This is a genomic window from Geodermatophilus chilensis (assembly GCF_002802985.1).
GTDB classification, from domain to species: Bacteria; Actinomycetota; Actinomycetes; order Mycobacteriales; family Geodermatophilaceae; genus Geodermatophilus; species Geodermatophilus chilensis.
Genome location: NZ_NVPT01000002.1, coordinates 1 through 82,572 on the forward strand (window position 1 = coordinate 1; position 82,572 = coordinate 82,572).

General features: G+C 72.5%; 77 protein-coding genes. 18 read left to right on the plus strand and 59 right to left on the minus strand.

Features of this window, described 5'->3' with window-relative positions; translation table 11 throughout:
* Positions 1-46 precede the first annotated feature (46 nt).
* The 8 genes from CNO22_RS00460 to CNO22_RS00495 form a co-directional block, all read right to left on the minus strand.
* Positions 47-688, minus strand: a complete 642-nt coding sequence (locus CNO22_RS00460; RefSeq protein WP_157936726.1) for an MFS transporter — start codon at positions 686-688, stop codon at positions 47-49.
* Between the two features lie 121 nt (positions 689-809).
* Positions 810-1,538, minus strand: coding sequence for a sulfite exporter TauE/SafE family protein (locus CNO22_RS00465; protein WP_157936727.1), 729 nt, complete (start codon positions 1,536-1,538; stop codon positions 810-812).
* The gene (locus CNO22_RS00470; protein WP_100497398.1) at positions 1,535-2,953 is read right to left on the minus strand and encodes an amidase; all 1,419 of its coding nucleotides are present in this window, start codon (positions 2,951-2,953) and stop codon (positions 1,535-1,537) included. The genes CNO22_RS00465 and CNO22_RS00470 overlap by 4 nt, the downstream gene beginning before the upstream one ends.
* 305 nt (positions 2,954-3,258) lie before the next feature.
* The gene (locus CNO22_RS00475) at positions 3,259-4,689 is read right to left on the minus strand and encodes an ABC transporter substrate-binding protein (RefSeq protein WP_157936728.1); all 1,431 of its coding nucleotides are present in this window, start codon (positions 4,687-4,689) and stop codon (positions 3,259-3,261) included.
* A gap of 449 nt (positions 4,690-5,138) precedes the next feature.
* Positions 5,139-6,116, minus strand: coding sequence for an ABC transporter ATP-binding protein (locus CNO22_RS00480; protein WP_232806692.1), 978 nt, complete (start codon positions 6,114-6,116; stop codon positions 5,139-5,141).
* Between the two features lie 29 nt (positions 6,117-6,145).
* Positions 6,146-7,138: an ABC transporter ATP-binding protein gene (locus CNO22_RS00485; protein ID WP_232806693.1), complete on the minus strand. Its 993-nt coding sequence runs from the start codon at positions 7,136-7,138 to the stop codon at positions 6,146-6,148.
* A gap of 65 nt (positions 7,139-7,203) precedes the next feature.
* A complete protein-coding gene (locus CNO22_RS00490; protein ID WP_198588012.1) occupies positions 7,204-8,172 on the minus strand; it encodes an ABC transporter permease in 969 nt (322 codons plus the stop codon).
* A 118-nt stretch (positions 8,173-8,290) separates the two neighbouring features.
* Positions 8,291-9,244 (minus strand): ABC transporter permease, encoded by a 954-nt coding sequence (locus tag CNO22_RS00495; RefSeq protein WP_100497401.1) that lies wholly within the window; start codon positions 9,242-9,244, stop codon positions 8,291-8,293.
* Between the two features lie 342 nt (positions 9,245-9,586).
* Here CNO22_RS00495 and CNO22_RS00500 point away from each other — a divergent pair, with 342 nt between their 5' ends.
* Positions 9,587-10,354, plus strand: a complete 768-nt coding sequence (locus CNO22_RS00500) for an SDR family oxidoreductase (RefSeq protein ID WP_100497402.1) — start codon at positions 9,587-9,589, stop codon at positions 10,352-10,354.
* A 54-nt stretch (positions 10,355-10,408) separates the two neighbouring features.
* Here the strand turns inward: CNO22_RS00500 and CNO22_RS00505 are convergent, their stop codons facing one another.
* The 5 genes from CNO22_RS00505 to CNO22_RS00525 all read right to left on the minus strand — a co-directional run bounded on the left by CNO22_RS00505 (position 10,409) and on the right by CNO22_RS00525 (position 16,586).
* Positions 10,409-11,221 carry a MaoC/PaaZ C-terminal domain-containing protein gene (locus tag CNO22_RS00505; RefSeq protein WP_100497403.1) on the minus strand — a complete coding sequence of 271 codons (813 nt, stop codon included), beginning with the start codon at positions 11,219-11,221 and terminating at the stop codon, positions 10,409-10,411.
* The gene (locus CNO22_RS00510; protein ID WP_100497404.1) at positions 11,218-12,324 is read right to left on the minus strand and encodes an acyl-CoA dehydrogenase family protein; all 1,107 of its coding nucleotides are present in this window, start codon (positions 12,322-12,324) and stop codon (positions 11,218-11,220) included. The genes CNO22_RS00505 and CNO22_RS00510 overlap by 4 nt, the downstream gene beginning before the upstream one ends.
* Before the next feature lie 103 nt (positions 12,325-12,427).
* Entirely contained in the window at positions 12,428-13,594 is a 1,167-nt protein-coding gene (locus tag CNO22_RS00515) for an acyl-CoA dehydrogenase family protein (RefSeq protein WP_100497405.1), read from the minus strand.
* 29 nt (positions 13,595-13,623) lie between these two features.
* Entirely contained in the window at positions 13,624-15,303 is a 1,680-nt protein-coding gene (locus tag CNO22_RS00520; protein WP_198588013.1) for an AMP-binding protein, read from the minus strand.
* A complete protein-coding gene (locus tag CNO22_RS00525) occupies positions 15,300-16,586 on the minus strand; it encodes an NADH:flavin oxidoreductase (protein WP_232806694.1) in 1,287 nt (428 codons plus the stop codon). The genes CNO22_RS00520 and CNO22_RS00525 overlap by 4 nt, the downstream gene beginning before the upstream one ends.
* Positions 16,587-16,856: 270 nt before the next feature.
* Between CNO22_RS00525 and CNO22_RS00530 the strand changes: the two genes are divergently transcribed.
* Together CNO22_RS00530 and CNO22_RS30015 are read left to right on the plus strand one after the other, a co-directional pair.
* Complete coding sequence (locus tag CNO22_RS00530) at positions 16,857-18,503, plus strand: class I adenylate-forming enzyme family protein (protein WP_100497463.1); 1,647 nt, start codon at positions 16,857-16,859, stop codon at positions 18,501-18,503.
* Between the two features lie 59 nt (positions 18,504-18,562).
* Positions 18,563-18,934 (plus strand): hypothetical protein, encoded by a 372-nt coding sequence (locus CNO22_RS30015; RefSeq protein ID WP_157936729.1) that lies wholly within the window; start codon positions 18,563-18,565, stop codon positions 18,932-18,934.
* A 197-nt stretch (positions 18,935-19,131) separates the two neighbouring features.
* On the opposite strand, the gene CNO22_RS00540 is transcribed toward CNO22_RS30015, so the two are convergent.
* From CNO22_RS00540 to CNO22_RS00585, 10 genes are read right to left on the minus strand one after another with little or no spacing between them, the layout of a single operon-like run.
* Complete coding sequence (locus tag CNO22_RS00540; RefSeq protein ID WP_100497407.1) at positions 19,132-20,262, minus strand: acyl-CoA dehydrogenase family protein; 1,131 nt, start codon at positions 20,260-20,262, stop codon at positions 19,132-19,134.
* Between the two features lie 2 nt (positions 20,263-20,264).
* Positions 20,265-21,482 (minus strand): acyl-CoA dehydrogenase family protein, encoded by a 1,218-nt coding sequence (locus tag CNO22_RS00545; RefSeq protein ID WP_100497408.1) that lies wholly within the window; start codon positions 21,480-21,482, stop codon positions 20,265-20,267.
* Between the two features lie 50 nt (positions 21,483-21,532).
* Positions 21,533-23,758, minus strand: a complete 2,226-nt coding sequence (locus tag CNO22_RS00550) for an acyl-CoA dehydrogenase (protein WP_100497409.1) — start codon at positions 23,756-23,758, stop codon at positions 21,533-21,535.
* Between the two features lie 34 nt (positions 23,759-23,792).
* Entirely contained in the window at positions 23,793-24,935 is a 1,143-nt protein-coding gene (locus CNO22_RS00555; RefSeq protein ID WP_100497410.1) for a steroid 3-ketoacyl-CoA thiolase, read from the minus strand.
* A complete protein-coding gene (locus tag CNO22_RS00560) occupies positions 24,932-25,771 on the minus strand; it encodes an SDR family NAD(P)-dependent oxidoreductase (RefSeq protein WP_100497411.1) in 840 nt (279 codons plus the stop codon). The genes CNO22_RS00555 and CNO22_RS00560 overlap by 4 nt, the downstream gene beginning before the upstream one ends.
* Positions 25,768-26,976: a DegT/DnrJ/EryC1/StrS family aminotransferase gene (locus CNO22_RS00565; protein ID WP_100497412.1), complete on the minus strand. Its 1,209-nt coding sequence runs from the start codon at positions 26,974-26,976 to the stop codon at positions 25,768-25,770. The genes CNO22_RS00560 and CNO22_RS00565 overlap by 4 nt, the downstream gene beginning before the upstream one ends.
* Before the next feature lie 28 nt (positions 26,977-27,004).
* Positions 27,005-28,189 (minus strand): lipid-transfer protein, encoded by a 1,185-nt coding sequence (locus tag CNO22_RS00570; protein ID WP_100497413.1) that lies wholly within the window; start codon positions 28,187-28,189, stop codon positions 27,005-27,007.
* Positions 28,186-28,596 (minus strand): hotdog family protein, encoded by a 411-nt coding sequence (locus CNO22_RS00575; protein ID WP_100497414.1) that lies wholly within the window; start codon positions 28,594-28,596, stop codon positions 28,186-28,188. The genes CNO22_RS00570 and CNO22_RS00575 overlap by 4 nt, the downstream gene beginning before the upstream one ends.
* Entirely contained in the window at positions 28,593-29,030 is a 438-nt protein-coding gene (locus tag CNO22_RS00580; RefSeq protein ID WP_100497415.1) for a Zn-ribbon domain-containing OB-fold protein, read from the minus strand. Before CNO22_RS00580 ends, CNO22_RS00575 begins: the two co-directional genes overlap by 4 nt.
* Positions 29,027-29,620, minus strand: coding sequence for an FAS1-like dehydratase domain-containing protein (locus CNO22_RS00585; RefSeq protein WP_198588014.1), 594 nt, complete (start codon positions 29,618-29,620; stop codon positions 29,027-29,029). The genes CNO22_RS00580 and CNO22_RS00585 overlap by 4 nt, the downstream gene beginning before the upstream one ends.
* Positions 29,621-29,750: 130 nt before the next feature.
* On the opposite strand from CNO22_RS00585, the gene CNO22_RS00590 reads away from it, so the two are divergent.
* Positions 29,751-30,326, plus strand: coding sequence for a TetR/AcrR family transcriptional regulator (locus CNO22_RS00590; protein ID WP_198588015.1), 576 nt, complete (start codon positions 29,751-29,753; stop codon positions 30,324-30,326).
* Positions 30,327-30,396: 70 nt separating this feature from the next.
* On the opposite strand, the gene CNO22_RS00595 is transcribed toward CNO22_RS00590, so the two are convergent.
* The 3 genes from CNO22_RS00595 to CNO22_RS00605 are packed head-to-tail and all read right to left on the minus strand — an operon-like array spanning position 30,397 to position 33,078.
* Positions 30,397-31,044 (minus strand): PaaI family thioesterase, encoded by a 648-nt coding sequence (locus CNO22_RS00595; RefSeq protein ID WP_100497416.1) that lies wholly within the window; start codon positions 31,042-31,044, stop codon positions 30,397-30,399.
* Positions 31,041-31,913 (minus strand): MaoC/PaaZ C-terminal domain-containing protein, encoded by an 873-nt coding sequence (locus CNO22_RS00600; protein ID WP_100497417.1) that lies wholly within the window; start codon positions 31,911-31,913, stop codon positions 31,041-31,043. The genes CNO22_RS00595 and CNO22_RS00600 overlap by 4 nt, the downstream gene beginning before the upstream one ends.
* 4 nt (positions 31,914-31,917) lie before the next feature.
* Positions 31,918-33,078 (minus strand): steroid 3-ketoacyl-CoA thiolase, encoded by a 1,161-nt coding sequence (locus CNO22_RS00605; protein ID WP_100497418.1) that lies wholly within the window; start codon positions 33,076-33,078, stop codon positions 31,918-31,920.
* Positions 33,079-33,356: 278 nt separating this feature from the next.
* On the opposite strand from CNO22_RS00605, the gene CNO22_RS00610 reads away from it, so the two are divergent.
* Entirely contained in the window at positions 33,357-34,289 is a 933-nt protein-coding gene (locus tag CNO22_RS00610) for a 3-oxoacyl-ACP reductase (RefSeq protein ID WP_100497419.1), read from the plus strand.
* Positions 34,290-34,369: 80 nt separating this feature from the next.
* Here the strand turns inward: CNO22_RS00610 and CNO22_RS00615 are convergent, their stop codons facing one another.
* From CNO22_RS00615 to CNO22_RS00625, 3 genes are read right to left on the minus strand one after another with little or no spacing between them, the layout of a single operon-like run.
* On the minus strand, positions 34,370-35,143 hold the full coding sequence (locus CNO22_RS00615; RefSeq protein WP_100497420.1) for an SDR family oxidoreductase: 774 nt from the start codon (positions 35,141-35,143) through the stop codon (positions 34,370-34,372).
* A gap of 27 nt (positions 35,144-35,170) precedes the next feature.
* On the minus strand, positions 35,171-35,920 hold the full coding sequence (locus CNO22_RS00620; RefSeq protein WP_100497421.1) for an SDR family NAD(P)-dependent oxidoreductase: 750 nt from the start codon (positions 35,918-35,920) through the stop codon (positions 35,171-35,173).
* A 36-nt stretch (positions 35,921-35,956) separates the two neighbouring features.
* Positions 35,957-36,625 carry a TetR/AcrR family transcriptional regulator gene (locus CNO22_RS00625; RefSeq protein ID WP_100497422.1) on the minus strand — a complete coding sequence of 223 codons (669 nt, stop codon included), beginning with the start codon at positions 36,623-36,625 and terminating at the stop codon, positions 35,957-35,959.
* Between the two features lie 156 nt (positions 36,626-36,781).
* On the opposite strand from CNO22_RS00625, the gene CNO22_RS00630 reads away from it, so the two are divergent.
* Positions 36,782-38,353, plus strand: coding sequence for an FAD-dependent oxidoreductase (locus CNO22_RS00630; protein WP_198588016.1), 1,572 nt, complete (start codon positions 36,782-36,784; stop codon positions 38,351-38,353).
* Positions 38,350-39,573: an alpha/beta hydrolase gene (locus tag CNO22_RS00635; protein WP_198588017.1), complete on the plus strand. Its 1,224-nt coding sequence runs from the start codon at positions 38,350-38,352 to the stop codon at positions 39,571-39,573. The genes CNO22_RS00630 and CNO22_RS00635 overlap by 4 nt, the downstream gene beginning before the upstream one ends.
* 66 nt (positions 39,574-39,639) lie before the next feature.
* Here the strand turns inward: CNO22_RS00635 and hsaA are convergent, their stop codons facing one another.
* Positions 39,640-40,818, minus strand: coding sequence for a 3-hydroxy-9,10-secoandrosta-1,3,5(10)-triene-9,17-dione monooxygenase oxygenase subunit (gene hsaA, locus CNO22_RS00640; RefSeq protein WP_100497423.1), 1,179 nt, complete (start codon positions 40,816-40,818; stop codon positions 39,640-39,642).
* A 163-nt stretch (positions 40,819-40,981) separates the two neighbouring features.
* Here hsaA and CNO22_RS00645 point away from each other — a divergent pair, with 163 nt between their 5' ends.
* The 3 genes from CNO22_RS00645 (at position 40,982) to CNO22_RS00655 (ending at position 43,303) form a co-directional block, all read left to right on the plus strand.
* On the plus strand, positions 40,982-42,145 hold the full coding sequence (locus CNO22_RS00645; RefSeq protein ID WP_100497424.1) for a Rieske 2Fe-2S domain-containing protein: 1,164 nt from the start codon (positions 40,982-40,984) through the stop codon (positions 42,143-42,145).
* Positions 42,145-42,420: a ferredoxin gene (locus CNO22_RS00650; RefSeq protein WP_100497425.1), complete on the plus strand. Its 276-nt coding sequence runs from the start codon at positions 42,145-42,147 to the stop codon at positions 42,418-42,420. Before CNO22_RS00645 ends, CNO22_RS00650 begins: the two co-directional genes overlap by 1 nt.
* Positions 42,421-42,514: 94 nt before the next feature.
* A complete protein-coding gene (locus CNO22_RS00655) occupies positions 42,515-43,303 on the plus strand; it encodes an SDR family NAD(P)-dependent oxidoreductase (protein ID WP_100497426.1) in 789 nt (262 codons plus the stop codon).
* 226 nt (positions 43,304-43,529) lie between these two features.
* On the opposite strand, the gene CNO22_RS00660 is transcribed toward CNO22_RS00655, so the two are convergent.
* The 9 genes from CNO22_RS00660 to CNO22_RS00700 all read right to left on the minus strand — a co-directional run bounded on the left by CNO22_RS00660 (position 43,530) and on the right by CNO22_RS00700 (position 53,669).
* Positions 43,530-44,993 carry an FAD-dependent oxidoreductase gene (locus CNO22_RS00660; RefSeq protein WP_100497427.1) on the minus strand — a complete coding sequence of 488 codons (1,464 nt, stop codon included), beginning with the start codon at positions 44,991-44,993 and terminating at the stop codon, positions 43,530-43,532.
* Complete coding sequence (locus CNO22_RS00665) at positions 44,990-45,901, minus strand: VOC family protein (protein ID WP_100497428.1); 912 nt, start codon at positions 45,899-45,901, stop codon at positions 44,990-44,992. Before CNO22_RS00665 ends, CNO22_RS00660 begins: the two co-directional genes overlap by 4 nt.
* A 28-nt stretch (positions 45,902-45,929) precedes the next feature.
* Complete coding sequence (locus CNO22_RS00670; protein ID WP_100497429.1) at positions 45,930-47,114, minus strand: acyl-CoA dehydrogenase family protein; 1,185 nt, start codon at positions 47,112-47,114, stop codon at positions 45,930-45,932.
* Between the two features lie 8 nt (positions 47,115-47,122).
* Positions 47,123-48,202, minus strand: coding sequence for a 4-hydroxy-2-oxovalerate aldolase (gene dmpG / locus CNO22_RS00675; RefSeq protein WP_100497430.1), 1,080 nt, complete (start codon positions 48,200-48,202; stop codon positions 47,123-47,125).
* A gap of 10 nt (positions 48,203-48,212) precedes the next feature.
* On the minus strand, positions 48,213-49,142 hold the full coding sequence (locus CNO22_RS00680) for an acetaldehyde dehydrogenase (acetylating) (RefSeq protein ID WP_100497431.1): 930 nt from the start codon (positions 49,140-49,142) through the stop codon (positions 48,213-48,215).
* Entirely contained in the window at positions 49,139-49,936 is a 798-nt protein-coding gene (locus CNO22_RS00685; RefSeq protein ID WP_100497467.1) for a 2-keto-4-pentenoate hydratase, read from the minus strand. Before CNO22_RS00685 ends, CNO22_RS00680 begins: the two co-directional genes overlap by 4 nt.
* A gap of 121 nt (positions 49,937-50,057) precedes the next feature.
* Positions 50,058-51,092, minus strand: coding sequence for a ferredoxin--NADP reductase (locus tag CNO22_RS00690; protein WP_100497432.1), 1,035 nt, complete (start codon positions 51,090-51,092; stop codon positions 50,058-50,060).
* Between the two features lie 16 nt (positions 51,093-51,108).
* Entirely contained in the window at positions 51,109-52,806 is a 1,698-nt protein-coding gene (locus CNO22_RS00695) for an FAD-binding protein (RefSeq protein ID WP_100497433.1), read from the minus strand.
* Positions 52,803-53,669: an alpha/beta fold hydrolase gene (locus tag CNO22_RS00700; RefSeq protein ID WP_100497434.1), complete on the minus strand. Its 867-nt coding sequence runs from the start codon at positions 53,667-53,669 to the stop codon at positions 52,803-52,805. The genes CNO22_RS00695 and CNO22_RS00700 overlap by 4 nt, the downstream gene beginning before the upstream one ends.
* A gap of 216 nt (positions 53,670-53,885) precedes the next feature.
* Between CNO22_RS00700 and CNO22_RS00705 the strand changes: the two genes are divergently transcribed.
* On the plus strand, positions 53,886-54,482 hold the full coding sequence (locus tag CNO22_RS00705) for a flavin reductase family protein (protein WP_232806696.1): 597 nt from the start codon (positions 53,886-53,888) through the stop codon (positions 54,480-54,482).
* Between the two features lie 47 nt (positions 54,483-54,529).
* On the opposite strand, the gene CNO22_RS00710 is transcribed toward CNO22_RS00705, so the two are convergent.
* On the minus strand, positions 54,530-55,423 hold the full coding sequence (locus CNO22_RS00710; protein ID WP_100497435.1) for an IclR family transcriptional regulator: 894 nt from the start codon (positions 55,421-55,423) through the stop codon (positions 54,530-54,532).
* Positions 55,424-55,639: 216 nt separating this feature from the next.
* On the opposite strand from CNO22_RS00710, the gene CNO22_RS00715 reads away from it, so the two are divergent.
* The 3 genes from CNO22_RS00715 to CNO22_RS00725 are packed head-to-tail and all read left to right on the plus strand — an operon-like array spanning position 55,640 to position 57,398.
* A complete protein-coding gene (locus CNO22_RS00715; protein WP_100497436.1) occupies positions 55,640-56,509 on the plus strand; it encodes an LLM class F420-dependent oxidoreductase in 870 nt (289 codons plus the stop codon).
* On the plus strand, positions 56,506-56,988 hold the full coding sequence (locus tag CNO22_RS00720) for a nuclear transport factor 2 family protein (protein WP_100497437.1): 483 nt from the start codon (positions 56,506-56,508) through the stop codon (positions 56,986-56,988). The genes CNO22_RS00715 and CNO22_RS00720 overlap by 4 nt, the downstream gene beginning before the upstream one ends.
* On the plus strand, positions 56,985-57,398 hold the full coding sequence (locus CNO22_RS00725) for a nuclear transport factor 2 family protein (RefSeq protein WP_100497438.1): 414 nt from the start codon (positions 56,985-56,987) through the stop codon (positions 57,396-57,398). The genes CNO22_RS00720 and CNO22_RS00725 overlap by 4 nt, the downstream gene beginning before the upstream one ends.
* On the opposite strand, the gene CNO22_RS00730 is transcribed toward CNO22_RS00725, so the two are convergent.
* On the minus strand, positions 57,395-58,153 hold the full coding sequence (locus CNO22_RS00730; RefSeq protein ID WP_100497439.1) for an SDR family NAD(P)-dependent oxidoreductase: 759 nt from the start codon (positions 58,151-58,153) through the stop codon (positions 57,395-57,397). The two genes, CNO22_RS00725 and CNO22_RS00730, sit on opposite strands and share 4 nt — an antisense overlap.
* A gap of 224 nt (positions 58,154-58,377) precedes the next feature.
* On the opposite strand from CNO22_RS00730, the gene CNO22_RS00735 reads away from it, so the two are divergent.
* On the plus strand, positions 58,378-58,842 hold the full coding sequence (locus tag CNO22_RS00735; RefSeq protein WP_100497440.1) for a hypothetical protein: 465 nt from the start codon (positions 58,378-58,380) through the stop codon (positions 58,840-58,842).
* Positions 58,843-58,952: 110 nt separating this feature from the next.
* Here CNO22_RS00735 and CNO22_RS00740 read toward each other — a convergent pair whose 3' ends face one another.
* A complete protein-coding gene (locus tag CNO22_RS00740) occupies positions 58,953-60,149 on the minus strand; it encodes an acetyl-CoA C-acetyltransferase (protein WP_100497441.1) in 1,197 nt (398 codons plus the stop codon).
* Positions 60,150-60,283: 134 nt separating this feature from the next.
* On the opposite strand from CNO22_RS00740, the gene CNO22_RS00745 reads away from it, so the two are divergent.
* Complete coding sequence (locus tag CNO22_RS00745) at positions 60,284-61,444, plus strand: acetyl-CoA C-acetyltransferase (protein ID WP_269799561.1); 1,161 nt, start codon at positions 60,284-60,286, stop codon at positions 61,442-61,444.
* Between the two features lie 44 nt (positions 61,445-61,488).
* Here the strand turns inward: CNO22_RS00745 and CNO22_RS00750 are convergent, their stop codons facing one another.
* The 11 genes from CNO22_RS00750 to CNO22_RS00800 are packed head-to-tail and all read right to left on the minus strand — an operon-like array spanning position 61,489 to position 71,990.
* Complete coding sequence (locus tag CNO22_RS00750) at positions 61,489-62,574, minus strand: acyl-CoA dehydrogenase family protein (RefSeq protein WP_100497442.1); 1,086 nt, start codon at positions 62,572-62,574, stop codon at positions 61,489-61,491.
* Between the two features lie 10 nt (positions 62,575-62,584).
* Positions 62,585-63,760 carry an acyl-CoA dehydrogenase family protein gene (locus tag CNO22_RS00755; RefSeq protein WP_100497443.1) on the minus strand — a complete coding sequence of 392 codons (1,176 nt, stop codon included), beginning with the start codon at positions 63,758-63,760 and terminating at the stop codon, positions 62,585-62,587.
* Between the two features lie 2 nt (positions 63,761-63,762).
* Complete coding sequence (locus CNO22_RS00760; RefSeq protein WP_100497444.1) at positions 63,763-64,626, minus strand: SDR family oxidoreductase; 864 nt, start codon at positions 64,624-64,626, stop codon at positions 63,763-63,765.
* Positions 64,623-65,498 (minus strand): enoyl-CoA hydratase, encoded by an 876-nt coding sequence (locus CNO22_RS00765; RefSeq protein ID WP_100497470.1) that lies wholly within the window; start codon positions 65,496-65,498, stop codon positions 64,623-64,625. The genes CNO22_RS00760 and CNO22_RS00765 overlap by 4 nt, the downstream gene beginning before the upstream one ends.
* Positions 65,495-66,526: an acyl-CoA dehydrogenase family protein gene (locus CNO22_RS00770; RefSeq protein WP_100497445.1), complete on the minus strand. Its 1,032-nt coding sequence runs from the start codon at positions 66,524-66,526 to the stop codon at positions 65,495-65,497. Before CNO22_RS00770 ends, CNO22_RS00765 begins: the two co-directional genes overlap by 4 nt.
* Positions 66,527-66,530: 4 nt before the next feature.
* A complete protein-coding gene (locus CNO22_RS00775; protein ID WP_100497446.1) occupies positions 66,531-67,661 on the minus strand; it encodes an acyl-CoA dehydrogenase family protein in 1,131 nt (376 codons plus the stop codon).
* Complete coding sequence (locus tag CNO22_RS00780) at positions 67,661-68,419, minus strand: enoyl-CoA hydratase family protein (protein WP_100497447.1); 759 nt, start codon at positions 68,417-68,419, stop codon at positions 67,661-67,663. The genes CNO22_RS00775 and CNO22_RS00780 overlap by 1 nt, the downstream gene beginning before the upstream one ends.
* A 44-nt stretch (positions 68,420-68,463) precedes the next feature.
* A complete protein-coding gene (locus CNO22_RS00785; RefSeq protein ID WP_100497448.1) occupies positions 68,464-69,249 on the minus strand; it encodes an SDR family oxidoreductase in 786 nt (261 codons plus the stop codon).
* Positions 69,242-70,324, minus strand: coding sequence for an NAD(P)H-dependent flavin oxidoreductase (locus CNO22_RS00790; protein ID WP_100497449.1), 1,083 nt, complete (start codon positions 70,322-70,324; stop codon positions 69,242-69,244). Before CNO22_RS00790 ends, CNO22_RS00785 begins: the two co-directional genes overlap by 8 nt.
* Positions 70,321-71,118, minus strand: a complete 798-nt coding sequence (locus CNO22_RS00795) for a CoA-transferase subunit beta (RefSeq protein WP_100497450.1) — start codon at positions 71,116-71,118, stop codon at positions 70,321-70,323. The genes CNO22_RS00790 and CNO22_RS00795 overlap by 4 nt, the downstream gene beginning before the upstream one ends.
* A complete protein-coding gene (locus CNO22_RS00800) occupies positions 71,115-71,990 on the minus strand; it encodes a CoA transferase subunit A (RefSeq protein WP_232806697.1) in 876 nt (291 codons plus the stop codon). The genes CNO22_RS00795 and CNO22_RS00800 overlap by 4 nt, the downstream gene beginning before the upstream one ends.
* A 211-nt stretch (positions 71,991-72,201) precedes the next feature.
* Here CNO22_RS00800 and CNO22_RS00805 point away from each other — a divergent pair, with 211 nt between their 5' ends.
* On the plus strand, positions 72,202-73,794 hold the full coding sequence (locus CNO22_RS00805; RefSeq protein WP_100497451.1) for an AMP-binding protein: 1,593 nt from the start codon (positions 72,202-72,204) through the stop codon (positions 73,792-73,794).
* Between the two features lie 27 nt (positions 73,795-73,821).
* On the opposite strand, the gene CNO22_RS00810 is transcribed toward CNO22_RS00805, so the two are convergent.
* The 6 genes from CNO22_RS00810 to CNO22_RS00835 form a co-directional block, all read right to left on the minus strand.
* The gene (locus CNO22_RS00810; protein WP_100497452.1) at positions 73,822-74,232 is read right to left on the minus strand and encodes a RidA family protein; all 411 of its coding nucleotides are present in this window, start codon (positions 74,230-74,232) and stop codon (positions 73,822-73,824) included.
* 45 nt (positions 74,233-74,277) lie between these two features.
* The gene (locus CNO22_RS00815; protein WP_157936730.1) at positions 74,278-74,955 is read right to left on the minus strand and encodes a hypothetical protein; all 678 of its coding nucleotides are present in this window, start codon (positions 74,953-74,955) and stop codon (positions 74,278-74,280) included.
* A gap of 5 nt (positions 74,956-74,960) precedes the next feature.
* Positions 74,961-75,923: a membrane dipeptidase gene (locus CNO22_RS00820; RefSeq protein WP_100497454.1), complete on the minus strand. Its 963-nt coding sequence runs from the start codon at positions 75,921-75,923 to the stop codon at positions 74,961-74,963.
* Positions 75,920-77,632 carry a hypothetical protein gene (locus CNO22_RS00825; RefSeq protein WP_100497455.1) on the minus strand — a complete coding sequence of 571 codons (1,713 nt, stop codon included), beginning with the start codon at positions 77,630-77,632 and terminating at the stop codon, positions 75,920-75,922. The genes CNO22_RS00820 and CNO22_RS00825 overlap by 4 nt, the downstream gene beginning before the upstream one ends.
* Positions 77,633-77,638: 6 nt before the next feature.
* Positions 77,639-79,252 (minus strand): BCCT family transporter, encoded by a 1,614-nt coding sequence (locus CNO22_RS00830; protein WP_198588018.1) that lies wholly within the window; start codon positions 79,250-79,252, stop codon positions 77,639-77,641.
* Between the two features lie 110 nt (positions 79,253-79,362).
* Complete coding sequence (locus CNO22_RS00835) at positions 79,363-80,820, minus strand: aldehyde dehydrogenase family protein (RefSeq protein WP_157936731.1); 1,458 nt, start codon at positions 80,818-80,820, stop codon at positions 79,363-79,365.
* A 124-nt stretch (positions 80,821-80,944) separates the two neighbouring features.
* Here CNO22_RS00835 and CNO22_RS00840 point away from each other — a divergent pair, with 124 nt between their 5' ends.
* Positions 80,945-81,853, plus strand: a complete 909-nt coding sequence (locus CNO22_RS00840) for a LysR family transcriptional regulator (RefSeq protein WP_100497458.1) — start codon at positions 80,945-80,947, stop codon at positions 81,851-81,853.
* Positions 81,854-82,572: the final 719 nt, after the last annotated feature.

An 82,572-nucleotide genomic window follows, 5' to 3' on the forward strand; every position in this document is an offset into this window, starting at 1 on the left:
GACAAGCGCGAGTTCGTCTTCCGGGGCACCATCGACGTCGCCTCGATCAAGATCTGGCTGCGGACCCCCGCCAACCAAGATCCGCCAGACACGCCCTAGCGCTGCGGCCCGGAGGCAGCGCGTGGTTGACGAAAATGCCCACGGAGAAGAGCACGGCCCCGGTGAAGAACACGGCCTCAGCACCGAAGGTGACGGTCGCCAGGGCCAGTCCCGCGAGCGCAGGACCGGCGATCCGCGTGATCTCCGAATTCACCAGTAGGAGGGACACCGCACCCGGCACCGCATCCCGCGGGACGATCTCGGCCAGCAATGCCATGCGGGCAGGGCTGAACAGCGCGAAGGCGACCGCCTGCACGATCCCGGCGGCCAGCAGCATCCAGTACCGCAGGGTCCCCGTGGCCTCGGCGACGCCGATCCAGGCGCTGGACAGCGCGAGGAGGAGGATGGCGACCTGCATCACCAGGCGCTTGGGAAGACGGTCGGCTGCCACCCCACCCCATGGTGTGGCCACCAGCATCGCGACCCCAAAGGCCAGCAGGACGCCGCCCAGCGCAGTGTTGGTGCCGGTGAGGTCGTAGGCGAGCCACGTGCGGGCGACGTTCTGCGCCATCACCCCGACGAGCACCACGGCAGCGTTGAGCCAGAGCAGCAGGAACGGACGGATCCGCAGGATGTCGAGGGCGCCCATCTCCGGGGAGCGCCTCCCCCGCGGAGTTCTCGAGGTCGTGATCACGTCTCCTTCTCGTTCGTCTTCGGTCACGGCCTGGCCCCCGGAGACGTGCAGCGGGACGGTTCGGCTCCTGACGCAGTCAGGCCACAGCCGTGGTCAGCGACACGAGTGCGGTCAGGACCAACGTCGACAGCACCACGGCTCGGAAGCGCTCCGGCGGCAACCAGCTGAACAGGCGATCACCGGACCACCACCCCAGTGGAACGCCCAGGGCGCCCGCGACGACCACCGCGGCGATCTCCCGGTCGACGTGCCCGAGCGCTAGGAACGCACCCACGGCCACCAGGTCCTGGACGCAGAACACCACCTGCAGCGTCCCCCGGAAGCGGCGGGGCGGCAGGCGCAGCGCCTGCAGGGCGAGGACGACCGGAGGGCCGTTCATCCCCGTCGAGGTCAGGAGCATCCCGCTGACCACACCCCCGCCGTACTCGGTGGCGATGCCGGCAGGCAGGTGCACTTCGACCAGGAGAAGCGCGACGAGCAGCAGCAGTCCGCCCGCGATCACCATCTCTAGGGACCGCTCGTCCAGCCGGGACAGCAGCAGCAGTCCAAGAGGCATGCCCACCAGTGCGGCGCCGGTGAGCCGGGCGGCGACCGGGCGCTCCACATGCTCGCGCTCCCGATAGGAGGCCGCAGCGGTCAGCACCAGGCCGACCATGGTGGTCGCCACCACAGCGGCGACGGGGTCGAGGAAGACCCCCATCAAGGGCACGGCGACCAGAGCGAGCCCGAAACCGGTCACCGCCTGTGCCGCCGCGGCCAGCGTGAAGATCAGCAACGCGACGGCAGCGACCGCGACGAGCGTCACGCCTGGGCGTAGTCGGGAGCGTGCCGAGGCCAGGGAGCGGCCTCCTCCAGCTGAGCGGCCAGTCGCAGGAGCGGACCCTCCGCCCCCAGGTCGGCGGCGAACTGGACGCCCACCGGGAGGCCGGCATGGTCGGTGCCGAAGGGCACTGACATCGCCGGCAGTCCGGTGACGTTGAAGACGCTGGTGCACAGGGAGTAGGTGGTGCCGTGCTCGTAGATCGACTCGGGGCGAGTCGTGTCGAGGGTCCCCAGCGGCGGCACCGGCTGGGCGACCGTCGGCAAGAGCAACAGGTCGTGGTCAGTGAAGTGCCGGCCCAGCCGCCAGCCGGCCTCCTGGGCAGCGCGGAGCGCCTCGACCATCTGCACCCCGGTGATCGTCCGGCCGTGGTCGAGCAGCATCCGGGTGAACGGTTCGAGGTCGTCGTCGCGCAGCTCCCGCCCCAACTCGCCCAACCGCCGGTCGACGGTGGCGACGAGGCTCGCCGCCATGATTGTGCCCGACGCGGCCATGACCTGGGACGGGTCGTAGTCCAGGGCCACCTCGGTGACCTCGTGCCCCAGGTCCCGGCAGACGTCGGCGGCACGTTCCACGGCAGCCGCGCAGTCCGGGTGGACCGGGATGTCACCCGGGACGGCGGTGGCCCAGCCGATCCGCAGCCGGCCGGGGGGCCGGCCCACGTGCTCGAGGAACGAGCGGTCGGGGGTCGGTGCCCCCAAGGCGTCTCCTGGAACGGGCCCGGCAGCGACATCGAGCAGCAGAGCGCTGTCCCGGACCGTCGTCGTCAACGCGTGGTGGGCCGTGACTGGCGAGGCCAGCGCGCCGGAGTACGGCCAGGTCGACACGCGGCCACGGCTCGGCTTGAGGCCGAACAGGCCACACATGGAGGCAGGGATCCGGATGGAGCCGCCGCCGTCACTGCCGTGCGCGACCGGCACCATGCCGGCGGCCACGGCGGCAGCCGCCCCTCCGCTCGACCCGCCGGTGGAGTGATCGGGGCTCCACGGGTTGCGGGTCGGGCCGTGGAGCACCGGCTCCGTGCTGGCGTTCTTGCCGAACTCCGGGCTGTTCGTCGTTCCGAGGACGACCATGCCTGCGCGCCGGTAGCGCGCTACCACCTCGCTGTCCCGGGCGGCACGGGCCTCGGCGAACAGCCGGCTCCCGCCCGTTCGTGGCAGCCCGGCGACATCGGCCTCAAGGTCCTTGATCAGCGTGGGCACGCCCTGCAGCGGTCCGTCGGGCAGGCCACGGTCCACCTCCTGCAGCGCCTCCTCGAACCGGGTAGCCACCACTGCGTTCAGCGCGGGGTTGCACTTCTCGATCCGGCCGATGGCCTCCTCCACGACCTCGCGTGGCGAGAGTTCACCATTCCGGATCAGCCCTGCCGTGGCGATCGCGTCCCTCGGGTCTTCAGCCACTCGGCTCACCTCTGCTGCACGTCGTGTCGGCCCGGTGCGGACCCTCGCCGCAGGCTAGGTCGCTGCGTCGGCTGCCCCTGCCGGTCTCCCGCTGGCCGGGACCGCCCGCACCGACACGCGGGCTCGGACCGGCGCCCCGGGTCTTCTGGGCTGCCCGCCGGGGATACACGGGTCCCTGACAACGACGGACTGGCCGGCCGCAGGCAGTTGCCAGCGACCGGCCCGTGACCGTTCTCGTCCACGCGCGGCGGGTGCGGCCCGGCCTCTACCGGCCGGCCCGCACGGGCCGCGCTACTCCCAGTACGTCAGGAGCACTCGCCGATCCAGGCGTCCCCGAACAGCAGCATCCCCTCGTTGATCGGCTGGACACCGTGCACGTCCTCCTGCCAGGGGACGAAGGGGGTGACCGGGGACAGCGGCAGCGTCGGAAAGTCCTCCTGGGAGAGCTCCTCGATGGCGGCGAGGATCTCCTGCCGGTCCTTGCCTTCGGTCCCCTGCAGCTCGGTGATCAGCGCGTCCAGCTCCGGGTTGGCGTACCCGCTGGCGTTGGACGCCGACTGGCTGTGGAAGCTGGTGAACAGCCGCTGGAAGGGATCTTCCTCGGAGACCGACAGGCCGGACTGGGACAGGTCGTAGTCCCGGGAGACGAAGACGCGCTGGATGATGTCCGCGGTGGACTGAAGCAGCTCGGTCTCCACGGTGAACCCCGCGTTCTCCAGCATCGCCTGCAGCGCCAGCGCCTGGTCACGGCCGCTGGCCGAGCTGTTGCCGATGTAGCCGATGGTCCCGTCGAATCCGTCGGCCTTGGCCTCCTCTACCAGGGCGCGTGCCCGCTCCACGTCGGTCGGCACCACCTCGACGTCCGGCGCGTGCCACTGGGAGAGCTCCGAGAACACCGCCTTGCTCCCCACGTCCACGCCCCCGTACACCCGCTGGTTGAGGACGGCGGGATCGACGGCGAGGGCGATCGCCTGCCGCACCCGGGGGTCGGCCGCCGGGCGTCCCTCGGCGCTGTTGAGCATGACGACGTTGCCGAGGTTCTGCACTGTCAGGTAGCCCCGGTACCCCGCGTCCCGTGCAGCCTGGACCCGCTCGGGGTCGCGCAGCACCGTGACGTCCGCGCCGTCGGACTCCAGCGTCTCGAACCGGGCGTCGTCGTTGTTGAGCCAGACGAACCGCAGCTGGTCGAGACTCGGGTCGCCACCCCAGTAGTCGTCCCGGGCGTTGAGCACGAGCTCTTCCTGCGGGGAGTAGTGGTCCAGCGTGAACGGGCCGGCACCGATCGGCTGAAACTCGGGGGCCTGGATGGCTGCCGGCGCGACGATCATGCCCATCGCCTGCCCCAGCATCGCGGGGAACGTCGCCCACGGTGTCTTGAGGTCGAAGACGACGGTCGTGTCGTCCTCCGCCCGGACGCCGGCCAGGTTGGGCGCGATGACCGCGGCATCGAAGCCGCGGCTGCTCAGGTACCAGTTCACGCTGTCGACGACAGCCTGGGCGTTCAGCGGCGTTCCGTCGCTGAAGGTGACCCCGTCGCGGAGCGTGACCGTCCACTGGGTCAAGTCCTCGTTGGACGTGACGTCCTCGGCCAGGTGGGGCTCGAACTCCTGGGTTTGCGGATCGTAGCGCACCAGAACGTCGTAGACGGCTGCCAGCGCCGTGCCCCCGGAGTACCCGGTGGCGATCGTCTGAGCCGGGTTGAGGCTGCGTGCCTCCGCGAAATCGGCCAGAGTCAACGTGCCTCCCTCGACCGGGTCGCCGCAGTCCTGCTGGTCACCGATGGTTCCGATGGTCCGCTCGGGCGCCTCCCGGCTCGCGGAGCCGGACGATGCGCTTCCGCTCCCACCGCAGGCGGACAGCATGAGCGCACCGGCGCCGAAGGTGGCGACCAGACGGGCGGTCAGCGTGGTTCTTTTCACGTTCGTCCTCCAAGAGCACGGTCACGCGCCACCGGTCGGATGCCCGTAGGTGGCTGGGTCGCGCCAGCGAAGCAAGGTGATGAGCCCCCCAAGACATCCATCTCGCTGAGTGGAATCACAGCAAGGCATCGGGAGCGATGCCAGGGAGCCGCGGCGATCGCCCTCACCGAGGGGTCACCCAGGCGGCTCCGGACACAGCGGTGCCCCGGTCTGGACGACCGGGGCACCGCTGTGCGTAGAGGCCGGAAAATCCGGCCGGTGGTGGCTCAGGCGACCCCGGAGGCGCCAGGCCCGGAGTTGTGGCAGGCCAGGAAGTGTCCCTGCTCGACCTCCCGCATCTGGGGTTCGACCGCCGCGCACTCCTCGGTAGCCAGCGGGCAGCGGGTGCGGAACCGACAGCCGCTGGGCGGGTTGAGCGGCGAGGGCAGCTCACCAGTGGCCCGCTGCGCGACAGTTCCAGCCTCGATCGGGGGCGGAGTCATGTCTGGCACCGACTCCAGGAGCAATTGCGTGTAGGGGTGTAGCGCGCGCTCGGCCAGGCTGCTGGCCGGCAGCACCTCGCAGACCTTGCCGAGATACATGATCATGATGCGGTCGCTGATGTTCTTGACGACCGCGAGGTCATGCGCAATGAACACCATGCTCAGGCCGTAGCGCTGCTTGGTCTCCTCGAGCAGGTTGAGGATCTGCGCCTGCACCGAGACGTCTAGACTCGACACCGGCTCGTCACAGATCAGCACCTCCGGGTCCAGCATCAGCGCCCGGGCGATGCAGACCCGCTGGCACTGCCCGCCGGAGAGTTCGTGCGGACGGCGCTCCCAGACCACCGCCGGGTCCAGGCCAACCGCGTGGAGCACGGACTCGATCTGCTCGCGGGTGACCTCCCTGCCCCAGATTTTCGGTCCCTCGGCCACGAGGTCCTTGACCTTGCGGCGGGGGTTCAGCGAGGACACCGGGTCCTGGAAGATCATCTGCATCCGAGCCCGGCGCTCCCGGACCGTCTGCGCGTTGAGCCCGGTCAACTCATCGTTCCCCAGCCGTACCGACCCGGCGGTCGGGGGCGGCAGCTGCATTACGGCGCGCCCGGCGCTGGACTTGCCGCAACCTGACTCGCCCAGGATTCCCAGGGTCTCCCCGTCCAGCAGGTCGAAGCTGATGCCGGAGACCGCGTGCACGGTCTGGCCACCCTTGGTGGGGAACTGCACCACGAGCTCCTCGACCGTGAGAATCTGCTCGGCTCCCAACCGAAGGTGCGCGACTCCACTCCCGGCCATCACTGTCCCCCTGCGTTGACTGGGTGGTAGCAGGCGAAGGAGTGCCCTGGGGTGGCAATACCGCGCGTCACGGCGCCGTCCAGCGACGGGGGGGCCAGCGTGCAGTCGGACTGCGCGTAGCGGCACCGCGGTGCGAACCGGCAGCCGATCGGCGGAGCGACCATGTTGGGCGGCGCACCGTCGATCGCCGCCAAACGGACGTGCGGTGGCTGGTCCAGCCGCGGGATGGCTTCGAGCAGCGCCTCGGTGTAGGGATGATGCGGCAGACCGAACAACGCGGCCGCGTCTGCAGTCTCCACCACTCGGCCCGCGTACATCACCGCTACCCGGTCGGCCCGGCCGGCGACGACGCCGAGGTTGTGGCTGATCAGCACGATCGCCATCCCCAGCTCGTCCTGCAGCCGGTCCAGCAGGTCGAGGATCTGCTTCTGGACGGTCACGTCGAGTGCCGTGGTCGGCTCGTCGGCGATCAGCAACGCCGGCTCGTTGGCCAGCGACATGGCGATCACCACCCGCTGTCGCATGCCGCCGGAGAGCTCGTGGGGGTACTGGTCCAGCCGGCGCCGCGGCTCCGGGATGCCGACGAGGTTCAGCAGTTCTGCGGCGTGCGCCTTGGCCTGTGCCCGGTTCATCGTGCGGTGCCTGCGGAGGCTCTCGGTGAGATGCACCCCGACCTTCTTGACGGGGTTGAGCGCGGTCATCGGGTCCTGGAACACCATGCCCACGTCACTGCCCCAGAGCTCCCGCAGCCCGGAGGCACCCAGCGTATGCACGTCCTTCCCCGCGATCAGCACCCGCCCCGAGACCGTCATGGTGGGGCCGGTGCTGTACAGGCCCATGATCGTGCGACCGAGCACGGACTTACCGGAGCCGGACTCGCCGACGATCCCAAGTGTCTTCCCCCGGCCGAGGGTGAAGGAGATGCCGTCGACGGCCTGCACGTCGCCGCGCGGAGTATGGATCTGCGTCCGGAGATCGTCGACGATGAGCACCGGGGACTCCTGCTCGGCGGCCGGCCGGTCCGGGAGCAGGGCGGAGGTGGAGTTCACGACTCTCCCTAGAGCTTCGCCTGGCGCGGATCGAAGCGCTTGCGCGCCTTCTCCCCCAGCAGGTTCAACGAGAACACGGTCAGGAAGAGCACGACGCCTGGTACCAGGACGATGTGCGGGTGCTGCTCGAAGGCGTTGCCCTCGCCCTCGGCGATCATGTTGCCCCAGGACGGCTCCGGAGGCTGGATGCCCAGTCCGAGGAAGCTCAGGGATGCTTCGGCGACGATCAGCACCGAGATCATCACCATGGCGTAGGAGAGCAACGGCAGCAGCACGTTGGGCAGCAGCTCGCGGGTCATGATGCGCAGCCGGCTGGCCCCCATCGCTCGAGCCGCCAGGACGAACTCCCGTTGGGCGAACGTCAGCGTGCTGGCCCGCGCCATGCGGATGATGCTGGGTAGTGCCAGCAGGGACAGCGCGAACGCCAGGTTGCGCAGGTTCGGTTCTAGGACCGTGGCCAGTGCGATCAGCAGGATGAGCGGAGGCACCGCGAGGAGCGAGTTGGTGAAGATGCCGATCACGGCGTCGGTGACCTTGCGGAAAAAGCCTGCGACGATACCCAGCCCCGCGCCGATCACCAGCCCGACCGCGACGGCGCCCAGCGCCACCACCAGTGAGGCGCGAGCCCCGTGGAGGACCCGGGACAGCAGATCGAGGCCGAAGTTGTTGGTGCCCAGCGGGTACTCCGAGAGCAGGTCCGGTCGGGCGAAGACCGGGGCATCCAGCGTGCTCGCGATGTCCTTGTGCTCACCGAGCGGGAGTACCGGTGCGAGCAGGGCGGCCAGGACCAGGAGCACCAGCCAGATGGTGCACAACCAGGAGGTGAGGTCGAACCCCGACCCGAAGCGGCGCCGGAGCAGGCGGCCTGCCCCGACATGGGCGAGGGCGAGGCCGGCCACGACGGCCGTCAGCTGCAACCAGCCGTTCGCGCCCCGCAGGGCCGCCATGCCCAGCCCTGCCAGGGTCAGGCCGAGCACCGTGACCGCCGCCGCACCCGGCGTGGACCAGGAACGGTGCCGCCGGGGCACGGAGGGCCAGGACGCTGCAGCATCCACTGCCTGACCGTAGGCAGGAGGCGTGGACACCTGGGTGATCTCAGACATGGGCCCGCCTGATCCGTGGGTCGAGGACGCCGTAGGAGAGGTCGATGAGTAGGTTGGTGAGCACGTAGATCACCGCGATCACCAGCACGGCTCCCTGCACCATGGTGAAGTCGCCGGTGTTGGCGGCGCCGATGACGAGCGACCCCATTCCAGGGAGCGCGAACAGGTACTCGACGATCACGGTGCTGCCGATCAGCCGCCCGAGGCTGATGCCCAGCAACGTGATCATGGAGAACGACGAGGGACGCAGTGCGTCGCTGAACAGGATGTGCCGCGCTGACATGCCCTTCGCCTTCGCGGCGAGGATGAAGTCCTCCTGCAAAGTGGTGATCAGGTCGTTGCGGAGGATGCGCGTGAACAGCGCCGTCTCGGCCAGCGCGATCACCAGGGCTGGGAGGAAGGCGTGGTACAGGTTGTCCCCGAGGCTCTCGCTGATGCGCACCCACTGACCTCGTGGGAACCAGCCGAGTTGGTTGGCGAACACCATGATGATCAGCAGGCCGGCCAGGAAGCTGGGCACCGAGAGCACACCGAAGGAACCAGCGCTGATCACCCGGTCGACCCGCCCCCCGGCGCGGTGCGCAGACCACATCGCCAGCGGGATGGAGAAGAGCAACGCCATCGCCATGCCCAGGACGGCGAGTTCCACGCTGACGGGCAGAGCGGCGGCGATCCGGTCCAGCACATCGGTGTACGGCGGCACGACGGTCCTCCCGAGGTCACCGGCGACCGCTGAGCCGAGCCAGTCGAGGTACCGCACCGGCAACGCATCGTTCAACCCGAGTTCTTCTCGGACCGCTGCGTACTCCGCCGGTTCGCGCCCCTGCCCGAGGATCGAGACAGCCGGATCGTTGGGAAGCAACGAGACGAGCATGAAGGTGCCGAAGCTGACGATCAGCAGCACCGCTGCGAGCTCGCCCACTTTCTTCAGCAGGATGGGGCCCATCGCGCCCTCCTTCCTTCACACGTCGGGGGTACGGACGACGACGGGGATCCGCGGAACTCCGGGCTCGGACGTCGTCCCCGCTGCCTCGACACGAGCCCTCACGAGCCCGCGGGCGAGCAGCAGGCTTTGCGTCCGGGGACAAGGAAACCAAGCTCCCCCGCCGGCGGCGTGACCCATCCCACTGATCGGTACAGGGGGTGCGGCCGGTACGGCGCCTGACCACCGAAGCCCTGGGTGGCGAGGCAAGTCCCACCGTGGTGGGTATCCCGCTGACCGAGAGCCGGCCCTGGGCCTCTGGAGAGCGTTCCTACCCTCAGCGAGCCATCGACGACGAGGACGGGTATGAGCACTGCGCTGGGCTTTTCGGAACGAACGGTGCTGGTCACCGGTGGCACCAAGGGGATCGGCTTCGAGATCGCCTCGACCTTCCTCGCCGCAGGGGCCGAGGTGGTCGTCTGCGGGCGCACCGAGCCGGCGAGCCTGGCGTCGGCCGGGGGCCGGACGGCGACGTTCGTGCCCGCAGACGTCCGGGACGCGGCACAGGCCCGCTCACTGGTCGGGGCCACGGTGGAGCGGTTCGGCCGCCTCGACGTGCTGGTCAACAACGCCGGCGGCTCACCCGACGCCGATGCGGCGACCGTCTCCCCGCGGTTCGTCGAGAAGATCGTGGCGCTCAACCTGCTCGCGCCCTTCTACGTCGCACAGGCCGCCAACGCGGTCATGCAGGAGCAGGAGTCCGGCGGCGCGATCGTCAACATCGGCAGCGTCTCCGCCCACGATCCGCAGCCGGGTACGGCGGCCTACACCGCGGCGAAGGCCGGACTGCTCGCACTGACCCGGGCGCTGGCCCTGGAGTGGGCACCGAAGGTCCGTGTCAACCACATCACCACCGGCCTGATCCGGACGGAGTCCGCGGCATCGGTCTACGGCGAGGACGGCGGCGCCACGGTGGCCGCGGTGATCCCGATGCAGCGCATGGCCGTGCCGGCGGACATCGCGCGAACCTGCTTGTACCTCGCGAGTGATCTGGCCGGCTACGTGACCGGATCGGATCTGGCCGTGCACGGTGGTGGGGAGTTCCCGGCCCGGTACCTCGTCACGCGCTCCTGACCGGTTCTCCGGATTCCGCCCCGGCCGCCGGACGGCCGGGGCGGAATCCGGAGATCAGTGGAAGCGGACCCGGCCGCCGGAGACCACCGGGCGCTCGCCGTCGCTGACCTCGAACGCTGCCGCCCGGCCGTCCGACCAGGCCACCACGTCCAGCCGGTCCCCGGGGAACACCGGCGCACTGAAACGACCGTCGAGTTCCACCAAGGCGGCCGGGTGCGCGCCCAGGGAACGGGCCAGTGCCAGCGTGCTCGCCGCCAGCGTGCACAACCCGTGCAGGAACGGCCGCGGCTGGCCCGCGGCGCGGGCCGCGTCCGGGTCAACGTGCATGTGGTGGCGATCGCCCAGCAGCCGATAGAGCGCGGCCTGGTTGGCCGCGGTGGCCATCTCGGTGACCATGTCCGGAGCGCCGTCGGGCCGCACCGTGCTCGCGGGACCGCGCTCGCCTCCGAAGCCTCCGCAGCCGGGGGCGAACAGCGCCCAGGTGGCGACGAACGCCTCGCTCTCGACGACGACGTCGAACACCGCCGCCGAGCCCTTGTCCCACACATCGCCGACCCGCGCCCGTAGCTCAAGTGTGCCAGCGCGCGGCAGCGGCGCCAGCACCTGCAGCCGCTGGGAGCCGTGCACCGCCGTACGGACGTCGAAGGCGCCTTGCGACCCGAGCGCATCCGGCGCCCACTGGGCGAGGGTGAGGGCGAAGGTGGGCAGCACCCGCAGCCGCTCCTCGAACACCAGGTCCAGCTCATCGGCGCCAGCACCGACGGCGAGGGCGTAGAGGATCGCGTCGCGCTCGTCCCACGAGACGGTGCGGACGCCGAGCTCCTGCCCGGCCCACTCCCCCGCAGTCCGAGCTCGCGCGGCGCTCACCCGGCGCTCCGGGCGAGGACGGCACCGAGGCGGGTAAGGACGGCGCTCGGACCGCCCAAGGTCCCGGCGAGCTGCTTGCCCCAGAGGAAGTGCCGGTGGACCGGGTAGTCGACGTCCACGCCGATGCCACCGTGCACGTGCTGCACCCGGTGGACCACGTCCAGCCCGCCCTCGCGCGCCCACCAGGCGGCGACCAGCGCCGCGGCCTCGGCGCCCGGGGTGGCGTCGTCGAGATCCGCGACCGCCTGCCAGAGCGTCACCCGCAGCGTGGCGATCCGGATGTAGCAGTCGGCGAGCTGGTGCTGCACCGCCTGGAAGGTCCCCAGTGGCCGGCCGAACTGCTCGCGCTCGCTCGTGTACCGCGCGGCGTACGTGAGGGCACCCTCGGTGACACCCAGCTGGAGCGCGGCCAGGGCGACGGCGGCCTGCCGCAGCACGGTGTCGAGCACACCGCTGCCCGGCGTGCCGAGGACGGAGGCGGGAACGCCGTCGAGCTCCAGGTGCCCGGACCGGTCGTGCGTGGTGGTCTCCGCGGCGGTCCAGGCGACGCCATCGGCGGCTGGGTCGACGACGAACAGCCCGGTGCCCTGCTCGGTGGCCGCGGCCACGAGTACGCCGGCTGCGCCGAACGGCGACGGGACGACGGCCTTGGTGCCGGTCAGCCGCCATGCGTCACCGTCGGGCTTGCCCGCGCACCCGGGCGCGGACGGCTCGACGGGTCCGAACTCCTCGAGCGCCACGGTGAGCCGGGCAGTTCCGTCGACCGCGCCGGGCAGCAGGGCGGCCCGCTGGTCCGGGCTGCCGGAGGCGGCGATGGCGAAGGCAGCAATCACATGCGGCCACACCGGAACCGGGGCGACGACGCGGCCCTGCTCTTCGAGCAGCACGCACAAGGCGCCGAGTCCCAGGCCCGCGCCACCGTCGTCCTCGGGGACGGCGATGCCGAGCAGCCCGGCGTCGCCGAGCGACCGCCACAAAGCTTCGTCGAACCGCAGCTCGCCGGTCTCCACGGCGCGGATCCGGCCGGGCGTGGCCCGGTCGGTGAAGATCTCGCGCGCCAGGTCGCGGACGGCCGCGAGTTCCTCGTCGAGGCTGAAGTCCATCAGGAACCCTTCCGCGGTTTCGGCCGGAGAACCGGCAGGGGGAGCTCGGGGCCGGCGTCGGGCGCGGAGGCGGTCGGGGCGTCGACCCGCCCCTGCACGGCGGTCACGCGGTCCGCCTCGGCCGCGGCAGGCCGAGCCCCTGGGTGGCGACCATGTCGCGGAGGATCTCGTTGACCCCGCCGCCGAAGGTGTTGACGATCCCCTGCCGGGACAGCTGCTCCACCTGGCCGGCGAGCGCCGCGCCGGGCGACTCGGGCCGGATCCGCCCAGCCGCGCCGAGGACGTCGGTCAGCGTGCGCTGGACGTCGATGTGGGTCTCCGTGCCGTACGCCTTGACCGCCCCGGCGTCAGCGCCGGTGAGCGTGCCGTTGGCGACCGCGCTGGTCATCTTCCAGTTCAGCAGCCGCATCGCCTCAAGCTTCGCGTGCGTGCGGGCAAGATCCCGCTGCACCCACGGCAGTTCGCTGGTGCCGTTTTCCCGGGCCCAGTCCCGCACCTGCTCCCAGAGCGCGATCATCCGGCCGCCGAGCGCGGCGAGGCCGATCCGTTCGTGGTTGAGCTGGGTGGTGAGCAGACTCCAGCCGCCGTTGACCTCGCCGATGACGTTCCCGGCCGGGACGCGGATGCCGCTGTAGTAGGTGGCCGTGACCTGCAGGCCGCCGACGGTCTGGATCGGGCTCCAGGAGAAGCCGGGGTCGCCGGTCGGGACGATGAGGATCGAGATGCCCTTGTGCTTGGGGGCGTCGGGGTCGGTGTGGGCCGCCAACCACACATAGTCGGCGGTGTTGGCGCCGCTGGTGAAGATCTTGCTGCCATCGATGACGAACTCGTCGCCGTCGCGCACGGCCCGCGTTGTCAGCGAGGCGAGATCGGTGCCCGCTCCCGGCTCGGTGTAGCCGATGGCGAACACGATGTCGCCGGCCAGGATGCCCGGCAGGTAGCGCTGCTTCTGCTCCTCGGTACCGTGCGCCATCAGGGTCGGACCGACGGTGTTGACCGTGACAAACGGGAACGGCAGCCCGGCGCGTTGCACCTCGTCGAAGAACACGTACTGCTCCTCGACCGAGCGACCCTGGCCGCCATACTCGACCGGCCAGCCGATGCCGAGCCAACCGTCCTCGCCCAGCCGCTTGACCACCTCGCGGAACCGCGGCCCGCCCACGCCGGCCTCGCCGACGCGGCGGCGCTCGTCCTCGGGCAGCAGCGTCGTGAAGTACCCCCGCAGCTCGGCGCGCAGCTCACGCTGGGCGGCGGTCTCCCGCAGGTCCATCGATGCCTCTTCTCTCAGAGTGGGCCCGCTCAGGGCAGGAAACGGAGCCGGCCGGCAGCGGCGAACTCCGCGCGCAGCGCCGTCTTGTCCGCGTCGGTCATGAGGGCGTAGACCGGCTCGCCACGGCCAGCCCAGCGGTACACCGGGTCGGCGGTGCGCCAGCCCTCGGCCTGCATCTCCTTCTTGCGCAACTTGCCCGAGCCGGTCGTGGGCAGCGCGGTCGAGACGCGCACGAAGCGGGGAACGCCCTTCGTGCCGAGGTCGGCCTGCTCGGCGAGGAACGCCGGCAGGTCCAGGTCGTCGAACGCGGTGTCCTCGGGCAGCTCGAGCGCAGCCATCACCTGGTCGCCCGAGCGCGGGTCGGGGACGGCGAAGACGCCGGCGGCCAGCACCTGCGGGTGCCGGCGCAGCACCCGCTCGGTGAGCAGCGCGGAGATGTTCTCGCCGTCGACCCTGATCCAGTCACCGGACCGGCCGGCGAAGTACAGGTAGCCCTGCTCATCGACGTAGCCGAGATCGCCGGTCCAGTACCAGCCGTGGCGGACCCGCTCGGCGTCGGCGGCCGGGTTCTTCCAGTAGCCCTCGAAGGTGGCTGCTCCGGCCTTGTTGACCAGCTCCCCGATCGCCTCCTCGGCGTTCAGCACCCGGCCGTACCGGTCCTGGCGGGCCGGCGGGCAGCCCTCCCCGGTCTCGGGGTCGACGATGCACACGCCGTCGTGCGCCGGGCGGCCGAGCGCGGCCACCGGCCCCTCGGGGTCGAGCCGGACGAGGCCGGCGCCCTCGCTGGAGCCGTACCCCTCGTAGAGCTTCGCGCCGAAGCGCCGCTTGAACTCCGCCTGGTCCTCGGGCGACGCCTCGGTGCCGAAGCCGTGGGTGAGCCGGTTGTCGGCGTCGTCGGGCTGTTCGGGCGTGGCAAGCACGTAGCTGATCGCCTTGCCGACGTAGGTGAAGTACGTGGCACCGTGGTCGCGGACGTCGGGCAGGAAGCGCGACGCGGAGAACTTGGGGGTGAGTGCGACGCACGCGCCGACGGCCAGCGACGGCGCCCACAGCGCCATGAGCGCGTTGCCGTGGAAGAGCGGCATACAGCAGTAGCTGACGTCGTCGCGGTCGATGTCGTACTTCGCCGCGTTGGTCCGGCCGAGCCACGCCAGCCGGCCCTGCGAGCAGCGTGCCGCCTTGGAGGCGCCGGTGGTTCCGGAGGTGAACAGCAGCAGCATCTGGGTCTGCGGGGTGATCCCGGGGTCGCGCACCGGCTGGGCGTCGAGGCCGGCCAGCCGCTCGGCATAGGCGGGGTCGTCGACCAGCAGGAACCGCTCGCGGGGAACCCCGACGTCCAGGCCGTCGAGCAGAGCCAGCCCGGCCCGGTCGGTGACGATCACCTTGCAGTCGGTGTGTCGCACCTCGGCCTCGAGGTACTCGCCGCGGCGGGTGGAGTTGATGCCGACGACCGATGCGCCGGCGAGCGCGGCGCCGCCCAGCCAGAAGATGAACTCGGGCACGTTCTCGAGCAGGATGCCGACGTGGAACGGGTCCTCGGTGCGCAGCTCACGGGCGAGCGCTGCGCGGACCGCGCTCTCGTGAACGACCTGGGCCCAGCTCCACACCTGCTCCCGCGTGCGCAGGCCCGGGCGTTCGTCATCGGTGTGAGCCAGGAGGAGGTCGGCGACGGTCTCCGTGTAGGGCGACGCGGACAGCGGCGTGGTCACGCGCTGGTCTCCACCGCCGATACCGCCTCGGCGGTCTCGGCCGGCGCCGTGGTGACCGCCGGTGCAGCATCGGCGAACGGGCTGGGCCGGCCGGCGTCGACCAGGACGCACCGGCTGCCCCGGTAGATCGTCGTCATGCACTTGTTGTTGTGGTCACACAGGGACCGGGTGCGGGGCTCGGCCTGGATGCGGTTGATCAGGTCCGGCTCGCGGAGCAGGGCGCGACCCATGGCGACGAACTCGAAGCCCTCCGCCATCGCGGTGTCCATGATCGCCCGATCAGTGATGCCGCCGAGCAGCACCATCGGCAGCGAGATCTGCGAGCGGATCTGCCGGGCGTCCTCGAGCAGGTAACCGTCGGTGTAGGGATAGGCGTGCAGGAACTTCTTGCCCACCAGCTTGATGCCGGTCTTCAGCGGCTCGGGCATGACACCGGCGAACTCGCGCAGCGGCGCGTCGCCCTTGAACAGGTACATGGGGTTGAGCAGCGAACTGCCGGCGGTGAGCTCCAGTGCGTCGAGCGAACCGGACTCCTCCAGCCAGCGCGAGACGGTGACGGCCTCGTCCAGCCAGAACCCACCGGGCACGCCGTCGTCCATGTTCAACTTGGCGAGGATGGCGATCCGGTCGCCGACCGCGGCGCGCACCGCCCGCATGATCTCCAGCGCGAACCGGGCCCGGTTGGCCAGCTTGCCGCCGTACTCGTCGTCCCGGTGGTTGATCCGGGGGCTGAGGAACGAGCTGGCCAGGTAGTTGTGGCCCAGGTGCACCTCGACGGCGTCGAACCCGGCCTCGACGGCCATCCGGGCGGCGTGCGCGTGCGCCTCGACGATGCGGGCGATGTCGGTCTGGCTCGCCGGCTTGGTGAAGCTCAGCGTCGTCTTGTGGAAGTGCCGGCTGGGCGCCAGCGCGGGCAGCCCGTTGGCCTTGGGCGAGGCGACCGGACCCGCGTGCCCGATCTGGGCGGAGACCGCCGCGCCCTCGGCGTGCACGGCTTCGGTCAGCTTGCGCAGCCCGGGCAGCGCCTCGGGCCGCCACAGGATCTGGTGCCGGTCGGTCCGGCCCTCGGGGGCGACCGCGCAGTAGGCGACCGTCGTCATACCGACGCCGCCGGCTGCGTACGCGACATGGAAGTCGATGAGCTTGTCCGTGACCAGGTTGTCGCGGCTGAGACCCTCGTAGGTGGCGGCCTTGATGGTGCGGTTCCGCAGCGTCACCGGGCCCAGCCGGGCGGGGGCGAAGACGTCGGGCGTCTCCGATCGCGGGAGGGGGGTGAGGGTCACGGGCGGTACCTCCACGAGATCTTCGGCAACCGGTTGGCGGCGGTGCCGGGACGGCAAACCGGCTCGGCACGGCGACGCTAACGAGGCCCGCGGCCATGGACCGGCGGCGATCCCGCTGATCGGGAGGCGGACGGACGACGTCGACCGCCCGCAGGGCACGGTGCCCTGCATCACAGTCCGTCCCGCTCATCGGGAACACTGATCCACGGGCTCGGCCGCTGGTGAGGATGGCGGCGCACCAGCCCTGTCCCCGAGGCCACCGGAGCGATGATGACGACCTCCACCGACCCCCAGGCCGCCGCGCTCGCGGTGATGACCGGGCTGACCGGCCCCGGTGGGCCCTTCGAGCTGGCGCGCGAGGAGGTCCTCGGCGCCCCGATGACGGTGTTCAAGAATCGGGCGAGGTCCCTCGGAGAGGTGCTCGCCGCCTCCGTCCAGCACGGCGAGCGCGATTACCTGGTCACCGCCGACCGGCGGATCACGTTCGCGCAGCACGCCGAGCAGGTCGCGTCGCTGGCCCGCGTCCTGCGCGAGGAGCACGGGGTGCGCCCCGGCGACCGGGTCGGCGTTCTCGCCGCCAACGGCCCCGAGTGGATCGTCAGTTTCTGGGCGACGGTGTCCCTGGGCGCCATCGCCGTCGGCTACAACTCCTGGTGGACCCCCGCCGAGATCGCCTACGGCCTGGAGGACACCAGCCCGAAGGTGCTCGTCGCCGACGCCAAGCGGCGCGCGTTGCTGCCGGAGGACCACGGCATCACGGTCCTCGGCGTCGAGGACGACCTCCCCCGGCTGGTCGCCCGGCACCCGGGCGAGCGGCTGTCCCCCGTGGAGGTCGCCGAGGACGCCCCCGCAGTCGTGCTCTACACCAGCGGCACGTCAGGCCGGCCCAAGGGCGCGGTGCACTCGCACCGCAACCTCACCTCGGTCATCGAGTTCCACCGGCTGAACGACGCGCTGGCCGTCGCCTTCGGCGACCCCACCGACCCGCGCGACCGGCGATACCTCCTGTGCCTCCCGTTGTTCCACATCGCATCCCTGCACAACTTGGCCGTCCCACGGCTGGCGACCGGCAGCACCGCAGTCATCCACCAGGGCGCTTTCGACGTGGACCGCGTGCTGCGGCTGATCGAGCACGAGCGGGTCACCCACTGGGGCGCCGTGCCGACGATGGCCTACCGGCTGCTGCAGCACGGCGACCTGTCCGGGTACGACCTCTCCTCGCTGACCGCCTTCTCGCTGTCGTCGGCGCCCTCGTCGCCCGAGTTTCAGGACCGCCTGCGCCGGGCGCTGCCGGTGGCCCAGCGTGCCCTGGTCGACAGCTACGGGCTCACGGAGTCCTGCACCGCCCTCGCGGTGGCCACGGCCGCGGACCTGGCCGAGGCACCCGGCACGCTCGGTCGGCCGATCGCCACGGTTGAGCTGGAGATCCGGGACGAGAGCAACCGGGCACTGCCGGAAGGCGCCGAGGGTGAGATCTGCGTGCGCAGCCCGTACAACATGCTCGGCTACTGGAACGCCCCCGAGGCGACGGCGCGTTCGATCGACCCCGACCGGTGGATGCACACGGGGGACATCGGCACGCTGGAGCAGGGCCGTGTGCGGCTGAGCGCCCGGCGTTCGGACCTGATCATCCGGGGCGGCGAGAACGTGTACCCGGCCGAGGTCGAGGGAGCGCTCGCCGAACACCCGGGTGTGCGCGAGTGCATCGTGGTGGGCCGACCGCACGACGAGCTCGGGCAGGAAGTGGCAGCCGTGGTGGTCACCGACCCCGCGCAAGCGGTGACGGAGACGGAGCTGGCCGCCTTCGTCGGCGCCCGACTGGCCTACTACAAGGTGCCCACCTCGTGGCGGATCGCCTCCGAACCGCTCCCCCGCAACGCGACCGGCAAGGTGATCCGGACCCGCGTCGAGATCTGAGCGGCCGGCGCCGGTAGTCCCGCCTACGACAGGATCGGCGCACCGGTGCGCCGATCACCGTGCACACCCGTCCCGGCAGCGGCCAGGGCTCGGCGGTCGCGGCCGTACTCGGCGACGAGGGTGTCAACCGGCGGCGGGTAGTGCCGGAACATAGCGGTGACACCACGGACGTCGAGCACCTGAGCGAGCTTGCCGACGGGGGGTCCTGTCGGGGATGGATCGGTTCGGCATCTACCTGGAGACTTTGTTCGGGGACCAGGCCGGCACCGTGGTCCAGATGTGCCGGCGCGGCTACGCCGGGAGCATGGTCCTCTCCACGACGCCGCCTGCTACTGCGACGCGGTCCCCCCGGAGCTCGCGCCGATGTTCCCTCGTGGCACTACACCCACATCCACGAGGAGGTGCTGCCGTATCTGCGGCAGCAGGAATAACCGACGAGCAGATCGAGACGATGCTCGTGGTCAACCCGCGCCGGTAGTTCGAGAACATCGGCGGCTACTGACGCCACCCTCCGGATCGCACCGCGGCCGCCGTGGTACCGGCCGAAACGACACGAGAGCCGCCGTGCAGCCACCGGAACCGGCCTGCACGGCGGCTCTCGCGGTTGCACGGCGGCTCTGGCCGTGTGTCAGGCGGGCGCCCCGATGTCACCGCCGTGCTCGAGCGCATCGCCGAGCTCCACGCTGGTGGCGTCCGCGCTGCCCAAGGTGAAGGCCACCTGACGGCCCCACAGGAAGTAGCGGTGGATCGGGTAGTCGATATCGGCCCCGATCCCGCCGTGCAGATGCTGGGTGGCGTGGACCGCGCGTAGCCCGCCGCGGGAGGCCCACCACTTGGCGACGAGGGCAGCCGCCTCGGCCTCCTCCTCCCGACCCTGGTCCATCAGCCAGGCCGCGCGCTGGGTGCTGAGCCGGATGCTCTCCGTGTCGAGGTAGGCGTCCGCAGCGCGGACGGCCACCGCCTGGTTGGTCGACAGCGGCCGCCCGAACTGCACCCGCTCCGAGGTGTACCGGGCGGTCATCTGCAGCGCCTCGGAGCACACACCGAGCTGCACGGCCGCCAACGCCACGCGGGCGCGGCGGCGGGTCCAGCGAGCTATCTCGGCACCATCCCCGGGCAGCACCCCGTCGTCGGACACGACGACGCCGTCGAGAGCCACGGCGGCGTAGTTTTCCCGGCTGGTGACCTCGAGGGGGCTGACCGTCACTCCCGGGAGATCCGTGGGGACCAGCACCACGGCGGTCTCCCCCGACGGCAGCCCGGCTGGGACGAGAACGGCCGCCGCCACCCCAGCCGCAGGGACGGCTGCCAGGTGACCACTCAGCCGCAGCGACCCTCCGTCCTCTTCGGCCGTGACGGTGACTGCACGGCCGGTGGGCGGATCGAAGGCACCGCTCAGGACTACCGAGCCGTCCAGGAGGCGGGGCAGCCACCGTTCGACCTGCTCGCGCGTACCGAAGTGCGCGATCGGCAGGGCTGCGGTGGCCAGGGCCGCCCACACCGGCACTGGGGCCACCCGGCGTCCCTGCTGCTCGAGCAGCGTGACCAGCCCAAGCATGCCCATCCCGGCACCGCCGGCCTCCTCGGGCAGTGGGATGCCCAGGACACCGGCGTCGGCGAGGACCCGCCACAGCTCGCGGTCGTAGCCGCCCTCGTCGGCCTCGACCGCCCGGACCCGCTCCACCTCCGCCCGGTCCCCGAAGATCTTCTCGGTCAGGTCGCGCACCGCGACCAGGTCGTCATCCAGCTCGAACTGCATCGTCAGTTGCTCCCACTCCTGGCCGGTGACTTCTGCTCCTCGCGGCGGCGGGCGGCCAGCGTCATACCAAGGTTCTTGGCCGCCACGATCTCCCGCATGACCTCGTTGGTGCCCCCACCGAAGGTGTTGTTCTGTGCTCTGCGGGCAAGGGTCTCCACCCGTCCCTGCAGCACGGCACCGGGGCTGCCGGGCCGCAGCAGGCCCTGGGCGCCGAGCACCTCCTGCATCTGCCCGTAGGCGGTGACCACCGCCTCGGTGCCGAAGATCTTGGCCGCGGCGGAGTCCCCGCCGCCGAGGGTGTTGGCGGCGACGTCGGCGACCAGCCGGAGGTTCATCAGGTCGGCCGCGGACAGCAGCGCGTACACCTCGGCGAGCGTGCTGCGCACCCACGGCACGTCGTAGAGGCGGCCGGTGTCGGTCCGCTCCGCCTTGGTCCAGGCCAGGACCCCGGAGAACAGCTCGTTCGCGATCCCGCCGCGGGCGGCCAGCGCGACTCGCTCGTGGTTCAGCTGGGAGGTGATCAGCGGCCAGCCGGCGTTGAGCTCGCCGACCACGTTGGAGATCGGCACCCGGACGTCCTCGTAGTACGTGGCCGACGTGCTGATGCCACCCACCGTGTGGATCTCCGTGACCGAGAAGCCGGGCGCGGAGGTGGGCACGAGCACGACCGAGATGCCCTTGTGCCGAGAGGCGTCAGGATCGGAGCGGACCGCCAGCCAGATCCAGTCGGCGTAGACGCCCGCGCTGGTGAAGATCTTGTTCCCGTTGATGACCAGCTCGTCGCCGTCGACGTCGGCCCGCGTCTGCAGGGAGGCGAGGTCGGTGCCGGCGCCCGGCTCGGTGTAGCCGATGGCGAAGATCAGCTTCCCGGACAGGATCTGCGGCAGGAAGAAGTCCTTCTGCTCCTGGGTGCCGTACTTCATCAGCGACGGGGCCACCGTGTTGAGCGTGACCAGCGACAAGGGGGCGTTAGCCCGGATGACCTCGTCGTAGAACACGTACAGGGCCTCCGGGTCCTCGCCCCGGCCGCCGAACTCCTCCGGCCAGCCGAGACCGAGCCAGCCGTCGGCCCCCATCTGCTGGTAGATCCGGTCGAAGGTCGGACCGCCCTCGGTCTGGTCGACCAGCTCACGGCGGTCCTGCTCGGTGATGACCTCGGCGAAATAGTCGCGCAGCTGTCGGCGCAGCGCCTTCGACTCCGGGGACAGGTCCAGCTGCATGGGGAGGTCGCTCCTCGCGAGGGGGTAGGAGTGCGGGTCGTGGGCGCGGGCTATCGGGGCAGCCCGAGAATCCGCTGGGCGATGACGTTCAGCTGGATCTCGATCGTGCCGCCGCCGAAGAGCACCGAGGGCAGCGCGATGTGGTCGCGCGCGTAGTCGGCCGCCGGGTCGACCGACGGGGCGGTGAGCGCGCCCACCGGACCGAGCAGCGTGAGCAGCGCCCGGGAGCCGTCCCGCTGCGCGATGGCGTTGTAGACCTTCTGCACGCTGATCTCCGCGCCCGGCTGCTGACCGGACAGGCGGGACAGGACGCTGCGGAGGTTGAGCGCCCCCAGCGACATCTCCCGGGCGGTGTTGCGGCCCAGCACCCGGACCGCCTCCTCCCGGCTGGTCGCGTGGGTGCCCTCGGCGATCAGCTGCCTGACCAGGCGCGCGCCCCCGTGGGCGAGCATGTTGCCCATGCTCAGCCGCTCGTTGGCCAGCGTGGTGGTGGCCAGCTTCCAGCCGTCGCCGGGCTCGGCGAGCAGGCAGGCGTCGGGCACGAAGACGTCGTCGAGGAAGACCTCGTTGAACTCCGAGAGCCCCGTGGCCTGGCGCAGCGGCCGGACGCCGACACCGGGCGAGCTCATGTCGACGAGGAAGTAGGACAGCCCCTTGTGCTTGGGCGCGTCGGGATCGGTCCGGGCCAGACACACGCCCCAGTCGGCCTCGTGGGCGCTGGAGGTCCAGACCTTCTGCCCGCTCAGCGACCAGCCGCCGGCCACGCGGGTGGCGCGGGTGGTCAGCCCGGCCAGGTCCGAGCCGGCACCCGGCTCGCTGAACAGTTGGCACCACACGATGTCACCGCGCAGGCTCGGCGCCAGGAAGCGCTCCTGCTGCTCCGCGGACCCGTGGGCGAGGATCGTGGGCAGCACCCACTCGCCGATGATCGTGGTCGCCGGCGTCAGGCCGCGGCGGGCGTACTCCTGCGCCACCACGGCCTGCTCCTCGGGCCCGGCGTGCAGTCCGTAGGGGGCCGGGTAGTGCGGTGCCACCAGCCCTGCCTCGGCCAGCCGCGCCTTGCGCGGGCCGCCGCGCGCGGAGGCCCAGCCGGTCTCGGACACCGGGTCGGGGGGCAGCGTCAGGACCTCGTCGAGCACCTGCCCCACCTGGGTCCGCAGCTCGGGTAGGTCGTCCTCGTCGATGAAGGAGAAATCACGGTCGGTGGCCAGGGCGGCCTCGCCCAGCTGCCTCGCCCACCGTTCCTCGGTGCCGCTCAGCGAGGCGATGCTGATTGCCCGCCGCCAGTACAGGTGGGCGTCGTGCTCCCAGGTGAAGCCGATGCCGCCGAGCAGGGTGACGCATTCCAGGGCCGCGTCGATGCCCAGTGGCAACGCCGTCAGCGCCGCCTGGGCGGCCGCCAGCCGCTGCTGCTCCGGCGGCTGGGACACCGCCCGGGCGGCGTCCCAGGCAGCGGCACCGGCGAGCTCGGCACGGACCAGCAGCATCGCCGCCTTGTGCTGCACCGCCTGGAAGCTGCCGATCGGCTTGCCGAACTGCACCCGGGTGCGCACGTGCTCGACCGCCGTCCCCAGGCACCAGCCGGCGAGGCCTGCCGCCTCGGCCGCCAACAGGGCGTTGGTCGTGACGTCCACGAGATCCGGGGCGGGAGCGGAGAGGACGTCGCCGGCGCCCACCCGGTGCTCGGAGAGCTCGAGCCGGCCGACCGACCGGGTCAGGTCCGTGCCTGCCTCGGTGCGGACCGTCGCCGTCGTGGCTTCGGCGAGGCGGAACCAGAGCGGCTCGCCGTCCGAGCCCTCGGCACGGACGACGACGACCTCCGCACCCGGCAGGCCGAGGACGGGGGCGGAGGTGCCGGTGACGGTCCAGCCGTCCGGGTCCTTCCCGGCGCGCAGGCCGGCACCGGTGACCAGCGACCCGGTGGCGCCGTCGCCGAACGCCTTGAGCAGCTCCGCCTGCGGGCCGTCGTCCCCCGCGCCGGTGACCACGGCGCTGGTGAGGACCGTGGGCAGGTACGGCCCCGGGACGAGCCCTCGGCCGAGCTGCTCGACCACCACGGCGAGTTCGGCCAGCCCGGCGTCGGCGCCGCCGTGCTCCTCCGGAAGGTGCAGGGCGTGCAGGCCCTGGCGCACCAGCGCGTCCCAGAAGGCGGGGCGGCCTCCGGCGGCCCAGCCGTCGAGCGTCGCGCGGGTCGTCTCCATCGGCGCGGCCCGCCGCGCGAACGCGGCGACGGACTCCGCGAGGGCGCGCTGGTCGTCGGTGATCGGGAGAGGCACGAAGACTTCCTTGGTGTCGAGGTGTCGAGGCGGGTCAGACGCGCTCGATGAGCAGACAGGTGGTCGCCGCCGACGCGCAGATGGCCACCATGGCGACCGAGCGGTCACGGCGTTCGAGCTCGTCGATCGCGGTGGCGATCAGCCGGATGCCGGTCGCGCCGGCGGGATGGCCGAGGGCGATCGCCCCGCCGTTGACGTTGAGCCGGTCCTCGTCCACGCCGTGGACGTGGGCGAAGGACATGGGGATCGAGGCGAACGCCTCGTTGACTTCGAACAGGTCGATGTCGCCGACCTTCATGCCGGTGCGGTCGAGCAGCCTACGACCGGCCTCCACCGGACCGTCGAGCATGAACTCCAGGTCGCCGCCGACGACGCACTGCGCCAGCAGCCGGGCCCGGGCGGGCACGCCGAGGGCACGGGCGCGGTCCTCCGACATGAGCACCGCCGCGCTGGCCCCGTCGGAGACCTGGGAGGAGGTGCCCGCCGTGTGCAGGCCGCCCTCGACCGTCGGCTTCAGCCGGGCCAGTGCCTCCGTGCTGGTCTCGCGCAGCCCCTGGTCCCGGCCGACCACCTGCGCGGCCCCGCCGTCGGCCCCGGGCACCTCGACCGGGATCACCTGACGGGCGAACCGGCCGTCGTCCCAAGCTGCGCGGGCCCGCTGCTGCGACCGCAACCCGAAGGCATCGAGGTCCTCGCGGGTGAACCCGCGTCTGCGCGCGATGCGGTCCGCGGCAGTGAACTGGTCGGGCAGGTCGATCCACCAGTCGGCCGGCCGGGGGGTGTCGAAGCCCAGCCCGACCTTGGCCATCAACGGCACGCGGGACATCAGCTCCACACCGCAGGCCATGCCGACCTCCAGCGCGCCGATGGCGATCTGGCCGGCCAGCAGCTGCACGGACTGCGCGGCGCTCCCGCACTGCGCGTCGATCGTGGTGCAGCCGGCCTCCGGCGACAGTCCCGCGTGGGTCCAGGCGGTCCGCGTGATGTTGCCGAACTGCTCGCCCACGGGGGACACGCAGCCGCCGATGACCTGCTCGACCAGCTGTGGGTCCAGCCCCAGCCGGTCGAGCACTCCGCGCTGCGCCCGGCCCAGCATCTGTGCGGCGTGCAGGCCGGACAGCCAGCCCTGCCGCCGCCCGAACGGCGTGCGGGCGGCGTCGACGATCACGGGCTTCATGCGGAGATCTCCTCGCGTTGCCATGCCTGCGCGTCCAGTCCGCGCACGGTCAGGTTCCACTCCCGGATCAGGTCCAGGCTGACGCCGGTGCGCCCGGTGACGTCCTCCGCGCAGTCGCACAGCGCGGTGACCGCCTCGACCATCTCCTCCAGCGACTCCACCTGGTCGGCGCCGAGCGTCTCCCCCACCAGTGCGGCGGCCCCCTCGCTGAGGACGGCGGACCGCGGCTCGACGGTGTTGACCCGGATCCCGCTGTCCGAGAGCTCGGCGGCCATCAGATTGCTGAGCCGGTTCAGGGCCGCCTTCGACGCCGCGTAGACCCCGATCGTGGAGCCCGGTGGACGGAGGTGGAACGGCGGATCGGCCGACAGTCGGGCGCTGGCGCTGGAGACGTTGACGATCCAGCCCCGGCCGGCTTCGCACATCGAGGGCAGCACCGCCTGCATCAGGTCGACCGGGGCCTGGACGTTCACCTCGAAGGTCAGCCGGCGGCGACGCAGCGGGAAGTCGGCCAGCGGCTGGTAGATCGCGGCCGCCGCGTTGTTCACCAGGACGTCGACGGGGCCGCCGAGCAGGTCGACCGCGCGGGGCACGATCGTGGCGCGCGAGTCGGCGTCGGCCAGGTCGGCGACGACCACCTCGATCCGCGTCCCGTAACGGGAGAGCCGCTCGGCGGTGCCCCGCAGGCTGCCGGCCAGGTGGTCGTGCCGCTCGAGCGTGCGCGCGGTGATGACCACGTCGGCCCCCTCGGCGGCCAGCCGCTCGGCGACGCCGGCGCCGATGCCGCGGCTGGCACCGGTCACCACCGCCCGGCGGCCGGTGAACCGCCGGCTCACCGGTACCGCGTGGTGAACCGGTGGATGCTGTGGGTGATCCGCTCGACCTCGGCGTCGCCCAGGCCATGGCTCATGCCAAGGGTCATGCCGCGGGCAAAGACGGCGTCGGCCTCGGGAAGGCCGGCCTCCGGCTGGCGGTACTCGACGCCGGCCATCATGGGGTGCCGGGTGACGTTGCCGCTCCAGACGGTGCGGGTGTCGATGCCCTCGCCCTCGATGAACTCCTGCAGCTCGCTGCGGGTGAAGGGGGCCTCTGCGTTGATCATTACCGGGTAGCAGAGCCAGGCGGTGTCCAGCTCCGGCGTCTCCACGGGGGTGGTGAAGAATTCCGGGTAGGTGCCGTAGGCCGCGGTGTAGGCAGCGAACAGCTCCTTGCGGCGCTTGTAGTTGGCCTCCAGCTTGTTCAGCTGCACGACCCCGTAGGCCGCGCCCAGCTCGGAGGGCTCGAAGTTCCACGGCAGGACGTCGAAGATGAAGTCGTTGTCGTAGTCGACGCCGTCGAGGTTCTCCCGGAAGACTCGCCCGGTGCCCGTCGTCCCGAACAGGTTCGGCTCCGACCGGCGGCCCCAGCGACGCAGCAGCAGCGCCCGGTCGCGGGACGTCTCGTCGTCGACCATGACCATCCCGCCGGTGCCGGCGCAGGTGATGATGTGCGCCATCGAGAAGCTCGTGACGCTGATGTCGGCGCGCGCACCGGTCGGCGTCCCCCGCAGCGTGGGCCCGAGTGCGTCGCAGGAGTCCTCGATGACCTTGAGCCCGTGCCGGTCGGCGACCCCGCGGATGATGTCCCAGTCCGGACAGTTCCCGGCCAGGTTCGGGACGAGGACCGCCCGCGTCCGCTCGGTGACCATCGCCTCGATGGCGGCCTCGTCGATGTTGAACGTGTTCGGGCGGACGTCGACGAAGACGGGGACCAGCCCGGCGCGCACGATCGGCGCCACGTCGGTGGAGAAGGTCAACGGCGAGGTGATGACCTCGCTGCCCTCGGGCAGGTCGAGCAGCTCGACGGCCAGGTAGAGGCCGGAGGACCCGGAGTTGCACATGACGCCGAGGGCCTTGCCGCTCAGAGCGGGCACCCGGGTCTCCATCTCGTGCACGTTCCTGCCGATGCGCAGGCCCTGGTGCCCGCTGCGCAGGACGTCGACCACGGCCTGGATCTCTTCCTCACCGTGGGTGGCGCGCGCGTAGGTGATGCGGTCGGTCATGAGAGCTCCTGGAGGGTGGGGAGGGGCGTCAGTGGTCGGCGCTGAGGACGAGGGCGCTGTGCGGCACCGGCGACCCTCCGGTCACCAACACGGTGTTGACGGACTTGGCCGGCTGGTTGACCGAGGTGCCGCGGACCAGCCGGACGCCCTCGGCGATGCCGTTGACGCCGTGGATGTAGCCCTCGCCGAGCTGGCCCCCGTGGGTGTTGACCGGCAGGCGGCCGTCGAGCTCGAGGTTGCCGTCGGCGATGAAATCCTTGGCCTCGCCGCGACCGCAGAAGCCGTACTCCTCAAGCTGCAGCAGGACCATGGGGGTGAAAGCGTCGTAGAGGATCGCCGCGTCGATCTGGTCGGGGCCGACGCCGGCCTGGTGCCACATCTGCCGGGCCACCAGCTCGACCTCGGGCATCCGGTCGATGTCCTCGCGGTAGTAGCTGCTCATCGAGATCTGCTGCGGGCCCACACCCTGGGCGGCGGCGGAGATGACCGCCGGCGGGTGCCGCAGGTCCCGGGCCCGCTCGGTGCTGACGATGACCAGCGCCTGGCCTCCGTCGCTCTCCTGGCAGCAGTCCAGCAACCGCAGCGGGTCGGCGATCATGCGCGAGTTCTGGTGGTTCTCGAGGGTGATCGGCCGCTCGTAGAACCAGGCCTTGGGGTTGTTGGCCGCGTGCTTGCGGGACAGCACCGAGATTCGGCCGAAGTCCGCACTGGTAGCGCCGTACTTCTGCATGTAGAGCCGCGCCAGGAACGCCTCCTGCTGGGCCGGGGTGAGCAGCCCGTAGGGGTTGATCCAGTTGCGGTACTCCTGGTCGGTGTTCGCGGTGTAGGCAAACGGCGGCGGCCCGGCCCCGAAGCGGTGCCCCGAGCGCTCGTTGAAGGCCCGATAGACGACGACCACGTCGGCGACGCCGCTGGCCACCGCGAGGGCGGCCTGCTGCACGGGGGCGCACGCGCCGCCGCCGCCGTGTGGGATCCGGCTGAAGAAGGTCAGCTCCGGGATGCCGAGCGCGCGGGCGACGGCGATCTCCGGGTTGGTCTCCATGGTGAACAGCGCGAACCCGTCCACCTCCTCGACGCCGATCTGGGCGTCGTCGAGGGCGGCGAGCACGCTCTCGCAGGCCAGCCGCCACTCGCTGCGCCCGGAGTTCTTGGAGAACTCCGTGGCACCGATGCCGGCAATCGCGGCCTTGCCGCTGAACCCGTCCTCCGTCATCGTGCCTTCCCTCCTGTCGGGACCAGCGTCACCTCGGCGGTCACGTGCACGCCGCGTTCGTTGGCACCGAGCACCTTCAGCGTCACCGCGTCGCCGTCGACGCCGGTGACCTCGCCCGTGAGGCGCATGGCGTCGCCGGGAAAGTTCGGGACACCCAGGCGCAGCGCGACACGGGTGATGCGGGCCGCCGGCCCGGACCAGTCGGTGACGTACCGGTCGACGAAGCCGTTGGTCGAGTTGATGCTCATGAAGATGTCGGGGGTGCCGCGTTCCTGGGCCTTGCCCGGGTCGTGGTGCACGTCCTCGAAGTCCTGCGAGGCGATCGCGGTCGCCACGATCGTCGACCGGTCCAGCGGCAGCTCCAGGACCGGCAGCGCGGTGCCCACCCGGACGTCGGGGAAGCTCATGCCGCACCCCCGGAGGGTCGGTGCAGCTGCGGGAGGATCTCGCCGTGCGCGTGCTCGGCGAAGCCGACCTCCAGCACCATGCCGATCTCCAGCTCCTCGTGCGGGATCCCGGCGACGTCGGCGACCAGCCGCGTGCCCTCCGCCAGGTCGACCAGCCCGACGGCCAGCGGGTACTCGAAGGCGGGGTCCGGGGGGTGGTGGATGACCGTGTAGCTGTGCAGGCTGGCCCGGCGGCTGGACTCGACGGTGTCCCACACGAAGGAGCGGCACCGCGGGCAGGACGGCGCGGGGGGGTGGCGCAGGGTCTGGCACTCCCCGCAACGCTGGATCTCCAGCCGCCCCTCGCGGGCGGCGGCGAACCAGAACTCGTTGTCCTGGGTGACGGTCAGCCGCGGCACGGCGGTGCTCGGGGCGTCCTGACTCCGGTCGCTCATGCGACGTCCTCCTCGGCTGCCGGCTGCGTGGGCCTGGGCTTGAAGCGGAGAAGCCGGAACCGCTCCTCCACGAGGAGGTCCCCGGCCTGGTCCACGTACTTCTTGTGCAGGGTGAGGAAGCAGCCCTCACCCAGTGCGGTGCGCTTGACCGGCGAGATGAATTCGATCGTGAAATGGGCGGTGACGTGGTCGCCCGGGCGCAGCTCGCGGTGGTAGTCCTGCTCCACGTTGGTGGCGACCACCGAGGTGTAGCCCGCTCGGTCGAGCAGGTTCATCAGCCGCGAGTACGCGAAGTCCTCGACGGCCCCCTCGGCCCGCAGCCGGTGGATCTCCCGCCACCGCCGGTAGCCGGCCATGACCCACGTCGAGATCATCGCCGGGGGGCAGACGATCCCCTCGCGGCCGGTGGCGCGCGCCGCGGCGTCGTCGACGTAGACGGCGTTGTGGTCGTCATGCGCCTCGACCCAGTTGCGGATCATTGCCTTGTTGACGGCGTACCGGGCCACCCGCGGCGGCTCGGCCTCCAGGCCGACGAAGCCGGCCAGCTGCGCGGCGAGGTCTGACTGCTCCTGCACGCTCCCTGCGGTCACGCCGTTTCCTTCCGCTGACTTGAGCAAGCGCTTGGTAAGCTAGCCTCGGCCCCGTCGGCGGAGCGCCGGTGTCCCACTCCGCGGGACCAGCTCGCCGGCCGCCGCTGGACCGCACCGAAAGGGGCCGCTCGTGGTCGACGACCCAGCGCCGAGCGCCGGCATCCCCGGGTCCGGGGACCGGCGCGCCGCCATCCTGGCGCGCTCCGCGGAGCTGTTCGCCACGCGTGGCGTGACCGCCACCACGGTGCGGGACATTGGCGAGGCCGCCGGCGTCCTGTCCGGCAGCCTGTACCACCACTTCCGGTCGAAGGACGCGATCGTGGGCGAGGTGCTGGCCGAGTTCATGGCCGACGTGCAGCACCGGTTCGCCGAGGTGGCGCGCCGGTCCCGGACACCGGAGGAGACCGTGCGCGGGCTGGTGCACGCGACGCTTACCGTGATCGAGGAGCACCCGCACCCGACGGCGATGTACCAGAACGACCGGCAGTACCTACGCGAGCGCGGCCTGCTCGAGCCGGTCCGCAGCGCGTCCCGCGCCGTGCGGGACCACTGGCTGAAGGCGCTAGAGGCGGGATCGCCGACGGCACCTTCCGCGGGGACGTACCATCCGAGGTCTCCTACCGCGCCCTGCGCGACACGCTCTGGGCGACGACGCACTGGCCGAATCGGGAGGAGTTCACCACCGCCGAGTTCGCCGACCTGCTGACCGGCCTTTTCTTCGACGGCCTGCGCCGGCCCGCCGGCTGACCGGCCCGGCGGGTACGCCGGGCCGCCGCTTACCGCGGCCGAGCCAGCTGCTTGGCGATGAAGAGCCCCTCCGCGCTGACGCGGACCTCGCCGTCGGCGGCGATGGTGCCTACGGCCCGGATCTTGCGTCCGTCGACCGCGACCTGGCGGCCGGTGACGGTAAGCGGCTGGAACAGCGGCGTGGTCCGGTGGTAGCGCAGCGTCAGCTGCGCCGTCATCCCCGACGGGCCGGCCCAGTGGTTGGCCACGCCGAGCGTGTGGTCGAGCAGCAGGGCAGAAATCCCGCCGTGCACGAAGCCGGGTGGGCCCTGGTAGGGCAGACCCAGCGTGGTGGTGCCCTCGATGGCGCCGTCGTCGCGGCCGGTCAACGTCAGCGGCGGGGCGATCGCGTTCTCCGGCCCGGTCACCGGGTCGTGCCGGGTGACACCTTCACCGGCCCACATGTCGACCATCCGGTCGGCAATGGGCGGCGCGTGCCCCTCGAGGTGGTCGGCGACGGCGTTCAGGCGGGCCGCCACGTCCTGCATCTCCGCGGCGCTGTTGCCGCCGGCGTGCAGCAGCGCGGCAACCACCCGGCGCGCGGCCGCGACGGCGGCGTCCACCCCGGCGTTGTCCGGGGTCGCGGTGAGCTGCGGTCCCTGCCGGACGCCCTCCGGTCGGGCCGTCTCCGGGGTCACGGCCGCACCGAGGCGGTGCCGTGCGTGAGCACCGGGGCGCCCTCGCGCTCAGGGCACATCGACGCCAGGAGGAGGATCTTCCCGTCCCGCCAGACGCTCGTCCGGATGGACTGCCTCGGGTACAGCGGGCCGGCGAACCGCACCGACAGCCCCGCCAGCCGGGACGCGTCCCCGTCTAGGACCCCGTCGACCAGCGCCTTCGCCAGCAGTCCGCAAGACGCCAGGCCGTGCAGGATCGGCTGATCGAAGCCGGCCTTGGCGGCGAACGCCGGATCGGCGTGCAGTGGGTTGAGGTCGCCGTTGAGCCGGTAGAGCAGCGCGGTCTGCGGCGTGGTCGCGGAGTGCAGGACCACGTCGGGTTCGCGGTCGGGCTGGGACCAGGCCACCTCCTGGCCCGGTTTCCCGCCGAAACCACCCTCGCCGCGAGCCCAGATCTGCATGGTCGTCGTCCACAGCGGGGCGCCCGCGGGATCGACGGCCGCCTGCTCCAGCTCGATGACGGCGGCCTTGCCCTTGTCCCACACGTTCGCCACGCGTGAGCTCACCGTGGCGGCGCCCGAGGAAGGGATCGGCCGGTGCACGGTCAACGACTGCCCGCCGTGCAGGATCCGGCGCAGGTCGATGTCGACACCGGGCATGGACATCGCCATCGGCGGCAACTCACCGGCCGAAATGCCCTGACCGGCGACCATGGCGAAGGTCGGGAGGACCTGCAGGTTCTTCTCGAACGTGTAGTGCAGCTCGGGGTCGACGTCCGCGTGCGACCCCGCGCCGAGGCTGAGGTGGTAGAGCAGCACGTCGCGTGTGGTCCAGCGGGCCTCGCGCACCGTGGGCTCGGCGGACAGCGCCTTCTCGAGGTTGATGGGCACGGCGTCAGATCCGCTCGAGGATGGTGGCCGTCGAGTGGGCGCCGCCCGCACACATCGTGATGAGGGCGGTTGATTTGTCGGTCCGCTCCATCTCGTGCACCGCCTGGCTGATCAGCCGGGCGCCGGTCGAGCCGACGGCGTGGCCGAGTGCGATGGCCCCGCCGTTGACGTTCACCTTCTCCATGTCGGCACCGTGCACCTGCGCCCAGGAGAGCACGACCGAGGCGAACGCCTCGTTGATCTCCACCAGGTCGATGTCGTCGAGCTTCATGCCGGCGCGCTCGAGGACGTGCGCGGTCGCCTCGACCGGTCCGTCCAGGTGGTAGTAGGGGTCGGAGCCGACCATGCCGGAGGCGAGGATGCGCGCCCGCGGTCGCAGGCCCAACGCCCGGGCCCGGTCCTCGCTCATCAGCAGGACCGCGGCGGCACCGTCACTGATTTGCGAGGAGTTCCCCGCGGTGTGAATGCCGTCGGGCAAGACCGACTTCAGCGTGGCCAGCTTCTCGGCGGTGGTCTCGCGCAGGCCCTGGTCGCGGCTGATGACGGCGGTCTCACCGGTCGGCCCCTCGTCGCCCACGACCGGCGCGGTCACCGACACGATCTGGCCGGCGAACCGGTCCTCGGCCCAGGCGCGGGCAGCCTTCTGCTGCGAAGCCAAGCCGAGCGCGTCGGCCTCCTCGCGGGTGATCCCACGCTTCTTCGCGATCCGCTCGGCGGCGGTGAACTGGTCGGGCATGTCCAGCGTCCAGCCCTCGGGGGCGGGGCTGCCGGTGCCCGGCGCCAGGGCGGCGCCCAGGAAGACCCGGCTCATGACCTCGACGCCGCAGCCGATGCCGACGTCGATGGTGCCCGCGGCGATGAGCCCGGCAACCAGGTGCACGGCCTGCTGCGAGGACCCGCACGCGCAGTCGATGCTGGTGCAGGCGGTGGCGTACGGCAGACCGGCGTACAGCCAAGCGTTGCGGGTGACGTTGTTGGACTGCTCTCCGGCCTGGGTGACGCAGCCGCCGACCACCTGTCCGACGGTCGCGGCGTCCAGGCCGGTGCGCTCGATCAACGCCTTCTGCGCGATGCCGAGCAGTTCGGCCGGGTGCACGCCCGTCAGGGCGCCGCGACGCCGGCCGACGGGTGTGCGGACGGCGTCGACGATGACGGCCTCGGCCATGACGTTCTCCTCGGAAGTTCGTGCGGGGACTGTCGACTCGGCTCCAAACTAGAATCGATTCTGTCTCGGCACGACAACCGTCCCGGCCACCGGTACACCACCGGCCCGTGCGGTCCGGCGCGGCGTCGGCATCCGTCCCGGCCACCGGTACACCACCGGGCGTCCGCCTCCGGCGGCGACCTACCCTCCGCCCGCAGCCCGCCCGGCGGGCGCGATCCGATCGTCCGTCACGCGCAGCGGCCGCTTCTCAGCGCGGCCGCTGGAGAAGGAGCAGCCCGGTGAGCGAAACGACCAGCCTGGAGGGCCGCACGGCCGTCGTCACGGGGGCCGGCGCCGGCCTCGGCCGTACCGAGGTGCTGGCCCTGGCCGCCGGCGGCGCGAACATCGTCGTCAACGACGTCGGCTCGGCGGCGCACGACGTCGTCGCCGAGGTCGAGAGTCTCGGCCGCAAGGCCGTCGCCGTGACCGGCGACGTTGGCGACTGGAGCCTGGGCGACCAGCTGGTGCAGGCCGCGGTCGACACCTTCGGCAGCCTGGACATCGTCGTGAACAACGCCGGCATCACCCGCGACACGATGCTGTTCAATCTCACCGAGCAGCAGTGGGACGACGTCATCCGCGTGCACCTCAAGGGCCACGCCTCGGTGTCGCGGGCCGCCGCGGCGCACTGGCGGCAGGCGTCCAAGGCCGCGGGCGGGCCGGTGTACGGCCGGGTGGTCAACACCGCCTCCGAGGCGTTCCTCTTCGGCGCCCCCGGCCAGCCGAACTACTCCGCCGCCAAGGCCGGCATCGTCGCCCTCACCCTGTCCACCGCCCAGGGCCTGTCCCGCTACGGCATCACCGCGAACGCGATCTGCCCGCGGGCGCGCACCGGCATGACCGAGGGCGTGTTCGGCGACGCCGCCGCCGCGGACGGCCTGGACCTGCTGGCCCCCGAGCGCGTGGCCACCCTGGTGAGCTACCTGGGGTCGCCGGCGTCGGCGGAGATCAACGGCCAGGTGTTCGTCGTCTACGGCGACTTCGTGGCGCTGCTGGCGCCGCCCACGGTGGAGAAGAAGTTCACCGCGGCCGACGGCACCTTCAGCGTCGAGGAGCTCGACGAGCAGCTGACCGGCTACTTCACCGGGCGCAGCCCGTACCAGACCTTCGCCGCCTACGACGTCGCCCGGCTGGACACCACCGGCGTGCCGAACCTGGCCGCCTCCCGCTGAGCCCGGGAACGACGAGGGCCCCTGCCGCACCGCGGGCGGGGGCCCTCGCGCGCTCACGGCCATGAGTGCGGGAACGCGGGTCAGAAGACCGAGGACCCGCGCAGGCTGACCTCGGCACCGCCGTCGACGTAGAGCACCTGGCCGGTCATGTGCGTGTTCGCCGGGCTGATCAGCCAGGCCAGCGACGCGGCGATCACCTCCGGGCCGGCGTAGCCGCCCAGCGGCATCGGGACCGCGCGGTCCATGACCGCCTTCATCCGCTCGTCGGCGAACAGCGCCGCGCTCATCGGCGTGCGTACTACCCCGGGCGCGACGGCGTTGAGCGGGATGCCGGCGTCGGCCCACCCGGGCGCGACGCAGGTGCGGCGCAGCCACTGGGCCAGCGCGGCCTTGGACGAGGGGTACAGCTTCTGCGGCCCCTCGCCCATCACCGCCTCGGCCCGGGCGAGGGCCGCCGCCTCGTCGCCGGCCAGGCACGCCGCGACGACCTCGTCGTCGACCGGCTGCGTGCCGGAGATCGAACCGACGACGGCGGCGCGCGGTGCGCGCGCCGCGGCCAGGGCGGGCCGCAGCCCCTCGGCGAGCGCGGTGACGCCGAAGTAGTTGACGCTGATGAGCGCCGGGGAGGGTGCGTTGATGCCGGCGCAGAGCACCAGCGCGTCGAGGACTCCCCCGCACTGCTCGAGCACCCCCTCGACCGCGGAGGCGCGGCCGGTCGCGGCGCCCAGGTCGGCGCAGATGTCGGCGTCCTTCAGATCGATGCCGATGACGGTGTCGCCCGCCTCGGTCAGCTGCCGGGCGAGGGCCTGCCCGATGCCGGAGGCGGCACCGGTGACGGCGATGCGGCGGGACATGAGGTCTCCTGGGTTCGACGGCGGGGATCAGATGTGCGAGCCGCCGTCGACCCGCAGGTCCACGCCGGTGAGGTAGGAGGCGTCGCGGGAGGCGGCGAAGGCGATGGTCGCGGCAATCTGCTCGGGCCGACCGGCTCCCATCGGGGAGGCGATCCGCGAGTAGTACCGCGCGTCCAGGCCCCCCAACCGCACGCCGGCGGTCAGGGGGGTGGTGGTCGAGCCGGGGGAGACCACCAGGACGCGGATGCCGCGGCCGATCACCTCCGAGGCCAGGCTCAACGAGAACGCCAGCACCGCGCCCTTGGTGGCCGAGTAGGCGGTCATGAACGGGTTGCCGTGGCTGGCCGACGACGACGCCGTGTTGACGATGACCCCGCCCTCGGGCAGGTGCTCGAGCGCCTCGCGGCAGAACAGCGCCGTGCCGACGACGTTGACGTCGAACAGCGCCCGCAGGTCCTCGACGGTGAGCCGCTCGATCGGCGTAGTGCGGTGGATGCCCGCTACGTTGACCAGCACGTCGAGCTTCCCCAGCTCGGTCACCGCGCCGTCGACCGCCGCGACGACGGCGGGCTCGTCGGAGACATCGACGACGTACGCGACGATCCGCCCCGGGCCGGACGCCCCGTCGACGGTGCCGGCCAGCCCCGCCTCGTTCGCGTCCACGGCGAAGACCGCCGCGCCCTCGGCGACCAGCCGCAGCGCCGTGGCGCGGCCGATGCCCGATCCGGCGCCGGTGAGCAGCACCGCGGTGTCGGCGAACCGGTCGCTGGTGACCACCGCATCCCTCTCCCGTCGTCCGGCGAGGGCGGAACGCTAACCGGCGAGATCGGCAGGTGCCGACGCCTTCCCGGTCACCGGGAGCTCGGCGTCCGCGCGCGCTGCGCCGCGGCCGGCGAGCAGCAGCCGGCAGGCCACGCGCAGGTCGGCCTCCGCGTCGGGCAGCGAGGTGCGGCCGTTGAGCGCGGAGGTCAGCAGGCCGTACCAGCAATGGATGAGCAGCCACACCGCGGTGACGTCCTGCGCGGTCGGGTGGGTCGCCCCGAGCGCCCGCAGCAGCAGCTCGCGGAAGGTCCGGTCGATGCGCCCGGCGTCGGGGACGTGCGCGGCGTGCGCCGAGTTCTGCGACTGCAGCAGCGCCTGGGCCAGTGTCGGGCGGTGCAGCAGCTGCCGGCTGGCGGTGACCAGCACGTCGTACACCGCGTCCTCGGGGGTCTGTCCGGGGCGAAGCGGCGGCGTCGAGGCGTCCAGGTTGTCGACCTGCTCGGCCATGACGGCGGTGAACAGGTAGGTCTTGGACGGGAAGTAGCGGTAGAGGGTGCCGATGGCGACCCCGGCGTCCTTGGCCACCTCGTGCATCTGCACGTGGTCCAGCCCCTTCTCGGCCGCGAGCTTGGCCGCGGCGCGCAGGATGCGCCGGTGCCGCGCCTTCTGGCTCGGCGAGCTGGGCGCGGCCGCTTCGCGAGCCTCGGCGATCCTGGGCACTGGTCCCTCACGGTCGGTGGACGTCGATGGACGAGGATACTGACCCGTTCCGCTCACCGCGGCCGACCGCCATACCGCTGAGCGGGACCGGACTCCCCGAAGCGGGAACCGCGCCGCTTGAGTGCCGCCCGTCGACATCGCGAGGAGGGCGCACGGGTGAGCAGCACGGCCGCAGGAACGGTTCTGCAGGACAGCGAGCACGACGTCGTCGTCGTGGGATCGGGGGCCGGCGCGCTGACCGGCGCCTACGTCGCGGCGGCGGCGGGGCGGTCCGTCGTCGTCCTGGAGGCCACCGACCGGCTCGGCGGCACCTCGGCCTACTCCGGCGCCGCGTGCTGGCTGCCGGGCACCCAGGTGCAGGAGCGGGCCGGCATCGGGGACTCCACCGAGGCCGCACGCACCTATCTGCGCGCGGTCATCGGCGAGGGCACCGCCGCCCACCAGGACGCCTTCGTGGAGCACGCGCCGGAGCTGTTGGCGTTCCTCGAGCGGAACCCGGCGATCGCGTTCGAGTGGCGCCCCTTCCCCGACTACTTCGCCGCCCCCGGCCGGATGGAGGCCGGCCGCGCGATCAACCCGCTGGACCTGCCGACCGAGGAGCTCGGCGAGCTGGCCGCCCTGGTGCGCCCGCCGGTCGACCGCGACCGCGCCGGCCGGAGTCACTCCCGATCCGGGCCGCTGCGCCAGGGGCGGGCGCTCATCGGCCGGCTGCTGCTGGCGCTCACCCGCGCCGGTGGCACGGTGCGCACGGAGACCCGGATGACCGGTCTGCTGACCGATGACGCCGGCCGGGTCGTGGGGGTCGAGGCACGGACGCCGGACGGCCCGCTGCGGGTGCGCGCCCGATCCGGGGTGCTGCTCGCCGCCGGCGGCTTCGAGCGCAACGCTCAGCTGCGCGCCGAGCACGGCGTCCCCGGCGACGCCGCCTGGTCGATGGCGCCGGCTGGCGCCGCCGGCGGCGAGCCGATCAGCGCCGCGGTGGCGCTGGGCGCGGCCACCGACCTGCTCGACCAGGCCTGGTTCTGCCCGGGAGTACTGCACCCCGATGGCTCGGCCGCCTTCACCCTCGGCTTCCGCGGCGGGCTGATCGTCGACGGGAACGGGCGCCGCTTCGCCAACGAGTCGCTGCCCTACGACCGCATGGGGCGGCAGATGGCCGCCGCGCCCGAGCGGGTCCCGTCCCACCTCGTGTTCGACTCCCGCACCGGCGGGCAGCTGCCGGCGATCGCGCTGCCCCCGCTGCCGGCCGAGGAGCAGCTGTCGGCCGGCACCTGTGTGCGCGCCGACACCCTCGAGGACCTGGCCTGGCAGATCGGCGTCCCCGAGGCGAAGCTGAGCGCCACCGTGGAGCGATTCAACGGCTTCGCCACTCGCGGGATCGACGAGGACTTCCACCGCGGAGAGGACCCCTACGACCGGTTCTTCGCCGCCGGCGACGGCCCGAACCCGTGCCTCGTGCCGGTGGATACCCCGCCGTACCGCGCCGTCCGCATGGTGCTCAGCGACCTCGGCACCAAGGGCGGCCTGCGCACCGACCCGCGCGGCAGGGTGCTGCGCGTCGACGACAGCCCGATCCCCGGTCTGTACGCCGCCGGGAACACCAGTGCCTCCTTGGCCGGGCCGGTCTACCCGGGCCCCGGGATCCCGATCGGGACCGCCATGGTCTTCAGCTCCCTCGCCGTACAGGACATGGCAGGGGCGTCCCTTCTCCAGGAGGACAACGCATGACCGGAAACCACCGGGGCATCGCCGCCCGGGCCGCGGTCGTCGGCGCAGCAGCACTGCTCGTCGGCGCGGGGATGTCGCTACCCGCCGCCGCCGCTCCGCCGTCCGGCCACGGGAGCGAGCAGTCCGTCCCGCAGGGCCAGCGTGGCAGGCTGCTCAGCAGCACTCCGCTCACCACCGCCGCCGCCCTCCCGAGCGCAGCAAGCAACCAGGCGGTCACCTACGTGTCCGGGGGGCGAGGGGCCAGCGGATCGTCGTGTCCGGCGACGGTGTCCCTGCCGAGCACCCCGCCGCCGCCCGGCGGGTGGCCGGTGCTCAGCTGGGCGCACGGCACGACCGGGACGGCGGATCCGTGCGCGCCGTCGCAGGTGACCCCGCAGGCGTCCACCTACGGGTATCTCTCCGGTGTCAACGAGACGCTCGACGACTGGGTGGCGGCCGGTTACGTGGTCGTGCAGACCGACTACGAGGGCCTGGGCACGCCCGGCGGCCACCCCTACCTCAACGGCAGGAGCGCGGCGAACACGGTCGCCGACATCGTGCGCGCGGCGCGCGACCTCGACCACCGGGTGGGCAAGGACTACGTGGTGGCCGGGCACAGCCAGGGGGGTCACGCGGCCCTGTTCGCCGCGGACGACCTCGACCGCCGCCATGACGTGCGCCTGCTCGGCGCGGTGGCCATCGCCCCCGGCGGCTACGACGTGGGCACCGCGACCGGCTACTACCGCCAGCTCTCGTCCTTCCCACGGGAGGCCGCCGTCGCCACGCTGGCGTTCCTGCCGACGCTGCTCCTGGGGGCTGAAGCGGCAGACGCGTCGATCGACGCCGACGCCCTGATCAACGACGCCGCCCAGCCGCTGATCGACGCCGGCCGCACGGGTTGCCTGGCGGAGATCCGCGCGGTGGCCGAGACCGTGCCGCAGGCCGATCCGTTCGTGGCCGAGGCCGACCTGTCCGCGTTCACCGCGTACCTGGAGGCCCAGGAGCCGGAGCACCTCACACCGCAGGTGCCCACGCTGGTCGCACAGGGCACGACCGACGCGCTGGTGAGGGAGCCGACGACCGCGACCATGGTCGACGGGTACTGCGATCACGGGTCGGCGATCAGCTACCACGTGTACGGGGGCGCCGACCACCGGGCGACCGTGCCGGCTTCGTTCGAGGACGCGCTGGCCTTCGCCGACGCGCTGTTCGCTGGAGAGACACCCGCAGCGACCTGCTGACGCCGGCATCCGACGACGCCCCGACCGCGCCGCCGCGGTCGGGGCCTCGTACGTCCGGGCGGTGACTCAGACGAGGTTGTCCTCCACCGCGAGACCGAAGGCGCCCTTGCCGTACAGGGCCAGGGCCCGCTCGACGTCGTTGGCCACGTGGACACTGCCGGCGTGGACGTCGCGCCACGCGCGCTCGATCGGGTTGCCGCGGCGTAGCGAGTTCCCGCCGGCGGTCTTGAACAGCAGGTCGGCGGCGGCCAGTGCGCGCTCGGTGGCCCGCACCTGATCGCGGCGGGTTCGCAGCCGCAGCTCCATGGGGATCTCCTCCCCCACCACGGCCGACCGGTAGAGCTCGCTCATGTTGCGGTCCATCTGCAGCATGGCCGCGTCGATCTCCGAGGCCACGCGGGCGACGGCGACCTGCGCGAACGCGTCCTCGGCGAACCGGCCGCCGCCCAGGGACAGCCGGACCCGGTCGCGCATGGCGCCGATGTAGGAGTCGTAGCAGCCCTGGACCGCGCCGACGAGCGGCGACGCCACCGCCGAGGTGAACACCGCCCCGAACGGCATCTTGTAGAGCGGCCCGGGGTTGACCCGCTGCCCCGGTCCGCGCAGCTGGGAGTGCTCGAAGTTGCGCAGCACCCGGTGCTCGGGCACGAAGGCCCCGGTCACCTCGATATCGTTGCTGCCGGTGCCGCGCAGCCCCATGACGTCCCACACGTCGTGGACGACGTAGTCCGCGCGCGGCACCAGCACGGTGAGGAAGTCCAGCGGCCGGCCGTGGGCGCCGACGACCAGCGCCCCGAGCAGCGCCCAGCCGACGTGGTCGCAGCCGGAGGAGAAGCTCCACCGGCCGGTGAGCCGGTAGCCGCCGTCGACCTCGGTCAGGCGCCCGACGGGCGCGTAGCTGGAGGAAATCAGCGTGTCGGGATCGCTCCCCCACACGTCGTCCTGGGCGCCCTCGGGGAAGAGCCCGAGCTGCCAGGGGTGCACGCCGACGACCGAGGTGACCCAGCCGGTCGATCCGCAGGCCCCCGCCACTGCCCGCACCACCCGGAAGAACGCGGTGGGGTCGCACTCGCTGCCGCCGTACCGCTTGGGCTGCAGCATGCGGAACACACCCGCGTCGACCAGCTCGGCGATCGTCTCCTGCGGTACGCGGCGGATCTCCTCCGCCCGCGCAGCCCGCTCGGCGATGGCCGGCAGCAGGGCCGCCACCCGGGCCTGGACCGTGGCCGCTCCGGCGTCGCTCATCCCGGTTCCTCCTCGCGCGTCGACCCGTGGCACGTCGCCGATGGTGCGCCGGGACGCAGGCTCGTCCCAGCGACCTTTCCGATGAGTGAGACCCGCCACCCCGGGCCGGAGGGGCCGACCTACGTTGCCCTCCGATACCAGGACTCGAGGGGATGGTCGGGCAATGACTGCTGTGCAGGACACGGACGAGATCCGCCGCATCGAGGCAGAGGCGGCGCCGACGCGTTTCGCGCGTGGTTGGCACTGTCTCGGGCTGATCCGCGACTTCGCCGACGGCAAGCCGCACTCGATCCTGGCGTTCGGGCAGAAGCTCGTCGTCTTCCGGGGAGAGGACGGCTCCATCAACGTCCTCGACGCCTACTGCCGGCACATGGGCGGTGACCTGTCGCAGGGCACCGTGAAGGGCAACGAGGTCGCCTGCCCCTTCCACGACTGGCGCTGGGGCGGCGACGGCAAGTGCAAGCAGATCCCCTACAGCCGGCGCGTGCCGCTGCGGGCCCGCACCGCGGCCTGGCCGACCCTGCAGCAGGACGGGATGCTCTTCGTCTGGAACGACCCCGAGGGCAACCCCCCGCCGGCCGACGTCACGATCCCGCGCATCGAGGGCGCGACCAGTGACGAGTGGACCGAGTGGCGCTGGTACTCCACCGTCGTCAACACCAACTGCCGCGAGGTCATCGACAACAACGTCGACATGGCCCACTTCTTCTACGTGCACGGGTCGTTCCCGACCTACTTCAAGAACATCCTCGAGGGCCACACCGCCACCCAGGTGATGAAGGGCCTCAGCCGGGAGGACGTCCGTCCGCCGGCCAAGGAGGGCCAGCCCAAGCTGCTGGGCAACACCTCGGTGGCCACGTACCACGGCCCGTCGTTCATGATCGACGACCTGACGTACCACTACGAGAACATGGACCTGCAGTCCGTGCTCATCAACTGCCACTACCCGATCGACGCCAACAGCTTCGTGCTCCAGTACGGCGTGATCGTCAAGCGCTCCGAGCACCTGCCCGGGGACGCCGCCGAGCAGCTGGCCATCGGCATGGGCGACTACATCCGCATGGGCTTCGAGCAGGACGTGCAGATCTGGAGGAACAAGACCCGGATCGACAACCCGCTGCTGTGCGAGGAGGACGGGCCGGTCTACCAGCTGCGCCGCTGGTACGAGCAGTTCTACGTGGACGTCGCCGACGTCCAGCCGGAGATGGTGGAGCGCTTCGAGTACGAGCTGGACACCACCCGGCCGATCGAGTCCTGGCGCAAGGAGGTCGAGGCCAACCTCGCCCGCCGCGCCGCGGCCGCCGCCGATCAGCCGCAGCCGGCCTGATGACCGTCCGCGCAGACAACCGCTTCCTGGACACGCCCATGCGCGCGGTCGAGTGCCGGCGCTGCTCGGCGCGGGTGGAGGTCCGCAAGAGCAGCTGGCACCAGACCAGTGTTCAGTGGGACGCCGCGGCCACTGCCGCCTGCCACGAGCGCCCACACGCGCAGCCGCTGCCCGGCCCGAACGGCAAGTTCTTCGAGTCCTGCTCGGCGCTGCAGGCCTCCATCCAGGAAGCCGCACTCGGCGGCGCCGTCCCGGTTCCCGACGACGGCTACTGATCCACCGCGACGACCGGATCGGCGAAGTAGCCGCCATGAGGACCATGTGGCGACCACTTCGCCGATGTGGCCGCGCCAGGAGGAGGAACCACGCATGATCGACGCCGCCACCTACGGCCCCTGGGCGGTGATCGCGGGCGGGTCCGAGGGTGTGGGCGCCTCCTTCGCGCACCAGCTCGCCGACGCCGGCATCAACCTGGTCCTGATCGCACGCAAGCCCGGCCCCCTCACCGAGACCGCCGCGGCGGTCCGCGCCCAGGGGGTGCAGGTGCGCTCCCTGGAGCTGGACCTGCTGGACCCCGGGGCGCTCAGAGCGATCCGCGGCGTCACCGACGACGTCGAGGTCGGCCTGCTGGTCTTCAACGCCGGCGCGAACAGCTATGGCCACGAGTTCGTGACCAGCGACCTGGACATGGTGCAGGGCGTGGTGGATCTGAACATCACCGCGCAGCTGGCGCTGACCCACCACTTCGGCGCGCTCATGAAGGAGCGAGGGCGGGGCGGCATCCTGTTGGTCGGCTCCCTGGCCGGCTACCTGGGCACGGCGCACACCAGCGTCTATTCGGCGGCCAAGGCATTCGGCCGGGTCTTCGCCGAGGGGCTGTGGCTGGAGCTCCGCGAGCACGGCGTGCACGTCCTGGAGCTGGTCCTCGGGGTCACCCGCACGCCGGCGATGGAACGGGCCGGGCTGGACTTCTCGATTCCCGGACTGAACGTGGCCGAACCTGACGACGTCGCCCGGGAGGGCCTGGCGCACCTGCCGGACGGACCGGTCTGGATCGCCGGTGGCAACGACGCGACCGCGGCCAAGCGCAGCGGTCCGGACCGTGCCGCCCTGCTGGAGAAGGCCCACGCGGGACACCAGCGCCTGATCGGCCGCTGACCCGGAGACCCACGCGCGTGGTTGCGCCAGAACGGCCCTTTCCGGGTTTCCGGGAGGGGCCGTTCGGTGCCGGGGCCCGTGCGCGGGACGACGTCAGGCGTGCGAGCCGCCGTCGAGGCGGAATGCGGCGGCACCTGAGGTAGGCGCCGTCGGCGGACCGCCAACGGCGATCACCGCCCGCGAGGTCCTCGTCGTCCCGGTTCTCCCGTCCTCGGCTCGGGTGCTGTCACCGGGCCGCCGCGCGGCCGGCGCGGCGCCCGAAGAAGGTGCCGTCACCCAGCGAGGTGCCGCTGATGTAGCCCTCCCCATGGATGCCGGCGCTGGCCCGCCCGGCGGCGAACAGCCCGGGGATCTCCCGTCCGGACACGTCGAGCACCCCGCCGTCCACGGTCGTGTGCAGCCCGCCCAGCGTGAAGCCGGCAGCGCCGGTGCCCTCCCCCGCGCTGCCCCGCCCGATGGCGAAGCCGAGCCGGGGGTCCAGTGCCGCGAACGGGGGCTCCAGCGGCCGGAGCCAGCGCGCGTGCTTGTGGAACAGCGGGTCGTCGCCCCGGGCGGCGTGCCGGTTGTAGACCTCGACGGTCGCCTGCAGTGCACCGTCGGGTATCCTCAACTCGCTCTCCAGCTCGGCGAGGGTCTCGGCGGCGTGGGTGGGCCGCACCCCCCACAGGTCCCGCTCCGGGATGGACTCCCAGCCGGCCTCGTCGACGATCACCCACCACGGCCCCGGCTGGTGCTTGACCGCCGCGGAGCTGAACAGCCCCGGGTAGACGTCCTCGTTGATGAACCGCTGGCCCAGCGCGTTGACCAGCATCCCGCGCACCATGGCGGCCGGGAGCGCGGTCAGGGCGATCTCCACCGAGCCCATCCGGCGGGTGGTGGCGCCCAGCGCGGCGGCCATGCGGATGCCGCTGCCGTCGTCCAGACCGTCGCTGACCTTGCCGTGGCCGAGCAGCACCGGGGCGTGCGCCGCGAGCATCTCCTCGTCGTCGACGAACCCGCCGGTGGTGAGGACGACGCCGCGCCGGGCCCGGTACGCGACGTCGGCGCCGTACCCCCGGGCGGTCACCCCGACCACCCGCCCGTCCTCCACGACCAGCGCCGAGGCGAGGGTGTCGGTCTGGACCGGTACGCCGGCCTCGTGCAGCGCAGCCACGAGCTTGTCCATGATCAACCAGCCGGCGAAGCCCTCGGCCGTGGGCCGGTGGCCGCGCGGCACCGGCCGGGCCAGCTGGTCGTAGGGCCAGGCGTTCTCACCCAGCCACATGAGCCCGTCGCGGGTGGGCGGCATCCATGTGGGCGCGTCGAACAGGGACTCCTGGAACTCGACTCCGAGGGAACGGAACCAGCCGAAGTGGTCGACGCTGCCGTCGCAGTACAGCCGGAGCTTCTCCTCGTCGGCGTGGGGGCCCAGGGCGGCGCGGAGGTAGGCGAACATGTTGTCCGCGTCGTCCTCGAAGCCGCACGCCTGCTGCACCGGCGTGCCCCCGCCGAGGTACAGTTCCCCTCCGGACAGTGCCGAGGAGCCGCCGGGCCCCGATGCGCGCTCGAGCACGAGCACCTCTGCCCCGGCGGCGGCCGCATCGAGGGCGGCCGCCGCACCGGCGCAGCCGAGACCGACGACCAGGACGTCGGCCTCGCCGTCGAACCGCTCGATCGCCGAGGCCGGGACCGGGGCGACCGGGCGGCTCACGCGCGCGGGGTGAAGGCGGCCAGCGGCTCGGAGCCCGACCAGTCGTGGCCCCAGTAGCTGTCGGCGGTGATCTCCTCGGCGGTGTAGGACGTCTCGTCGACCCGCATGCCCTCGCAGCCGTACTCGATGTCCCAGCCGCCGGGGGCGCGCACGTAGAACGACACCATCTTGTCGTTGGTGTGCCGGCCCAGGGTCGAGGAGATGGAGAAGCCCATCCGGTTGACGTTGTCCAGCGCGCGGCCGACGGCGTCGAGCGTGTCGACCTCGACCATGATGTGCACCAGGCCCGGCGGCTCGCCGTGCGGAGCGGGCGCGATCGCCAGGCTGTGGTGGCGGGTGTTGATGCCGAAGAACCGCACCCGTCGCGGAGACCTGCCGCCGCCCAGGCGCATGGCGCCGCGCGGCTTGAAGCCGAGCACCTCGGTGTAGAAGGCGACCGTCTCGTCCGGGCAGGTGGTGGGCAGGACGACGTGGCCCATGCCCTGGTCGCCGGTCACGAACTCCTGCGCCAGACCGGTGATGAGCGGCGAGTGGTCCAGGATCGGGGCGAAGAAGACCTCGACCGGCGTGCCGGCGGGGTCGTCGAAGGCGATCGCCGCCTCCACGCCCCGCTCGAGGCACTCCTCCTCGGAGAGCTCCTTGACCGCGACGCCCGCGGCCTCCACGGCGCGCCCGACGACGGCGAGGGCGAACTGGTCCCGCACCTCCCAGCCCACCGCGCGAACGCGGTCGGTGCCGCGGGGGACGACGACCAGCCGGGCGCGTCGCTCGTCCATCCGCAGGTAGAGGGCATCGGGGTTCGGGCCGCTGCCCACGGCGAAGCCCAGGGCGCCGACGGTGAGCTCGCGCCACCGGTCGACATCGGTGGTCTGGACCTCGATGTAGCCGAGGCCGCGGAGTTCGGTCATGGACGGGTCTCCTGTCGGGTGGTGGGCGTCAGATCATCGAGCGCATCGGGCCGGGGGGCGGCTCGATGCCGAGCTGGGAGAGCGCGGAGACGTGGAAGATCGAGCCGGGCACGTGGATGGCGTGCACCAGGCCCATGTGCGCGTCGCGCCAGAACCGCTGCAGCGGGTTGTCCATCCGCATGGCGTTGCCACCCGAGCGCGCCACGATCTCGTCGACCGCGCGCACGGCCCGCCACGCCGCCTGGGTCTGAGTGCGCCGGCCGAGCGCGCGCTCCTCGAAGGTGAACTCGTGGCCGGCCGCGGCCAGGTCGTACATCCGGGCGGCGTTGTCGAGCAGCGCGGCCCGGGATGCGGCGATCTCGCCGGCGGCCTCGCCGATCGCGTAGAGGACGTACGGGTCGTCCTTCACCTTGGTGCCGGTGATCTGCACGCGGGTGCGCTGGTAGGCCAGGTGGTGGGCCAGCGCGCCCTCGGCGATGCCGATGACCGCGGCGGTGATGCCGAGCGGGAAGGCGCAGGAGAACGGCAGGTGGTACAGCGGGTTGGTCAGCCCGGCGTCCTTGGGCTGGCTGCCGTCGATGAGCTTGGAGTTGTGGATGACGCGGTAGGACGGGATGAACGCGTCCTCGACCACGATGTCCTTGCTCCCGGTGCCCCGGAGCCCGACGACGTCCCAGGTGTCCTCCACGATCTCGTAGTCCGAGCGCGGCAGGATCACGTGGAGGTTCTGCGGCGGCTTGGCGACCTCGCCGTCCTCGTCGCCGAGGAAGGCACCCAGGAAGATCCAGTCGCAGTGGTCGGTGCCCGAGGAGAACTGCCAGCGGCCGTTGAAGACGTAGCCGCCGTCGACCGGGCGGAGCACGCCCATCGGCGCGTACGGCGAGGCGATCCAAGTGTCCTGGTCCTCGCCCCACACCTCCTCCTGCACCCGCGGGTCGGCCATGGCCATCTCCCACGGGTGGATCCCGACGATGCCGGCGACCCAGCCGGTCGAGCCGTCGAGGCTCGCGATCCTCATGACCGTCTCGGCCCACTCGACCGGGTGTGCCTCGGCGCCGCCGTGCCGAGCGGGCTGCAGCATCCGAATTACACCGGCCTCGCGCAGCGCCTTGGTCGCGACGTCGCTCAGCTTGCCGAGCTCCTCGTTGGCCGGGCCCTGCGCGGCGATCTCCTCGGCGCGCTCCTCGACGGCGGCAAGGACGGGGTTCGACATGGGGGATCTCACTTCTTCCCGGCCGGAGCAGAGTTCTTCTCTGCGAGGGCGACGGCGATGTCGATGAGCTGGTCCTCCTGGCCGCCGACCAGCTTGCGGCGCCCGGCCTCGATGAGGATCTCGGCGCCGGAGACCCCGTAGCGCTGGGCCTGGCGGTCGGCGTGCTTGAGGAAGGAGGAGTAGACGCCGGCGTAGCCAATGGTCAGCGACAGCCGGTCGAGCAGGCACTCGCCGTCCATCACCGGGCGGACGACGTCCTCGGCGGCGTCGATGATCTTGAGGGTGTCGATGCCGGTGCGGATGCCGAGCTTCTCGGCGACCGCGACGAAGCCCTCCACCGGCGTGTTACCCGCGCCGGCGCCGAAGCGGCGGGTGGAGCCGTCGATCTGCTGAGCGCCGTTGCGGACGGCGATGACCGAGTTGGCCACCCCGAGGCCGAGGTTCTCGTGGCCGTGGAAGCCGACCTGGGCGTCGTCGCCGAGCTCGGCCACGAGCGCGGCTATCCGGTCGCCGGTCTGCTCCATGATCAGCGCGCCGGCGGAGTCGACGACGTAGACGCACTGGCAGCCGGCGTCGACCATGATCCGGGCCTGCTCCGCCAGCACCTCGGGCGGCCGGCTGTGGCTCATCATCAGGAAGCCGACGGTCTCCAGGCCGAGGTCCCGCGCCAGCCCGAAGTGCTGGACGGAGATGTCGGCCTCGGTGCAGTGCGTGGCGATCCGGCAGATCGAGGCGCCGTTGCCGGCGGCCTCGCGGATGTCGTCGCGGGTGCCGAGCCCGGGCAGCATGAGGAAGGCGATCTTCGCCTGCGTGGCGGTCTTCACCGCCTCCTTGATCAGTTCCTGCTCCGGCGTGTGACTGAAGCCGTAGTTGAACGAGGAACCGCCGAGCCCGTCGCCGTGGGTCACCTCGATGACCGGCACGCCGGCGTCGTCGAGGGCGGCCACGATGGAGCGGACGTGCTCGACGGTGAACTGGTGACGCTTGGCGTGCGAGCCGTCGCGCAGCGAGGAGTCGGTGACCCGGATGTCGAGGTCGGCGCTGTATGCCTTGGCGTCCTCGAACAGGGCCTGCTGATTGAGGGTCATGTCAGTCCTCTCAGCGCGCCGCGGGGACGCGGTCGCCCAGGATCCGGGTGGCGAAGCCCTCGCCGACCGCGGTCGCGGCGGCGGTCATGATGTCGAGGTTGCCGCTGTAGGGCGGCAGGAAGTCGCCGGCGCCCTCGACCTCGATGAAGACCGCGACGCGGGCCATGCCGCCGCTCATCGGGTTCGGGTCGTCGAACTGGGGCTCGGCGCGCAGCCGGTAGCCGGGCACGTAGCCGGCGACGTCGGCGGCCATCGACCGGATCGACTCAGCGATCGCCTCGCGGTCGGCGTCCTCGGGGATGGCGCAGAAGATCGTGTCCTGCATGAACATCGGCGGCTCGGCCGGGTTGAGGATGATGATCGCCTTGCCCTTGCGGGCGCTGCCGATCACCTCGATGCCCCGTGCGGTGGCCTTGGTGAATTCGTCGATGTTGTTGCGCGTCCCGGGGCCCGCCGAGGGCGAGGCGACGCTGGCGACGATCTCGGCGTACGGCACCTCGACGACGCGGGAGACCGCGGCGACGATCGGGATGGTCGCCTGGCCGCCGCAGGTGATCAGCGAGACGTTGGGCGCGTCGACGTGCTCGCCGAGGTTGACCGCCGGCACGACGGCCGGGCCGATCGCGGCGGGCGTGAGGTCGATGGCCTGGATGCCCAGCTCGGCGTAGCGCGGGGCGTTGGCCCGGTGCACGTAGGCCGAGGTGGCCTCGAAGACCAGGTCGGGCTTCTCGTCCTGCGCCAGCAGCCAGTCGACGCCCCCGGCCGAGGCCTCGACGCCGTGCTGCGCGGCGCGCCGCAGGCCCGGGCTGTCCGGGTCGACGCCGATCATCCAGCGCGGCTCGATAAGGTCCGAGCGCTGGAGCTTGTACATCAGGTCGGTGCCAATGTTGCCGGACCCGACGATGGCGGCGGTCGCCTTGCTCGTCGCAGAGCTGGTCACTGGTCTCCCCCGGTGAAGGTCAGGGCCACGGAGCCGAGCCCGGCGAACTCGGCGCGGAAGGTGGAGCCGGCCCGGACGTCGAAGGCCCGGGTGCAGGAGCCGGGCAGGATCACGTGACCGGCCTCGAGCTTCACGCCGAAGGAGGCGACCTTGCGGGCCAGCCAGGCGACGGCGGTGGTCGGGTTGCCGAGGACGGCGCTGGTGTTGCCGCGGGCCACCTCGGCGCCGTCCTGGAACAGGACCGCGTCGATGTCGGCGGGGTCCAGGTCGGCGGGGCGCACCCGCGCCGAGCCGAGGACGACGCCGGCCGAGGATGCGTTGTCGGCGATCGTGTCGGCGAGCCCGATCCGCCAGTCGGCGATCCGGCTGTCGATGAGCTCGATGCTGGGCGCGAGGTACTCCGTGGCGGCCAGCACGTCGTCCTCGGTGCAGTCCTCGCCCGGCAGCGTGTCGCCGAGGACGTAGGCGATCTCAACCTCGATGCGCGGGTAGCAGTACCGGTCGGCCGGGACGGGCTGGTCCTCGGTCAGCACCATGGTGTCGAGCAGGTGGCCGTAGTCGGGCTCGTCGACGCCCATCATCTGCTGCATGGCCGGCGAGGAGAGGCCGACCTTGTGGCCGTGCACGCCTTCCCCGGCGTCGCGGCGGCGGCGGATGTTGAGCAGCTGGATCTCGTAGGCGTCGACGACGTCGATGTCCGCGAAGGTGCTGGTCAGCGGCTGGATCGGCGCACGGTTCCGCTCGGCGGCCCAGAGCAGGCCGGCCGCGGTCTGGCGCTGCGTGGCGGTGAGCATCCGGGGCCTCTCGGAGTCGGCCCGGCGGGGCGCCGGGATCGGTACCAGCACCGTGGCACCGGGCGGAGGGGGCCGGGCCGCACCTCCCGCTCAGTGGGAGGTGCGGCCCGGGGTGACCGGGTCAGCCCTCGTAGGTGATGGAGAGCCGGTCGCTGACCGGGAGCGCCTGGCAGGCCAGGATCAACCCGTCGGCCAGGTCGTTCTTGTCGAGCACCTCGTTGCGCTCGAGGGTCACCTCGCCCTCGAGGACGACGCAGGCGCACGCGCTGCAGGCGCCCTCGCGGCAGGAGAACGGCGCGTCCAGCCCGGCGGCGCGGAGCGCGTCGAGCAGCTTGACGCCCGTCGGCCAGGACACCGTCGACCGCTCGCCGTCCAGCTCGACGTCCACGGTGGTGACCGGGCCCTCGGTGGGCAGCTCCGCCTGGACCACCTCGGCGAACGGATCGCCGGTGAGCGAGGTGAACCGCTCGACGTGCAGCCGGTCTCCGGGCACGCCGGCCTCGGCCAGCGTGGTGACCGCGAGGTCCATGAACGGGCCGGGCCCGCAGATGAACACCTCGCGCCCGGTGTAGGGGGCGGTCAGCGCCCGGAGGCCGGCCGCGGTGGGCAGCCCCTGCACCGACTCCAGCCAGTGGACGACGGTGAGCCGGTCGGGGTGCTCCTTGGTGAGCGTGACCAGCTCGTCGCGGAAGATCACCGAGGACTCGTCGCGGTTGGCGTAGACAAGGGTCACCGCGCCGGCGCCGGCGGTGAGCACCGATTTGAGGATGCTCATGACCGGCGTGATGCCACTGCCACCGGCCAGCAGCAGCAGGTCCTCGTCCAGCGACCGCGGGCAGAACGTGCCCGACGGGCGCAGCACGTCGAGGACCGAGCCCTCGGCCGCGTTGTCGCACAGCCAGTTGGAGCCGTAGCCGCCGACGGTGCGCTTGACGGTGACCTTGAGCCGCTCGGCGCAGTGCGGCGAGCTGGACAGCGAGTAGCAGCGGGCCGCCCCGCCCTCGCGCTCGGACGGCACCCGCACGGTGAGGAACTGCCCCGGCCGGTAGTCGAGCGGGAAGGACGCCGGGTCTTCGGGCTCGAGCACCAGGGAGTGCGCGTCGGCGGTCTCGCGGACGACCTCGACGACCCGGACACGCTGGGGACCGGTGGACATGGGCGGGCTCCTGCAGTCAGGCCGGCTGGCCGAGCGGGTCGGCGGACGGGGTGGCCGGCGCGGTGGCGGCGGCGTGCCGGGCGGCGATGTAGCCGAAGACGATGGCGGGGCCGATGGTGGCGCCCGGGCCGGCGTACTCGTTGCCCATGACCGACGCCGACACGTTGCCGGTGGCGTACAGGCCGGCCACCACGCCGCCATCGGCGCGGAGCACACGGGCGTGCTCGTCGGTGACCAGCCCGCCCTTGGTGCCCAGGTCGCCGACCTCGATGCGGAAGGCGTAGTAGGGCGCCTTGTCCAGGACGTCGATGTTCGGGTTGGGCAGCGTCGGGTCGCCGTAGTACCGGTCGTAGGCGGAGTTCCCGCGGCCGAAGTCGGCGTCGACCCCGGCGCGGGCGAAGCCGTTGAACCGCTCGACGGTGGCTGCCAGCCGGTCGGCCGGGACGCCGATCTTGCCGGCCAGCTCCGCGAGGGTCCCCGCCTTGAACGCGATGCCCGCCTCGTAGAACTCCCGCGGGATCGGCATGCCGGGCAGGATCTGCGCAAACGGGTAGCGCGACCGGGCCTTGGCGTCCATGACGAACCAGGCCGGCACGTGCCCGCCGGCCAGCTGGTCGTGCACGAAGTTCACGTAGGGCGCCGACTCGTTGGTGAACCGCACCCCTTCGGCGTTGACGATGACCGACGGCGGGATGCACCGCTCCGACACCAGCGGGATCACCGCGCCGGCGGGGTGGCGGACCGAGGGCATCCACCAGGCGTCGTCCATGAGGTCGAGTGCGGCGCCGACCTGCTCCCCCGCCACGATGCCGTCGCCGACGTTCTCGCGCGCCCCGGCGCTGTAGTCGGGATGGGCGCCCTCGGGCAGGTACCTCGCCCGCAGCTCGGGGTCGTGGTCGAAGCCGCCGGTGGCCAGCAGCACGCCGCGTCGGGCGGCGACGCGCACCGTCGTCCCCTCACGGTCGACCACGACGCCGCGCACGGCGCCTGCTGCGTCGGTGACCAGCTCGGTCATCGGCGAGCGCAACCACAGCGGGATGCCGGCGTCCTTGAGGGCCATGCGCATGCGGGCGGCCAGGGCGCGGCCGCCGGTGGCCATGTGCCGGCGGCGGACGACGTTGCTCGACACCCGCCAGGCGGCGACCACCGACGCCCAGCGGCCGCGCCAGGTGCGCTTCACCATCGCCAGGTCGTGGTAGTCCTTCGCGGTCACCCACAGGCCCAGCGGACCCTTCATGCTGTTGGGCCGTTGGTACTTCTCGTCCTCGCCTAGTGTGCGGGTGTCGAACGGCTTGGCCTCGATCGATCGGCCCAGCGGACGCCCGCCCTCGAGTTCGGGGTGGTAGTCGGCGTAGCCCTTGGTCCAGGAGAACTTCATCCACCTGCTGCGGCAGAGCAGCTCCATGGCGGCGGGGCCGTGGTCGACGAAGGCGTCGAGGCGGGCGGCGGGCACCCGGCCCTCGGTGAGCAGGTCGAGGTAGCGCCGGATGGACTCACGGCTGTCGTCGTGCCCGTTGGCGCGCAGTGTCGGGTTGTTCGGGATCCAGATGCCACCACCGGAGATGGCCGTGCTGCCGCCGAACTTCCTGCCCTTCTCGACGACCAGCACGCTCATGCCCGCGTCGGCCGCGGCAAGCGCCGCGGTCATGCCGCCGCCTCCCGAGCCGACGACGACGAAGTCGTACTCGGCGTCCCAGCTCCCCGCCGCAGTCATGCCGCGTCCTTGCGGGTCAGGAAGGCCAGGACGGTGGCCTCCCAGGCCTCCTTGGCCTCGATCATGGCCCAGTGCCCGCAGTTGGGGAACACGTGCAGCTCGGCGTCGGGGATCGTGCGCATCGGGATCAGCGCCATGTCCAGGGGGCTGACGCGATCGTCGCGACCCCAGGTGATCAGGGTGCGGGCCTTGATCTTGTGCAGCATCGCCCAGTACGGCGGGGCGTCGGAGTTCCCGGCCGCGGCGTTGCGGGCCTCCATCGCCGTGCGGCCGTACATGCGGCGGGCGCTGGCCAGGGTCTCGGGGTCGGTGGCCTGGGCCCACCGCTCCTCGATCAGCTCGTCGGTGACCAGCGCAGGGTCGTGGACCATGGAGTGCAGCCACCGCACCAGCCGCTCGCGGGTCGGCTCCTCGGTGAACTCCATGAGCAGCTTGATGCCCTCGCCGGGGCCGGGGCTGAAGACGTTGCGTCCGACGCCACCGATGGTGACCAGCCGGCGGATGCGGTCGGGGTGGGCGGCGGCGACCTGCGCGGCGACGATCCCGCCCATCGAGTTGCCCACGACGTCGACCTGGTGCAGGCCCAGCCCGTCGAGGAACCGCAGCACGGAGCCGGGCGCGGCGGCCATCGGGTGCTGGTCGGTCGGGTCGCTGACACCGAAGCCGGGGAACTCCAGCACCAGGCAGCGGAAGTGCTCGGCGAAGGCGGCCAGGTTGCCGCGGTAGTTGCGCCAGCCCGTGACACCGGGACCCGAGCCGTGCAGCAGCAGCAGCGGCGGGCCGTCGCCGGCCTCGTGGTAGCGCAGCACGCCCTGGTCGGTGGCCAGCTCCCGGAGCGTGGACTCGTATGTCGGTGAGGTCATCGGCGGATCAGCTCCAGCGCACACGGGAAGGGTTCGTCGGCGAGCCCGGGCACCGTAGGCAGCCCCGGAGCACGGTCACCGGCGCACGTCCCGATCAACGGGACGCGCGCCCGGGAAGGTCGCCGGGAGGGTCCGGCGCGGCGTCCTCGCGCCCGGCTTCCGCTGACCGGGACCGGCCGCGGGGCGGAGCCGGACGCCGCTCCTACCGTCCTCGGCATGCGGACGACCGAGGCGGTCAGCGACTCCCCTCCGGCAGCGCTGGCGGGGAGCTCCGAGCAGCAGGTGGACCCGGCACCGCCCACGTCGGCCGAGATGCGCCGCGCCATGGGCGCCTTCGCCAGCGGGGTCACGGTGGTCACCGGGATGGACGGCGACGAGGCGGTGGGCTTCGCCTGCCAGTCCTTCGCCTCCGTCTCGCTCGAGCCGCCGCTGATCCTGTTCTGCGCCGACCACCGCGGGCGGGCCTGGCCCCGCATCCGCACCTCCGGGAAGTTCTGCGTCAACGTGCTCGCCGAGGACCAGACCGACGTCTGCGGCCGGTTCGGCTCGGCCCGGGGCAAGAAGTACGAGGGGCTGGAGTGGGATCGCTCGCCCTGGGGCGCCCCCGCACTGCGCGACGTCCTGCTGCGGGTGCACTGCGAGGTGTACGACGTGCACGTGGCCGGCGACCACGACGTGGTGATCGGCCGGGTGCAGCACGTGGAGTCCGGGCCCGAGACCCGGCCGATGATCTTCTTCCGCGGCCGGTTCGGGGTGGACCCCGAGCCGGAGTTCGCGCCGCCGGACTGGGGTTGGGGCGATCGCTGGGGATGAGCGACGACCGGGGCCGGCCCGGACGGCGCTGACCGGCCCCGCGCTCGTCAGAGCCAGTCGCCGTTCTGGCCGGCCAGCATCAGTCGGTCGAGGGTCTGAACCGACCAGGTGGGGCCGGCGTCGGCCGACACCGCGCGCGGGCGGCGGCGGCCGTTCCCCAGGTTCGGGTGCAGCGCCAGCGACACCTGGCGGGCTGCGTCCACGACCAGCGGAGCCACCTTCTCCAGCGGAGTCCTGGCGTCGCCGACCAGCGAGATGCTGGCCAGCGGGCCCTCGGGACCGCGGACGGCGGCTGCCACGCACGCGATCTCCGGGAAGCACTCGCCGCGTTCGAAGGCCAGGCCGCGACGCTGCCGGATTCGGTTGAGCTCCTGGTGCAGGGTGCTCAGGTCGCCGATGGTGCGGCTGGTCAGCCGGCTGATCGCCCGGCCGATCTGGACGTCGACCTGCTCGGGCTCCAGCCAGGCGAGCATGGCCTTGCCCAGCGCGGTCGAGTGGGCCGGTGCCCGGCCACCGACGCGCGAGGGGACGGCGGCGGCGAAGCGGCCGCCCACCTTGTCCAAGTAGTAGACGTCGGCCTCCTCGAGGACCGCCAAGTGGACGACCATTCCAGTCTTGATCTGCAGGTCGTGCAGCAGCGGCGCAGCGGCGACGCGAATCTCCTCGAAGCCGCCGTCCTGACCGCCGAGCCCCAGGGCGCGCCGCCCCAGCCGGTAGCCGAACGGGGTGTGCTCGAGCCAGTTGAGGCGGACCAGCTGGTCGAGGATCCGGTGCGCCGTGGACCGGGGCAGATGGGTGCGCCGGGCGACGTCCTCGAGGGTCAGCCGGGTCGACCGGCCGTCGAAGGCGTCGAGGATGAGCGTCATCCGCTCGACCATCGACGGGGGGAGCTCCGGCCGAGCGACGGAGGGGGCGACGGGCTCGGCGGCGAGAACGGTCATCGGTGACTCCACGCTTCAGAACTGGAATGAATTCCTGTTCCATGGAAGCTACCAGCGAGCTGGGTCACACGGAACACCCCGCGGCTGATCGGTCCCTCCCGTCCCACCGGCGGCCTCCCGATCACCGGGAGGCCGCGCACCGGGGCGCCCGGCCTGCAGTAGCAATGACCGCGGACGGAGGACCGTCGAGGTCCCCGCCGGCCGGGAGGAGAATGCGTGCAGATCGGGATCGTGAGCCCCGTGGTGACGCTGGTGCCGGGAGCCCACTCGCCGTGGGAACGCAGCGCCGGCGTCCAGGAGCTGGGACTGGTCGCGGAAGCCGCCGACCGGCTGGGCTACGCGCACCTCACGTGCAGCGAGCACGTCGCCGTCCCCACGGACGTCGCGGAGACGCGCGGTGCCACGTACTGGGATCCGCTGGCGACCTTCGGTCACCTGGCCGCCCGCACCCGGCGGATCCGCTTCGCCACCCAGGTGCTGGTCGTCGGCTACCACCACCCCTTGGAGATCGCGAAGCGCTACGGGACCCTCGACCGGGTCAGCGGCGGCCGGCTCACCTTGGGCTTGGGCGTGGGCAGCCTCGAGGAGGAGTTCGCGCTGCTCGGCGTTCCGTTCGAGGAGCGCGGCCCCCGGGCCGATGACGCCATCGCCGCCCTGCGCGCTGCGCTGTCCCGCCGGGAGCCCGCCTACTCCGGGAAGTTCTACGACTTCTCCGGGTTCGTGGTGGAGCCGCACGCCGAGCAGGAGCGCGTGCCGCTGTGGATCGGCGGCCGCACGATGAAGTCTCTGCGGCGTGCGGTGACCGTCGGTGACGGATGGGTGCCGTTCGGGCTCTCCTTCGACGAGATGCGCGACATGCTGGCGGCAGCCGGGGTGCCCGACGGCTTCGACGTGGTGCTCTCGGCCGGCCGGGCACTGGACCCCATCGGGAACCCGGACCGGGTGCGGCACGCGCTCGACCGTCCCCGCGAGGCCGGCGCGACCACGGTGAACGTGGCACTGGCCGCCGACTCGGTCGGCCACTACTGCGAGCAACTGCACGCGCTGGCCGAGCTGGCCGGGCTCGACGTCCGGACGACGGCGTGAGCCCGGACCTCGAGGCACGGGTGGCCGCCCTCGAGGAGCGGCTGCTTCGGCTCGAGGACGAGCGGGCGGTGGCCCGGGTGGTCGCCGCCTACGGGCCGCTGGTGGACGGCGGCGACGCCGAGCGCGTCGCCGAGCTGTGGGAGCCCGCCGGCGTGTACGACGTCGACGAGCTGCTCATGACCGGCCGCGCGCAGATCGAGGCCATGGTGCGTTCCTCGGCGCACCAGGGCTGGATCGCCGGTGGCTGTGCCCACGTGGTCGGCCCGCCGCACGTCACCGTCACCGGCGACGCCGCGGTCGCGGTCTGCCACTCGCTGATGGTCGTGCACCAGGACGGGGTGTTCGTCGTCCGTCGGGCGACGGCCAACCGGTGGCGGCTGCGCCGGGGCGCCGAGGGCTGGCGCGTGGTCGAGCGCACCAATCGGGTGCTCGACGGCCGTGACGAGGCGCCCGAGCTGCTGCGCGACGGCGTTCGATGACCGCATCTGACGAGCGGGCGATCGAGGACGGCCTGTACCGCGTCGCCGCGGCGCTGGACGCCCGTGACTGGGCTGCGCTCGGGTCCGCGTTCACCCCCGAGGCGTGCGGTTACGGCGCGGCAGGACGGGACGCGATCGTGGCGCGGGTGCGGGCGCACCTGGGCGGGTGCGGACCCTCCCAGCACCTGCTCGGCAACGTACGGGTGAGGGTCGACGGGGACACGGCGTCGTCGCTGACCTACGCGCGGGTCCACCACGTCGGCGTCGGCGATCGGGCCGGCTCCTTCTACGAGTGCATGGGTGAGTACAGCGACACCTGGGCGCGGACGGCGGAGGGCTGGCAGCTCACCGGCCGCCGGTTCACCGTGACGATCGAACTCGGCGACCGCTCGGTGCTGCAACCGGGCTAGTCGAAGTTGGCCTGCCCGCCGTCGAGCGGCACGGTCGCGCCGGTCAGATAGCGCAGGGCCGGACTCACGATCGCGACGACGGCGCGGCCGATGTCCTGCTCGCAGTCGCCGATGTAGCCCAGGGGGATCGTCCTGGCGAACGCCTCGGCCTCCCCCGGGTTGGCCTCCACCCAGCCGGCGAGCCCCGGCGAGAGCGCGTGGGGGGCGATCGCGTTGACCCGGATGCCGTCCGGGCCCCACTCGTCGGCCGCGGCCCGCGTGAGTGAGCGGATGGCCCACTTGGCCGAGGCGTAGGCGCCGTAGGTGGACAGGTCCCAGCGGACCGTCGAGGAGCTGACCAGGTTGACCACGTTCCCGCGCCGCTCCTTGAGGTGGGGGTGCGCGGCCTTCATGAAGGCAAAGGTGGCGAACGGACCGCTGACGAAGCCGCGCTGGAACTTGCGGTCGCTCATCGACAGCAGAGGGCCATAGGCACCGACGTAGGCGTTGTTGACCTGGATGTCCAGGCCGCCGAACGCGGAGACGACGTCGGCGACGACCGCCGGGATGGCGTCAAGGTCGGTGACGTCGCACTCGACCGCCTCCGCCTTCACGCCGCGGGCGCGCAGCAGCTCGGCCGTGGCCTCGACCTTGGACAGGGTCCGACCCAGGACGGCGACGTCGCAGCCTTCTGCGGCGAGCGCGAGCGCGATGCCCTGGCCCACGCCCTGGCCCGCACCGGTGACCATGGCGACCTTGCCCTCGAGGATGCCCACGCCGCCATCGTGCGACGCGGTCCCGCAGTCGTCCGGCGGAACTCCCGCTGACCGGGAGTCGGCCGCCTCGTGATCCCTGCCCGCGTATCCACCTGTCCGGGTGGAGCTCGACGCAGCTCCCAGGCGCGGTCGTGGACGGGCAGCGGGTACCTATGTCGACCCGGTGGCGGCGGCCGAGCAGGCGACCTGTGTCGGGACGGGACGCCGGGGTACGGACCCTCACCATGCCGAACAAGCAGGTGTCGACCGGAGACATGGTCGTGCGCGGCGTTGTCGCAGGAGTGGCCGGAACCGTCGTCATGACCACCTTCCAGAAGCTGGTGGAGATGCCGCTCACCATGCGTGGGGACAGCTACGCCCCCGCCGACTTCGCGGAGAAGGTGACGCCGGTGCGCGCCAGCTCTCCGGAGGGTCGCCGACGCCTGAACTGGGTCACCCACTTCGCGCTCGGGACCATGTGGGGCGCGGCCTACGGCATCGCTGCCGCCCGTGGCGTGCGCGGTCAGAAGGCCGTCAACGCCGTGTTCAGCGTGGTCTACGTCGGGGACGTAGCACTCAACACGGCTCTGCGGCTGTACCGCCCGCTGCAGTGGTCGCCGAAGGACGTGGTCATCGACGTCTTGGACAAGTACGTGCAGGCCCAGGGCACCGGTGCGGTGTTCGACCGCGTCCTCGACCCGGCGAGGTAGGTGAGCCGGCCACCCTCACGGTGGATAGCTGAACGTGCGGGCAGCAAATCACACATTGCTGCCGAACTCTCAGCCGCTGATGGCCGCGAGTCCGACGCATCCGGGCGTGCTCAGCTGAGGCGCTCGAGCACCATCGCCATGCCCTGTCCGCCCGCGGCGCACATGGTCTCTAGGCCGATCGAGCCGTCGCGGGCGCGCAGACCGTTGAGCAGCGTCACCGTCAGCCGGGCGCCGGTCATGCCGAAGGGGTGGCCCACGGCGATCGCGCCACCGTGCGGGTTGACCCGCTCCACGTCCAGTCCGAGGTCATCGACCGAGGGCAGCACCTGCGCGGCGAAGGCCTCGTTGATCTCACAGACGTCGACGTCGGCGGCGGCCATGCCGGCCAGCGCCAGGGCGCGGCGCGAGGCCTCGACCGGCCCCAGGCCCATGATCTCCGGCGACAGCGCACTCACGCCGGTCGAGACGATCCGGGCCAGGGGCTCGATGCCCAGCTCACGGGCACGGACGTCGCTCATCAGCACCAGGGCGGCCGCACCGTCGTTGAGCGGGCAGCAGTTGCCAGCGGTGACCGTACCGTCCTCGCGGAACACCGGCTTCAGCGAGGACAGCGCCTCGAGCGTCGTCCCCGCGCGCGGGGTGTCGTCGGCCGAGACCACGGTGCCGTCAGGCAGCGTGACCGGGGTGATCTCGCGGGCGTAGAACCCGTCGGCGATCGCCTTCTCGGCGCGGTTCTGGCTCAGCACCGCGAACTCGTCCTGGGCCTCGCGAGTGACCCGCCGCAGCCGCGCGACGTTCTCCGCCGTCTGCCCCATGGCGATGTAGGGGTCCGGCAGCAGCCCGTCGATCCGCGGGTCGGACCAGTCGCCTGTGCGCTCGGCGGAGTCGGAGAACCGCGGGTTGCGGGTATCGGGCATCCCGTCGGACTTGCCGAACGCATACCGCGACACCATCTCCACGCCCGCGGAGACGACGACCTGGGCCTCGCCGGCGCGGATCGCATGCACGGCCATGCGGGTGCTCTGCAGCGAGGAGGCGCAGTAGCGCTGCACCGTCGTCCCGGGGACGCCGTCCTGGCCGAGCAGCAGCGCGGTGATGCGCCCCAGACCGTAGCCCTGCTCCCCCGCCGGCTGGCCGCAGCCCATGATCAGGTCGTCGATCTCGGCGGGGTCGAGCGTGGGCACCTGGTCCAGCGCCGCCTGCACGATCGTCGCGGCGAGGTCGTCGGCGCGCAGCTCGCGCAGCGATCCCTTGAAGGCGCGGCCGATCGGCGACCGGGCCGCGGCGACGAGCACTGCTTCGGGCATCGGATGTCTCTCCTTCGTCGTCCCACCCACCGGGCGACCGCGCCCGCAGGAACGGCCGGGGACGAAAACTAGGTCACTCCCGGGCGGCCGGTCGGCCGCATCCCGGTGACCGGCACGGCAGGAGGACGACACCCATGGCTCGCACGATCGGCACCGCCTACCTCGTCGAGGCGGTGCGCACCCCGGTGGGACGGCGCGGTGGCGGCCTGGCCGCCCTCCACTCCGCGGACCTCGGCGCGCACGTGTTGCAGGAGCTGGTGTCGCGGGCCGGCGTCGACCCCGCGGCGGTGGACGACGTCGTCTTCGGCTGCGTGGACACCATCGGCTCGCAGGCCGGCGACATCGCCCGCACCGCCTGGCTGGCCGCGGGCCTGCCCGAGGAGGTACCCGGCGTCACCGTCGACCGGCAGTGCGGCTCCTCGCAGCAGGCGGTGCACTTCGCCGCCCAGGCCGTGCTCTCGGGCACCGCGGACCTCGTGGTCGCCGGCGGCGTGCAGAACATGAGCGCGCTGCCGATCAGCAGCGCGATGACCGCCGGGCAGGAGTACGGCTTCTCCGACCCGTTTTCCGGATCGGTCGGCTGGCGGGCCCGGTACGGCGACCAGCCGGTCGACCAGATCCGGTCGGCCGAGATGATCGCCGAGAAGTGGTCGATCAGCCGCGCGGACATGGAGGAGTTCTCCGTCGAGAGCCACCTGCGCGCGCTGCGAGCCCGGGCCGAGGGGCGCTTCGACCGCGAGATCACCCCGATCGCCGGCGTCGAGCACGACGAGGGCCCGCGCGAGCCCAACTGGGAGAAGATTCGCTCGCTCAAGCCGGTGCGCGAGGGCGGGTTGGTCACCGCCGCCGTTTCCAGCCAGATCTCCGACGGCGCCGCCGCGCTGCTGGTGGCCAGCGAGGACGCGGTGCGCGAGCACGGGCTCATCCCGCGGGCGCGGATCGTGCACGTGTCGGTGCGCGGCGCGGACCCCGTGTGGATGCTCACCGCCCCCATCCCGGCGACCGCCCACGCCCTGGACAGGGCCGGGCTCACCCTCGACGACATCGACCTGGTCGAGATCAACGAGGCGTTCGCGTCCGTCGTCCTGGCGTGGCAGAAGGAGACCGGCGCCGACCTGTCCAAGGTCAACGTCAACGGGGGCGGGATCGCCCTCGGTCACCCGCTCGGCGCGACCGGCGCCCGGTTGATGACGACGCTGCTGCACGAGCTGGAGCGCACCGGTGGTCGCTTCGGCCTGCAGACGATGTGCGAGGGCGGCGGCCAGGCCAACGTCACCATCGTCGAGCGTCTCTGACACCACTCCTCGGGGCAGGGACGGTGCGTTCCTGCCCCGAGGGGTCAGAGGCCGGCGGCGGGCGCCAGGACCCGGCGCAGCTGCTCCGCCGACCCACCCGTGTGCTGCACGTGCGCGGCCCGCTTCAGCCACAGATGCGCGTCGTGCTCCCAGGTGATCGCGATGCCGCCGTGCAGCTGGATCGCTTCCCCGGCGACGTCGGCCAGCGTCTGCGCGCAGACGACCTTCGCCAGCGGCGCGACCACGGGCAGCTCCTCGGGCGCCGACGCAACGACCAGCGCAGCGTAGCGGGCGGTCGACGCCGCCGCCTCCACCGCGGTGAATAGGTCGGCCGCTCGGTGCCGCAGCGCCTGGAACGAGCCGAGCGCCCGGCCGAATTGGACGCGGGTGCGCAGGTGCTCGACGGTGCGCTCCAGCGCCCGGCGCGCCGTTCCCGCCGCCTCGCAGGCCGCGGCCACGGCGGCCACGTCCCGCGCGAACGCCACGGCGTCGGCACCGCCCACACGCACCGCCGGCACGCCAACGAGCGCAAGGTCCGCGGCGCGGCGGGTCCGGTCCAGGAGCGGCACGTCGGCCCGCGTCAGCCCCGGGGCATCGTCGGCGACGGCGAACAGCGCCTCGCCCTCGCCGTTCACCGCCGCCACGAGCAGCACGTCGGCGGACCCGCCGTCGGCGACCGCCGCCTTGGTGCCGGTCAGCAGCGGGCCTGCGGCACCCGGCGAGGCCGTGCAGCCCACCCGCGGCGGCCACGACCGGTCGCCCGGCTCGATCAGCGCGAGCGCGCCGACCGCCCCGTCCACCAGCGCCGGCAGCAGGTCGGCGCCGCCGAACCGGGCGAGGACCTCGGCGACGACGACGGTGGAGGCGTAGGGCGCCGGCAGCAGCGAGGCACCGACCTCCTCCAGGACGACGGCCACCTCGGCGAATGTGGCGCCGGCACCGCCCTGTGCCTCGGGGACCGCGAGCGTGGTCAGCCCGAGCTCCCCGGTCAGCTGCGCCCACAGCCGCTCGTCCCGGCCCAGCGGCGACTCCATGGCAGCGCGGACGGCAGCGGAGTCGACCTGCTTGGCCAGCAGGGAGCCGACGGCGTCGCGCAGGTCGCGCTGCTCGTCGGTCAGCGAGAGGTCCATCGCGGCCTCCTCAGGCGCGGTCGCGGGGCAGGCCGAGGTGGCGCTCGGCGAGGACGTTGCGCTGGACCTCGTTCGAGCCGCCGTAGATGGTGTCGGCCCGGCTGAACAGGAACAGCCGCTGCTCGTCGGTCAGCTCGTACGGCAATCCACCGGTGACGGCGGCGGACGGCCCTTCCACCGCCATCGCCAGCTCACCCAGACGCCGGTGCCAGTTGGCCCACAGGAGCTTGGAGACGCTGGCCGCCCACGGCGCCTCGCGGGCGGCGTCGGCCCCGAGCGTGCGCAGTGCGGTGTGCCGCATGACCTGCAGGTCCACCCATGCCGAGACGATCCGGTCGGCGAGCACCGGGTCGTCGGCGGCACCGTTGGCCCGGGCCCGCGCGGTGATGGCCGCGAACTCCCGGGCGAAGCCGATCTGCTGGCCCAGGGTGGAGACGCCGCGCTCGAAGCCGAGCAGGCTCATCGCCACCCGCCAGCCCTCGCCGGGCTCCCCCACGACGTCGCCGGCCGCGGCCACCGCACCGTCGAGGAACACCTCGTTGAACTCCGAGGTGCCGGTGAGCTGCACGATCGGGCGCACGGTGATGCCCGGCTGGTCCATCGGCACGAGCAGGAACGACAGCCCCGCGTGCCGCTGCGAGCCGGGCTCGGTGCGGGCGAGGACGAAGCACCAGTCGGCGACGTGCGCCAGCGACGTCCAGATCTTCTGCCCGGTGATCAACCACCGGCCGTCGAGCACCGCCCGGGTGCTCACGTTGGCCAGGTCCGAGCCGGCGTCGGGCTCGGAGTAGCCCTGGCACCACATGACCTCGCCGGCGGCGACGCCGGGGACGAAGCGCGCCTTCTGCTCCTCGGTGCCGTGCGCCAGCAGGGTGGGCACGAGCAGTTGCTCGCCGATGTGGCCGAGCCGGCCGGGCGCGGCAGCGCGGGCGTACTCCTCGTGGAAGACCACCTGCTGCGACAGGCTCAGCGCCCGGCCGTAGCGGTCGTCGGGCCAGCCGACGCCGATCCAGCCGGCCTCGCCGAGCCGCCGCTCCCAGGCGGCCCGCTGCTCGAGGTGCTCGTGCTCACGGCCCGGCCCCCCGCTGCCGCGCAGCGCCGCGAAGTCGCCCGAGAGCTGGGTCTCGAGCCAGTCGCGCACCTCGGCCCGGAACTCGGCGTCGGTGCGGCTGTCGCGCGGCCCCACGGTCAGGCGCCGTACACCGGGGTCGGCGGCTCCGCCTCGGACAGGAGGTCCTTCACCACCGGGCCGAGCTCGCCGACTCGCCAGCGGCGGCCGGCGGAGCGGCGCGGCCCGAATCGCCAGCCGTCGCAGATGCCCACCCGGTCGGCCTCCACCTCGAACACCCGCCCGGTCACGAAGCCGGACTCCTCGCCGGCCAACCAGACCACCAGCGGCGAGACGTTGGCCGGGTCCATGGCGTCGAACCCGCTCTCCGGCCTGGCCATCGTCTCGGCGAACACCGCCTCGGTCATCGGCGTGCGTGCGGCCGGGGCCAGGGCGTTGACGGTCACCCCGTACCGGGCCAGCTCCACGGCCGCGACCTGGGTGAGCGCGACGACACCGGCCTTGGCGGCGGCGTAGTTCCCCTGGCCCACGCTGCCCATGAGCCCGGCACCGGAGCTGGTGTTGACGATCCGGGCGTCGACCGGCTCCCCCGCCTTGCTGCGCTCGCGCCAGTGGGCCGCGGCGTGCCGGAGCGGGCAGAAGTGGCCCTTCAGGTCGACGCGGACGACGTCGTCCCACTCGGCCTCGCTCATCCCGACCAGCATGCGGTCGCGGACGATGCCGGCGTTGTTCACCAGCGCGTCGAGGCGGCCGAAGGCGTCGACCGCCGCGCCGACCAGGCCCTCGGCCGCCGACCAGTCCGCGACGTCGCACGGGTGACCCACGGCCCGGCCCCCGGCCGCCCGGATCTCCTCGGCGACGGCGTGCGCGGCGTCGCCGACGTCGTTGACCACGACGTCGAAGCCGGCCCGGCCGAGGGCGAGGGCGTGCGCCCGGCCCAGGCCCTGGCCGGCGCCGGTGACGATGACGGAACGGGCGCTCACTTGCTCTCCTGGAGGGTCGTCTCGGCGGAGCGGCGGGCCTCGCGCATCGAGCGGGCGTCGTGCCCGGCGAGGGAGTCGGCGCCGACCTCGGCGTTGTGCGCGTGGGCGACGTGGTGCAGGCCGAAGACGGAGTCCATCCCGGCGTGCTGGCCCATGAGGTCCTCGGCCTGGTTGATCGCCCTCTTGGTCAGGGCCAGGCCCAGCCGCGGCATGGTGGCGATCCGGCCGGCGAGGTCGGCGACCTCGACGGCCAGTTGCTCGCGGGGGACGACACGGTTGACCATCCCCCACTCCTTGGCGCGGGCGGCGTCCACCCGCTCGCCGAGGTAGAGGAACTCCTTGGCCTGCCGGGCGCCCATCACCCAGGGGTGGGCGAAGTACTCGACGCCGGGGATGCCCATGCGCACGACCGGGTCGGCGAAGAAGGCGTCGTCGGAGGCGACGATGAAGTCGCAGACCCAGGCGAGCATGAGGCCGCCGGCGATGCAGGCGCCCTGGACCTGGGCGATGACCGGCTTGGGCAGCTCCCGCCAGCGGCGGCACATGCCCAGGTACACCTCGGACTCGCGGGCGAAGCGCAGCTCGGCGCCGCTCTTGCCCACGTGGTCCCACCACAGCCCGGCCTTCCGGTCGAACGAGGTGTCGACGTCGCGGCCCGGGGTGCCGATGTCGTGCCCGGCGCTGAAGTGCCTGCCGGCGGCGCGCAGCACGACGACCTTCACCTCGTCGTCGGCGGCGGCGTCGTAGAACGCGCGGTCGAGGGCGTAGGTCATGGCCGAGTTCTGCGCGTTGCGGTACTCGGGCCGGTTCAGCGTCACGTAGGCGACCGAGTCGGCCACCTCGTAGAGCACCGGCGACTGGGGCTCGGTCATCGGGCGGCCTCCCACGGCAGGACGGACGGGTCGACGGCGGGCGGCAGGCCGAGCGAATCGGCGACGACGGCCCGGTGGTGGTCCTCTCTCCCCCAGCCGGCGGCCAGCGCCCAGGCGCGCTTCACGTAGAGATGCAGGTCGTACTCGACGGTGTAGCCGATCGCCCCGTGCGCCTGGATGGTCGTGCGGGCGGCCCGCTCGGCCGTGCGCGACGCCATCGCCTTGGCGGCGGCGACGTGCGCCCGCGCCGCGGGGTCGCCGGCGGCCAGCGAGACGGCCGCGCGCTGCACGACCGGCAGGGTGAAGCGGACGTCGAGCAGGACGTTCGCCAGCATGTGCTTGACCGCCTGCTGGCTGCCGATCGGGACGCCGAACTGCGTGCGGGCCCTGGCGTGCGCGACGGCCATGTCCAGCTGCCGGTGCACGAGCCCGACCAGCTGCGCGGCGGCGGCCAGCGCCCCGCGCAGCCAGGCGCGCTCCAGGTCCGCGGGATCGGCGCTCACGACCGCGCCGCCCGCAGGAGTTCGGGCGGCAGTCCGGCTGCCGTCGACCGTGGCCACCCGTTCCAGCGACACCCCGGTGAGGTCGAGCAGCCGCAGCTTGGTGCCCGCGCGCACCAGCGCCCGGTCGCTGCAGCCGGCCCAGGGCAGGACACCGGAACCCGACAGCTCGGCGGTGCCGACGAGGTCCCCGGCGACCAGCCCGGCGAGGTCCCCGCCACCCCGGCCGGCGAGCAGCGGAACGAGCACCGCCACCGTCTCGGCGATCGGCAGCGGCACCGCGGCGCGGCCCACCTCCACGAACAGCGGCACCAGGTCGACCTCGGTGAGGCCGAGCCCGCCGTCGTCGTCGGGCAGCACGGCGCCGAGCAGCCCCAGGTCGGCAAGCTGCCGCCAGAGGCCGAGGCGTGCCTTGTCCCCCTCGGGGCCCCAGGCGGCACGGACGACGTCGGGCGGGCAGGCATCGGCGAGCAGCTCGCGGACGGCGGCGGCGAGTTCGACCTGGTCGAGGGTGGGAGCGAACCTCACGCGGTCACCTCCGTGGCAGGCCGAGCAGCCGCTCGGCGACGATGGAGCGCTGGATCTCGTTGGTGCCGGCGTAGATGGGCCCGGAGAGGCTGAACATGTGGCCGCGGCTCCACGGCGCGTCGACCTCGGCCTCGAGCCCGAGCAGCCCCAGAGCCGTCTCGTGCAGCGCGATGTCGAGCTCGGACCAGTAGAGCTTGTTGAGGCTGGACTCCGCGCCCGGGTTGCGGCCCTCGACGAGGTCGGTGACCTGGGCGAGGGTGAACAACTGGTAGGCCTCGGCGCGCAGGTGCGCCTCGACCACACCGTCCCGGGCGGCGGCGGTCAGCGAGCCAGCCCGGTCGACGGCCAGCTCCCGCAACCGCTCGGCGGCGGCGAGGAACCGGCCGGGCGAGCGCAGGGTGAGCCCCCGCTCGGAGCCGGTGGTGGCCATGGCCACCGACCAGCCCTGGCCGACGCCGCCGAGCACGGCGGAGTCGGGGACGACGACGTCGTCGAAGAACACCTCGGCGAAGCCCTCGTCCCCGTCGAGCCGGCCGAAGCCGCGCACGGTGACGCCCGGGGTGTCCAGCGGGACCAGCAGATAGGTGAGCCCGGCGTGCCGGGAGACCTCCGGGTCGGTGCGGAAGAGCCCGAACAGGTGGGTGCAGAACGCGCCACGCGTCGTCCAGGTCTTCTGCCCGTTGATCTTCCAGCCGCCGTCGACCTTCTCGGCGCGGCTGCTGATCCCGGCCAGGTCGCTGCCGGCACCCGGCTCAGACCAGCCCTGGCACCAGAGCTGCTCGGCGGCGGCCATCCTCGGCAGGATCTCGTCCTGCTGCTCCGGCGTCCCGAAGGCGAAGACCGTGGGCGCGAGCAGGAAGATCCCGTTCTGGGTGACCCGCTGCGGGGCCCCGGCCCGGTAGTACTCCTCCTCGAAGATCAGCCACTCCCACAGCGAGGCGTCGCGACCGCCGTAGCGCTCGGGCCAGGAGACGACCGCCCAGCGGTCGGCGAACAGCCGGCGCTCCCACTCCAGGTGCGCGGCGAACCCCTCGCGGGTGTCGCCGGAGGGCAGTCCGTGCGGCACGTTGGCCTCCAGCCAGGCTCGCGCCTCGGCCCGGAACGCTTCCTCGGCCGGGGACCAGGTCAGGTCCATCAGCGACCGGCCCCGGAGCCGAAGCCCTCGCGCACCTGCGACGCGGTGCCCGACAGGTTGAGCTCGAAGGTGAAGCCCTGCTCGTAGCGGTAGCTGCGCTTGACGTCCCACAGGTCGATGCCGTTGAGCGCCTCCTTGGCGGCGCGGATCACCGTGGGGTTCTTGGCCGCGATCGAGCCGGCCACCTCGAACGCCTTCGCGCGCAGTTCGCCGTGCGGTACCACCGCCCACACCGAGCCGAAGGCGTGTAGCTGGGCCGCCGTGGCGGTCGTTGAGGTGTAGAACATCGCCCGCATCAGGTGCTGCGGAACCAGCCGGGACAGGTGCGTGGCCGCGCCCAGGGCGCCGCGGTCGACCTCGGGGAGCCCGAAGGTGGCGTCGTCGCTGGCCACGATGACGTCGGCGTTGCCGACCAGTCCGATACCGCCGCCGAGGCAGAAGCCGTGCACGGCCGCGACCACCGGGACCGGACAGTCGTACACGGCGGCGAAGGCCGCGTAGCACCCGCGGTTGGCGCCGATGATCGCCGAGTGGTCGGGGCTGGCCTGCACCTCCTTGATGTCCACGCCGGCGTTGAAACCGCGGCCCTGGGCACGCAGCACCACCGCCCGGGTCGCCGGGTCGCGGCCCAGCTCCCAGAGCGCGTCTGCGACGGCGTACCAGCCCGCGACGGTCAGCGCGTTGACCGGTGGTGCATCCATGACCACCTCGGCGATGCCGTTCGGGTCGGCCCTCTCATACCGGACTCCGGTGTCCATCGATCCCTCTCCGCTCTGCCGATCGCGCGAGCTCGCGAGCCCGCTCACGGGTGCTGGCTGCTGACGGACACGACCTCGCCGGTCATGTAGGTGGAGTAGTCGCTGGCCAGGAAGACGATGACGTTTGCGACCTCCCAGGGCTCGGCCGCGCGGCCGAACGCCTCCCCGTCGCTGAGCCGGTCGAGCAGCTCGTCGCTGGTCACCTTGGCCAGGAACGGGTGCATGGCGATGCTGGGTGAGACGGCGTTGACCCGGACCCCCTGCCGGGCGACGTCCATCGCGGTGCAGCGGGTGAGCGCCATGACGCCGGCCTTGGCCGCGGCGTAGTGCGCCTGCCCCGGCTGAGCGCGCCAGCCGATGACGGAGGCGTTGTTCACGATCACGCCCGAGCCGCGGCCGGCCATGTGCCGGAGCACTTCGCGGGTCATCCGGAAGGTGCCGGTGAGCGTGACGTCGAGGACGGACGCCCACTGCTCGTCGGTCATTTCCAGGATGCTCGCGGTGCCGCCGAGCCCGGCGTTGTTGACCAGGACGTCGAGACCGCCGAACGCGTCGAGAGTCCCCTCCACCAGCGCGGTCACCTGCGCCTGGTCGGTGACGTCACACGGGATCGCGAGGACGTCGGTGTCGAACTCCTTTGTCAGCAGCTCGGCGGTCTCGGCCAGGCGCCGCTCGTGCCGGTCGCTGATCGCGACGCGGGCGCCCTCCTCCAGGCAGCGGCGGGCGGTGGCCGAGCCGATGCCGGTGCCGGCGGCCGCGGTGATCAGCACCGCCTTGCCGTCGAGCAGGGCGTGACCGGCGGGCGGCGTGGGCACGCGAGGCTCAGACACCGGCCACCTCCGGGGCGGGAGCGGTCAGGCCGGCGAGCACCTCGGAGGCCTGGGCGACGATGCGGTCGATGAGCTCCGCGCAGCTGGGCAGGTCGTCGATCAGGCCGGCGACCTGGCCGCTGGCCAGGCTGCCGACGTCGACGCGGCCCTCCACCATGCCGGTGCGGATCATCATCGGGGTGTTCGCGGCCATGAGGACCTGGTCCCAGGACAGGCCGCGGCTCTTCCGCATCGCGAGGCCCTCGCGCACGATCGCCGGCCAGGAGCCGCCGGTCTCGCGCTTGAGCGCCACGGCGCTGCGCACGGACGACGGCAGCCGGGACAGCCGCCGCCCGGCCGTCAGCTGCTGGACCATCGGTGTGCGCAGGACCCGCTGCGGCACACCGTCGATGGCGTCGGTGACGACGGTGCCGTCGACGGCGGAGTCCAGGTAGGCCCGCTTCACCTGCGCGGGCACCGTCGAGTCCGACGTCAACAGGAAGCGGGTGCCCATCGCGATGCCCTCGGCGCCGTAGGCCAGCGCCGCGACCAGCCCGCGGCCGTCGAAGAAGCCGCCGGCGGCGATCACCGGGATGTCGACGGCGTCGACCACCTGCGGCAGCAGCAGCGTGGTGGCGACCTGTCCGGTGTGCCCGCCGCCCTCGCCGCCCTGCACGAGCACCGCGTCGGCGCCCATGGCCTGCACCTTCTCCGCGTGCCGGCGGGCTCCGACCGACGGGATGACGACGACGCCAGCGTCCTTGAGCACGCCGATGACCTCGGCCCTGGGCGCGAGCGCGAAGGAGGCGACCCTCACCCCCTCGCGGATCAGGGTGCGGGCGCGGTCCAGCGCGTCGGGGGCGTCGCCGCGGACGTTGACGCCGAACGGGGCGTCGGTGCTCTCCTTGACCGCGCGGATCGCCGCCAGCATGTCCTCCGGCGACAGGGTGGCGCTGGCGATGATGCCCAGGCCGCCGGCGGCGGCGGTGGCCGCGGTGAGCTCGGGTCCGGAGACCCAGCCCATGCCGGTCTGCACGATCGGGTGGCGCACGCCGGTCAGCTCGGTGAGCCGGGTGTGCAGCCGCGGGTGGGTCACGCGCGCACCTCCTTCTCCCGCAGCCCGCGCGGGTCGACGACCTCGCGGATGACGCGCAGCTCCTCGCCGGTGGGCAGCCGGCTCACGGGCACCTCGACCGGGATGTCGAGGGCGAAGCCGGTGGTGGCGACGACCTCGTCGACCGTGACGCCGGGGTGCACCGAGACCAGGCGCGCGCAGTGGTCGGGCCCGCCGAAGTCCAGGACGGCGAGGTTCGTGACCACCCGGCGGATGTCGAGGTCGCGCTCGACGTCGCCGCCCACGGCGCGGGCGCGGTCGTAGCCGACCCCGGCGACCATGTCGACCCGCTCTACGAAGACGCGGGTCGAGTGGCGGGGCACCCAGTAGCTGGTCGGGTGGTTGACGGTGTTGCCGGGGGCGCCGCGCACACCGAGCAACTGCCGGGTGGGCCGCGCGAAGTCACCCAGGGCGGAGATGTTGGCGTTGCCGAACCGATCGATCTGGCTCGGGCTCATCATCACGTGCCGCTTGCCCGACCAGAGCAGGTCGAAGATCCTCCGGAACGGGACGTACCCCTCCACCGCGTCGGCCGGCGGGGTCTCACCGATCGCCCAGGTGCCGGCGATGAGCTTGGACTCGCCGTCGGAGAGCAGCAGGTCGGGCTCGAAGGTGGCCCGCGCGGTGCGGGCGGCGATGGTCGGGACCGTGAGCATCGGGCTGGCGAGGATCTCGCCGTCCCCGCGCCAGGCGTCGGCGCAGGCGGCGATGCAGACCTCGGCGCGGGTCACGGTCGCGGCGTCCACCTCGGGACGCACGTCCTCCTGCACGCTCATCGGACGGCCTCCAGGCTCTGCGTGGCGAACTGCGCGACCGCGGCCTGGTAAGCGGCCTCGTCGCCGGACAGGAAGCGGGCGGTGAACGCGGCCCAGGCCTCAGGGTCGGCGGCCGCCTGCGCATACTCGCGCTGGAAGGCCTCGTCTCGGCCGTAGTCGGGCTCGCAGGTGGTGAAGTGCGCCCCGTTCGGGGCCTCGACGACGCCGCGGACGTCCGAGCGCCGGACCAGCAGCGACTGGACGGGCCCGGCGGCGGTCAGCTCCGTCGTCGGCACGATCCGCTCGCAGGAGACGTAGGCGCGCTCCGCAGCACCGCAGAACAGGTCGTCGAAGTAGCCGTCGGGACCCAGGTACTGGGCGTTGCCCGCGGCGTCGGCGCGGTTGAGATGCACCAGCGCCGCGTCCAGGTTCAGCGCGGGGACGGCGAGGTACTCGGTCCCGTCGGCGTAGGGCGAGGTGACCAGCTTCAGGTCGGGGTTGACGGCGGGGACGTCGGAGCCGAGCCCGGAGCGCAGCGGCAGGAACGACAGCCGGGACGCCGCGGCGTACAGCCCCCACTGGAGCATGCCCTCGTCCCACTCGCTGACGGTGACCGCGCCACTCTCGCGGGCCGCCCGGAAGTGCGGCTCCAGCGGGATGGAATCGAGAGAGACGAACCCGTAGACCAGGTGCTTTACCTTGCCGGCGGCCAGCAGCAGGCCGACGTCGGGGCCGCCGTAGGACACGATCGTCAGGTCGCGCAGGTCCGACCGCAGGATCGCCCGCACCAGCGACATCGGCTTGCGCCGCGAGCCCCAGCCGCCGATTCCGATGGTCATGCCCGGGCGCAGCTCGGCCACCACCTCGTCCTCGGTCATCCGCTTGTCGGTCACCGGTCTCCTTCCGCACGGTTCGGCACCCCGTCGTCCGGACGCTAGGAAGGCCGGGCGGGACCGGCCGCCGGCCCGACCGGTGAGTGGGCGCGATCGGCATCATCGGCGGCTGCCGCCTCCCGGACGACGGTCCCGCCCACTCAGCGGGACCGGCCCGGAGCGGCTGCCTCGCCGCCCTACCGTGATCGCCTCCCCGTCTCCCGGAGGTGCCATGCCCGCCCCCGTCGCGGACACCGTCGCGGCCCTGCTGCGCCGCACGGCCGCTGCCCGTCCCGGCGCCGAAGCCGTCGTGTGCGGCGACGTGCGCTGGACCTACGCGCAGCTGCTCGAGCGCGTGCGGACGGCGGCGGGCGCGCTGCTGTCCCGCGGGGTGCGTCCCGGCGACCGGGTGGCGATCTGGGCGCCGAACTCGGAGCGGTGGGTCGCCGCGGCGCTCGCCGTGCAGTACCTGGGTGCGACCGTCGTCCCGATCAACACCCGCTACAAGGGCGACGAGGCCCGTGACCTGCTGTCCCGGACGGGCGCGGTGACCCTGCTCACCGAGACCGGCTTCCTCGGGCTGAACTACGCCGGGATGCTCGGCGCCGGCTCCGCGGACGGTGCGCCCGGTCTGCCCGCGCTGCGGACGCTGGTCGAACTGGGGGACGCACCCACACCGGGAGCCCTCGGCTGGTCCGACCTCGTCGGTGCGGCCACCGACGCCGACCTCGTCGCCGCGGACGGGATCGCCGCCGCGGTCGGGCCGGAGGCGATCAGCGCGATCCTCTTCACCTCGGGCACGACGGGGCGCCCCAAGGGAGCCATGCTCGGCCAGGGCCAGTTGCTCGAGGTGTTCGCTTCCTACACCGCCGGGCTGGGCGTCGGGCCGGACGACCGCGCGCTGGCGGCCAATCCGTTCTTCCACACGTTCGGCTACGCGGCCGGGATTCTGGCCTGCCTGCTCGCCGGCGCGGCGATCCACCCGATGCCCGCCTTCGACCCAGCCGAGGCGCTCGCGCTGATCGAGCGCGAGCGGATCACCTGGGTGCCCGGGCCGCCCACGGTCTACGCGATGCTGATGGACTCCCCCGCCCGGCCGGGGACGGACACGTCGTCGCTGCGGCTGGCGGTCACCGGTGCGTCCGTTGTCGCGGGCGAGCTGATCCGGCGCATGCGAGCCGACCTCGGTTTCCGCGAGATCATCACCGCCTACGGGCTCACCGAGTCCAGCGGCGTGGTGACGATGTGCTCGCTGACCGATCCCGACGAGGTCGTCGAGCAGACCAGCGGTCGTCCGGTGCCCGGGGTGCAGGTGGAGATCCGCGAGCCCGGCGGGCGGGCCCTGCCTGCCGGCACCGCCGGGGAGATCTGCGTCCGCGGCCCCAACGTGATGGTCGGCTACCTCGACGACCCCGAGGCGACCGCGGAGGCGGTCGACCCGGACGGCTGGCTGTGCACCGGAGACGTCGGCTATCTCGACGACAACGGCTACCTGCACATCACCGACCGGCTCAAGGACATGTTCATCGTCGGCGGGTTCAACGCCTACCCGGCCGAGATCGAGCGCCTCCTGACCCAGCACCCGGCGGTGTCCCAGGCCGCAGTCATCGGGGTACCCGACCCGCGGCTGGGCGAGGTCGGTTGCGCCTTCGTGATCCCGCGGCTCGGTGCGGAGGTCACCCCGGACGAGCTGATCGCGTGGTGCCGGGAGCGCATGGCCAACTACAAGGTGCCGCGCGAGGTCGTCGTGACCGACGACCTGCCGCGGAACGGAGCCGGGAAGATCTCCAAGCTCGACCTGCGCGAGCGCGCCCGGTCCTCCTGATCGGACCGGGCGCGCCGTCGGCCGGGGTCAGTGGATGACGTCCCGGACGACGTGCGCGACGGCGTCGATCTCGATCCGTGAGGCACTGCGGAACGCGGCGATCTGGACCGTCGTCCGCGCGGGCGCTCCGGTGGTGGAGATCCGGCGGCGGTAGACCTCGTTGAAGACCGGCAGGTCTCCGATGTCGGTGACGAAGGCCGAGACCTTGATGATCGTCGCCAGGCTCGCGCCACTGGCAGCGAGCACCGCCTCGAGGTTGTCGATGGCGAGCTCGACCTGGTCGGCGAACTCCGCTGGCGTGCCGCCGTCCGCGTCGATGGGCAGCTGGCCGCTGGTCCACACCAGGTCCCCGAACCCGACGGCGGGGCTGTAGGGCGCGGAGGGCGGCGCGCCGTCCAGCGTCACGAGTCGGCGTCCGGTGGCGGCGGGGTCGGTCATGCGGGGTCCTCTCGGAAATTGACAGAGCGTGCACTGCAGGCACGACTACGGCAGGTCCTCGACCAGGAACCTCCGGGCCGAGGCGACGGCGAGCTCCCAGTCGGCGGCTGCGACGGCGAGGCCGGACCGCCGGGCGGCCGTCAGGAGAGCGGCCTCCTCGTCGCCGCCCAGGCCCGGACCGGCCGGCGGCTCCTTCACCTCGTCCGTGAACTCGAGGCGCCCACGCCACGGGACCGGAGCAGCGGCGAGCCGACCGTCCAGGTGGAGACGTCCGCCCGCCACCACGCAGCTGCCCGGCCCCGACGGCCCGTCCCACTGCAGGCGCAGCGTTCGGGCGGTGCGACGGCCGTGGTCGGCGAGCGCCGGGGCGAGCATCCAGGGTTCGTGCAGCGCAAGGAACACCAGTTCCTGCGGGACCGCGGCGAGCAGGTCCCGCACGGGCGGCGCGAGCAGCACTCCGCTGGCATCCGCCGGGACGGCCGGCTGCCCGGCTGCATCGGCGCTGACGGTGAAAGCGGGCGTGGCAGGCTCGCGGCCGAGCACCGCAACCAGAGCCGACAGGCCGCACTGCGCGACGACCTCCATGCGTTCCACCCCTGCAGCCGCGTCCGACGCCGGCCCGTACGGCACGCCGCGGGCACGAAGTGCTCTGAGCGCGACGTCGCGCAGCTGGCGCGTGGAGATACCGACGGAGGACGGGGCCGGGGCCGGGGGGACGGTCACGGCGGTCATGACGGGTCGAGGACGTCGGAGTACAGCTGCAGCCAGTTGCCACCCAGGACGGCCGCCGTCTCCGCGTCGGACAGCCCGGCCGCGGCGAGGCCCTCCTGCAGCCGGGGGAAGTCGGCTGCGCTCCGGAACCACGGCTGCCACTCCGGCCACCGCGCCGCGGGCGGGTCCAGCTTCAGCTTGCCGTGCCGGAGGCGGACCAGGTCCTCGTCGCTCCAGCCGCAGGCCAGGTCGCTGCCGACGGCGACGTGCTGGAGGCCGACCTGCTCGGCGAGCTTGACGACCATGGCGCAGAAGCTGGCCAGCTCGGTCTGCGGACCGCCGATGAAGTGCGGGTAGAGCGTCACGCCGATGACACCGCCCCGCTGCGTCAGCGCCTCGATGACGGAGTCGGGCTTGTTGCGGGGCGAGTCGCAGAACCACCGCGGGTTCGCGTGGGTGATGGCGATCGGGCCGGCCGACGCGTCGATCGCCTCACGGGTCGTCCGGTCCCCGACGTGGGAGCAGTCGACGAGGATGCCGACCCGGTTCATCTCCTCCAGCAGCACCCGCCCGTACGCGGTCAGGCCGCCGTCCTCGGGGTCGTAGCAGGAGCCGCCGGCCATGTTCTGCACGTTGTAGGTGAGCTGCACGATCCGGACACCGAGGCGGTGGAAGACCTCCACCAGCCCGGGGTCGTCCTCCAGGGGCGCGGTGTTCTGGAAGCCGAGCAGCACCGCGGTACGGCCCTCCTCGTGCGCCGCGCGGATGTCGGCCGCCCCGGTGGCCGGGCGGACGAGGTCGGCGTTCGCCCGGAAGAGCTGCTGCCAGCGGATCAGCCGGTCCAGCGTGCGCCGGGCGTCCTCCCACACAGCGACGGTGGCGTGGACGCCGCTGACGCCGCCGTCGCGCAGCTGTTCCAGCATCGTCCGGTCCCAGTTGTTGATCTCGATGCCGTCGATGACCGGGAAGGGGGTGCTCATGCGGGGGCTCCGGGGAGAGAGGGGAACAAGTCGTGGTCGTAGCGCCGCATCCGCCGGAGGGCCGCGGCCGGCGGCGTGCCGTTCATCAACGTGACGCGGACCCAGTCGGTCGACTGGGGCACGTACTCGCACGCGCCGTACATGGCCAGCTGGAAGCGCTGCAGCTGCAGCGGCAGGAAGTCCTGGGCGAGCAGGTTGTCGCGCACCTCGGGGTACGGCAGCCCGGCGCAGGACTGGACGCGCGCGACGACCGAGCGCAGCTCCGGCGCCTCGAGGAGCAACGCGCCCACCGGCTGGCCGTCCGGGCGACCGGACACGGCCGCGGCCAGCCGGGCCACGCTGCGGGCGACGTCGACGGGCATCTCCACGTCGGCGCCGGCGTCGCGGCCGCGGACGCCGCGGCGCGGCTCCTCGTTGTCGCGGGCGTAGTACCAGAACCAGTGCTCGGAGCCGTCGGCGCCCATCAGGTCGGACACCCAGTCGTAGGAGCGCAGCGCGGCCCGGAGGCTTCCGACGTCCGCGGTGGGATCGGCGCTGTGCTCGAAGCGCTCGACGTGCAGCAGGTCGTCGACGTGCTCGTCGAAGGTGTCGTCGAGGTCGGTGAGCGCCCCGAGCAGCACCTCCTGTGCCTCCAGGCCGAGGTTGTCCTCCCCCCACCGCCACACGTCGTCCAGCGGGGAACCGCCGCCGTGCCGTGCCCCGTCCAGGTGAGCGCGGAGCCGGGCCAACTCGGCCCTCAGCGACGCGGCGTCCTGGAACGGCGCGCACGATCGGTCGGCCCGGGCAGCACACCAGCCCAGCGCCCGATCCAGGTGTGCCTGCAGCCGCGGGATGCCGGCGACGGCGCGGGCGGGGCCGGTGGCACGAGCTAGCGCGAGTGCGGTCTCCCGCACGCCGACCCAGCGGTCGAGCACCGCTGGATGGCTGATGACGTACGGCACCATGCCCAGCCCGGTGGCGTTGCCGATGCCCAGCCCGCTCCGCCAAGCCGGCAACAGGCGGACGGCGCCCACGCTCCGGCACCGCGCCATGTGCTCGACCAGGTCGCAGCTGAACTCGCGGAAGAGCCAGGCGGCCAGCATCTGTGCCCGGTACGGGGCCGCGACCGCCCGCCGGGTCCGCACCCCCTCGTAGGTGGCCATCCCGAAGCGCCCGTTGCCGTAGTACGCGGTACTGCGCAGCACGTACGGCGAGGAGCCGACGAGGTCGGCGGACGGCTGCCGGCCGGCGGCCAGGGACTCGACCACGTAGTCGAAGAAGCGCGCGCTGCGATTGCCGCGGGTCCACACGAGGGTGTCCGGATCGGCCACGCCCTGCTCCTGGCGCGGCACCTCGGCGCGGATCCGCTCCAGTCGCGCGGGGTCGAGTGGGCCGTCGACCAGCGCGGCGGTGACGTCCCAGCCGGAGGCGACGACCCGGTCGGTGCGCACCCGCTCGTCGATGACGGTCGACAGGACGACGAAGCGCAGCGTGCTGCCCTCGGCGTCGACGCGGTAGACCGCCTCCCCCACGCCGTCGGCGTCGATCGCCCACCGCTCGACGGCGACCCGCCAACCCCGGCGGACGGCGCGGCGCAGCAGCGACGCGGTGAAGCTGTGCCGGGTCGCCCGGGCTGCGCCCAGCCGCTCGGGGGTCATGACCTCGGCCGCCGGGCGGCGCCAGGCCGCGAGGCTGTCGATGGTGGGTGGGGTGAGCATCGCGGTGGCCATCTCCGGTCAGCGCTCCGTCCGAGGGATCTCGGCGATCGTGGTCGGGAGGGCGGTGGCGGAGCGGCCGGGCACCCCTGCCGGGGGTTCCTCCCGGTCGGCGTCCGCACGCGGCGTCGGCACCGGAGCGCCGGACCGCCCCCGTCCGGGGAACTGCTCGTGCGCCATCTGCCGGGCGATCATCGGCGCCGCCCACAGGATGGGCAGCATGACCAGGCCGACCGGGACGGCGGTCACGACGATGAACGACTGGAGGGCCGTGATGCCGCCGTCGCCGATCGAGATGAGCACGGCCGCGGCCAGGCCGAGGAGCACCGCCCAGCCGGCGCGGACCTGCCGGGCAGGCTCCTCGCTGTCGGTTCCGGCAGCGGCGATGCTGTAGGCCATCGAGTCGGTGGTGGTGGCCACGAACGTCACGGTGAGCAGCAGGAAGCCGACCGCCAGCACGCCGCCCAGCGGCAGGTTGCCCGCGATGGCGATGATCGCTCCGGGCAGCCCGTCCTCGGTGAGCGGGCCGGAGATCGCCCCGGGGTCCTGCTGCTCCAGCCAGATGCCGGTGCCGCCCAGGACGGTGAACCAGAACGTCGTGGCGACCGGCGGCACGACGGCGGTCCAGACGACCAGCTCGCGCAGGGTCCGCCCCCGGGAGATGCGGGCGATGAAGATCGCCATCAGCGGGGCGTAGCCGAGGAACCAGCCGAAGAAGAAGATCGTCCACCCGCCGGCCCAGGCGGCGTCCCCCTGGTAGAGCGACAACGGCACGAAGTCCCGCAGGTACACACCGAAGCCACCCAGGAAATTCATCACTACGAAACTGATCGAACCCAGGACGAGCACGGCGGCCATGAGGGCGAGCGCCCCGACGACGTTGAGGCGGCTGAGGAACTGGATCCCGCGGTCGATGCCGGACGTCACCGACACGACCGCCACCGCCGTGAGCCCGACGATGACCACGAGCTGGGTGGCGTAGGTGTCCGGGACGCCGAACAGGTCCGACAGCCCGGAGGAGACCTGCAAGCCCAGGAAGCCGATCGGCCCGACGGTGCCGGCCACGACCGCGACGATGCAGACCACGTCGACGACTGCACCGACGACGGAGGTGCGGACCCGCTCGCCCAGCAGGGGGTACAGCAGCGTCCGGGGCCGCAGGGGCAGGCCCTTCTCGGCGCCGCGCATCATGACGATCGCGCCCAGCGTCCCGAGGACGGCCCACACCAGGAAGCCCCAGTGGACGAAGCTCTGCGCGAGGGCGGCGCGGGCGGCCTCGTCCGAGCCCGGCTCGAGATCCCCGAAGAACGGCGGCGTGCTGGTGAAGTGGTACATCGGCTCGGCGGCCGCCCAGAATACGCCGCCACCGGCCAGCAGGGTGCACATCACCATCGCCACCCACTTGAACCGGCCGTACTCGGGCCTGCCGCCACCGCCGAGGCGGACGCGGCCCCACGGCGAGACGGCCAGCACGACCGCGACGAGGAACGTCGCCAGCAGCAGCAACTGCCAGTAGAGGCCGAACCACCTGGTCGCGACGGCGAAGGCGGCGTCGATCCAGCGTCCGGTGAACTCGGGGGCGGCGACCGCGACGACCACGAAAGCACCGAGGATGCCCCCACTGGCGCCGGTCACCGCCAGATCGGTCCGTCGTGCAGAGCGAGCACGTGCCATGACTTCGTCCTTCGTCGAGCGTCGGGTGGAGCGCGGAGGGGAGGACTCGTGCGGGAGGTGCTGAGCGGAGCTCAGTAGGTGGCGGTCGAGTAGACGGCCTTGGTCTCGGTGAAGAAGTCCCGGGCCGCCGATCCCTGCTCCTTGGGGCCCGGCGCGGAGGAGGCCTTCATGCCGCCGAAGGGCACGTGCAGCTCCGAGCCGGTCGTCGACTGGTTGACGTTCACCAGGCCGGCGTCCAGCTCGTCGGCGGCCCGGCGGGCGAGCCGCTCGCTACCGGTGAAGATCGCGGCCGACAACCCGTACCGGGTGTCGTTGGCCAACCGGAAGCCCTCGTCCGCCGACGAGAACGGCAGGACGACCGAGACCGGGCCGAACACCTCGTCGCAGGCGATACCGATCGTCGGCTTGTCCGAGGCCAGCAGCGTGGGACGCACGAACCAGCCGCCGTCCGGGACCCGCTCCCCCGGCCCGCCGGCCAGCAGCTCCGCGCCCTCGGCCAGCGCGGACGACACGGCGGTCTCCACCTCGCCCCTTGCCGACCGCGACACGAGCGGGCCGACCTGCACGCCGTCGACGAGTCCGTCCCCCACGCGCAGGTCCGCCAGCGCCGGCACGAGCCGCTCCAGCAGCGCGTCGCGGACGTCGTCGTGCACGAGCACGCGCCGGGCCGCCGTGCACTTCTGACCACTACCGCTCGCGATGCTGGTCACCAGGGCCGGCACTGTCAGGTCGAGGTCGGCGTCGGGGAACACGACCGCGGGGTTGTGCCCACCGAGCTCCAGCTGGGCCTTGGCACCACGCGCCGCGGCGAGGGAGGCGATGCGCCGACCGACCCCCTCCGAACCGGTGAAGGTGACCGCCGCGACCCGGGGGTCCTCGACGATCTGCTGCCCCCGGGCACCGGAGCCCGGCACGAACTGGAGCACGCCCGCGGGAAGTCCGGCCTCCAGCAGCGCGCGGACCATCTCGGCGGCGATGAGCACGGCGTACGAGGCCGGCTTCCACACGACTGTGCAGCCGTGCACCAGCGCGGGCGCGATCTTCCACACCGGGATGTTGAGCGGGAAGTTCCACGGCGTGATGACGCCGACGACGCCGACCGGCACCCGGTGGGTACGGACGATCTCGTCGGCGGTGGAGCCGTGGAAGACCTCACCGGCGGGCTGCCAGGCCTGCAGCCCGTGGTAGCGCAGCGTCTCCGCCGAGCGCACGACCTCGATCCGCGACTCCGCCAGCGTCTTGCCCTCTTCCAGGGTGAGCAGCTCGGCCAACGTCTCGACGCGGCTCTCCAGGAGCTCGGCGGCTCGGACGAGGACGCGGCCCCGCTCGAGAGCGGGGCGACGACGCCAGGCCGGGCCGGCGTCGTCCGCTGCTCCGACTGCGCGCTCGACCGTCGCCTCGTCCGCCGCCAGCCACGACCCGACGACGGAATCCGAGCGGGCGGGGTTCTCCCGCTCGACACTCGGCAGCCCGCTGTCCAGCCAGGCCCCGCCGACGAAGGGAGCGGCCCACGGTCGGCTGTCTGTCATGTCCTGCCCTCGTTCCGTTGTGAATGGGATCACGAGATCGAAGGTAGGAGCTGCATCGAGAGCCGTCCAAGACCTGTCTTGCGCAAATCGATAGCCTGGAGGCATCGATCCAGGAAGGGATCTCATGGAGCTACGACACCTCACGTACTTCGTTGCCGTCGCGGAGGAACTGCACTTCGGGCGAGCCGCCGAGCGACTGCTGGTCGCCCAGCCATCCCTCTCCCGGCAGATCCGTCAACTGGAGGACGAGGTCGGGGTGGTGCTGCTGGAGCGGACCAGTCGGCGGGTGGAACTCACCGCCGCCGGCCGGAGCTTTCTCGACCACGCGGTCGCGACGCTGGCGCAGCTCGAGGAGGGCCGGATCGCAGCCCGGCGCACCGCCAGTGGCCTGGCCGGCCAGGTGCGACTGGGGTTCGTCGCGTCGGTCGCGGTGGCGGTGCTGCCTGATCTCGTTGCGGCTCATCGCCGGCTCCGTCCCGAGGTCACGCTCGACCTGCGGGAGATGACCACGGAGGCACAGGTCCCGGCGCTGGTCGAGGGCCGGATCGACGTCGGCCTGGCGCGCGACCTGGAGCCCGTCCCGGGTCTGTGCCTCCAGCCGGTCCTCCGCGAGGGACTGCTCGTGGCCCTGCCCGCCGGCCACGCGCTCCGTGCTCGACGGAGGCTGCGCTTCGCTGAGCTCCGCGACCAGCCGTTCGTGACCCTGCCGCGGGACCAGGTGCCCCGGGCCTGGGACCGGTTGTGGACGCTGGGTCGCCGAGCGGGCTTCTCGCCACGGACGGCGCAGGTGGCCTTGCAGTACACCACCATGCTGGCCCTGGTCGCCGCGGACATCGGCGTGGCCGTCGTCCCCGAGTCCGTGCGCAGTTTGCGCAGCTCGGGCGTCAGGTACGTGCCGATCGACGACCCGGATGCGGAGTCGGTGATCCTGGCCGTGTCCCGGGAGGACGAGTGCAACCCCGCTGTCCCGGGGCTCCTCCACCTGCTGGACCGGGATCAGCTGCTGGACGACACCGACATCACGGCTACGTGACCGCCGGCCCCGCGGTGTCACGGCAGGGGGCCGGGCCGCGTCTCCGCATGACGAGGCCGATCAGATCGGGCTCACCTCTGGGCAACGCCCCTCCTGGGTGAGGCGTCTCGGGAGGCGGCAAGCTCCGACGGCTGCAAGGGGCAGCCCTTCGCAGGCGTTGCCCCCTGACAGCCTCTCGCCGCTCCGAGGGACTCGTCCGCATGAGGGCCTCCAAGGCCCGCAACCAACTGAGCCGAGTGCCGAGGTCGCCCCTCGCGTACACGTGCACGGCGGCGACAAAACGATCAACCGGAGCGAGCGAGCACCGATCCGACAGCCGCGCCGTGCCCGGCGATGTGCTCCATGGCGTGACGAGCTTGGACACCCGCGATTCGGAAGCTAGCGTCCGCGACCCGTCCGCTGACCAAGAACGTCCGGCAACAGTCGGGGCAAGTCCAACGGTCGTCCGAGATGCCCACGGCCGCTCTCCTTCATCCGGGAGGCAGCCGCGCAATGCCGACTGCCGCTTCGATCGAGACCTTGTCAGTACCAATCCTCCAGGCGCGCACCGCCAATCGCGCAACGCGTCCCACTGAACGAGAGCCACGGGGCTGCAGGCCGCCACGGGCAGACTGGTACATCCGGCCGCCCACTCGTGTCCCAAAATCTTCTGCGCCCACGGAGCCGCAGCGGCGCGGTCACCTGGCCCAGGACGTCACGGTGGACTGGCCGATCCCGGC

Excerpts from the sequence above, each read along its gene's own strand:
- CNO22_RS00515 (WP_100497405.1), bottom strand. The coding sequence starts at position 13,594 with ATGGACCTGCGGGAGACCGCCGCCCAGCGTGAGCTGCGCGCCGAGCTG.
- CNO22_RS00820 (WP_100497454.1), bottom strand. The coding sequence starts at position 75,923 with ATGAGCACCCCCTTCCCGGTCATCGACGGCATCGAGATCAACAACTGG.
- CNO22_RS00635 (WP_198588017.1), top strand. The coding sequence starts at position 38,350 with ATGACCGGAAACCACCGGGGCATCGCCGCCCGGGCCGCGGTCGTCGGC.
- CNO22_RS00805 (WP_100497451.1), top strand. The coding sequence starts at position 72,202 with ATGCCCGCCCCCGTCGCGGACACCGTCGCGGCCCTGCTGCGCCGCACG.
- CNO22_RS00795 (WP_100497450.1), bottom strand. The coding sequence starts at position 71,118 with ATGAGCGTGCAGGAGGACGTGCGTCCCGAGGTGGACGCCGCGACCGTG.
- CNO22_RS00545 (WP_100497408.1), bottom strand. The coding sequence starts at position 21,482 with ATGCAGCTGGACCTGTCCCCGGAGTCGAAGGCGCTGCGCCGACAGCTG.
- CNO22_RS00510 (WP_100497404.1), bottom strand. The coding sequence starts at position 12,324 with ATGGACTTCAGCCTCGACGAGGAACTCGCGGCCGTCCGCGACCTGGCG.
- CNO22_RS00685 (WP_100497467.1), bottom strand. The coding sequence starts at position 49,936 with ATGCTCACCGCCACGCAGCGCCAGACCGCGGCCGGCCTGCTCTGGGCC.
- CNO22_RS00615 (WP_100497420.1), bottom strand. The coding sequence starts at position 35,143 with ATGTCCCGCCGCATCGCCGTCACCGGTGCCGCCTCCGGCATCGGGCAG.
- CNO22_RS00655 (WP_100497426.1), top strand. The coding sequence starts at position 42,515 with ATGATCGACGCCGCCACCTACGGCCCCTGGGCGGTGATCGCGGGCGGG.
- CNO22_RS00840 (WP_100497458.1), top strand. The coding sequence starts at position 80,945 with ATGGAGCTACGACACCTCACGTACTTCGTTGCCGTCGCGGAGGAACTG.
- CNO22_RS00780 (WP_100497447.1), bottom strand. The coding sequence starts at position 68,419 with ATGGACACCGGAGTCCGGTATGAGAGGGCCGACCCGAACGGCATCGCC.
- CNO22_RS00725 (WP_100497438.1), top strand. The coding sequence starts at position 56,985 with ATGACCGCATCTGACGAGCGGGCGATCGAGGACGGCCTGTACCGCGTC.
- CNO22_RS00460 (WP_157936726.1), bottom strand. The coding sequence starts at position 688 with ATGGGCGCCCTCGACATCCTGCGGATCCGTCCGTTCCTGCTGCTCTGG.
- CNO22_RS00825 (WP_100497455.1), bottom strand. The coding sequence starts at position 77,632 with ATGGCCACCGCGATGCTCACCCCACCCACCATCGACAGCCTCGCGGCC.
- CNO22_RS00540 (WP_100497407.1), bottom strand. The coding sequence starts at position 20,262 with ATGCAGTTCGAGCTGGATGACGACCTGGTCGCGGTGCGCGACCTGACC.
- CNO22_RS00500 (WP_100497402.1), top strand. The coding sequence starts at position 9,587 with ATGAGCACTGCGCTGGGCTTTTCGGAACGAACGGTGCTGGTCACCGGT.
- CNO22_RS00495 (WP_100497401.1), bottom strand. The coding sequence starts at position 9,244 with ATGGGCCCCATCCTGCTGAAGAAAGTGGGCGAGCTCGCAGCGGTGCTG.
- CNO22_RS00645 (WP_100497424.1), top strand. The coding sequence starts at position 40,982 with ATGACTGCTGTGCAGGACACGGACGAGATCCGCCGCATCGAGGCAGAG.
- hsaA (WP_100497423.1), bottom strand. The coding sequence starts at position 40,818 with ATGAGCGACGCCGGAGCGGCCACGGTCCAGGCCCGGGTGGCGGCCCTG.
- CNO22_RS00765 (WP_100497470.1), bottom strand. The coding sequence starts at position 65,498 with ATGACCGAGCCCCAGTCGCCGGTGCTCTACGAGGTGGCCGACTCGGTC.
- CNO22_RS00670 (WP_100497429.1), bottom strand. The coding sequence starts at position 47,114 with ATGTCGAACCCCGTCCTTGCCGCCGTCGAGGAGCGCGCCGAGGAGATC.
- dmpG (WP_100497430.1), bottom strand. The coding sequence starts at position 48,202 with ATGACCCTCAATCAGCAGGCCCTGTTCGAGGACGCCAAGGCATACAGC.
- CNO22_RS00665 (WP_100497428.1), bottom strand. The coding sequence starts at position 45,901 with ATGACCGAACTCCGCGGCCTCGGCTACATCGAGGTCCAGACCACCGAT.
- CNO22_RS00575 (WP_100497414.1), bottom strand. The coding sequence starts at position 28,596 with ATGAGCTTCCCCGACGTCCGGGTGGGCACCGCGCTGCCGGTCCTGGAG.
- CNO22_RS00570 (WP_100497413.1), bottom strand. The coding sequence starts at position 28,189 with ATGACGGAGGACGGGTTCAGCGGCAAGGCCGCGATTGCCGGCATCGGT.
- CNO22_RS00690 (WP_100497432.1), bottom strand. The coding sequence starts at position 51,092 with ATGTCCACCGGTCCCCAGCGTGTCCGGGTCGTCGAGGTCGTCCGCGAG.
- CNO22_RS00740 (WP_100497441.1), bottom strand. The coding sequence starts at position 60,149 with ATGCCCGAAGCAGTGCTCGTCGCCGCGGCCCGGTCGCCGATCGGCCGC.
- CNO22_RS00605 (WP_100497418.1), bottom strand. The coding sequence starts at position 33,078 with ATGGCCGAGGCCGTCATCGTCGACGCCGTCCGCACACCCGTCGGCCGG.
- CNO22_RS00775 (WP_100497446.1), bottom strand. The coding sequence starts at position 67,661 with ATGGACCTGACCTGGTCCCCGGCCGAGGAAGCGTTCCGGGCCGAGGCG.
- CNO22_RS00555 (WP_100497410.1), bottom strand. The coding sequence starts at position 24,935 with ATGAAGCCCGTGATCGTCGACGCCGCCCGCACGCCGTTCGGGCGGCGG.
- CNO22_RS00735 (WP_100497440.1), top strand. The coding sequence starts at position 58,378 with ATGCCGAACAAGCAGGTGTCGACCGGAGACATGGTCGTGCGCGGCGTT.
- CNO22_RS00745 (WP_269799561.1), top strand. The coding sequence starts at position 60,284 with ATGGCTCGCACGATCGGCACCGCCTACCTCGTCGAGGCGGTGCGCACC.
- CNO22_RS00695 (WP_100497433.1), bottom strand. The coding sequence starts at position 52,806 with ATGACTGCGGCGGGGAGCTGGGACGCCGAGTACGACTTCGTCGTCGTC.
- CNO22_RS00565 (WP_100497412.1), bottom strand. The coding sequence starts at position 26,976 with ATGACCGACCGCATCACCTACGCGCGCGCCACCCACGGTGAGGAAGAG.
- CNO22_RS00530 (WP_100497463.1), top strand. The coding sequence starts at position 16,857 with ATGACGACCTCCACCGACCCCCAGGCCGCCGCGCTCGCGGTGATGACC.
- CNO22_RS00580 (WP_100497415.1), bottom strand. The coding sequence starts at position 29,030 with ATGAGCGACCGGAGTCAGGACGCCCCGAGCACCGCCGTGCCGCGGCTG.
- CNO22_RS00705 (WP_232806696.1), top strand. The coding sequence starts at position 53,886 with ATGCGGACGACCGAGGCGGTCAGCGACTCCCCTCCGGCAGCGCTGGCG.
- CNO22_RS00650 (WP_100497425.1), top strand. The coding sequence starts at position 42,145 with ATGACCGTCCGCGCAGACAACCGCTTCCTGGACACGCCCATGCGCGCG.
- CNO22_RS00710 (WP_100497435.1), bottom strand. The coding sequence starts at position 55,423 with ATGACCGTTCTCGCCGCCGAGCCCGTCGCCCCCTCCGTCGCTCGGCCG.
- CNO22_RS00700 (WP_100497434.1), bottom strand. The coding sequence starts at position 53,669 with ATGACCTCACCGACATACGAGTCCACGCTCCGGGAGCTGGCCACCGAC.
- CNO22_RS00835 (WP_157936731.1), bottom strand. The coding sequence starts at position 80,820 with ATGACAGACAGCCGACCGTGGGCCGCTCCCTTCGTCGGCGGGGCCTGG.
- CNO22_RS00750 (WP_100497442.1), bottom strand. The coding sequence starts at position 62,574 with ATGGACCTCTCGCTGACCGACGAGCAGCGCGACCTGCGCGACGCCGTC.
- CNO22_RS00810 (WP_100497452.1), bottom strand. The coding sequence starts at position 74,232 with ATGACCGACCCCGCCGCCACCGGACGCCGACTCGTGACGCTGGACGGC.